The sequence below is a fragment of the Staphylococcus sp. EZ-P03 genome, assembly GCF_003344575.1.
In the GTDB taxonomy this organism is placed as follows: Bacteria; Bacillota; Bacilli; order Staphylococcales; family Staphylococcaceae; genus Staphylococcus; species Staphylococcus simulans_B.
Genome location: NZ_QPMO01000005.1, coordinates 1 through 107,120 on the forward strand (window position 1 = coordinate 1; position 107,120 = coordinate 107,120).

General features: G+C 37.0%; 107 protein-coding genes. 68 read left to right on the forward strand and 39 right to left on the reverse strand.

Annotated features, from left to right (window positions below; genetic code table 11):
- Window positions 1–333: 333 nt before the first annotated feature.
- Genes ilvA through ilvD form a run of 9 tightly spaced genes read right to left on the reverse strand, consistent with a single transcriptional unit; the run spans window position 334 to window position 11,178 of the window.
- The gene (gene ilvA / locus DVJ99_RS02230) at window positions 334–1,602 is read right to left on the reverse strand and encodes a threonine ammonia-lyase IlvA (protein ID WP_114602978.1); all 1,269 of its coding nucleotides are present in this window, start codon (window positions 1,600–1,602) and stop codon (window positions 334–336) included.
- 12 nt (window positions 1,603–1,614) lie between these two features.
- The gene (gene leuD / locus DVJ99_RS02235; protein WP_114602979.1) at window positions 1,615–2,196 is read right to left on the reverse strand and encodes a 3-isopropylmalate dehydratase small subunit; all 582 of its coding nucleotides are present in this window, start codon (window positions 2,194–2,196) and stop codon (window positions 1,615–1,617) included.
- Window positions 2,189–3,571 carry a 3-isopropylmalate dehydratase large subunit gene (gene leuC / locus DVJ99_RS02240; RefSeq protein ID WP_114602980.1) on the reverse strand — a complete coding sequence of 461 codons (1,383 nt, stop codon included), beginning with the start codon at window positions 3,569–3,571 and terminating at the stop codon, window positions 2,189–2,191. Before leuC ends, leuD begins: the two co-directional genes overlap by 8 nt.
- Before the next feature lie 15 nt (window positions 3,572–3,586).
- Window positions 3,587–4,627 (reverse strand): 3-isopropylmalate dehydrogenase, encoded by a 1,041-nt coding sequence (gene leuB, locus DVJ99_RS02245; RefSeq protein ID WP_114602981.1) that lies wholly within the window; start codon window positions 4,625–4,627, stop codon window positions 3,587–3,589.
- The gene (locus DVJ99_RS02250; RefSeq protein WP_105994196.1) at window positions 4,624–6,156 is read right to left on the reverse strand and encodes a 2-isopropylmalate synthase; all 1,533 of its coding nucleotides are present in this window, start codon (window positions 6,154–6,156) and stop codon (window positions 4,624–4,626) included. The genes leuB and DVJ99_RS02250 overlap by 4 nt, the downstream gene beginning before the upstream one ends.
- A gap of 24 nt (window positions 6,157–6,180) precedes the next feature.
- On the reverse strand, window positions 6,181–7,185 hold the full coding sequence (gene ilvC, locus DVJ99_RS02255) for a ketol-acid reductoisomerase (RefSeq protein ID WP_105994197.1): 1,005 nt from the start codon (window positions 7,183–7,185) through the stop codon (window positions 6,181–6,183).
- Between the two features lie 58 nt (window positions 7,186–7,243).
- Entirely contained in the window at window positions 7,244–7,717 is a 474-nt protein-coding gene (gene ilvN, locus DVJ99_RS02260; protein WP_114602982.1) for an acetolactate synthase small subunit, read from the reverse strand.
- Window positions 7,714–9,474 carry a biosynthetic-type acetolactate synthase large subunit gene (gene ilvB, locus DVJ99_RS02265; protein WP_114602983.1) on the reverse strand — a complete coding sequence of 587 codons (1,761 nt, stop codon included), beginning with the start codon at window positions 9,472–9,474 and terminating at the stop codon, window positions 7,714–7,716. Before ilvB ends, ilvN begins: the two co-directional genes overlap by 4 nt.
- Before the next feature lie 6 nt (window positions 9,475–9,480).
- A complete protein-coding gene (gene ilvD / locus DVJ99_RS02270) occupies window positions 9,481–11,178 on the reverse strand; it encodes a dihydroxy-acid dehydratase (protein ID WP_105994200.1) in 1,698 nt (565 codons plus the stop codon).
- 456 nt (window positions 11,179–11,634) lie between these two features.
- Here ilvD and tsaE point away from each other — a divergent pair, with 456 nt between their 5' ends.
- The 4 genes from tsaE to tsaD are packed head-to-tail and all read left to right on the forward strand — an operon-like array spanning window position 11,635 to window position 14,207.
- Window positions 11,635–12,108: a tRNA (adenosine(37)-N6)-threonylcarbamoyltransferase complex ATPase subunit type 1 TsaE gene (gene tsaE / locus DVJ99_RS02275; RefSeq protein ID WP_114602984.1), complete on the forward strand. Its 474-nt coding sequence runs from the start codon at window positions 11,635–11,637 to the stop codon at window positions 12,106–12,108.
- Complete coding sequence (gene tsaB / locus DVJ99_RS02280; RefSeq protein WP_114602985.1) at window positions 12,077–12,742, forward strand: tRNA (adenosine(37)-N6)-threonylcarbamoyltransferase complex dimerization subunit type 1 TsaB; 666 nt, start codon at window positions 12,077–12,079, stop codon at window positions 12,740–12,742. The genes tsaE and tsaB overlap by 32 nt, the downstream gene beginning before the upstream one ends.
- Window positions 12,718–13,182, forward strand: a complete 465-nt coding sequence (gene rimI / locus DVJ99_RS02285; protein ID WP_346426304.1) for a ribosomal protein S18-alanine N-acetyltransferase — start codon at window positions 12,718–12,720, stop codon at window positions 13,180–13,182. The genes tsaB and rimI overlap by 25 nt, the downstream gene beginning before the upstream one ends.
- Window positions 13,182–14,207, forward strand: coding sequence for a tRNA (adenosine(37)-N6)-threonylcarbamoyltransferase complex transferase subunit TsaD (gene tsaD / locus DVJ99_RS02290; protein ID WP_114602986.1), 1,026 nt, complete (start codon window positions 13,182–13,184; stop codon window positions 14,205–14,207). The genes rimI and tsaD overlap by 1 nt, the downstream gene beginning before the upstream one ends.
- 362 nt (window positions 14,208–14,569) lie before the next feature.
- Here the strand turns inward: tsaD and DVJ99_RS02295 are convergent, their stop codons facing one another.
- Entirely contained in the window at window positions 14,570–16,495 is a 1,926-nt protein-coding gene (locus DVJ99_RS02295; protein WP_114602987.1) for an ABC-F family ATP-binding cassette domain-containing protein, read from the reverse strand.
- A gap of 562 nt (window positions 16,496–17,057) precedes the next feature.
- Here DVJ99_RS02295 and DVJ99_RS02300 point away from each other — a divergent pair.
- Window positions 17,058–17,699 carry a redox-sensing transcriptional repressor Rex gene (locus DVJ99_RS02300; RefSeq protein ID WP_105994205.1) on the forward strand — a complete coding sequence of 214 codons (642 nt, stop codon included), beginning with the start codon at window positions 17,058–17,060 and terminating at the stop codon, window positions 17,697–17,699.
- A 51-nt stretch (window positions 17,700–17,750) separates the two neighbouring features.
- On the opposite strand, the gene DVJ99_RS02305 is transcribed toward DVJ99_RS02300, so the two are convergent.
- Window positions 17,751–17,975, reverse strand: a complete 225-nt coding sequence (locus tag DVJ99_RS02305) for a sulfurtransferase TusA family protein (protein ID WP_105994206.1) — start codon at window positions 17,973–17,975, stop codon at window positions 17,751–17,753.
- 42 nt (window positions 17,976–18,017) lie between these two features.
- Entirely contained in the window at window positions 18,018–19,103 is a 1,086-nt protein-coding gene (locus DVJ99_RS02310) for a YeeE/YedE family protein (protein ID WP_105994207.1), read from the reverse strand.
- A gap of 209 nt (window positions 19,104–19,312) precedes the next feature.
- On the opposite strand from DVJ99_RS02310, the gene DVJ99_RS02315 reads away from it, so the two are divergent.
- Window positions 19,313–20,794 (forward strand): GH32 C-terminal domain-containing protein, encoded by a 1,482-nt coding sequence (locus DVJ99_RS02315; RefSeq protein ID WP_114602988.1) that lies wholly within the window; start codon window positions 19,313–19,315, stop codon window positions 20,792–20,794.
- A gap of 85 nt (window positions 20,795–20,879) precedes the next feature.
- Here DVJ99_RS02315 and agrA read toward each other — a convergent pair whose 3' ends face one another.
- The 4 genes from agrA to DVJ99_RS02335 are packed head-to-tail and all read right to left on the reverse strand — an operon-like array spanning window position 20,880 to window position 23,658.
- Entirely contained in the window at window positions 20,880–21,596 is a 717-nt protein-coding gene (gene agrA, locus DVJ99_RS02320; protein WP_105994209.1) for a quorum-sensing response regulator AgrA, read from the reverse strand.
- Between the two features lie 2 nt (window positions 21,597–21,598).
- Window positions 21,599–22,900 carry a quorum-sensing sensor histidine kinase AgrC gene (agrC, locus tag DVJ99_RS02325; RefSeq protein ID WP_114602989.1) on the reverse strand — a complete coding sequence of 434 codons (1,302 nt, stop codon included), beginning with the start codon at window positions 22,898–22,900 and terminating at the stop codon, window positions 21,599–21,601.
- A gap of 42 nt (window positions 22,901–22,942) precedes the next feature.
- Window positions 22,943–23,080, reverse strand: a complete 138-nt coding sequence (gene agrD, locus DVJ99_RS02330; protein ID WP_105994211.1) for a cyclic lactone autoinducer peptide AgrD — start codon at window positions 23,078–23,080, stop codon at window positions 22,943–22,945.
- Entirely contained in the window at window positions 23,080–23,658 is a 579-nt protein-coding gene (locus DVJ99_RS02335; RefSeq protein ID WP_105994212.1) for an accessory gene regulator AgrB, read from the reverse strand. Before DVJ99_RS02335 ends, agrD begins: the two co-directional genes overlap by 1 nt.
- A gap of 398 nt (window positions 23,659–24,056) precedes the next feature.
- On the opposite strand from DVJ99_RS02335, the gene DVJ99_RS13455 reads away from it, so the two are divergent.
- The gene (locus DVJ99_RS13455) at window positions 24,057–24,137 is read left to right on the forward strand and encodes a delta-lysin family phenol-soluble modulin (RefSeq protein ID WP_105994213.1); all 81 of its coding nucleotides are present in this window, start codon (window positions 24,057–24,059) and stop codon (window positions 24,135–24,137) included.
- Window positions 24,138–24,469: 332 nt separating this feature from the next.
- Here DVJ99_RS13455 and DVJ99_RS02345 read toward each other — a convergent pair whose 3' ends face one another.
- Window positions 24,470–25,267, reverse strand: coding sequence for a carbon-nitrogen family hydrolase (locus DVJ99_RS02345; protein ID WP_114602990.1), 798 nt, complete (start codon window positions 25,265–25,267; stop codon window positions 24,470–24,472).
- A 222-nt stretch (window positions 25,268–25,489) separates the two neighbouring features.
- On the opposite strand from DVJ99_RS02345, the gene DVJ99_RS02350 reads away from it, so the two are divergent.
- Window positions 25,490–27,136, forward strand: coding sequence for an SdrH family protein (locus DVJ99_RS02350; protein WP_114602991.1), 1,647 nt, complete (start codon window positions 25,490–25,492; stop codon window positions 27,134–27,136).
- An 86-nt stretch (window positions 27,137–27,222) separates the two neighbouring features.
- On the opposite strand, the gene mroQ is transcribed toward DVJ99_RS02350, so the two are convergent.
- The gene (mroQ, locus tag DVJ99_RS02355) at window positions 27,223–27,966 is read right to left on the reverse strand and encodes an intramembrane glutamic endopeptidase MroQ (protein ID WP_114602992.1); all 744 of its coding nucleotides are present in this window, start codon (window positions 27,964–27,966) and stop codon (window positions 27,223–27,225) included.
- Between the two features lie 213 nt (window positions 27,967–28,179).
- On the opposite strand from mroQ, the gene groES reads away from it, so the two are divergent.
- Together groES and groL are read left to right on the forward strand one after the other, a co-directional pair.
- The gene (gene groES / locus DVJ99_RS02360; protein ID WP_105994217.1) at window positions 28,180–28,464 is read left to right on the forward strand and encodes a co-chaperone GroES; all 285 of its coding nucleotides are present in this window, start codon (window positions 28,180–28,182) and stop codon (window positions 28,462–28,464) included.
- A gap of 48 nt (window positions 28,465–28,512) precedes the next feature.
- The gene (gene groL, locus DVJ99_RS02365; protein WP_105994218.1) at window positions 28,513–30,132 is read left to right on the forward strand and encodes a chaperonin GroEL; all 1,620 of its coding nucleotides are present in this window, start codon (window positions 28,513–28,515) and stop codon (window positions 30,130–30,132) included.
- Between the two features lie 102 nt (window positions 30,133–30,234).
- Here groL and DVJ99_RS02370 read toward each other — a convergent pair whose 3' ends face one another.
- Window positions 30,235–31,260, reverse strand: a complete 1,026-nt coding sequence (locus tag DVJ99_RS02370) for a threonine aldolase family protein (RefSeq protein ID WP_114602993.1) — start codon at window positions 31,258–31,260, stop codon at window positions 30,235–30,237.
- 361 nt (window positions 31,261–31,621) lie between these two features.
- Between DVJ99_RS02370 and DVJ99_RS02375 the strand changes: the two genes are divergently transcribed.
- Both DVJ99_RS02375 and DVJ99_RS02380 read left to right on the forward strand, forming a co-directional pair.
- A complete protein-coding gene (locus DVJ99_RS02375; RefSeq protein ID WP_114602994.1) occupies window positions 31,622–32,440 on the forward strand; it encodes a MetQ/NlpA family ABC transporter substrate-binding protein in 819 nt (272 codons plus the stop codon).
- Between the two features lie 30 nt (window positions 32,441–32,470).
- Window positions 32,471–33,265 (forward strand): MetQ/NlpA family ABC transporter substrate-binding protein, encoded by a 795-nt coding sequence (locus DVJ99_RS02380; RefSeq protein ID WP_114602995.1) that lies wholly within the window; start codon window positions 32,471–32,473, stop codon window positions 33,263–33,265.
- A gap of 69 nt (window positions 33,266–33,334) precedes the next feature.
- Here the strand turns inward: DVJ99_RS02380 and DVJ99_RS02385 are convergent, their stop codons facing one another.
- Entirely contained in the window at window positions 33,335–34,630 is a 1,296-nt protein-coding gene (locus DVJ99_RS02385) for an aminotransferase class I/II-fold pyridoxal phosphate-dependent enzyme (RefSeq protein ID WP_114602996.1), read from the reverse strand.
- Between the two features lie 194 nt (window positions 34,631–34,824).
- Between DVJ99_RS02385 and DVJ99_RS02390 the strand changes: the two genes are divergently transcribed.
- From DVJ99_RS02390 to pmtD, 6 genes are all read left to right on the forward strand, one after another.
- Complete coding sequence (locus DVJ99_RS02390) at window positions 34,825–35,013, forward strand: SE1626 family protein (RefSeq protein WP_114602997.1); 189 nt, start codon at window positions 34,825–34,827, stop codon at window positions 35,011–35,013.
- Between the two features lie 163 nt (window positions 35,014–35,176).
- Window positions 35,177–35,557, forward strand: a complete 381-nt coding sequence (pmtR, locus tag DVJ99_RS02395) for a PSM export ABC transporter transcriptional regulator PmtR (RefSeq protein ID WP_002481711.1) — start codon at window positions 35,177–35,179, stop codon at window positions 35,555–35,557.
- Complete coding sequence (pmtA, locus tag DVJ99_RS02400) at window positions 35,554–36,444, forward strand: phenol-soluble modulin export ABC transporter ATP-binding protein PmtA (protein ID WP_114602998.1); 891 nt, start codon at window positions 35,554–35,556, stop codon at window positions 36,442–36,444. Before pmtR ends, pmtA begins: the two co-directional genes overlap by 4 nt.
- Window positions 36,441–37,121, forward strand: a complete 681-nt coding sequence (pmtB, locus tag DVJ99_RS02405; protein ID WP_114602999.1) for a phenol-soluble modulin export ABC transporter permease subunit PmtB — start codon at window positions 36,441–36,443, stop codon at window positions 37,119–37,121. The genes pmtA and pmtB overlap by 4 nt, the downstream gene beginning before the upstream one ends.
- 13 nt (window positions 37,122–37,134) lie before the next feature.
- Window positions 37,135–38,022: a phenol-soluble modulin export ABC transporter ATP-binding protein PmtC gene (gene pmtC, locus DVJ99_RS02410; protein ID WP_105994225.1), complete on the forward strand. Its 888-nt coding sequence runs from the start codon at window positions 37,135–37,137 to the stop codon at window positions 38,020–38,022.
- Window positions 38,019–38,747, forward strand: a complete 729-nt coding sequence (gene pmtD, locus DVJ99_RS02415) for a phenol-soluble modulin export ABC transporter permease subunit PmtD (RefSeq protein ID WP_105994226.1) — start codon at window positions 38,019–38,021, stop codon at window positions 38,745–38,747. The genes pmtC and pmtD overlap by 4 nt, the downstream gene beginning before the upstream one ends.
- 50 nt (window positions 38,748–38,797) lie before the next feature.
- Here pmtD and DVJ99_RS02420 read toward each other — a convergent pair whose 3' ends face one another.
- Window positions 38,798–39,361, reverse strand: a complete 564-nt coding sequence (locus tag DVJ99_RS02420; RefSeq protein WP_114603000.1) for a thioredoxin family protein — start codon at window positions 39,359–39,361, stop codon at window positions 38,798–38,800.
- Between the two features lie 349 nt (window positions 39,362–39,710).
- Between DVJ99_RS02420 and DVJ99_RS02425 the strand changes: the two genes are divergently transcribed.
- The 3 genes from DVJ99_RS02425 to DVJ99_RS02435 all read left to right on the forward strand — a co-directional run bounded on the left by DVJ99_RS02425 (window position 39,711) and on the right by DVJ99_RS02435 (window position 41,620).
- A complete protein-coding gene (locus tag DVJ99_RS02425) occupies window positions 39,711–40,067 on the forward strand; it encodes a hypothetical protein (protein WP_240430805.1) in 357 nt (118 codons plus the stop codon).
- Between the two features lie 159 nt (window positions 40,068–40,226).
- Entirely contained in the window at window positions 40,227–40,787 is a 561-nt protein-coding gene (locus DVJ99_RS02430; protein ID WP_114603002.1) for an HAAS signaling domain-containing protein, read from the forward strand.
- The gene (locus DVJ99_RS02435; protein WP_114603003.1) at window positions 40,784–41,620 is read left to right on the forward strand and encodes a DUF4097 family beta strand repeat-containing protein; all 837 of its coding nucleotides are present in this window, start codon (window positions 40,784–40,786) and stop codon (window positions 41,618–41,620) included. Before DVJ99_RS02430 ends, DVJ99_RS02435 begins: the two co-directional genes overlap by 4 nt.
- Window positions 41,621–41,735: 115 nt before the next feature.
- Here the strand turns inward: DVJ99_RS02435 and DVJ99_RS02440 are convergent, their stop codons facing one another.
- Complete coding sequence (locus DVJ99_RS02440) at window positions 41,736–42,779, reverse strand: C45 family autoproteolytic acyltransferase/hydrolase (RefSeq protein ID WP_114603004.1); 1,044 nt, start codon at window positions 42,777–42,779, stop codon at window positions 41,736–41,738.
- A gap of 405 nt (window positions 42,780–43,184) precedes the next feature.
- Here DVJ99_RS02440 and DVJ99_RS13070 point away from each other — a divergent pair, with 405 nt between their 5' ends.
- Window positions 43,185–43,358 carry a hypothetical protein gene (locus DVJ99_RS13070; RefSeq protein ID WP_162912127.1) on the forward strand — a complete coding sequence of 58 codons (174 nt, stop codon included), beginning with the start codon at window positions 43,185–43,187 and terminating at the stop codon, window positions 43,356–43,358.
- Between the two features lie 49 nt (window positions 43,359–43,407).
- On the opposite strand, the gene DVJ99_RS02445 is transcribed toward DVJ99_RS13070, so the two are convergent.
- The gene (locus DVJ99_RS02445; protein ID WP_114603005.1) at window positions 43,408–43,809 is read right to left on the reverse strand and encodes a YolD-like family protein; all 402 of its coding nucleotides are present in this window, start codon (window positions 43,807–43,809) and stop codon (window positions 43,408–43,410) included.
- 167 nt (window positions 43,810–43,976) lie between these two features.
- Between DVJ99_RS02445 and pglS the strand changes: the two genes are divergently transcribed.
- Both pglS and DVJ99_RS02455 read left to right on the forward strand, forming a co-directional pair.
- The gene (pglS, locus tag DVJ99_RS02450; RefSeq protein ID WP_114603006.1) at window positions 43,977–45,011 is read left to right on the forward strand and encodes a 6-phosphogluconolactonase; all 1,035 of its coding nucleotides are present in this window, start codon (window positions 43,977–43,979) and stop codon (window positions 45,009–45,011) included.
- Between the two features lie 242 nt (window positions 45,012–45,253).
- Entirely contained in the window at window positions 45,254–46,816 is a 1,563-nt protein-coding gene (locus DVJ99_RS02455; RefSeq protein ID WP_114603007.1) for an SLC13 family permease, read from the forward strand.
- Window positions 46,817–46,935: 119 nt separating this feature from the next.
- On the opposite strand, the gene DVJ99_RS02460 is transcribed toward DVJ99_RS02455, so the two are convergent.
- Entirely contained in the window at window positions 46,936–48,048 is a 1,113-nt protein-coding gene (locus tag DVJ99_RS02460; RefSeq protein WP_114603008.1) for a glycosyl hydrolase family 28-related protein, read from the reverse strand.
- 122 nt (window positions 48,049–48,170) lie between these two features.
- Here DVJ99_RS02460 and DVJ99_RS02465 point away from each other — a divergent pair, with 122 nt between their 5' ends.
- From DVJ99_RS02465 to DVJ99_RS02475, 3 genes are all read left to right on the forward strand, one after another.
- On the forward strand, window positions 48,171–48,722 hold the full coding sequence (locus tag DVJ99_RS02465) for a cysteine hydrolase family protein (protein ID WP_114603009.1): 552 nt from the start codon (window positions 48,171–48,173) through the stop codon (window positions 48,720–48,722).
- 75 nt (window positions 48,723–48,797) lie between these two features.
- Window positions 48,798–49,724 (forward strand): manganese-dependent inorganic pyrophosphatase, encoded by a 927-nt coding sequence (locus DVJ99_RS02470; protein WP_114603010.1) that lies wholly within the window; start codon window positions 48,798–48,800, stop codon window positions 49,722–49,724.
- Between the two features lie 221 nt (window positions 49,725–49,945).
- On the forward strand, window positions 49,946–51,322 hold the full coding sequence (locus DVJ99_RS02475) for an aldehyde dehydrogenase (RefSeq protein ID WP_114603011.1): 1,377 nt from the start codon (window positions 49,946–49,948) through the stop codon (window positions 51,320–51,322).
- 110 nt (window positions 51,323–51,432) lie between these two features.
- On the opposite strand, the gene DVJ99_RS02480 is transcribed toward DVJ99_RS02475, so the two are convergent.
- Both DVJ99_RS02480 and DVJ99_RS02485 read right to left on the reverse strand, forming a co-directional pair.
- Window positions 51,433–52,242, reverse strand: coding sequence for a prephenate dehydratase (locus DVJ99_RS02480; protein WP_114603012.1), 810 nt, complete (start codon window positions 52,240–52,242; stop codon window positions 51,433–51,435).
- A 29-nt stretch (window positions 52,243–52,271) separates the two neighbouring features.
- Complete coding sequence (locus DVJ99_RS02485; RefSeq protein ID WP_114603013.1) at window positions 52,272–53,351, reverse strand: nitric oxide synthase oxygenase; 1,080 nt, start codon at window positions 53,349–53,351, stop codon at window positions 52,272–52,274.
- Between the two features lie 255 nt (window positions 53,352–53,606).
- On the opposite strand from DVJ99_RS02485, the gene DVJ99_RS02490 reads away from it, so the two are divergent.
- The 10 genes from DVJ99_RS02490 (at window position 53,607) to DVJ99_RS02535 (ending at window position 64,890) form a co-directional block, all read left to right on the forward strand.
- On the forward strand, window positions 53,607–55,076 hold the full coding sequence (locus DVJ99_RS02490) for a nicotinate phosphoribosyltransferase (RefSeq protein WP_114603014.1): 1,470 nt from the start codon (window positions 53,607–53,609) through the stop codon (window positions 55,074–55,076).
- Window positions 55,069–55,914, forward strand: a complete 846-nt coding sequence (gene nadE, locus DVJ99_RS02495; RefSeq protein WP_114603015.1) for an ammonia-dependent NAD(+) synthetase — start codon at window positions 55,069–55,071, stop codon at window positions 55,912–55,914. The genes DVJ99_RS02490 and nadE overlap by 8 nt, the downstream gene beginning before the upstream one ends.
- A gap of 89 nt (window positions 55,915–56,003) precedes the next feature.
- Window positions 56,004–56,543, forward strand: coding sequence for a DUF2179 domain-containing protein (locus DVJ99_RS02500; protein WP_415918795.1), 540 nt, complete (start codon window positions 56,004–56,006; stop codon window positions 56,541–56,543).
- Window positions 56,533–56,706 carry an NETI motif-containing protein gene (locus DVJ99_RS02505; RefSeq protein WP_114603016.1) on the forward strand — a complete coding sequence of 58 codons (174 nt, stop codon included), beginning with the start codon at window positions 56,533–56,535 and terminating at the stop codon, window positions 56,704–56,706. The genes DVJ99_RS02500 and DVJ99_RS02505 overlap by 11 nt, the downstream gene beginning before the upstream one ends.
- A 207-nt stretch (window positions 56,707–56,913) precedes the next feature.
- Complete coding sequence (purB, locus tag DVJ99_RS02510) at window positions 56,914–58,212, forward strand: adenylosuccinate lyase (RefSeq protein ID WP_114603017.1); 1,299 nt, start codon at window positions 56,914–56,916, stop codon at window positions 58,210–58,212.
- A 118-nt stretch (window positions 58,213–58,330) separates the two neighbouring features.
- The gene (locus tag DVJ99_RS02515; protein ID WP_105994246.1) at window positions 58,331–58,633 is read left to right on the forward strand and encodes a YerC/YecD family TrpR-related protein; all 303 of its coding nucleotides are present in this window, start codon (window positions 58,331–58,333) and stop codon (window positions 58,631–58,633) included.
- A 144-nt stretch (window positions 58,634–58,777) separates the two neighbouring features.
- Window positions 58,778–59,467: a heptaprenylglyceryl phosphate synthase gene (pcrB, locus tag DVJ99_RS02520; RefSeq protein WP_114603018.1), complete on the forward strand. Its 690-nt coding sequence runs from the start codon at window positions 58,778–58,780 to the stop codon at window positions 59,465–59,467.
- A gap of 1 nt (window position 59,468) precedes the next feature.
- A complete protein-coding gene (pcrA, locus tag DVJ99_RS02525; protein WP_114603019.1) occupies window positions 59,469–61,664 on the forward strand; it encodes a DNA helicase PcrA in 2,196 nt (731 codons plus the stop codon).
- A gap of 3 nt (window positions 61,665–61,667) precedes the next feature.
- Window positions 61,668–63,671, forward strand: coding sequence for an NAD-dependent DNA ligase LigA (ligA, locus tag DVJ99_RS02530; protein WP_114603020.1), 2,004 nt, complete (start codon window positions 61,668–61,670; stop codon window positions 63,669–63,671).
- A gap of 19 nt (window positions 63,672–63,690) precedes the next feature.
- Window positions 63,691–64,890 carry a CamS family sex pheromone protein gene (locus DVJ99_RS02535; RefSeq protein WP_114603021.1) on the forward strand — a complete coding sequence of 400 codons (1,200 nt, stop codon included), beginning with the start codon at window positions 63,691–63,693 and terminating at the stop codon, window positions 64,888–64,890.
- Window positions 64,891–64,983: 93 nt separating this feature from the next.
- On the opposite strand, the gene putP is transcribed toward DVJ99_RS02535, so the two are convergent.
- Window positions 64,984–66,522, reverse strand: a complete 1,539-nt coding sequence (gene putP, locus DVJ99_RS02540; protein WP_114603022.1) for a sodium/proline symporter PutP — start codon at window positions 66,520–66,522, stop codon at window positions 64,984–64,986.
- Window positions 66,523–66,908: 386 nt separating this feature from the next.
- On the opposite strand from putP, the gene gatC reads away from it, so the two are divergent.
- The 7 genes from gatC (at window position 66,909) to DVJ99_RS02575 (ending at window position 75,068) form a co-directional block, all read left to right on the forward strand.
- Complete coding sequence (gene gatC, locus DVJ99_RS02545) at window positions 66,909–67,211, forward strand: Asp-tRNA(Asn)/Glu-tRNA(Gln) amidotransferase subunit GatC (protein WP_114603023.1); 303 nt, start codon at window positions 66,909–66,911, stop codon at window positions 67,209–67,211.
- Window positions 67,211–68,668 (forward strand): Asp-tRNA(Asn)/Glu-tRNA(Gln) amidotransferase subunit GatA, encoded by a 1,458-nt coding sequence (gatA, locus tag DVJ99_RS02550; RefSeq protein ID WP_105994253.1) that lies wholly within the window; start codon window positions 67,211–67,213, stop codon window positions 68,666–68,668. Before gatC ends, gatA begins: the two co-directional genes overlap by 1 nt.
- Before the next feature lie 12 nt (window positions 68,669–68,680).
- Window positions 68,681–70,108: an Asp-tRNA(Asn)/Glu-tRNA(Gln) amidotransferase subunit GatB gene (gene gatB / locus DVJ99_RS02555; protein ID WP_105994254.1), complete on the forward strand. Its 1,428-nt coding sequence runs from the start codon at window positions 68,681–68,683 to the stop codon at window positions 70,106–70,108.
- 191 nt (window positions 70,109–70,299) lie between these two features.
- Window positions 70,300–71,520, forward strand: coding sequence for a restriction endonuclease subunit S (locus DVJ99_RS02560; RefSeq protein WP_114603024.1), 1,221 nt, complete (start codon window positions 70,300–70,302; stop codon window positions 71,518–71,520).
- A 126-nt stretch (window positions 71,521–71,646) separates the two neighbouring features.
- Window positions 71,647–72,567, forward strand: a complete 921-nt coding sequence (locus DVJ99_RS02565; RefSeq protein ID WP_114603025.1) for a diacylglycerol kinase — start codon at window positions 71,647–71,649, stop codon at window positions 72,565–72,567.
- Between the two features lie 64 nt (window positions 72,568–72,631).
- On the forward strand, window positions 72,632–73,993 hold the full coding sequence (gene rlmD, locus DVJ99_RS02570) for a 23S rRNA (uracil(1939)-C(5))-methyltransferase RlmD (RefSeq protein WP_114603026.1): 1,362 nt from the start codon (window positions 72,632–72,634) through the stop codon (window positions 73,991–73,993).
- A gap of 178 nt (window positions 73,994–74,171) precedes the next feature.
- Window positions 74,172–75,068 (forward strand): aldose 1-epimerase family protein, encoded by an 897-nt coding sequence (locus DVJ99_RS02575; RefSeq protein WP_114603027.1) that lies wholly within the window; start codon window positions 74,172–74,174, stop codon window positions 75,066–75,068.
- 98 nt (window positions 75,069–75,166) lie between these two features.
- On the opposite strand, the gene DVJ99_RS02580 is transcribed toward DVJ99_RS02575, so the two are convergent.
- Both DVJ99_RS02580 and DVJ99_RS02585 read right to left on the reverse strand, forming a co-directional pair.
- Window positions 75,167–75,649 (reverse strand): VOC family protein, encoded by a 483-nt coding sequence (locus DVJ99_RS02580; RefSeq protein WP_114603028.1) that lies wholly within the window; start codon window positions 75,647–75,649, stop codon window positions 75,167–75,169.
- A gap of 59 nt (window positions 75,650–75,708) precedes the next feature.
- Window positions 75,709–76,026 (reverse strand): glucose starvation-inducible protein B, encoded by a 318-nt coding sequence (locus DVJ99_RS02585; protein WP_114603029.1) that lies wholly within the window; start codon window positions 76,024–76,026, stop codon window positions 75,709–75,711.
- Between the two features lie 263 nt (window positions 76,027–76,289).
- Here DVJ99_RS02585 and dinB point away from each other — a divergent pair, with 263 nt between their 5' ends.
- Entirely contained in the window at window positions 76,290–77,360 is a 1,071-nt protein-coding gene (gene dinB / locus DVJ99_RS02590) for a DNA polymerase IV (RefSeq protein WP_114603030.1), read from the forward strand.
- A gap of 63 nt (window positions 77,361–77,423) precedes the next feature.
- On the opposite strand, the gene DVJ99_RS02595 is transcribed toward dinB, so the two are convergent.
- A complete protein-coding gene (locus tag DVJ99_RS02595) occupies window positions 77,424–77,981 on the reverse strand; it encodes a 3'-5' exonuclease (protein WP_114603031.1) in 558 nt (185 codons plus the stop codon).
- A 162-nt stretch (window positions 77,982–78,143) separates the two neighbouring features.
- Here DVJ99_RS02595 and murT point away from each other — a divergent pair, with 162 nt between their 5' ends.
- Both murT and gatD read left to right on the forward strand, forming a co-directional pair.
- Window positions 78,144–79,460, forward strand: coding sequence for a lipid II isoglutaminyl synthase subunit MurT (murT, locus tag DVJ99_RS02600; protein ID WP_114603032.1), 1,317 nt, complete (start codon window positions 78,144–78,146; stop codon window positions 79,458–79,460).
- On the forward strand, window positions 79,457–80,179 hold the full coding sequence (gene gatD, locus DVJ99_RS02605; protein WP_105994262.1) for a lipid II isoglutaminyl synthase subunit GatD: 723 nt from the start codon (window positions 79,457–79,459) through the stop codon (window positions 80,177–80,179). The genes murT and gatD overlap by 4 nt, the downstream gene beginning before the upstream one ends.
- Window positions 80,180–80,222: 43 nt before the next feature.
- Here gatD and DVJ99_RS02610 read toward each other — a convergent pair whose 3' ends face one another.
- Entirely contained in the window at window positions 80,223–81,209 is a 987-nt protein-coding gene (locus DVJ99_RS02610) for an FUSC family protein (protein WP_114603033.1), read from the reverse strand.
- A gap of 220 nt (window positions 81,210–81,429) precedes the next feature.
- Here DVJ99_RS02610 and map point away from each other — a divergent pair, with 220 nt between their 5' ends.
- From map to vraR, 5 genes are all read left to right on the forward strand, one after another.
- Entirely contained in the window at window positions 81,430–82,194 is a 765-nt protein-coding gene (map, locus tag DVJ99_RS02615) for a type I methionyl aminopeptidase (protein WP_114603034.1), read from the forward strand.
- Window positions 82,195–82,320: 126 nt separating this feature from the next.
- Window positions 82,321–82,716, forward strand: coding sequence for a hypothetical protein (locus DVJ99_RS02620; RefSeq protein WP_114603035.1), 396 nt, complete (start codon window positions 82,321–82,323; stop codon window positions 82,714–82,716).
- Window positions 82,717–82,731: 15 nt separating this feature from the next.
- Entirely contained in the window at window positions 82,732–83,433 is a 702-nt protein-coding gene (vraT, locus tag DVJ99_RS02625; RefSeq protein WP_114603036.1) for a cell wall-active antibiotics response protein VraT, read from the forward strand.
- Entirely contained in the window at window positions 83,430–84,473 is a 1,044-nt protein-coding gene (vraS, locus tag DVJ99_RS02630; RefSeq protein ID WP_114603037.1) for a sensor histidine kinase VraS, read from the forward strand. Before vraT ends, vraS begins: the two co-directional genes overlap by 4 nt.
- Window positions 84,463–85,092, forward strand: a complete 630-nt coding sequence (vraR, locus tag DVJ99_RS02635) for a response regulator transcription factor VraR (protein WP_105994268.1) — start codon at window positions 84,463–84,465, stop codon at window positions 85,090–85,092. The genes vraS and vraR overlap by 11 nt, the downstream gene beginning before the upstream one ends.
- An 84-nt stretch (window positions 85,093–85,176) precedes the next feature.
- On the opposite strand, the gene DVJ99_RS02640 is transcribed toward vraR, so the two are convergent.
- The 4 genes from DVJ99_RS02640 to DVJ99_RS02655 form a co-directional block, all read right to left on the reverse strand.
- Window positions 85,177–85,755 carry a beta-class carbonic anhydrase gene (locus tag DVJ99_RS02640; protein WP_114603038.1) on the reverse strand — a complete coding sequence of 193 codons (579 nt, stop codon included), beginning with the start codon at window positions 85,753–85,755 and terminating at the stop codon, window positions 85,177–85,179.
- 205 nt (window positions 85,756–85,960) lie between these two features.
- Entirely contained in the window at window positions 85,961–87,040 is a 1,080-nt protein-coding gene (locus DVJ99_RS02645; protein ID WP_114603039.1) for a YihY/virulence factor BrkB family protein, read from the reverse strand.
- A 120-nt stretch (window positions 87,041–87,160) separates the two neighbouring features.
- Entirely contained in the window at window positions 87,161–87,451 is a 291-nt protein-coding gene (locus DVJ99_RS02650) for a YtxH domain-containing protein (protein WP_114603040.1), read from the reverse strand.
- Window positions 87,452–87,458: 7 nt separating this feature from the next.
- Window positions 87,459–87,923: a low molecular weight protein-tyrosine-phosphatase gene (locus tag DVJ99_RS02655; RefSeq protein WP_105994272.1), complete on the reverse strand. Its 465-nt coding sequence runs from the start codon at window positions 87,921–87,923 to the stop codon at window positions 87,459–87,461.
- A gap of 234 nt (window positions 87,924–88,157) precedes the next feature.
- On the opposite strand from DVJ99_RS02655, the gene DVJ99_RS02660 reads away from it, so the two are divergent.
- The 3 genes from DVJ99_RS02660 to DVJ99_RS02670 all read left to right on the forward strand — a co-directional run bounded on the left by DVJ99_RS02660 (window position 88,158) and on the right by DVJ99_RS02670 (window position 90,199).
- On the forward strand, window positions 88,158–88,364 hold the full coding sequence (locus DVJ99_RS02660; protein ID WP_105994273.1) for a DUF1128 family protein: 207 nt from the start codon (window positions 88,158–88,160) through the stop codon (window positions 88,362–88,364).
- A gap of 36 nt (window positions 88,365–88,400) precedes the next feature.
- Entirely contained in the window at window positions 88,401–89,639 is a 1,239-nt protein-coding gene (locus tag DVJ99_RS02665) for an aminopeptidase (RefSeq protein WP_114603041.1), read from the forward strand.
- Window positions 89,640–89,701: 62 nt separating this feature from the next.
- The gene (locus DVJ99_RS02670) at window positions 89,702–90,199 is read left to right on the forward strand and encodes an acyl-CoA thioesterase (protein ID WP_114603056.1); all 498 of its coding nucleotides are present in this window, start codon (window positions 89,702–89,704) and stop codon (window positions 90,197–90,199) included.
- Between the two features lie 97 nt (window positions 90,200–90,296).
- On the opposite strand, the gene yfkAB is transcribed toward DVJ99_RS02670, so the two are convergent.
- A complete protein-coding gene (gene yfkAB, locus DVJ99_RS02675) occupies window positions 90,297–91,460 on the reverse strand; it encodes a radical SAM/CxCxxxxC motif protein YfkAB (protein ID WP_114603042.1) in 1,164 nt (387 codons plus the stop codon).
- A 174-nt stretch (window positions 91,461–91,634) separates the two neighbouring features.
- On the opposite strand from yfkAB, the gene DVJ99_RS13075 reads away from it, so the two are divergent.
- The 7 genes from DVJ99_RS13075 (at window position 91,635) to DVJ99_RS02705 (ending at window position 97,119) form a co-directional block, all read left to right on the forward strand.
- Window positions 91,635–91,802, forward strand: a complete 168-nt coding sequence (locus tag DVJ99_RS13075) for an SE1561 family protein (RefSeq protein ID WP_162912128.1) — start codon at window positions 91,635–91,637, stop codon at window positions 91,800–91,802.
- Window positions 91,803–91,917: 115 nt separating this feature from the next.
- Window positions 91,918–92,445, forward strand: a complete 528-nt coding sequence (locus tag DVJ99_RS02680) for a type 1 glutamine amidotransferase domain-containing protein (RefSeq protein ID WP_105994276.1) — start codon at window positions 91,918–91,920, stop codon at window positions 92,443–92,445.
- Between the two features lie 179 nt (window positions 92,446–92,624).
- Window positions 92,625–93,437 (forward strand): monofunctional peptidoglycan glycosyltransferase SgtB, encoded by an 813-nt coding sequence (gene sgtB / locus DVJ99_RS02685; RefSeq protein WP_114603043.1) that lies wholly within the window; start codon window positions 92,625–92,627, stop codon window positions 93,435–93,437.
- Window positions 93,438–93,619: 182 nt separating this feature from the next.
- Window positions 93,620–94,423, forward strand: a complete 804-nt coding sequence (recX, locus tag DVJ99_RS02690; RefSeq protein WP_114603044.1) for a recombination regulator RecX — start codon at window positions 93,620–93,622, stop codon at window positions 94,421–94,423.
- Window positions 94,416–94,730, forward strand: coding sequence for a YfhH family protein (locus DVJ99_RS02695; protein WP_114603045.1), 315 nt, complete (start codon window positions 94,416–94,418; stop codon window positions 94,728–94,730). The genes recX and DVJ99_RS02695 overlap by 8 nt, the downstream gene beginning before the upstream one ends.
- Before the next feature lie 15 nt (window positions 94,731–94,745).
- Complete coding sequence (locus DVJ99_RS02700) at window positions 94,746–96,269, forward strand: ATP-binding cassette domain-containing protein (protein ID WP_114603046.1); 1,524 nt, start codon at window positions 94,746–94,748, stop codon at window positions 96,267–96,269.
- Between the two features lie 10 nt (window positions 96,270–96,279).
- Window positions 96,280–97,119 carry a hypothetical protein gene (locus DVJ99_RS02705; protein WP_114603047.1) on the forward strand — a complete coding sequence of 280 codons (840 nt, stop codon included), beginning with the start codon at window positions 96,280–96,282 and terminating at the stop codon, window positions 97,117–97,119.
- Window positions 97,120–97,184: 65 nt separating this feature from the next.
- Here the strand turns inward: DVJ99_RS02705 and DVJ99_RS02710 are convergent, their stop codons facing one another.
- Window positions 97,185–98,168: a metal-dependent hydrolase gene (locus DVJ99_RS02710; RefSeq protein ID WP_105994281.1), complete on the reverse strand. Its 984-nt coding sequence runs from the start codon at window positions 98,166–98,168 to the stop codon at window positions 97,185–97,187.
- A gap of 118 nt (window positions 98,169–98,286) precedes the next feature.
- Here DVJ99_RS02710 and mutY point away from each other — a divergent pair, with 118 nt between their 5' ends.
- The 3 genes from mutY to DVJ99_RS02725 all read left to right on the forward strand — a co-directional run bounded on the left by mutY (window position 98,287) and on the right by DVJ99_RS02725 (window position 101,846).
- Window positions 98,287–99,333 carry an A/G-specific adenine glycosylase gene (mutY, locus tag DVJ99_RS02715; RefSeq protein WP_114603048.1) on the forward strand — a complete coding sequence of 349 codons (1,047 nt, stop codon included), beginning with the start codon at window positions 98,287–98,289 and terminating at the stop codon, window positions 99,331–99,333.
- 72 nt (window positions 99,334–99,405) lie between these two features.
- On the forward strand, window positions 99,406–99,948 hold the full coding sequence (gene ntdP, locus DVJ99_RS02720) for a nucleoside tri-diphosphate phosphatase (RefSeq protein WP_105994283.1): 543 nt from the start codon (window positions 99,406–99,408) through the stop codon (window positions 99,946–99,948).
- A gap of 161 nt (window positions 99,949–100,109) precedes the next feature.
- The gene (locus DVJ99_RS02725; protein WP_114603049.1) at window positions 100,110–101,846 is read left to right on the forward strand and encodes an ABC transporter ATP-binding protein; all 1,737 of its coding nucleotides are present in this window, start codon (window positions 100,110–100,112) and stop codon (window positions 101,844–101,846) included.
- Window positions 101,847–101,895: 49 nt separating this feature from the next.
- Here the strand turns inward: DVJ99_RS02725 and DVJ99_RS02730 are convergent, their stop codons facing one another.
- Window positions 101,896–102,996: an FUSC family protein gene (locus DVJ99_RS02730; RefSeq protein WP_114603050.1), complete on the reverse strand. Its 1,101-nt coding sequence runs from the start codon at window positions 102,994–102,996 to the stop codon at window positions 101,896–101,898.
- A gap of 110 nt (window positions 102,997–103,106) precedes the next feature.
- Entirely contained in the window at window positions 103,107–104,396 is a 1,290-nt protein-coding gene (locus tag DVJ99_RS02735; protein WP_114603051.1) for a glutamate-1-semialdehyde 2,1-aminomutase, read from the reverse strand.
- Between the two features lie 81 nt (window positions 104,397–104,477).
- On the opposite strand from DVJ99_RS02735, the gene bcp reads away from it, so the two are divergent.
- From bcp to perR, 3 genes are all read left to right on the forward strand, one after another.
- Window positions 104,478–104,933, forward strand: coding sequence for a thioredoxin-dependent thiol peroxidase (bcp, locus tag DVJ99_RS02740; RefSeq protein WP_114603052.1), 456 nt, complete (start codon window positions 104,478–104,480; stop codon window positions 104,931–104,933).
- 5 nt (window positions 104,934–104,938) lie between these two features.
- Window positions 104,939–105,889 (forward strand): phosphoglycerate dehydrogenase, encoded by a 951-nt coding sequence (locus DVJ99_RS02745; RefSeq protein ID WP_162912129.1) that lies wholly within the window; start codon window positions 104,939–104,941, stop codon window positions 105,887–105,889.
- A gap of 93 nt (window positions 105,890–105,982) precedes the next feature.
- Window positions 105,983–106,435, forward strand: coding sequence for a peroxide-responsive transcriptional repressor PerR (perR, locus tag DVJ99_RS02750; RefSeq protein WP_114603054.1), 453 nt, complete (start codon window positions 105,983–105,985; stop codon window positions 106,433–106,435).
- The last annotated feature ends 685 nt before the right edge of the window (window positions 106,436–107,120 follow it).

Genomic DNA, 107,120 nt, shown 5'->3' on the forward strand with positions numbered 1-107,120 from the left:
GTTAATAGGTTCGGGGTGGAAGCATAGCGATATGTGGAGCTGACGAATACTAATCGATCGAAGACTTAATCAAATTTCAAGTTTTGATTGGTTGAATTGAAATTTACTTACTATCTAGTTTTGAATGTATAATCGTAAGTTATATATTTATGGATGCGATGAGCCGCATTGAGATCTCAGGTTTGAGGTCTTTTTTTATGCCTAAATTCCTGTGTATATCGCATTTAGTCTAGTTGTATTCTATTTCTTGAAGGATAGGCGATAGTAATTAGAACTTTATACATAAAAAGAGAAGCCGTGCATCCTGAGGGAAACACGGCTTGTCTCTGTGGTTTAAATCAATAATGAATACAACATTTTGTTTTCATTAATATAGATATTAGATGGATCGAACTCATGAACCTTTTCTTTAAGGCGAGTCAGATCATCATGATTGTTGAGCTGAATACCGATAATAACTGTACCTGTGTTTTGAGAAGACTTTTTCAAGTACTCAAATTTAGTAATATCATCATTCGGTCCTAATACATCATTTACGAACTCTTTTAACGCACCTGGACGTTGAGGGAAGTTGAAAATGAAGTAATGTTTCATTTCTTCAAAGAGTAAAGAGCGTTCTTCGATTTCTTTCATGCGGTTGATATCATTGTTGCCGCCGCTGATAATACAAACTACTGTTTTACCTTTAATTTGATCACGATATTGTTCTAGAGCGGATACGCTTAAAGCACCTGCAGGTTCTGCGACAATTGCTTGTTTAGAATACATATCTAAAATTGTCGAACAAACCGCACCTTCATCGATTTGAAGATAATCATCAACGACTTTTTTCGCAATTTCAAAAGTAATTTTGCCGACTTGTGCTACAGAAGCACCATCTACAAATTTATCGATTTCAGGCAGTTTCACACGTTTGTTTTCTAATACAACAGAAGTATACATACTTGCGGCACCTTTAGGTTCTACACCTACAATTTTAGTTTGCGGTGATTTTTCTTTGAAGTAGCTGCCTACACCAGAAATCAATCCGCCGCCGCCGATAGCTGAAAATAGATAGTCAACGTGGATATCCTCTTGTTTCGCTTCTTGTAAAATTTCAGTCGCAATTGTACCTTGACCTGCAATTGTATTGACGTTATCAAATGGATCGATAAAGTTCATTGCGTGTTTCTCAGTGTACTCTAAAGCTTCTTTTAAGCAATCATCAAAAGTATCGCCGACTAATACGACTTCTACATTTTCTCCGCCGAAGAATTTAACTTGGTTAATCTTTTGAAGGGGAGTTGTGACTGGCATAAAGATGACTGCTTTCAAGTCTAAACGACGTGCAGTAAATGCGACACCTTGTGCATGGTTGCCTGCACTGGCACATGTAATACCTTTTGCTTTCTCGCTGTCAGATAAGACTTGAATTGCGTTGTAAGCACCTCTCAATTTAAAAGAACGTACCCATTGTAAATCTTCTCGTTTCAAATATACATTACAATCGTATTTTAAAGATAAATAGTGATCCTTTTCTAGAGGTGTTTCTTTTACAATCGGCTGTAATGATAAAAAAGCATCCTCTATATCTTTCGCTGATACAGCAGTTTGTACTGTCATTTCGCTCACTCCTTAATTTTGTTGGAATTTATGTTCATATTGTTCAATTTGGTCTTCATACTCTAATGTAATCGCAATATCGTCTAGTCCTTGAACGAGCTTGTTTTTCCAAGTTGAATCAATATCAAAATGTAATTCTCGATCAGGTGTTTTAATAACCTGATTCGGAAGATCGATTTCAAGTTCTTTATAGTTAGATAAGAACTCGCGATCTTCTTTGTTTAATACTATTGGTAATAAAGCATTTTTAGTTGCGTTCATGTAAAAGATGTCACTGAAACTGCCGGCAATAATAATATTAATACCGTAGTCTTTAAGCGCCCATGCCGCATGTTCACGGCTTGACCCGCATCCGAAGTTATCTCCTGTAATTAAAATGGAAGCACCTTTATATTGAGGTTGGTTCAATTCGAATTCAGGATTATCCGAACCGTCTTCTAAATAACGCCATTCATCAAATGCATAAGGACCGAGTCCTGTTTTTGATACGCCTTTTAAATGTACTTTCGGGATGATTTGATCCGTATCAATATTGTCGTGGAAGAGTAGTGCAGTTTTGCCTTTATATTGAGTAATCGGTTCAATTTTAAGCATGTTCAATCGCCTCCCATTTTCTTACATCTACAAAGCGTCCTTCAATCGCAGCTGCTGCGGCCATTGCAGGTGACACTAAGTGTGTACGTGCACCTTTGCCTTGTCGTCCTTCAAAGTTGCGGTTGCTGGTAGAAGCACAATGTACACCAGCTGGCACTTGGTCAGGGTTCATACCCAAACACATTGAACAGCCAGGTTCACGCCATTCAAAACCAGCATCTTTAAAGATTTTATCAAGACCTAATGCTTCAGCTTGATGTTTAACACTTCTAGAACCCGGTACCACAATCGCTGTGATATTTGGATGTACTTTATGGCCTTTGACAAACTTGCTTGCTTCTTTCAAGTCTGAGAGGCGGGCATTTGTACAAGAACCTAAGAAGACATAGCCTAATTCAATATCTTCTGCTTTCTCTCCAGGTTTAAGGTCCATATAGTGATATGCACGTTCGTCGTTGATATTTTCAATTTCTGGGAATGGGGTATTGAAGCTGACACCCATTTCAGGACTTGTTCCCCAAGTGACTTGAGGTTCAAGGTTTGAAACATCTAATTCAATAACACGATCAAATTGTGCATCTTGATCACTGTAAAGTGTTTTCCAATAATCTGCAGTTGCTTCATCGATATGTGCATAAGGACGGCCTTTCACATATTCAAGTGTAGTTTCATCAGGTTCGACTAAACCGTATTTTGCGCCGGCTTCGATAGCCATGTTGCAAATCGTCATACGCTCGTCCATTGAAAGACTGCGAATCGTTGATCCTGCAAATTCAAGGGCATAACCTGTACCGAAATCAACACCGTATTGGTTGATCAGATAAAGAATAATATCTTTGGCATAAACACCTTTTGGCAATTCGCCGTTAATATCAATCAAAAGATTTTTAGGTTTTGTTTGCCATAGTGTTTGTGTCGCAAATACATGTTCAACTTCACTTGTGCCGATACCAAAAGCAATCGCACCGAAAGCACCATGTGTTGCTGTGTGAGAGTCTCCGCAAACAATGGTTTTACCAGGTTGAGTTAACCCCATCTCTGGTCCGACCATATGTACGATACCTTGTTCTTCAGTACCATTATCAAAGAGCTTAACACCAAATTCAGCACAGTTCTTTTGAAGCGTTTTGATTTGTGTTGCGGCAATTTCATCTTTGATGTTGAAAATATCTTGTGTCGGTACGTTATGATCAATTGTCGCAAATGTTAAATCAGGGCGACGCAGTTTTCTGTGTTGAATTCTTAATCCTTCAAAGGCTTGAGGTGATGTGACTTCATGGATAAGATGCAAGTCAATGTATAATAATTGCGGTTCACCTGCATTTCCTGTGAGTACGTGTCTATTCCATATTTTATCGAACAAAGTTTGACCCATTTCAATCACCATCCTTTAAAGTTGTTGTAAAATTTTATCGAAAATTTCCGAAGTATGTGCATTACCGCCTAAATCAGGTGTTGTAAAACCTGTTTTAAGCAAATCATAAACAATAGATTCTAATTCTTCTGCAGCTTGTACTTCATTAAATGTTTCTCTGCAGCACATAGCAAGAGAAAGAATCATACCTGTAGGGTTTGCTATATCTTTACCAGCAATATCAGGTGCAGAACCATGAATCGGTTCATAAAGTTTTGTACCTTTTTGTCCATAGCTGACAGAAGGGGATACGCCTAAAGATCCTGGAATGACTGAAGCTTCGTCACTTAAAATATCACCAAACAAGTTTTCAGTAACAATGACATCAAACTGTGTTGGGTTAGTAATAAGGTGCATACTGCACGCATCTACAAGTAAGTGCTGAACTTCTACATCAGGGTATGATGCTGCGACTTCATTAATTGTTTTGCGCCATAATTTACTTGAAGCTAATACATTTTCTTTATCAACAGAAGTCAGCTTTTTACGTCTTGATTCTGCAAGCTTGAATGCTGCATGTGCAATACGTTCAATTTCTGCTTTTGAATATGTTAATGAATCAATCGCATGATCATCAGCTAGTGTTTTAGGTTCTCCAAAGTACAATCCGCCTGTTAACTCGCGTACAATCACAAAGTCAGTACCTTTGACTCTTTCTTCTTTTAAAGGAGAGAATTTGCTTGCGCCTTCGACTACAGCAGTAGGGCGGAGGTTCGCAAATAATTCAAGGTTCTTTCTTAAAGCGAGTAAACCAGCTTCAGGACGTTTTGGACTATCATTCCATTTTGGTCCGCCGATTGCGCCTAATAAGATAGCATCAGATGCTTTACAGGCTTCTAGTGTAGATGATGGAAGCGGGTCGCTATAGTTATCTATAGCGGCCCCTCCAAAATCATAGGTTTCTAATTCATAATCAATGTTATATTTTCTGCTTAATTTCTCTAATATTTTTAAAGTACCTTCTAGTATTTCGGGTCCGATTCCATCGCCTGGAAGGGCAGTGATTTTATAACTCATGCATTCACCCCATCATTCGCTGTTTGTTCAGCAATATGATTAGAATATGCTTCAACATAAGCTTTGCATGAAGCAAGCAATACGTCATGATCAATACCGATACCATAATAAGAACGGCCATGAATACTGATTTCAACATTAACTTGAGCTTGTGCATCAGATCCTTCAGTAATAGAAGTGATTTGATAGTTTAAAAGTTCTGACTTAGCATCAAAGATTAAATCAACTGCATTGTAAACAGCTAGGATAGAACCAGTGCCTGTTGCGGCAGATTGATATTCTTTACCGTTTTGGTCACGAAGTTGAACGACTGCGCTTTGAACACCTTCAGCAACAAATTGAAGCTGTAAGTTTTCAACGTGATAAGCAGCATTTGTTTCGTGAGAATGACCTTGAACAAGGGCATGCACATCATAATCAGAAACATTTTTCTTTTTATCAGCAATCGATTTAAATTGTTTGAACAATTCAACTTGTTTTTCTGGACTGATTTCGTATCCAAGTTGTTTTAATTTTTCCGCAAAAGCATGTTTGCCTGACAATTTGCCAAGTGGCAATTCTGAAGTTTTGATACCGACTAATTGCGGAGTCATGATTTCATATGTTTCACGATGTTTTAAGAAACCATCTTGGTGAATACCAGATTCATGACTGAACGCGTTTTGACCGATAACCGCTTTATTTCGAGGTACAGGAATACCTGCAAAGCGAGCAATCAAATCTGAAGTTTCTTTTGTACGTCCAAGATCAAGGTTAGATTCAATACCATAATGATCTTTACGGACATATAAGCCTAAAGCAACTTCTTCAAGTGCTGTGTTGCCGGCACGTTCGCCGATACCGTTAATACAGCCTTCGATACGTTTTGCACCATTTTCAATGGCAGCCATACTGTTCGCAACAGCTAGACCTAAGTCATCATGACAGTGTGCACTGTAAATGATTTCTTTGTCAGATTTCACATTTTCAAGCAATACTTTAAAGATATTTCCAAATTCAGCAGGGTAGCTATAACCTACAGTATCAGGAATGTTGATTATTGTTGCACCTGCATCTACAGCTGTTTGGACACTTTTAATTAGGAAGTCTAAATCTGTTCGTGTCGCATCTTCGGGTGAGAATTGTACAACATCGAATAAAGATTTGCCGTAAGCAACGTTTTCAGTGATTTGCTCCAGCACTTCTTCTTGAGTCATTTTCAATTTATACTCTAAGTGGATAGGGCTAGTAGCGATAAATACGTGTAATTGCGGATATTTTGCATCTTTAGTAGCTTCGTATACAGCATCGATATCTGATTTTTTACATCTTGCTAAACCAACTACTGCTGTTTTTGTTAAGGCTCTTGAAATTGCCTGTACTGAATCAAAGCTGCCTTGACTAGATGCTGGGAATCCTGCCTCAATTACATCAACTCCCCATTTTTCTAGCTGCTTTGCAATGGTCAATCTTTCATCAAAAGAAAAACTGACGCCTGGAGTTTGTTCACCGTCTCTAAGTGTTGTATCGAAAATTTGAATATGACTCATTTTAATCAACCTCCTGATTGTGTATTATTCTTCAATAGTTTTATTTTCAACGAAAGGCATCATTTCGCGAAGTTTTTTACCAACGCCTTGGATTTGATGACCTTGAGCTTCTTTACGAAGTTTGTAGAATTCTTTGAATCCATTTTCATTGTCTTTGATGAAGTTATTAGCGAATGTACCGTTTTGGATGTCAGTTAATACAGCTTTCATGTTTTCTTTAACGTCTGGAGTGATAACACGTGGACCAGATACATAGTCACCATATTCTGCAGTGTTTGAAATTGAATAACGCATAGTTTCCATACCGCCTTCGTACATTAAGTCAGCGATCAATTTCATTTCATGTAATACTTCGAAGTAAGCAAGTTCTGGTTGGTAGCCAGCTTCTACTAATGTTTCGAAACCGCTTTGGATTAAACGAGTTACACCACCGCAAAGTACTGCTTGTTCACCGAATAAGTCAGTTTCAGTTTCTTCTTTGAATGTAGTTTCGATTACACCAGCTTTAGTAGCGCCGATACCTTTTGCATAGCTTAATGCGATATCAAAAGCATTGCCAGTTGCATCTTGGCCTACACCGAATAATGCAGGAACTGAGCTGCCTTCTACGAAAGTACGTCTTACAAGGTGTCCTGGACCTTTAGGAGCTACTAAGAATACATCAACATCTTTAGGTGGTTTGATTACATCGAAGTGGATGTTGAAACCATGTGCAAATGCTAATGCGTTGCCTGCTTCTAAGTTAGGAGCGATTTCTTCTTCGTATACTTTACCTTGGATTTCGTCTGGTAATAATACCATTACTACGTCTGCTTGTTTCACAGCTTCTCCAACTGGATAAACATCGAAACCATCTTTTTTAGCTCTGTCGAAAGAATGTCCTGGGCGGATACCGATTACAACGTCATAGCCATTGTCTTTAAGGTTTTTAGCGTGTGCGTGACCTTGTGAACCATAGCCTAATACCGCGATTTTTTTACCTGCTAATGCGTCTTTTTTTACTGATTCGTCATAATAAACTGTTGTCATGATAAATTCCTCCAAATTTTTGTTTTATTTTAAATTCACAAATTTGCGAAAATTAAAATTATAATAATGCTGCTGTTCCTGTTCTTGAAACTTGATCAATCTGTTGTGATGATAGTTGTTCTAAAAATGCATCTAAAGCTTGTTGTGAACCAGAAGCTTGTAAATACGTATAACCATCTTCTTCATTCAAAACTGAAACTAGCGCATCACTGCGATTGATAATATTTTCTAACACTTTTTGATCTACAGGTGTTGCTACTTTTACTAATAAAAGTTCTACATTGTAAAGACTTGATGTAGTGATATCCTCTACAGATAATACATTGATTTGTTTTTCTAAATGGCGGATGAGTGATTGTGTTTCTGACTCATCATCGATTTCTGCCACAAAAGTCAAATCCGAAATGCCAGGCTTGATACTTGGTGTTACGCATAGAGTAACGATATTGAATTGACGGCGTAAAAATGTGCTTGTCAATCTGTTCAATGTACCCGATTTATCGATTACTTGAGTTTTGAATGTATGTCTCATAGTACACCCTCCATTTCGTTATTGGCTTTACCGCTTGGAATCATTGGTAATACATGTTCTTTAGGTGAGATTCTTACTTCAATCAATGCAGGACCTTTATGTGCAAATGCTTCATCTAATTGTGATTCCAATTGTTTCGGATCATCGATTAAGAATGCTTTCACACCATAAGCTTCTGACAATTGCTGGAAGTCAGGTTGTCCATTGAATACTGAATGAGAGAAACGTTGGTTAAAGAACTTGTCTTGCCATTGTTTTACCATTCCAAGTGTTCCGTTATTGATAAGGACAATTTTAATATCTAACCCATATTCATTTAAGATAGCCATTTCTTGGTTGGTCATTTGGAAGCCGCCGTCGCCTACAAAACAAACTACTGTTTTATCAGGTGCAGCAAGTTTTGCTCCGATAGCAGAAGGGATACCAAAGCCCATTGTTCCTAAACCGCCGCTTGTCACAAATTGATTATGATGTTTAAATGGATAGAATTGTGCTGCCCACATTTGATGTTGACCAACATCTGTTGTAACGACTGCTTCGCCATTTGTGATTTTGCCGATATATTCGATAGCTTGTTGCGGTTTGATGAATAAATCAGCGTCTTCATCTGTATAAGCGAAAGGATGCTCTGTATTATTATTTACACATTCATCCACCCAATATTGATGGTCGTCGAAATGCTTTGTTTCTTGAAGCAATGCTTCTAATAATAATTTGCAATCTGCTACAACACCTAAGTCAGTTTTGATGATCTTATCGATTTCAGAAGCGTCGATATCTACATGAACAACTTTAGCGTTTTTGGCAAATTCTTTAGGGTTGCTTGCAAGACGGTCATCGAAGCGGCTGCCTAAGTTGATCAGCAAGTCGCAATCAGATAATGCCATGTTGCTCGCATAAGAACCGTGCATACCGCCCATGCCTAAGAATAGGGGATTGCTGTATGGAATAGTGCCTAAACCGTGTAATGTTGTTACTACTGGGATTTGATGACGTTCTGCAAATTCAGTCATTAATGGACCAGATTGAGAATGTCTGACACCAGCACCTGCTAAGATAACGGGTTTCTTCGCTGATTTTAACCAATCAAGAATCGTCAATACATCTTTAGGATTCGGTGCATCTGCTAAACGATAACCTGGTAAATCAAGTTCCTCGCAAACATCTGCTTCTGTTTTCAAGATACCTACATCTTTAGGGAAGTCGATAACAACTGGACCTTTGCGTCCTGTATTTGCGATGTGGAAAGCTTGATGAACGACTTCAGGGATTTCATCCGGATGTTTAACTTGGAAGTTGTGCTTTGTGATCGGTGTTGTCATTGACAGCAAGTCAGCTTCTTGGAAAGCATCTTTACCGATACCTGGTGTTGCAACTTGTCCTGTAAACACAACTAACGGTAGTGAGTCACTGTAAGCATCCGCGATACCAGTGATAACATTTGTTGCGCCTGGACCGCTGGTAACAACGACTACGCCAGGTTTGCCAGAAATTCTGGCATAACCTTCCGCAGCGTGTACTGCACCTTGTTCATGTCTTGCTAAGATATGTCTGATTTTTCCATCATAGAAAGTATCATATAACGGTAAAACTGCGCCGCCTGGATAACCGAAGATTTGTTCAGTACCTTCTTTTAATAGTGCTTCAACGAGCAGTTCTGAACCGCTTCTCTCTGTTGACTTGGCTGTTTCATTTTTTCGTTCTGCTTGTGTGCCGGGTGCTTCATTTTGATTCTTTGTCATTTGTGGGTTAGACATAAAGCATCACTCCTCATCGATTAGATATTCTGGAACTCTCATTACGCCGCCTGTGTTTGCACTTGTAACGAGTGCTGTGTAACGTGCAAGATATCCAGATTTTACTTTTGCTTTGAATGGTTTAAGTTCTGATTTTCGTTTGTCTAATTCTTCACTTGAAACTTCAACATCTAATGTTCTGTTTGTTAAATCGATTGTGATTTCATCGCCGTCGTTGATTAATCCGATCGGACCGCCTGATGCTGCTTCAGGTGAAATATGTCCGACAGCGATACCTCTTGTGGCACCTGAGAATCTTCCATCAGTGATTAAGGCAACATCTTTGCCTAATCCGCGTCCTACGATTGAAGAAGTAGGGGCCAGCATCTCTGGCATTCCTGGTCCGCCTTTAGGACCTTCGTAACGGATAACAACCACATGTCCTTCGCGAACTGTATGGTTATCAATAGCTTCAACAGCTTCATCATGTGAATCGAAGCAAATCGCTTTTCCTTTGAAGACTTTGATTTCAGGGTCTACACCGCCGACTTTGATAACTGCACCGTTAGGAGCCAAGTTGCCGTATAAGATAGATAGACCGCCTTCTTTATCATAGGGTTCTTCCAATGTATGGATAACATCAGTATTTTTGATTTCTTTGCCTTCATTATTTTCACGAAGTGTTTTGCCTGTAGCAGTGATTCTATCCGGATGCAATGTTCCTTCTTTTTTCATTAATTCGTTGATAATCGCTGGAACACCGCCGGCTTCATGAACGTCATGCATAGAATATGAAGAACTTGGTGCGATTTTAGATAAATAAGGTGTACGTTTCGCGATTTCATTGATGCGGCTTAAATCATAGTCAATGCCGGCTTCATTCGCAATCGCAAGTGTATGAAGTACTGTATTTGTAGAACCGCCCATCGCCATATCTAATGCGAATGCATCATCTAATGCTTCTCTAGTAACGATGTCGCGCGGTTTTAAATCGTTTTTGATATTGTCTACTAATTTGAAGGCTGCTTCGCGAATCATTTCACGACGTTGGTCTGAAACAGCTAAAGCAGTACCGTTATATGGAAGGGCTAGTCCTAAAACTTCCATTAAACAGTTCATTGAGTTGGCAGTGAACATGCCTGCGCAAGAACCGCAAGTAGGGCATGCATTTTGTTCCATATCCAAGAAATCTTCCTTACTCATTGAACCGCCTTTAAATGCGCCGACAGCTTCGAACATTGAAGATAATGTTAAAGCTTTGCCTGTTGATGATAATCCGGCTTTCATCGGTCCGCCTGAACAGAAGATTGCAGGTACGTTGGTTCTGACTGCTGCCATCAACATTCCTGGTGTGATCTTGTCGCAGTTAGGAATGTAGAATACACCATCGAACCAATGGGCATTGATTACTGTTTCTGCCGCATCTGCAATGATTTCACGTGATGGTAATGAATAACGCATTCCTATATGTCCCATAGCGATACCATCATCGACGCCGATTGTATTGAATTCAAATGGAATAGCGCCAGCTTCTCTGATTGCTTCTTTAGCGATGTCTGCAAGTTCTCTAAGGTGTACGTGTCCTGGAACGATATCAATGTAAGAGTTGCAAATTGCTACGAACGGTTTGTTCATATCTCTTGGGTCTTTGATTTGTCCTGTGGCATGAAGTAAACTTCTGGCTGGAGCTTGTTGGTCTCCTTTTTTGATAGTGTCGCTTCTCAATATAATTCCTCCCGTATATTCAAATAAAAAAACGTCCCAATAATATTGGGACGTCAATGAAGTCCCATTCAATCGGAAATAGGACTTAAACATTTAGTAGTTTCAATTACTAAAGTTCGAGTCCTAGCAAATTAATAAAATGACTAAAATATTTGTTGTTGTCGGTAGTGTATTCGTATGTGTTCTGTTAGTCATTTCAATTTGCTCCTTTCGAATGGTTTTATGAATAAATTTGAATTGTCTAAAAATTTGATAAACTTAATTTACTACATGGGGAGGGCAATGTCAACAGATTTCAGAAAATTATCTAAATTAATTTTTGAAAAGGTTTTCTTTAATTACATATTTCAATTTTCATGCAATCAGTCATTTGATGCTGAAGGTATTGCTTAGCATGTTACAATATAGAAGACGAATTTTCTGCAGCATGCAGAAACATAAATAGGAGATTTGAAAATGATAAAAATCAACAACATTGATCAAATGAATCAATTTGCTGAAATTCTGACTAAGCATTTACAACCCAAAGATTTAATTCTATTAGATGGAAATTTAGGTGCAGGGAAGACAACATTAAGTCAATTTATCGGAAAGCACTTAGGTGTAAAACGTACGATTAATTCACCGACCTTCAATATTATTAAATCCTATAAAGGAACAAACATGAAGTTTCATCATATGGATTGCTATCGTTTAGAAGATTCAGAAGAAGATTTAGGATTCGATGAATATTTTGAAGACAATGCTGTCATCGTCATCGAATGGAGCGAATTTATTAAAGACTTGCTGCCGAATGCATTCTTGCGTATTCAAATCACAGCTCAAGATGCGCAGACAAGAACACTTAAAATAGAAGCAAGCGGACAACATTATGAAGCATTAAAGGAGGAAGTCGAACGTGAACTATCTGCTGCTGGATACATCCAATAAGCCTATGTCGCTTGCAATTATGCAAGATGAGACAGTTTTAGTTGAACATACTACGAATATTAAACGCAATCACTCTGTGCAGTTGATGCCTGCGATTCAAACAATTATTTCTGAAGCAGGTATGACAAAACAGGATATTGATGCCATTGTTGCCGCAAAAGGACCGGGTTCTTATACAGGTTTAAGAATCGGTGTAACGATTGCTAAAACATTAGCGTATGCACTGAACACGCAATTGTATGGTGTGTCATCTCTTGCTGCTTTAGCTGCGACAATACCAAATATTCATGCAAATCAACTGATTGTTCCAGTGTTTGATGCGAGAAGAGAAGCGGTTTATACCGGCGTCTATCGTTATGAGCAAGGCAAACTTGTCACTATGCTGGAAGATCAATATATGACAATTTCTGAACTTAACAACTATCTTGAACAAAATGCATTGCCTTATGTATTTGTCGGATATGATTTAGAAAACATCCAAGACCTGCTCCACGGGAATATCTTGCATCAACTTCCAAAAGCCAGTGCTATGCATGCATTAATCGAAAATCCTGAAGACATTCATACATTCAAACCAGACTATCTGAAATTATCCGAGGCAGAACGCAATTGGTTAAAAACACAACAGGATTAGACAATTTAAATATACGATTAATGACTTTGGAAGATGTACCGCAAGTATTTGATTTAGAACGTATGTGCTTTAATAACAGCTCTTGGACGATTGATGCGTTTTATCATGAAGTAGAGAAAAATAAATTTGCACGCTACTTTGTGATGGAATACAACCAAGAAATCATCGGCTATATCGGGATGTGGGTTGTGATTGATCAAGCGCAAATCACAACGGTAGCCATTACTGAAACGATGCGCGGTTACGGTTTAGGAAAATTGATTATCGAATATGCAATGAGCTATGCAAGACAAACATGTGATGTAATGAGTTTAGAAGTACGTATTGAAAATCGTCCGGCACGCCACGTTTATGAAGCTTTAGGTTTTAATTATGGCGGCAAACGCAAAAATTATTATGGAGAGGGTGAGGACGCACTCGTAATGTGGGTGGATTTATAATGGAAAAAGATACATTAATTTTAGCAATAGAATCAAGCTGTGACGAAACTAGTGCTAGTGTGATAAAAAATGGTAAAGAAATTTTAAGCAACGCAGTATTAAGCCAAATCGAAAGCCATAAACGTTTCGGCGGTGTAGTACCTGAAGTCGCAAGCAGACATCATGTCGAAGGCATCACAGGTACAATTGATGAAGCGTTAGAAACAGCACAAACAAATATGAAGGATATAGATGCTGTAGCTGTAACAGAAGGACCAGGACTTATCGGTGCATTATTAATCGGCATCAACGCCGCAAAGGCTTTAGCTTTTGCTTATGATAAGCCTTTAATCCCAGTGCATCACATTGCAGGTCATATCTATGCGAATAATTTAGAAGAACCTTTTGCGTTTCCTCTAATGGCTTTAATTGTATCAGGCGGTCATACGGAACTGGTATATATGAAAGATCATTTGAACTTTGAAGTTATCGGAGAAACTAGAGATGATGCAGTGGGTGAAGCTTATGATAAAGTTGCACGTACGATTGGTCTGCCTTATCCTGGCGGACCAAAGGTAGATCAATTAGCAGCAAAAGGCAAAGATGTATATGACTTTCCGCGTGTATGGTTAGAACCAGACAGTTTTGATTTCAGTTTCAGCGGACTTAAAAGTGCAGTCATTAATAAGCTGCATAATCTAAAACAAAAGAATGAAACAATTGTCCCTGAAGATGTCGCAGCAAGCTTCCAAAACAGTGTCGTTGAAGTGTTGGTTGGAAAAGCAATCAAAGCGTGCGAAGCATACGAAGTTAATCAATTGATTGTCGCTGGCGGCGTTGCAAGCAACAAAGGATTGCGACAAGCTTTGAAAACAGCATGTGCAGAACATGACATTAAGCTTTCGATTCCTAACCCTAAACTTTGTACAGATAATGCGGCTATGATCGGTGCAGCAGGCTACTATATGTATGAAGCAGGGATGAAAGCTGGTTTAGATTTAAATGGTAAAAGCAGTATAGATATTGAAGAATTTTCAGTAGAATAACAAAGAAGTGTCTTGAATCGTTTCTATTCAAGGCACTTTTTTTATACCATGACATAGTAATATTACAAGATAATGAACTTAAAAAACGCTTTACAAAGTTAATGGTTTGTCAATAGCGAACGTGCGTACTTATCAACAGAAAGTGAATAACTTGTGGATAATTGTGTGTAATTATGTGAATAACTGTGGATTACGGTGTGAATTGTTGAGAAATCAGTGTCTTTTTACTTGTGGATAAAGTGGATAACTCTGTGGATAGTTGGTGTAATAGGGTTTCAGATGTGCATAATTTTGTTAAGGAATTGTAATAAAAGAGGCGCAAAAATGAGTATTCATTTCTGCACCTCTTAAACTATTATTGCTTATATCATTTTTTCTTGTAATTCTTCCCATTTCAACATCACTTGTTCGAGTTGCTGTTCGATTGTATCTTTTTCTTCAGCTAATTGTGCTGCTTTTTCTGGATCGTTAAAGACTTCAGGCTGTGTTAAAGCAGTATCGATTGCTTCTATTTGCTGTTCGAAGGATTCAATCTCTGATTCGCAGCTTTCAATTTGACGTTCCAATTGGCGCAATTCTCTTCTTTGCGCTTTTTGGTCTTCATATGAATGGTTAGTTTCGTCTTTGGCTGTTTCGACAGCTTGTTCAGCTTCTTGTTTGGCCAAAATTGCAGCTTGTTCTTCTGTTTTATCTAAGTAGTATTGATAGTCGCCGGCATAAACTGTACCGCCATCAGGCTGCATATCAAAGATTTTATTCGCAAGCTGGTTAATAAAGTAGCGATCGTGCGAAACGAAGATTAATGTCCCCTCAAAGTTTTGCAGCGCTTGTTCAAGCATTTCTTTAGAATCAATATCTAAGTGGTTGGTCGGTTCATCTAATATTAAAACGTTGTTGCGTTCTAACATTAATAACGCCAGCTGCAAACGTGCTTTTTCTCCGCCGGATAAGTCATTGATAATTTTTTTAACATCTTCTTGTACGAATAAGAAACGGCCTAATACCGCACGTACATCTTTTTCAGGCATCGTAGGATATTGATCCCATACATAATCTAGAATCGTTTTGTTAGATTTGAACTCTGCTTGCTTTTGATCGTAGTAACCGACACGCAAGTTTGCACCATGGGTAATCTCTCCGCCGAGTTTTGGGAGTCTGTCCGCAACAGTTTTGATAAAGGTAGATTTGCCGATACCGTTCGGTCCGATAACACCGATATGATTGCCTTTTGTGACTTCCATCGTAATAGGGGCAATGACTGGTTCTGTATAACCGATTTCTAAATTGCGGATATGGTAAACGTCATTGCCTGTATTGCGGTCGAAATCAAATTGGATGTTAGCACTGCGTGCATCGAGCATAGGTTTATCGATACGTTCGATTTTTTCTAGTACTTTTCTGCGGCTTTTAGCCATGCCGCTCGTTGAAGCACGAGTGATATTTTTTTCTACAAATGTTTCTAAGCGCTTGATTTCGGCTTGTTGACGTTCATATTCTTGCATACGTTTTTGATAGTACTGATCGCGTTGTGTGATAAATTTACTGTAATTGCCTACATAGTGCTGAACAACACCTAGAGCCACGTCATAAATCTGATTGACAGTTTTGTCTAAGAAGAAGCGGTCGTGACTGATAATCACAATAGCGCCTTTAAAGAAGTTCAAATAATCCTCAAGCCATTGCGTGGTTTCCATATCTAAATGGTTGGTAGGTTCGTCAAGCAGTAATAAGTCCGGTTCGCTGAGCAGCATTTGTGCAAGTGAAAGACGTGTTTTTTGTCCGCCGCTGAAGTCGTTTACAGGACGGTGAAAGTCTTCTTCATTAAAATTCAGACCATGCAGAACCGTTTTGATTTTACTTTCAAATTGATATCCCTCTAAGCGTTCAAATTGGTTGGATAACGACTCATATTTGGCCATATGTTCTTTAAATGTGTCGGTTTCGTATTCGTCCGCATGCTCAGCAAGCCATGTTGTTTCTGCTTGCATCGCTTGTTCCATTTGTTTTAAATGAGCGAAAGGTTTAGACATTTCTTCCCACACTGAGTGGTGGGTATCAAGTGTCATTTGTTGTGTTAAATAACCGACTTTCAAATTTTTGATTTTTGATACATTGCCGCTGTCGTAGCCGTCGACACCTGCAATGATTTTCATTAATGTAGATTTGCCGGCACCGTTTCTGCCGACAATTCCGATTTTTTCATGACTCTTTACTTCAAAGTGGACATCGCTAAAGATTTCTTCACCATCGAAGGATTTTGAGACATTGTTGAGTTGCAGTAATATCATTCTTTTGTTTACGAGATGAATCTAATTAATATCTCGTAGTCCTCCTTCCTAAAAAGCGTCGCTTAGTTACTATTATAAGCGCTATCGGCATTATTTCCCAACATATCATGTTTGACTCTGTTTTTGGACGTTTTGCATCGATTCGGTGTGGTTTTAAAGTAAATTTAGCAAGTAATTTTGATTTGTTTCGAAAATATGTATTCAAAACAATAATATAATCGTATAATAGTTACTATATTGCTGTAATTTGTATAGGCAAGTGTCATTAATTCTGAATACGATAGGGAGATTTCACGAAACTGTTGATATTACAGTCATTCCTTTTTTTGATACCATGGGGTATACTTAAGTAATAAAAAACGTTTACAGAATTTTTGTCAGATGCAATATAACAAAATAAAAACTATAAGAACACTATAATCTGCTTGATCTGCGTAAATGATTCAAGATTTGCGCAACTCCATCACTGTGCTATCAAAAATTGTACTATAAGAAGCAGTATTATTATGGTTAAATTGAAAAGTTCTAGGATAGTAGTTTGAAAGATTTGGAGGAAAACAGATTGGCAAATCAAAATAATAAAATTCCTCGCGCGACTTTGAAGCGATTACCATTATATTACCGATTCGTGAACACACTTCATATTAAGGGCATAGACCGCGTGAATTCTAAAACAATCAGCGAAGCATTAGACATTGATTCAGCTACAATCAGACGTGATTTTTCCTATTTCGGAGAACTTGGAAAAAAAGGCTATGGTTATAATGTAGAAAGCTTAATGGAATTCTTTAAAGGTGAAATCAGCGAAAGTGATGTTATAAGTATCGGCTTAGTCGGCGTGGGTAACTTAGGTAAAGCGTTGCTTTCTTATAACTTCTCAATCCATGATGATATGGTAATTACCGAAGCATTTGATATTAATCCCGATGTAATCGGCAAACAATTCGGTAAAGTAACAGTCAAAGATATGAAGGATATTAAAGATATCTTAGATAAAGGGAATTTGGATGTAGTGATTTTAACAACACCGGGAGAAGCCGCTCAAACTGCAGCGGATGAGCTTGTAAAAAGTAATGTGAAAGGTATTTTGAACTTTACACCTTCACGCATCGATGTTCCTGATGATGTGTCTGTTCATCATATTGATTTAGGGATTGAATTACAGTCATTGTTATTCTTTATGAATAATCTTAATCGTAAATAAAGAAAAGGAGTTTGCATGAATTATTAAATTCATCGCAAACTCCTTTTTATATTAGGCTTTTTGAACTGTGATAGTCCAAGAAGCATCGCCAAGTTGTTCGTAATTAGTTACGGGATAAGCTTTTTCAGCTGCCCAGTTTGGAATGGCTTCTGTTGCTTGAGTGCAGTCAAAGTCGATTTTTAATTCGTCTCCGACATTCAATTCTTCCATTTTCTTTTGTGCTTCAATTAAAGGGAAAGGGCAAACCATTCCTACAGTACCTAATTCGTATACCATAATTGAATCCTCCTTGATTTATAATGCATTCGCGTGAATAGTTTATGATTGAGCAGCAGGTTGTGCTGATGATTGTGCAGAGGCTTTACGCGCCGCTTTCATCGGTTTGATGAAAATGAAGTAACTCATTAACCATGTACCTAAAATCATTGATGCTAATGCAATCCAACCTTGCCATGAAAGTGCTGCTGTTGCAACTAATCCGTTTCCGATAGAGCAGCCGCCGGCTACTGATGCACCGAAGCCCATAGCTGCACCGCCGATAACACTGTTGCGCAATGTCTTTTTATCCGGTAAACGCCAAGCAAATTCTCTCGAACCTTTTGCCGCAATATATGATCCGATAAAGATACCAAGTACTAAGAAAACGCCCCAGTCTAAGAATGATGTCTTACCAGATAAAATAAATTGTACCAAGTTAGATGAAGGTGTTGTGATACCGAGTCCGCCTTCACGTCCAGTAGAATAGCTCATAGGCCAAGCGATTAATGCAATCAGGCCTACCGCAATCGCCGCAACGAAAGGATGGAATTTCTTTTCAAAGAAGAAGTGGCGTACACCTGTGAATTTTTGTTTTAATTTCGGTACTGCAATTTTAGGCTTAGGCTTGCGTAGTGTTTTCGTTACTAAATAACCTGTAATTGCGACAAGTGCAATCACCCAAATCCATGATGGGATACCTGTGCTTGTTGCCATATCTGCGTTAACATTCGTTTTAGAATTTAAACCTTCCATTACGGGTTTTAGTAAACCGACTTTAGTAATTGCTGAGAAAATCGCATAAGAAATTAATGCTAACCAGCTGCCGATTAAACCTTCGCCTGCACGGTAGTAAGTGCCTGTTGCACAGCCTCCGGCAAGTACGATTCCGATACCGAAAATAAATGAACCTACAATTGTTCCGATAATAGGGAATGTGCCGTTATCTAAAGGTTTGCCGATAATGGCTGTAAATGCTAAAAGACCGATTGCTTGTACTGAAATCGCAATAAGCAAAGCATAAAACATTTTATTGTTCTTTTGAATATACATATCTCTGAATCCGCCAGCTAAGCAAAAGCGTGTACGTTGCATGACAAAACCAAGCAAAATACCCACGATTAAGCCGCTGATAATCATCCAAATCATGAATCTCCCTCTTTTCCGATAATGTTAATATGTTTTATCCTAATACAGAATGGTATTAATTGCAAGGTGTAAATTTTCCGTAACGCTTTTTAATTTGATTTTGAACTGAAAACTGTTGTTATGTTCAATGGAATGAGATAGGTGAGGGGCTGAAAATATGCTAAAATAAAGGAAATGACGATTAACGATGTTTTAGGAGGATATGGTAGATGCAAGATTTTACAAATGAAGAAGAATTTCAACGAATTGAACAGCTCCCTGCTGAAAGAATTACTGAACTCAAAGAAAAGTTCGCACAATCACCTTATAAACAAACCTTTCATTTACAACCTCCATTTGGTTCAGCAGGCAAACCTAATGGTCTAATCTACGACGGCAGCCAATATATAATGAGTCACGAATGGTATCCGTTTGCGGTAAATAATGGTTTAAGCTACAGCTATGCTTACTTAAGTGCAGCGTTGAATCACTTTGAATCAGAACATATATTGCTGAAACCTGATAGTGCATATGATAATGAGGGAATTAAAGGCGGCAGTGCGCTTAAATTGAATGAGCAGGTGCATTGGATTTATTCCGGCCAAAGTTCTGATGCTGCGAGAGAAGGGCAATATACACAATTGCTGGCACGAAAAAATCAAGAACAAGAGATTGTAAAGCAGACAACACCGATTGAACTAGAAGTTCCAAAAGGCTATCAAGATAGTCTGCATGATCCGAAGGTATTTGAAAAAGAAGGACATCGCTATGTCTTTATCGGTGCACAGACTGATAAGCAGCAAGGAAGACTGTTAGCTTATGACGCAAATCAAATCGATAAGTGGCAATTACTTGCACCAATCTATACGAATTTATCTAATTTCGGCAAGTATTGGCATACACCCGATTATTTTGCGATCAATGGATATGATGTGCTGATGTTTACTGCTGAATCCGAAGGTCATGCTTTAAGAGCAGGTTATTTAATGGGACACTTTGATTTTAATCATTTAAAAATGAACCATGGCGACTTTAAATTATGGGATGATGGGTTTGGATTTGTGTATCCTCAAACTTGTGTCGGCCAGCATGGTGAACGTATCCTTATCGGATTGCTTCAAACAGAAGGAGAGTATGAAAATATTTCAGAAATTGATCAAGTCCCATGTCTTGCTATGCCGCGACAATTGAATGTGATGAAAGGCAAAATGTATCAGCAGCCGCATCCTAGCTTAAAAGCATTGAGATTCAATAAAGAATCAGCATTAGGTTATGCGAATAAATTTGCGAAACAGCTGCATCCTTACGAAGGTACAAACTTTGAATTGCATGTAGATATTTTAGAAAACGATGCGACTGAAATTTATTTTGAAGTGAAGGTTTCAAAATTCAATTCCACAAAGATTATTTATAATACGCATTCAAGATTAGTAACTTTAGATTGCAGCGAAAGCGGGGAAGTTCCGTTAAATGATGCTGAAACAAAATGTTCAGTACAACTCAGCCAAGATTTAGAACACTTGCAGATTTTTGCAGATCAATCGAGCATTGAAGTCTTTTGCAACCATGGAGAACGTGTGATGTCATCACGTATCTTCCCGCCTGAAAATAGTACAGGTATCAGAGTAGGGACTGAATCAGGTCAAGCTTACTTGCAATTTACAAAATATGATTTGCATTCAGTATATGAAGCAAATGACAGTGAAGTTTAGAATAGAACTTTGAAGCGGGGAACATAATAAATAGTAATAACTATAAAAGAAGGGCTGAAATCCATTGCGGTTTCAGCCCTTAATGTTATATTTTTTTAAGATTTCTTACAGATATATAGCAATGTTCGCCATTTTTAAAGTAGACTTCTCGATCTTTAGAAATGACTTCTTCAATGTTATTACGGTTGAGTACAAAACTGTTGTGGCAACGGAAGAACCGTTCATCTAATTGACTTAAGTCTTTCAGACTGCCGTAAAACTCAATTTGACGATTGTCTAAATGTGCAATCAGACGGTGTGATTTTGATGAGGATTCAAAGAACATCACATCATCATAATTCACATACACAGAGTTGCTGCCGCGTTTAAGTTCAATAGTTTCGACACTTGATTCTTTTGAAAGCAGCTGCAAGCGTGTTAAAGCAGTTTCGATACAATCGATAATACGTGTTTTCATTTCTGAAGGGTCATCTTTAAATATGAAATCCATTGCTGCTACCTTATATACAAATGTGAGATAAGTTAATTCACTATGACTTGTAATGAATATGATACTGCCGACAGAATCATAGTTTCTCAGTTCGCTGCCCAATTTAATGCCGTTAATATCTGCATCTAATTGAATATCTAAGAAATAGCAGCAAATCTCATTAGTAGATTTCGCAAATTCTAATACTTCATAAGGATCTGCTGTAGAAAGTGCGATTTCTAAAGGTTTCTCTTCAATCATAATGTAATTTTCAATAATTTCTTCGATATGTGCACGTTGTTGCGCATCATCTTCACAGATTATAATTTTCACTTCTATTTCACATCCTCGCGACCTGTATTCATGATTTCAAGCTTTTGAATAAAGTAATGATTTTCAATCACTGTATCCAATAAAATATTGTCGGCATTATCCGCAATTTCTCGTAACGTTGATAACCCTAAACCTCTGTTTGAACCTTTTGTTGAAAAGTTCTCTTTAAAGAGTTCATGTACTTTAGGAATATCTTTTGCACATTTATTCATTACAATAATCGTAACCGCTTCTTCATTCTTCATAAATCCTATTTGAATTAAAGGATCTTTAATCTCAGTAGAAGCCTCAATCGCATTATCTAAAATAATGCCCATGATCCTAGACAAATCAATCATATTCAATGATATTTTTGTGATTTCATCAGGTACCTCAACACTGACTCTAATATTATTTTCTTGTGCTTGAATAATCTTAGTCGTCAATAATCCTTTAAGCTCTCTGATCTGCAATCTTTCCAAACCATTGATTTTAAACGAATTCGTTTGAATATTATCCTTCAAAGGTACAATATTCTTATCAAAATATTCCTTTAAACCAGGCATATCATCATCTCTGATATATTCAGACATAGATAATAATATATTCACATAATCATGTCTGAACTTACGCATATCGTTATTAATCTTTTCGATACGCAACGTATATTTATAGTAATTCTCTATTTCTTGTACTTGACGTTTATACTTCATTTCTCGTAATACAGTGAAGCTGATGACAATCACAAGAATGACGATAGCTATGATAAATGCAACATATACTAATACGACAAACTTGAATGATTGACTATAATTAATATTAGATGGCATCAGTAAGTATATAACCACAAATGTTGCAGCTAAAAATACTGTTACAGTACCAATATAAAATTTGTTTGTCGAAAGATATGACCTTTTTAACTTCTTAGTTAAAAATCGGACTGCATATGCCAATAGAATAGATACAATCGTAAACATGAATAAATAAAGGATATTAATAAATATTCTTTTAGGATCATATGCATCGAGAAGTATAAAAACAGACATGGCAGAAAGGTTACCTAGATATAGAATCAGGACGCTTCCTACCATTGCCAGTAAAGAGTATAATTTAATTTTTTTGTATAAATAGATTGTGGTAAGTAGTATCACGATAAAAAGCGCGTATTTACCAATGATAAAATATGAAAAGCTACCCAATATATTTATGACTACCATCATTGCTATTTCTTTATAAGAATAACGTAAATTCAAAATAATTTTAGCTATTAAGAAGAGTAACATCCCTTGGTAAGTAGCTATGAAAATACCATTTAATAATTCCATGTTTTACACACTTTCTCTCACAATAAAGAATATACTTTTATTTTATTTCTCTTCTTCTAACAGTTCTTTAGGAATTTCTGATTCATCGAAATAGCCCCAGCAAGGGTTGTACTTAGCCAAGTTTCCAATCTTTTCAAAGATAAAAGCAAATAATTTAAAAATAGTGTTTAAAATGTCCATTACAATACATCCTTTCTGTTTTTAGGGAAGAATATAGGCAATTGTGAACCACCTTGTAAAATGAGTCCTAACAAAATAAGTTGCTGATAGGGACTCGGTACAAAGAATGACATTGCGAACATTAACGTTGCAAGAGTGATTGCCATAATTTTCTTTTTCTTTATAAGTCGCGTGGGAATTGGTTGCTTAACTGTGGCAGCGGGTGCATATATAAATAGTGCAATTAATGCCATGACTGCCAATATAATGATAATGCTGCTGGGAATGTTAAAGGTTACTAATCCTAACGGCAACATTACAAATAAAACAATACTTTCTATATAGCATGCAAAAGTTGATTTAGCATGCGCCCCGTGTGCGTAGTGTCGAATAATAAAATAGCTAAGATGAACAGTTAGTGTGTATAAGAAAACATGGAATAGAAGAGCAAGTCCATAAACGACAATAGTTTTGAACAGGTTATTGAAAAAGACTTCTAGACCGAGCTTTATTTTTAAATAAGCGATACGATCAAGATTATTTCTCTTTTGCAGCGCTTGCGCCCAACGATCAATTTGTCTATTAAAAGCCTTTTGCATAGCCCCACTCTCCTTATTTTCATTATACTACCAAAACGTATAATATAATGATTCATTGCCCAACTGTTCATTTTTTATTCCAAACTGTAGGAAATCTACTAATATGGTCATTTTAACATATTTTTATAGACAGTTATGATTGAAAAAACATAAGTTAGGGATTATTCAACAATTTTTTTGGAATCGATGTTTTAATAAGGATGTATCACAGAGATGTGATAGGAAGTTGCGATAGCAAATTGCTTAGAAACAAATCGTTGTCTAAGGAATGTTGACTATCAGACTTTTACTTAAGATTGCAAAGTAATCAGTTTACGGCATCGTTAATATTCTTCGTAGAAATAACATGCTCTAAACTAACTGATCATCCAACATGAAAATGAAAGGGGGCAATCAACATGGCAGGCGATATCGTAGGTACTATCGGTGAATTCGTAAAATTAATCATCGAAACAGTTAAAAAATTCACTCAAAAATAATCCCTTATTTTTGTTGTCCTTTGAGTATAAGCACTAAATTGTTTAATCCTTTAGCAAGCATTAATGTTTGTCCTTGCATTAATGCTTGCTTCTCTCAAAATTTGTACATCGAAAATGAAGCGTTCGATGGGCGAATAATTGTAGTTAAAAAATTATCGTGAGTAGCATTTAATTTATCAAATATCGGTAAATTCACTAAAATTTTTTCATAATTAATAACATCCCCAAAAATAGATAGAAAAAATAACTGTAAACATTCCCTTAATAATAAGTTAAAACCCATGAGTTACTCCCAAACTCATGGGTTAATTTTTTGTCTTAATATAAGGATATTAATCATGTTGATATAAATGCGGACGACGATTATCAAAAACAGGAATATTTTTACGCTGTTGTTTGACTTCATCTAAATTAAGCTCAACAGTTAAGACTTCTTCTTGTGTTCCAGCTTCTGCCAATATTTCTCCATTAGGATTAATGACAATAGAATGACCCGCATATTCAGTACTGCCGTCTTTTTCATAGCCGCATGTGTTGCATGCTACGACAAAGATATCATTTTCGATAGCACGGCTTTGAAGTAATGTACGCCAGTGATTCAATCTTGCCATCGGCCATTCTGCGACATAGAAAAGAATATCTGCACCTTCAACAGCAGGATGGCGTGCAATTTCAGGGAAACGCAAGTCATAGCAAATAATCTGAGATGCTTTTACTTGATCGCTTAGAGAGAAAAGATAAGGTACTTTTTCTCCGCCTGTTAAATACAGATGCTCATCCAGCATAGGAACGAGATGAATTTTATCATATTGGTAAATCAATTCGCCTTCAGCATTAACAGTGAAAGCTGTGTTATACGTGTTGCCTTCTTTTTTATTTGATACAGAACCTGCCACAATTGTGACTTGGTATTTTTTACATAACTGTTGAATGAAAGCAAGACTTTGCTTCAATTCATCATCTGCAAGCTGTGATAATTGTTCTAATGCGTAACTGTTGTTCCACATTTCTGGTAAGACAGCGACATCTGTATCATTTTCAAGATGCTCTGAGAATAGTGCTTCTATTTTATTTTGGTTTGCTTTTGCATTACCGTGTACTAAATTAAATTGAAATAATTGGACTTTCATAGTTCTTTCACTCCATTCTTCATAGTATTACTGTACTAGACTCTAAACAGGATTTCCAATTTTTATAATAATCTGATTATTTTGATGTGTTACAAGGATTGTTACAAAGTGTTAAATATATTAATACTTCTTTTCATTCGCACATACATATAGAATTTAAAGAAAACTTCTTATATACTTAAGTTGATTGCTATATTTCTAAAAAAAGGGGGTGCTTTGAACATGAAAAAAAGATTATGGAAACATTTGACTGTCACGATTGCGACTACAGGTATACTCTTTCCAAATGCGGTCACAAAAGCTGCAGAAACGACAACTGATACTGTGACTGAACAAACTGCACAGACAACAGACTCAACAAATACAGAACAACCAATGCAAGATACTACACAAGATACACAAAATACACCTAATGCAAACACTACAGAATCTAATACACAGTCATCTGATCCAACAACTGATACAACACAACCAGAAGCTGAACAGAATACAACGCCGACAACGGATGATACGAATACAGATGCTCAAGCACCTGACAATTCAACTTCTGGTGATACAACACAAAGTGAAACGGATGCAACGCAAAATAGTCAGCCATCCGATAATACAACGCAGCCGGATTCAGAAACGAATACAGATACAAACACAGATACAAACACTGACACAAATACAGATACTCCAACGAACTCAGATACTGGCAGTTCAGACAGTAATCATACAAATGATGGCAGTACTGGCACAGGTGACAGTACAAATACGGATAGCAGCGGAAATACAGATAATGGTACAACAGATAACGGTTCAACGGACGGTGGGAATACAGACAGTGGTTCTACAGATACCAGCAAGCCGTCTGGGGGCAGCTCATCTTCAGATTCAAATCAAGAAAAGCCTAAGCCTGATAAACCAGATCAAAATGTGCCGTCTGAGAATCAGCAAGGCTCAAGTTCTAACTCTGGTCAAAGCGGCGGTTCAACAATACCTCAAAAAGGGGAAGGACAACAAAAACCAGATTCTGATCATCAAGAAGAACCGACACCTGAAACACCAACCAATCCTGACGGACCTTCAGAACAGCCGGATGATTCATCTAATCATCAAGGTACACAATATCCGCAAGCACAGTATCCAACGCGCCCGAATCGACCTGACAGATCTTCGGTGAACGTTCCGTCTCAAAATAGACCAGAAGGAAATTATGATGCTGCTCAATATGCATCGATTCCGAATTACAGCAGTATGCTGAACCCGCTTCCTTGGACAAATCAAAGCGGACAAAATGAGGACAGCAATTATTCAGATTACAACAGCATGCCGTTTGCGGCTTATGGACTGAATACCGACAGATTCGGTCATTTGATTACCGGTTCATTCAAATACAATCTGTTTATCGTGCATCAAGTAGGGACATTAAGCGAAGATACACGTGCAACGGTGAAAGATGTTAATGCTGTATTGAAACCGCAAAATTTCAGCAGCAACCGAAATTTAGATCACTTACAGCAAAGTACCGGTTACTTTAAATATCAATACTTCAGTCCTGCTCATGCTCAGCAATATTATGCAAATCTCGACTTGCAGATTTTAGGGCTTGTGACAAGTGACTTAGGTTCAATGCCTGACTTGAAAGAAATCAAAAAAGATAAAAAAGCACATGCGCAGCAAACGAAAAATGAAGACAAAACTGCAAACACTTCAAATCAGCAATCAGCTAAAGAAAAACAGGGCAACGATGAAAAAACTGCTGATACGAAAAAGTATCCAAGAATGATGAATGCTTTATTAATTACATTCGGTGCAGCATTTGTATGGTTTGTAATACTCATGATTATGAAGCGCAGAAAAAAAGAGGATAAAGATGAAGTATAAGGATAGGACATTATAGGTCTTATCCTTATTTCTTTAGAAAAGAAAAATCACCTAACAAGCAACGATGACTTGTTAAGTGATCAGGTTTAAAAGTGAATCAGATGAAAAATAAAAGAAACAGACTCTTGCATCTTCTTGATATCATCAGCAAAAAAGATTTGTATTGCGACTACATAGCTGTTCATAAAAATATGAATCAATACAGGCACCGCAATTCGTTTGGTAAATACATAAAAACCAGCTAAAATGAAGCCCATACCAAAGTAAATAATAATGAAGTCAGGGTCATTATGCGCTGACGCAAATAATGCCGAACTGACTGTTCCGGCAATGATAAATCTGATGATTTTATTTCCTTTAAGGATATTAAAAATCTCACCGAAAATAACTTTGCGGAAGACAAATTCTTCAAGCAATGGCCCGGCAATTGCGACCAATATTATAAATATAGGGGCTTCTTGAATAATTTTCATAATCCCTGTCGTATTTGGACTGGGTTGATCAATTTTAAATACAAAATGATTAATTAGAGAAGCAATCACTTGATAAATCAGTACAGCGACTAGTCCTAAAAGCGCCCATGGCACTACAAAACGTTTTTGGACTTTCTTTTGCAACTCTAGTTGTGTTTTGTTTTTAACTTTATAATTCATCCAAAGAATGATGAGTGCTGCGGCTATCATTAATATGACTTGTGTATATGATGTCGCAAGCATCAATTGTTTACCTTTAAAATTATCATAAACACCTGCACGGTATAATACTTGAGGACCGAACAGTGCAAGACCATATACAATTAAGGTAAGAATTGAAAACCAAAGTCGTGACATTGTCAAACGCCTCCATGTTATCTTGTTGTTATACCTATTCTAAACTAAAAGCAGGTGCGAGGAAAATAAATTCTAATTGCTTGATGTATTGACCAATTTTGATTAATATAGGAAGTGGGTTAGCACTCATGATATGAGAGTGCTAAACGAGATGAAATTGATCATAAAAATTAAATTAAAATATTTATTGCAACAATAATAGGAGGAACGACCATGCTTAAACCATTAGGAAATCGCGTAATAATTCAAAGAGTTGAAACTGAACAAACAACAAAGAGCGGTATCGTATTAACTGATAAAGCGAAAGAAAAATCTAATGAGGGTAAAGTTATCGCAGTCGGACCAGGCAGAACTTTAGATAACGGCAATGTAATTGCACCTGAAGTTAAAGAAGGCGACACTGTGGTATTTGAACAATATGCCGGCAGTGAAGTACAAGTTGGCGATGAAAAATACCTTGTTATCAGTGAAGAAGAAATATTAGCTATCGTTCAATAATACATTAATAAACTACTCATCAATCATATAACAGGAGGCTATTATTTTATGGCTAAAGAAATCAAATTTTCTGAAGATGCACGTCAATCTATGCTTCGCGGTGTTGATCAACTTGCGAATGCAGTAAAAGTAACAATTGGACCTAAAGGCCGCAACGTGGTATTAGATAAAGAATACACTGCACCTTTAATCACAAATGACGGGGTTACAATTGCGAAAGAAATCGAACTTGAAGACCCTTATGAAAATATGGGTGCAAAATTAGTTCAAGAAGTTGCAAATAAAACAAACGAAATCGCTGGTGACGGTACAACAACTGCAACAGTACTTGCACAAGCTATGATTCAAGAAGGCTTGAAAAACGTAACAAGCGGTGCAAATCCGGTTGGATTGCGTAAAGGTATTGATTTAGCAGTTGGAGAAGCGGTTAAAGCTTTACATGATCAATCACAAAAAGTTGAAAATAAAAACGAAATTGCGCAAGTCGGTGCAATTTCTGCAGCTGATGAAGAAATCGGCAGATATATCTCAGAAGCAATGGATAAAGTCGGCAACGACGGTGTAATCAGTATTGAAGAATCTAACGGTTTCAACACTGAATTAGAAGTCGTAGAAGGTATGCAATTTGACAGAGGTTACCAATCACCATATATGGTAACTGATTCTGAAAAAATGGAAGCGACTTTAGAACGTCCATACATTCTTGTGACTGACAAAAAAATCAGTTCATTCCAAGATATCCTTCCATTATTAGAACAAATTGTTCAATCTAATCGTCCTATTTTAATCATTGCAGATGAAGTAGAAGGCGATGCATTAACAAACATCGTATTAAACCGTATGCGCGGTACATTCACAGCAGTAGCTGTTAAAGCACCAGGTTTCGGTGACCGCCGCAAATCTATGTTAGAGGATATTTCAATCTTAACAGGTGCACAATTCATCACAGATGATTTAGGTTATGACCTTAAAGATGCGACAGTTGATATGTTAGGTACAGCGAATAAAGTAGAAGTTACTAAAGACAACACTACAATCGTTAACGGTGCCGGAGATAAAAACTCTATCGACGCGCGTGTATCTCAATTGAAATCACAAATCGAAGAAACAAATTCAGACTTTGATCGTGAAAAACTTCAAGAACGCCTTGCTAAATTAACAGGCGGTGTTGCTGTAGTTAAAGTAGGCGCAGCAAGCGAAACTGAATTAAAAGAACGTAAATTACGTATCGAAGATGCTTTAAACTCTACACGTGCTGCAGTTGAAGAAGGTATTGTAGCAGGCGGTGGAACTGCTTTAGTAAACGTTTATAAACGTGTAAGCGAAATCGAAGCAGAAGGCGATGTTGAAACAGGTATCAACATTGTACTTAAAGCATTAGAAGCACCAGTTCGCCAAATCGCTGAAAACGCAGGTTTAGAAGGTTCAATTATCGTTGAAAAATTAAAACACGCTGAACCGGGTATTGGCTATAACGCAGCGACAGGCGAATGGGTCAACATGTTAGAAGCGGGTATTGTAGATCCAACTAAAGTAACACGTTCAGCATTGCAAAATGCCGCAAGTGTCGCAGCAATGTTCTTAACTACAGAAGCTGTTGTTGCTAAACTTCCAGAAGAAAATAATGATGCAGGCAATCCAGGAATGGGTATGCCGGGAATGATGTAATAGAGTCTTTCTAGCATCAAATTAATTTTAATAAAGATAAGGACGTTCTCTAAAGTATATTTAATACTTTGGAGAGCGTCCTTTTTATAATGAAAATTTATTCTAAATATGATTTTTCAAATAATCAACATCTTCTTCTCGAGTTGCCCAACTTGTCGCAAATCTTACAATTTTATGGGCATCATCATATTTTTCCCAACAAGTGAATTTTACAAATTGTGAGAGTTTATCAATAGTAGCGTTATCCATAATGAAGAATTGCTGATTGGTTGGTGAATCTAAATATAATTGATAGCCTTTGTTCACAAATGCTTCTTTTAGTTTTAATGCCATTTTGATGGCGTGTTTACTGATATCAAGATAAAGGTGATCAGTAAACAATGCACTGAATTGAACACCGATTAAGCGACTTTTTGCGACCAAAGCACCATGTTGTTTAATGATAGAAGTAAAGTGCCTAGGCTCATTATCACGCGTAAATACAATAGCTTCTCCGCATAATGCGCCGATTTTAGTACCGCCTATGTAAAAGACATCCGCATAGTTAGCAATATCCTCCATGGTCACATCAGATTCTTGACTGACCAAAGCATAACCTAAACGTGCACCATCGATATATAAAGGGATGTTATAGGCTCTGCAGGTATTGGATAGACTTTCCAATTCTTCCTTAGAGTACAAAGTACCATATTCAGTAGGGTAGGAGATGTAAACCATACCCGGATAAACCATATGTTTATAATTTGAGTCTTCATAAAAATCATCGATATACGCTTTAACTTGCTGCGATGTGATTTTACCATTGTCAGAAGGTAATGTTAGTACCTTATGTCCGCTGAATTCAATCGCTCCTGATTCATGTACACTGATATGCCCTGTGTTCCCGGCTATCACCCCTTCATATTTATTCAGCATCGCATTAATAACTACTTGGTTTGTCTGCGTACCGCCGATTAAAAAATAAACTGAGGCGTTTGGAAGGCCGATTTCTTCTCTGATCTTAGCTATGGCTTCATGTGTATATTCATCATTGCCATATCCAGATTCTTGTACATAATTCGTTTCTACTAATTTCTCTAATACTTTTTCATGTGCACCTTCTAGATAGTCGTTTTCAAAAGATATCATTTTCTTTTCCTCCAATATAACTTGATGATAGGGAACTTCAAGGCTGTACTATTAAAGTAGTGCTAATATTCTGAATTTAACAACACTGCTTCAATAGTGGGCGATTTAATGTTTTTATAATATAGCTGTTGGTTGAACGTGTCAACTATTCTCAGTATGTGACAAAATGTGTGTACTCTGTTGAAACAGCTTCAATCCCTTAACAACCAACGATTGTTGAATTTGTATCAGTTTTTCAACAATTATAAAAACACCTTGAAAAATAGCAAGAAAATATAATTGACACTACCAACTATGAAGGAATGATGTATAATAGATAATACCTATCAAAATAATAAGGATTAAAGGGGGAGGAAGCTCGATGAAGAAGTATTTATTAGTTTTAACCATTATTTTAGCGGTGGTATTGAGCGGTTGCGGGAATAAACAAGAAAGCAAAGCCAAGCAAAAGAAATTTACGATTGCTTTTGGGGTTGGTACTTATGAGGAACAGTTCAGAAAAGGTATCTTGCCGATCTTGAAAAAAGAAGGCTATGATGTGACCATCAAAACATTTTCTCAAAATGACCAGGTTAATCCAGCAATGATTAAAGGGGATGTAAATGCTTCGGTATTCCAAAGCCGAGCCTACATGAAGAGTATTAATGATAAGTTAGGCGGACATATGATTGTGAATAACGATGTGCCGACTGCACCACAGTCATTATGGTCTAAAAAGCATAACTCTTTGAAAGAAATAAAAGACGGACAAACGATTGCTATACCGAATGATCCGGTTAACCAAGAAAGAGCATTTCGTATTTTTGAAAAGGAAGGCTGGGTCAAAATCGATAAAGATGCTGGGACTGTCAACTTTAATCAAAAAAGTGTCAAGCCCGGCAAATATGATTTGAAATTTAAGGAACTGCATCCAGCACAAATACTGCGTGCATTAGATGATGTGGATTATGGAGTTGTCAACGGCAACTATATCGCGGATTCAGACCGTGTCATTGCGGATGGGTTATTAGTTGAGAAGACACCTGAGCAGCATAAAGTAGTACTAACAATCAATGAAAAAGATAAAGGAACAGAATGGGCGAAGGCTTTGAAAAAAGCATACTATTCTAAAACATTCCAAGATTGGTATCAAAAGCAAGAAAAATACAAAGGATTTATTGTTCCTAAAGAGTGGAAGTAAGCATAAATTAATGGAAAGGAAACGAAACAATTGAAAAAAGTCATCACAATTATTTTAAGTTTAGTCTTTATACTTGTCGCATGTGGTCAAAAGGAAAATAATAAAGAACTTACCATCGGTACTTCACCGGGCCCTTATAGTGAATTGTTTATTAAACATATTAAACCGCAATTAGAAAAAGAAGGATTTAAAGTAAAAACAAAAGATTTTACTGATTTACAACAAGCAGATGTGGCATTAAATGAAGGACAAATTGATGTCAATGTTGATCAACATAAGGCATATATGGATACCTTTAATAAAGAAAAAGAGGGTAAACTCGTTGCAGTTCAAAAGATACCTACAGTACCTGCACAAATCTTTTCAAAAAAACACAAAAATCTTAATGTAAAACAAGGTGCAGAAATCGCAATTCCAAATGATCCATCGAATGCAGCCAGAGCTTATCGTCTACTTGAAAAAGCTGGATGGATTAAATTAGAAGCTAAAAAAGATGACATTAAAATCAGCGATAAAAACATAGTCTCAAATCCGCATCAGTTAAATATTAAGCAAATGGATTCGGCAAATATTCCTAGAATTTTAGATGAAGTGGATTATGCGGTAATCCCTGGTTCAATAGTGCATGCATCAAAAGTTGATACTAAACTTGCATTACTAAAAGAAGATTTAGTAGACCAACTTTATTTACAAGTTGTTGTCAATCAAAAGAATGAACATAAACCATGGGTGAAAGCGATAAAAAAAGCTTATCACTCAAAAGTCTTTAAGGAATCATTAGATAAAGAAAATACAGATCAAAAATGGATTGTTCCTAAAGATTAAACTTAATAAAAATGAAAATCCCACCTATTCAATAAAGAGTAGGTGGGAAAATATTTAATCTGATGGACTTTAACCTCTTAAATCTTCAATACCTTTAGCAATAGATTCAAAGACATGAGGAATATCTTGTTTTTCAATACAGCTGAATGCGACACGAATATCTGTTTTGTTTAAAGCAATTGTGCCGATTGAGTATGCTTCAATTAAGTGTTTGCGCAATGCTTCTGCATCTACACCGCTTACTTGGATGGCCATGAAGTAACCTGAGTTGAAATCGTAAGGTCTCCAATAAGTTGCGAATTTTTCATCATAAACAACTTCTTTAGTGACTTCATAACGTTCGCGCAATGTGTCGATATGACGTTGAATATCTGCTTCAAACGCTTCTCGGTTTTCAGGCTGCAATACATATTGAACTGCACTTTGAGATGGCATAGGTCCGCTTGAAATGTTGCTGCGGATTAAGCCTTTGACTTTCGCTTCTAATACAGATTTTGTTGCTTCGTCTGTTACACCGAAAGTAATGAAACCGACACGCAAGCCCCATGCGAAGAATTCTTTTGTCGCACCGTCTAAGCGTACAGGCAAGATATTTTCAGACTCAAGTTGAGTAAGAGCTGAGAATAAAGATTGTGTGTACACATCTTCATAGAATAAACCGTAATAAGCATCATCTACGATTGTAATCACTTTTGTACCGCGATCTGCTAATTTTTTAATCGCGTCTGCAATCACTTTAACTTGATCTGCAGTAGGTGTATAACCTGTCGGGTTATTCGGGTAGTTCAATAATAAGATGACTTTATCATTTTCATAGTTTTCCAATGTTTCCACAAAGCCGTCTGTTGTATAGCGGTTATCTTTATCGAAGATGGAATAAGTTTGAATATCTGCACCATGGCGTGTATTAAAGATTAATTTATAGTTGCCCCAGTTTTGAACAGGTAATAATAAAGTATCGCCAGGATTAACAAATAAATCAGCTAAGATAGATAAGCCGTGTGTCAAAGCATTTGTGACGATAGGTTTTGAAATTTGTTCATCTGTTAAATCCGAGTTTTCTTTTAAAATCTTTGCTTGCCATAATTCACGCAATGTTTCTAAACCTTGCGGTGGTGCATAAGGGAAAATTTCATCTGGATCCAAATGTTGATATAGATCAAAGATAGTTTGTGAATACAGTTTTCCATTATCATCTGTAGCCATACCGATAGTTGCATTATACTTCGTTGCTTTTGCTTCTGCTGATTGAGATAAAATACCTTTAGGATAAAACATATGTTTACCTAAATCAGATAACATATCTAATATGACTGGATTGGATTGTGTAAGTTGCTCGTTTAAATCAAGCGCTAATGGATTCATAATAATTCCGCCTCACTTTTTTAAGTCTTCATACATTACTATATTATCTTGAATAGGCCTAAATAGAAAGTGGGAAAGGCAATTTTAATAAAATGATAGAAGTTTTCTAAAGTAGTGCGATAAGAAGCAGGGAAGATGAATCGATGAACAGTACACTATAATTTGTTATACTTGCTTTGTTTGGGGTGAAAACAGTGAAGCATTTAACTAAAATTTTTGTCATCATCGCAATTATTACCTTTTTAGTGGGTATATATTTTCAAACGGCAAATGATGAAGGCGCAAGCATAAAGATGTTTTTAGCAGCGATTATGTTTATGATTTGTGCATTTATCAGTCGAAATAATGATCGCAAAAAAAGAGAACAAAATCGAAAGAAGTAACTGCACAAAATGGATGTGCAGTTCTTTTTTTGACCTAAAGTATATATACTCTATATACAGTTGGGGGGTGTTTTTGAACTTTTTTATACGAATTCAGCAGAAATAGTGGACAAAATTGTTATATCTGTGTATAGTGTATATATACAGTTAGGGAGGAAGTTAAATGAAAATACTGCTTAAAAATAATAGTGAATATCCGATATATGAACAAATCAAGCAGCAAATCAAAGAGAACATACTCAAAGGTTATATTTCTCCCGGTGATCACCTTCCATCTATGAGAGAACTTGCGAAAGATTTACGTGTGAGTCTTATTACTACAAAGCGTGCATATGAAGATTTAGAAAAAGATGGATTTGTGACTACTATCAGGGGAAAGGGCACTTACGTTAAAGAACAAGACAATGCGATTTTAAAAGAAAAACAATTCATAGTTATTGAAGATTTAACTAAGTCATTAGTAAAGGAAGCTAAAACAATCGGCATGCCTTTAGAAGAGCTGAATGAAATCTTAGCACTTATCTATGAGGAGGAAAATGAATGATAGAAAAAGCAATCGATGTTCAGTCACTAGATTACCGCAGAAAAAATTTCGAGCTTAACAATATTTCTTTTCATGTACCTCAAGGATTTGTGACAGGTTTCATCGGAGCGAACGGTGCAGGCAAAACCACAATTATCCGATTGATTATGAATCTGCTTCACCGTCAGTCCGGCAGTATTAAGGTGTTAGGCCAACCATTAACCCAAGAAGAAAGTGTGATTAAAGCACAGATTGGTTTTATCTACTCTGAGCTATATCTCAATCAAAAATGGAAAATTGCTAAAATCGAAAAATATATTGCGCCTATGTATGATAATTGGGATTCTGAGCTGTTTCATCATTACATAGCAAAGTTTAATCTTCCGCTCAAAAAGAAAATCAAAACATTTTCTACTGGAATGAAGATGAAACTTTCTTTTGCGATTGCATTCAGCCATCATGCTAAATTGTTTATTTTAGATGAACCCACTGCTGGTTTAGATCCTAATTCTCGTAATGAAGTATTAGAGATTATTCAAGACGAACTGATTAAAGAAGATGTTTCAGTGTTCTTTTCAACACATATTATTTCAGATATCGAAAAGATTGCAGATCATCTTGTCTATCTTAAAGACGGTGAAATCATCTTTAATGAACAAAAAGATGTATTGCTGACGGATTATCAAATCGTCAGAGGCAGCACAGAAGATTTGGATGAAGAGCTGAAAAGCTACTTTATTAATCTGAAAATCAAGCAAACAGGTTTTGAAGGCTTAACTACAGAAGCGAATGCCTTCAAGGAGTTATTCGGCAACCGTGTTGAGATAACGCAGCCCTCAATAGAAGAGCTGATGGTCAATATTGAACAAGCAGGCGTCAGTTTTAATGAAGCAGGTGAGTTAAGATGAAGCGATTAGTACTTAGAAATTTAAAGCTTAGAAAATATTCAATACTGCTCTATATATTATTACTCTTGCTGTCGCCGATTTTTTACTTTTTCTATAATCCGCTGTTCGGGTCAGTACTCTATGTAATTTTAACAGCATTCATTAGTTACATCACTATTATAGAGTCAGGTCAGCCTTTCTTGCTGCATGCGCAACTAGGTAAAAATGAGAGTTATTATTTTCATCACAGTCTGCCGTTTAATGCGATGCAGCAGTTGAATGCACACTATCTTACAACTTTAATAATGACACTTTTTGCTGGAGCGATTCTTTCACTGTATGAAAGAGTGCCGACAGGTGTAGTGTTAGGAGACAGTCACATTACGACCCCGATGTACTTCATAGGTGTGAACTTGTTTGGTCATGCGTTGGCATTTCCAAAATGTTCAGAAGTGAAAAAAGATTATGTTCCATTTATTTTGTATGTCATCGGAATGAATATCATACTGCCTATCATTTATGTCATAGGTATCGGTTTATTTGTGAAATTCTGGGGTGTCGGATGGGATCATCTGCCAAGCGAAGACGATTTGGTCAATATGATATCAGTCGTAATTTTTATCATTGGAATATTGAGCTTTATACTCACATACTTATATCAATTCAAGAAAATCAAACAAACAAAGCAATTGGATTAAAGGAGGCAATGCAATGAAACTGGAACAAATAACTAAAAAGTACGGAACGAACAAAGTATTAGATGCGATCGATTTTGATTTCGGTCAAAGCCGTATTGTAGGTTTAATCGGTAAAAACGGTGTTGGTAAAACGACTTTAATGAAAGTAATGAACGGTAATATTATCAATTATCAAGGAAAGGTCAATTTAGGGCCTGAAGAACGCATAGGGTATTTAATCGAACATCCTAAACTCTATGATAATAAGTCAGGACTCTATAATCTGAAAATCTTTGCGCAAGTTCTTGGTAAAGGTTATGACAAAGCTTATGCTCAAAGCATTATTGATGCTTTTGGTATGTCGCCTTACATTAAAAAGAAAGTGAAGAAGTATTCAATGGGGATGAAGCAGAAACTAGCGATTGCAGTATCTCTGATGAATAAACCGAAATACTTAATCTTAGATGAACCGACAAACGGAATGGATCCAGACGGCTCTATCGATGTATTAGAAACAATCCAAAGATTAGTGAAAGAGCTGGACATGAAGATCTTGATTTCGAGTCATAAATTAGAAGATATCGAATTGATTTGCGACCGTGCAGTGTTCTTAAGAGACGGCCATTTTGTACAAGATGTCGATATGGCACAAGGTACACCGACAGATACAACAGTATTGGAACTAGGTACAGCACTTTCAGACGAACAATTCAAAGCAGTGCTGGACTATTTGACGGTACATTATAGTATTCTTCAAAGTCATAAAGAATCTGGGGAAATTTCATTGAAATCGATTAAAGATTACCAACCTTTATTAAAAGGGCTTGCAGGTTTAGATGTCTTTCCGAAATACATTGAAACACGCAAAACGTCACTGCGTGATACGTACTTCAATATTAACCAAAGAGGTGAGAACAAGTGAATCTATTTCAATTAGTCAAACATGATATTATCAGTATTCTAAGAAGTCCATTAACTTATTTAGCATTCGTGTTAACACTGCTTCCGATTATCGGTATGACAGCGTTAGTCAATCAGCAAATGAAAAAAGTAGACGGTGATGTCATCTTAGCGATGGGAAGCTGGTTCTTCTCAATTGTAGGTTTGCTCTTTGTGATTAAAACAATTACAAGAGATATCTCTCAAGGAACGATTCAACTCTACTTAAATAAAGTCAGCAGCCGTATTAAATATTTTATTGCGAAAACATTATCGATCGCATTTATCGCTGTTTTTATCACAGTAATTTTGGACGTATTGGTATTAATTATCCAAGCCGTAACAAAAGGACCGGATGTGAAAGATGAGAAGCTGATTGAGATCTTATGGTTCTACTTGGTGTTCTTATTGTTCTTTGGCTTATTGCTTTTCTTAGTCGCATTAATTGTGCCGAAACCAGCATTGATTTACGCTTTAGGTATTTTCTTAGTCTTGATTGTACCTTTTGCGGAACCGTTCTTGCCGATGATTCCTAAAATCGGCGATGACATTCAAAAATCATTGAAATATATTCCATTCAGTTACCTGACAAGCAAGACGACATCAGGGAAATACACTTTCAGCAACTGGCAATGGTTCATTTCAGCAGCTTCCATCGTTATTTTCTTTATAGCGAATACATTCTATATCTCTAAAAAAGATATTTAGTCAAAAAAGAGCCGGAATGTTAGACACTTGTCTAGCTTCCGGCAATTCTTTTACGGGTTTAATAATTTGTCGATAATGGAATCATATACTTCTTTCCATAAGTTAGAGTCTGTTTTGAAGCGGTTGCTGATTACAACATGCGAATGTTGTACGGCTTCATCATAATCAGGTGCATCTTTTTCTGGTAATAATTTGCTTCTTGTCTTTTCCACAAAGACTTGTGCTGCTTTAGCACGCGGACCCCAAACGTTTTCTTGTTCGAATTTATCATTTAAAAAGATGAAAATCGGAATCGAACGAGATTTACCGTTTGTTAAGTAACGATCAATCAAATCTGTATCTTGATCTCTATGGAAGACATGAACTTCTAGATTAAGCAATTCGCTGATATGCTTGAGAATTGCAACGTTCATCATGGCATCCCCACACCAGTCTTCAGAAATCACAAGCACTTTATCATAATTTTTCTGCTTAATCTGATCAATGCGTGTATCATTTTCAGGCACTTTAAAATCTTCATAGATTTTAAGCAAGCCTTCTTTATTCTCTTTCATTTGTGAGATGTAAGTATCTAGATCTTGGCTGTCTTTATAATATGTTTCTAATTTTGCCATCGATATAACCCCCTTCGCTTATTGATAACATTATAGCAACATTTGATTCAGATTTAAAAGAAAATGTTGTGAAAATTCAAAACAATATATATTATTGTAAATGTTGTTCATAACTTTTGTATTTATCGTATTATATAAGTTGAATAGCACAGTGCAATTGTTAAAAAAAGTAGTATGATTAAAAAGAGACAATACAGAACGTCAACGACAGCAAAGAGGAGTGATTCTTTTGAAGTATAAATTGGTTGCTTTCACAGTATTTTCAATATTGAGTGTAATAACTTTATTGATTTCAGGGTATATAAGTAGTACAAAATCCGTTGATTTGTCGGAATTTACCATTAATGATATGAAGCCTAACCAAACATTCAATCCATCAGGTTTTAAAGAAAACCGCAATATTCAACTCGAACGTTATCGATTCTACTATAATGAAAAACATCCTGATTTCATTGTTAAAGTGAATAAACATAAAAAGGTTATTTCAGGCATGGTAGTCATTAAAGACAGCAGTATTAAAACGAATATGGATTTTCAAGTCGGCGCGTCAGTTGATGATGCGATACAAGCATTAGGCAACGGCTATCAATTGACTGAAGGCAAAAATGGTTATAAAACATTGAACTATGTAGATAAAACACATCATCTCAAACTCAAAATTTTATACCAAAATGATGAAATCAGACGAATTGAATATTTTAAATAATTGTGATGTATGAGATGGCAAGCTGGAATTATAGAAAAGGGGAGCCATCTTTTTAATATTTTTGCGTTGTTGTGAAACTTTCAAAAAATAGCAGATATAATTATTTTTAAAATTATATAAATTACAGTATAATTCAAGTAGATTTCGGAGGTGACCACTGTGAACAAAATTACATTTTTAAATGATTTAGAAAGTGAACTGAGATGGTTGCCTAGACATGAACAAGATAAAATCATGTATGAGTATGAAGATATCTTTTATGAAGGTGAAAGGGAAGGCCGTTCTGAAGTTGAAATTTTAAAAGGAATGGAAAGCCCAAAGAAAATTGCTAAAGAAATATATGCACAAAAAGCAATTAAAAATGCGGAATATGCGCCGAATGCGCAAAACGTCACAAAAGCAGTACTGGCGACGCTCGGCATAGGCATCTTAACGTTAGTGATCATTTTGATTCCATTGCTGTTTGTAGTGATGTTTATGGTGATTCTGCTGTTAGCCTCGCTGGTCTTGCTGCTGTCGCCTGTGATTATGCTGAGTGCTAATATCTTAAGCGGCTTTACGCATTTTATCTTCAGCGACTTTTTATTCGCTTTTGGTTATTCAGGATTAGGCATTATATTTATCGTCTTAATCTTCAAATTAGCTGAAGTGATTTATAAATTGATATTGAAGTACTTGCGTTGGAACTTGAAATTGATTAGAGGGAGCATAAATTCATGAAGAAATTATTATTAATTGGAATGATTGTATTTGTAGCCTTCTTTTCAATGGGGACGTTAGTATGGTTCGTACATGATCGCAGTAATTTACCGCAAGAAAATGTTAAAAAGACATTTCATAATGAAAGTATCCGAGATATTTCTATCAGCGGTAATCGTTCAGATATAAAGATAGTCCAAGGGGATGAGCTGAAATTAAATTATAAAGGACAGCGTCCGATTAATTACTCTGAACATAATAACATTCTGAAAATATCAGAAGACAAACAAAATGATTTTGCACCGAACATCAATCCTTTTAAGAAAACTAGGCAGAAAATGATCATCGAAGTACCGAAGAAACAATTAAATGATATTAATATTTCAACTGATATCGGCAGAATCGAAATTGATAATATTCATTCAGCAACAACAACCATTTGGAACAACGTTTCAGATGTTGCTATCAAACGTTCAACTTTAGAAGATGTTGAAATGAAATCAGACAGCAGTAATTTAACTTTTGAAGACAGCAAAATTAAAAACGGTTATTTCAAAATTAATTCCGGCAGTGTTTTAGGCAAACATGCATTAGTGAAGGAGAGCGTGTTTATTTTAGGACAAGGCAGTATTACATTTGAAAAAATGGCCAATGCTTGTGACTTAAAAGCCTCTACGAAGAGAGGGAATATCACATTATCTTATGAAAAACCGCCTCAAAACACATTGTTGAAATTAAATCCTGCAGAGGGTGAAAAGATTGTATCGAATCCGCATTTCAAAAATGATAAAGTCGGAAACGGAGAGAACGTGTTAGAGTTTTATACCAATAAGGGCAATATCAAAATTGAATAATGAACGTTCTAAGCCATAGTGGTTTTAGAATGAGTGTATTAAAGTAAAAAAAACGATTTTCATCAAAAGTCAGATGAAAATCGTTTTTCTTTATTCCTTTGATATATTAAGGCATTTATTCTGATGCAAATTGAATATCTGTATCGATTTCGCCATGCAGTTTTGTAATATCTAATTCATCATGGTCTAACCAGCGTTCAAAATCAATACATACAGGTGTTCCATTCTCGCCTAAAGCAATCCAAGCTTTCATCTGATCTGGTTCATACATAGAAGTGTGGATAGTACCTGACCAGCTGCCAAAGAGCTTGCTGTAGATATCATATTTTGGATCATTGAAGAGTTCTAATGCTTTCATTTTATCCATATGAATATCTGTTTGTTTCAAAGTACGTGCTAAACGTTCTTTGGATTCTTTAGTGTAATTGCGGTTTTCATGCGTCAGCAATTTAAAGTGGTTGGTACATGTGCGATCGTAACGGATATCTAAGCCTCTTGGTGTGACTTCGATAATGGCGTGCTGATTATTTTTATCCATGACGATATAACTAAATGAACTGCGGTGCGGAATTTCTTTGAGCAGACGAATCGCTTCATCGGTATCTTTGCATAATTCTAAAATCAATCTGCCGATCATATAGCAGACAAATCCATCTTGCGGGTGTTTGCGATGCATAAAGTTGTAGCCCATAGCCAAGCCAGCTGAATTCAAGCCGTCCATTCTGCCTGTAATTCTTGAAGTAGGACCGATTTGTGCTAATCCTCCGTCATTGGGCTCATAGAGCAGATAACGGCCGTCATAGGTTGCCGGGTGGTAATCGTAGTTGCGGACTAAATAATTATCTCCAAGGAAGACCGTACACCCGCTGTCTTTTTTGATAGGGGTGAAACGATAATGCGCAAAGTTGAATACAATTTGTCTCATCGGCAATTCTAATACCTCGCGCATGCCCATTAATTCCTCCCAAATTTGAGGGGCATAGAGATTGAATATATCGTGTGTTGCATTGATATCTATATCAAAACGCGGCAGGCGTTTTTTCCATTCTTTTTCTCTGTTTTGCATCAGGCGTGTGGATTGCATCCATTTACCGGTTTCAACGCCTAAATCATAATGCGACCCTTTAAAAGTCATAATATCTGATTGTACCTTTTGCATATGAAATAACTCCTTAACGTATTCTTTTATAGTTTGTTACAATAATGTAATTTATTGTTAATAGACTTCAGAAATCAATCCGTATTATAATATATTTGTAGAGAAAAACCTGTTAATACGGTTTAAAAATGTCACTTGAAACGCAGAGATTTTACGTTTAGAGGTGATAGTGATGGTTCAAGATTATTATAGCAAAGCATATGCTGCTGTATACAGATGGTGGAGGGGCGCTTGAATAATCTTACATTTCCAAGGGTTAACCATTTAGTGTTAGCCCTTTTTTTAGTATAATAGAACTTGTATATGCTTGAACATTTTTATTATAGGGTATATGTTTTAATGACCAATTTAAGTATGCTATCATAAGAGCATGCAGGCGATTATTTTTATAGAGGTGAAATCAAAATGTTAGACTTTATTAAAGGCTTTTTTAAATTCTTCTTTAGTTTAGCACTCATCGTTTCAGTAGTAGTTGGCGTGGGTGTAGCCGTATTCGCTTTCATTTTCAAAAAAGATTTTGAAGATATCGAAAGAAGAACAAAAGAAATTGTTGCTGATATTGAATCAGGCAATAATTAATGATGATGAACTAAAACACTTGCTGGGTGATAATCCAGCAAGTGTTTTTTTAGGTTCGGCTTAATGTAATTTGAACGATATCCAACAAAGAAAGCTGGATGTGCTGCTGTTTTAAAGTACTGCCAATGAGCAGCTGATCCAAATAATCAATTTTTTTCGGTACCATTTCTAAAGTGCGGATCCAACCGTCTCTGAAATAACGTATTTTAATTGTACATTGTTCTTGAAAGGCAATATGAATCTGCTGATTCAATTCATTGATTTGATCCTCGGATAATATAGGACGTTCAATTTTGGTTTGGTCTACCGCATACTGATGCAATCGTTCGAATTGTTCGGGCAAGGTCGCAAAAGGGGCCCATTTTACCATGCCTCTGCCTACTGGAATATTAGAATCTAATTGGCTTCTTGGAATTTTACGATAATCTGTTTCCGTATTTTGTGCTTTCATCAAAAATCACCTGCTTAAGTAGAAGTTGATAATTCCATTATACGAACACTTGTTCGTATTTTCAAGTTAAAGTTATATTGCTCGAATAATCACATTATTTAGACTGTAGTATTATCATTTTTATTTAGAATCCCGTACAATAGTAGGTAATACGAGGAGGTAATAATATGACGAAATCAGGTTATATTGGATCTTACACTAAGAAAGATGGTAAAGGAATTTATCGTTTTGTTTTAGATGAAGCAAATGAAAAAGTATCAGAAGTTTCAACAGCTTATGAGATTGAAGCATCAACATTTATTACACGCCGCAATCAATTCTTATATGCAATTACAAAAGAAGGTGAACGCTGCGGTGTTGCGAGTTTCAGAGTAGAAAACGACGGTACATTGACACTGTTGAACAAATGCTTGGATTCAGTAGAAGGTACAGGATGTTATATTTCAGTATCTAATGACGGCGGCTATTTGTTTGAAGCAGTTTATGGTGCAGGGATTATTCGTTTATATGAATTAGATGCATCGACAGGTGAAGTAGTACGCTTAATAGAAGAGTTGAAACATAAGTATCCAGTCGGCCCGCATGAACGCCAAGACCACGCACATGTACACTATGCACAAGAAACACCAGATGGTAAATTTGTAGCAGCATGCGACTTAGGTACAGATAGAATCGTCGCTTACAAATATGATGAAAATGGTTATGAGGTTGCTGCTGTTTCTGAATTTACTGCAGGATACGGACCGCGTCATATTGCATTTCACGGCAACGGCAAGTATGCGTATGTAGTGCATGAACTTTCAAATAAAGTGAGTGTCGCAAAATATGTGAACGGTCATTTCGAAGTAGTTAAAGAATATACTACCATCCCAAAAGACTTTGAAGGGGATACAAAATTAGCAGCAGTACATTTATCACATGACCAACGTTTCTTATATGTTTCGAACCGCGGCCATGACAGTATCGCTGTATATGAAGTAACAGATGATGGGGATGACTTGATTCCGGTTGAGATTGTTAAAACAGGCGGAGAATTCCCTAGAGATTTCAATATTTCAGATGATGATCAATTCATCGTATGTGCACATCAAGAAGGCAGTTCTCCAGTCACAGTGCTTAAACGTGATAAAGCAACAGGCCGTTTAACATTAACAGATGATCACCAACAAGCTGCAGAAGGTGTTTGTGTCATTTTCGACTAATCCGCCATCAATATATTCAACCAGTCCTTTAACGGGGCTGGTTTTAATTTTGCCAAAATATAAGAAAATATTATCAAGAAAATTGGAAATATTTATGTAAACGTTTGCAAATTCTGGTTAAATATACGGAAAAATGTGATAAAATTAAAAACAAACATGTTCAGGGGTACTTTAAATTTATATGCAACTTAAATTGTATTTTAGTTTAAGGTTAAACATGTTGAAAATAAGGGGGGATTGTTATGCATCAACAACATAACAGTGATTATCACATTCCAGGACGTCTGACATTCTTTTCAAATCAGAAAAAGAATAAGCCGTATAATAAAGGCCAGATGATTGGATTGATTTTGGGACCATTATTATTTGCGTTGATTTTAATGTTTGTACATCCAGAAGGCTTGCCGTATCAAGGGGTATTCGTTTTAGCAAGTACCGCATGGATTGCAGTATGGTGGATCACAGAAGCGATTCCGATTCCGGCAACCAGTTTAATGCCGCTGGTATTAATGCCGATAGGGCATGTAATGGATCCGGCAGAAGTTACTTCTGAATACGGAAACGATATTATTTTCTTATTCTTAGGCGGATTCATTCTTGCGATTGCCATGGAACGTTGGAACTTACATACACGCGTTGCTTTAATTATTATTAATAGTATCGGTACAAGCACAGGCAAGATATTATTAGGCTTTATGCTCGCAACAGGCGGTTTATCAATGTTCGTCTCAAATACAGCGGCGGTCATGATTATGATACCTATCGGTTTAGCGATTATTTCAGAAGCCAAAGCCTTAAATGATGGGGAACGCAGTCAAAATAACTTGTCAAAATTTGAGAAATCATTGGTACTCGCAATCGGTTATGCAGGTACTATCGGTGGTATGGGGACTTTAATCGGAACTCCGCCGCTGATTATATTAAAAGGCCAATATAATAGTGCCTTCGGCGAAGAAATCAGTTTTGCGAAGTGGATGATTATCGGTATACCGACGGTCATTATCTTATTATTCTTAGCTTGGATCTATTTAAGATTCATTGCCTTTAAACAAGATATGAAGCACCTTCCAGGTGGAGATGATTTAATCAAGACAAAATTGAAAGAGTTAGGCAAAATCAGCTATGAAGAAAAAGTGGTCTTTGCTGTCTTTGCGTTAGCCAGTATCTTATGGATTGTACGCGAATTTCTGCTGAAACAATGGGGACCGACTTCGTTAGTGGAAGATGGGACAATCGCCATGTTCGTTTCTATTTTACTGTTTATTATTCCGACTAAAAATAACACAAAGCATAAACGCATCATTGATTGGGAAGTCGCCAAAGACTTGCCATGGGGCGTATTAATTCTCTTCGGAGGCGGTTTAGCGTTAGCCAAAGGTATTTCAGAAAGCGGCTTAGCAAAATGGCTGGGCGGACAATTAACTGCTTTAAACGGTGTCAGTCCATTGCTTATCGTTATTGTGATTACGATGTTCGTACTCTTCTTAACTGAAGTAACTTCAAACACAGCTACAGCAACTATGATACTGCCTATTCTTGCGACATTATCTGTGGCAATCGGTGTACATCCGTTATTACTTATGGTACCCGCTGCGATGGCCGCAAACTGTGCTTACATGATGCCGGTCGGCACACCGCCGAATGCCATTGTCTTCGGTACAGGTTTGATTTCCATCAAGAAAATGGCAAGTGTCGGTTTCTGGGTCAACTTAATCAGTGCCATTTTAATCATCTTAGTAGTTTACTTCTTAATGCCGTTAGCATTAGGCATCGATGTCAGCCAACCGCTTAAACCATTGAAATAATAGGAAATGCATTGATACAAGAAGCATCAATCAAAAATAGACATATAAGTTAAATGAAAAAAGTCAGCCTTATCATCGTATAGGGCTGACTTTTGTGGTCTATCATATATTTTCAATTTTTAAGATTTGATGAGTAACTGATGATGATCAACATTACGCATTTTAATTTGTGCTTTTGTGACTTGTGGCTGGTTGAAGTAAAGGCCGTTTATATCATTTAAAGTAAATGTATGTGTTGCGTCGAAATGATTTTCAGTAATAAAAACATCTTGATGCTGCGTATTGAAATAGCCGCGAATGTTAATAGCATCTTTTGTCATTGTGCCTTCGAAGCGGTTGTTGATGATATTTAAATCACGTCCGCCTTGAGCAGTAATACGTTGTCCGGTTTGCACATCAGCAGTATGTTTATCGTCTTTAGTACCTAAGAAGCGGATACCGCCAGCGCAATCTAAGAAATGGTTATCTACGATATATAAACCGTCTGCTTTAAAAGGTGTTAAAGCAAAATCTAAAGTTTGATGGAAAGTATTGCGATAAATAAAGATGTCTTGATAGAACTTGTTATGACGTGTTGCATGAGAGCCGACAGCACGATTCCAGCTGGTAAATCCTGGTGTATCAGAAGGACCGAAATAACATTCTGATATCATAACATTTCGTGTGATGGTACCGTCTCTTGTTCCGAATTTAGGGAAAGCACCTGGGACTTGAATGTCTAATTGAATAGCTTCTGAAAAGCCGCGATCTCCATTGATATCAAGGAACCCTTCAAAACTGCATCTGGTAATAATTAAGTTGTTTACACCGCAGGCATCAATCGCATGTCCGCCGACAACATCTTTGAATCTAATATTATATAAGACAAGGTCGTGCGCATGACCTAGGCACATCGCAGTGTTATTGTCAGGGATGCGGCTGCCATTCATATCGAATGTACCGCCGATAATTGTAATATTGCTGTTGCCGTTGTAATGATGATAAAAGCCGTTTCGGATACCGTTTTTCAATAAAGCATCTTTGCCTTGGCGTTTAAGTACAGTATCTTCATGCATAAACAGCGTAGTGCCTTCATAAATAGTTAAGGCGCGTTTAATATGGAATTCTCCTTTAGGAATAAAGATAATGCTTCCAGGATGTTTTTTGGCAAGATTTAACGCGTGTTGAAGCGCTTTAGTGTCTTTATGTTTATGCTTGCCTGTAAGTCCGAATTCAGTTGGATGGATGATCATGATTTTGACCTGCTTTCTTAAGATTCTTTTTGATTGAGTGAAAGGGTAGTCGCTCGATAATTTGTGTGAAGTAGGTTATTCTATTAATTAACAAGATATCACAAAATTGGGGGTAACGCATTATGGCCAATAAAGCCTTGATTGTTGTAGATTATTCATATGACTTTGTAGCACCGGATGGTAAATTGACATGCGGTGAACCAGGTCAAGCGATTGATGGATTTATCGCAGAAAGAATGCAAGCGTATGATAAAGAGGGGGACGCAGTCTTTGTCATGATGGACTTGCATTATGAAGATGACCCGTATCATCCAGAAAGCAAACTATTCCCGCCGCACAATATCGAAGGGACATCAGGAAGAGATTTATACGGTAAAGTAAAAGAAGTTTATGCGGACATTAAAGATCATGAACATGTCCATTATTTAGACAAACGCCGTTATGATTCATTCTTTGGTACACCTTTAGATAGTTTATTGCGCGAACGCGGCATCACTGAAATTGAAATTGTCGGTGTATGTACGGATATTTGTGTATTGCATACTGCAATTTCCGGTTATAATAAAGGGTATACGATTACTATTCCGACTAAAGGTGTTGCATCCTTTAATCAGGAAGGACATACTTTTGCGTTAGAACATTTTAAAAATGTCTTAGATGCGAAGGTAGAATAACAGTTAAGAATCGTGATAAAATAGTATTAATTAGATATGAATTACAATAATTAACGACAAGGAGTGTCTCAGGACATGGAAAGTACTTACATTTTCGGGCATAAAAGTCCAGATACAGACGCAATCAACTCAGCATTAATCATGGCTGAATTCGAAAGATTAAATGGAAACGAATCAGCAAAAGCTTACCGTTTAGGTGAAGTAGGCGCTGAAACACAATATGCTTTAGATTATTTCAAAGCAGAAGCACCAGAATTATTATCTGATGACTTAACAGGTAAAGACGTTATTTTAGTCGACCATAACGAATTCCAGCAAAGTGCTGATTCAATCGAAGGCGCAACAATCCTTCACGTAGTGGATCATCACAGAATTGCGAACTTCCACACAGCAGGTCCATTATACTATCGTGCTGAACCGCTAGGCTGCACAGCAACAATTCTTTATAAAATGTTCAAAGAAAAAGACTTTGAAATCAAACCGCAAATTGCTGGTTTAATGTTATCTGCGATTATTTCAGACAGCTTATTATTCAAATCACCGACTTGCACAGAGCAAGATAAAAAAGCTGCAGAAGCATTAGCGAAAATCGCTGATGTCGATGCACAAGAATATGGTTTGGAAATGTTGAAAGCAGGTGCTTCAACAGTAAATAAATCTGCAGTTGAAATCATCAATGCGGATGCTAAATCATTCAATATGGGCGACTATACAGTACGTATCGGCCAAGTGAACACAGTTGACTTAAACGAAATTTTAGGCCGTCAAGCTGAATTAGAACAAGCCATTACTGAAACATTAAGCAATGCGGAATACGACATTTTCGTATTAGTTGCGACAGATATCTTAAACAGCGACTCAACGATTTTAGTGCTTGGTAAAGACAAAGATAAAATTGCCAAAGCATTTGGTGTGGAATTAGATAATAACACTGCATTCTTGCCAGGTGTTGTATCTCGTAAGAAACAAATTGTTCCGCCAATTACTAACGAATTATCATAAGGTTCTATAATATAATCGAATAACTCGAAATTTAAACTGGAATGGATTAAGATGATAGGAATGATAACGTTCATTTTTATCATCTCCCGTTTTCCAGTTTTTTTATTTTTTCTCACATATGTATAATATAAAAGGTATAGAAAATCATGATTACATTATAAATTTGCGAATCAGGGTAAATGAGTTATAAGCAGTTGAATGCGAAAGGAGTTTGAAGTGTATTGAAAACCATCGAAGAAAAATTCAATGATTGCCAAAGTTATTATCGTACACAAATCACTAAAGATATTAAATATCGCAGAAAACAGTTAAAGTCGCTTAAACGTGCAATCATTAAATATGAAAACCAAATTTTAGCTGCCTTGCATTTAGACTTAGGTAAAAATAAAGTGGAAGCTTATGCGACAGAAATCGGAATGGTGTTGAAAAGTATCAATACGGCACGCAAAGATATACATAAATGGGCGAAGACAAAACAAGTCAATACGCCGTTATATCTCTTTCCATCTAAAAGCTATATTAAAAAAGAACCGCTTGGGACAGTATTGATTATCGGACCTTTCAATTATCCGGTACAGCTCGTTTTCGAACCTTTAATCGGTGCGATCGCCGCTGGGAACACAGCTATTGTCAAACCTTCTGAACTGACACCGAATGTCGCTTCTGTCATCAGCAAAATCATAGAAGAGGCATTCGAGTCCGCTTATGTGACAACAGTAGAAGGCGGTGTAGAGGAGACGCAAAACTTATTGCAGCACCGTTTTGATTATATCTTCTTTACGGGCAGTGAACGCGTAGGCCGTATTGTCTATGAAGCCGCAAGCCGTCATTTAACACCTGTGACTTTAGAGCTTGGAGGCAAGTCTCCAGTGATAATTGATGAAACTGCGAATTTAAAAGTAGCGAGTGAACGTGTGGCTTTAGGCAAGTTTATCAATGCAGGCCAAACATGTGTCGCACCTGATTATGTACTCATCCATGAATCAGTTCAAGATGAATTTATCAAAGCCTTGGAAGGTACAATCAATGAATTTTACGGCAAAGATCCTGATAAGAGTCCTGATTACGGCCGTATTGTCAATGCACGTCATTTTGACAGACTTCAAGCACTGATTGATGACAATCAAGATCAAATTGTAATCGGCGGTCAAACACATGCACCTTCACGCTATATTGCGCCGACGATTATAAAAGATGTCCATGCGGATAACCCGACGATGCAAGAAGAAATTTTCGGACCGATTTTGCCGCTGTTGACCTATCAAACATTTGATGAAGCGGTAGAATTTATTCAAGCTCGAAAACGTCCGTTATCGCTGTATTTGTTCAGTGAAGATGAAAACAATACAGATCGCGTACTGAATGAACTTTCATTCGGAGGCGGTGCGATTAACGACACATTAATGCAGCTTGCGAATCCTAATCTGCCGTTTGGCGGTGTAGGTGCTTCAGGTTTCGGCAAATACCACGGCAAGTATTCATTCTATACATTTACACATGAGAAATCGTATATTTATAAAACAACACGATTAGAATCTGGACTTGTATTCCCGCCATATAAAGGAAAATTCTCTTACATTAAAAACTTATTTAAATAAGGTACTGGTAGGGAACAGACAATAAAAAGAGTATAGCAATTCATCGTATGCAAAAAGCAGCAAGGCAAAGACGTGTATCAAAAGGTCTTTGCCTTGCTGCTTTGTTTGGATTAATCTTCGATTTGTTTCACAAATGAACCGATAATTTTAACTTGATAATCTAACGTTTCAAGAATTTTAATGACTTTGTCCAGTTCAGAATCTAAAGAAGCATCTGCTTGAACGAAGAAGCGGTACATACCTAATTGTGTTTTTAATGGTCGTGATTCAATCCAAGATAAGTTGATATTGAAAATAGAAAATGTATTGAGAATATTTGCGAGCAAACCTGCTTTGTCGTATTTCGGTGTAATCATCAGCATCGTGTCTGTGGCGTTGTCAGACAGTGTTAAACGATTCCCGATAACGAGGAAACGCGTCACATTGTGCGGAAAGTCCTCAATATTTTCTTCAATCGTTTCATACGTATGTGTTTCATTGATTCCCATGGGTGCGATTGCGCCTGTATGTGCGTCGATATAGTCTAAACTTTGAACAGTACTTTCAGAATAGCCGATACTGAATCGGTGCTGCTGGATAAAACGATTCGTCTGACTGATCGCAGGTGCGATAGAATAGACCGTTTGAATCTCTTCAGTTTTTGTGCCCGGCAAGGCATACAGACCAAAGTGAATGTTGAGATGGATTTCGCCGATAGCGTAAATATTTTGATGGGCTAAACCATCTGCGATGATATTGATGGTGCCTTCAATAGAATTTTCAATCGGGACAATCCCAACGCTGTCAGAGTCGTTTTGAACAGCTTGTACGACTTCGTACAAATTGGATTTCGGCTGATAATGGATTTGGTCTTCTGAAAGGTATTGTTTAGACGCTAAATAAGAGAACGTTCCCCTTGGACCTAAATAGTATAAATTCATGTGCATTTCCCCTTTGAAGCAAGGTGCAATTAATGGAAAGGACAGCCAGTACTTTCAGCTTTCTTCTTGTAGAAGAAGTTCGGTTCTTTCATCACATTTTTGTATCCGTGATGATAGTTGGATACAAGCGTAGGTGATAATGAAGGTACGAGCCATGACCATTTGCCTGTGACCTCACGATTTGCTTGAGCTTCATTACGTTCGAAGTGTTCGAATTGTTTTGCGGCCGTCAGATGATCGACAATCGATGCACCGGCCTTTTTGAATGAATGGTAGACAGCATCGTTCAACTCTACCATCACACGATCTTTATTGAATGAAGTATTCTTAAGTGTATCAAATTCGAACTCTTCTGCAACTTTTTCTAACAAATTGTAGCGATACGTATCTGTAAAGTTGCGGACCGCAATCTCATTGACCATATACCAGCCGTTGAATGGAATCGTCGGATAAGTAATTCCGCCTATTTTCAAATCCATATTAGAAATAATCGGCACAGCATACCATTTAAGCCCGAGGTCTTTAAGTTTTGGATAGCTGCGGTGTTCAATCGGCACTTCAAAGACAAGAGATTCAGGCAGTTCATGCATCCGAGGATGCTGCTCGCCGGGCAGCTGATAAATCAAAGGTAGAACGTCGAAGTCTGTGCCTTTGCCTTCCCAGCCCATATGTTGTGCAAGCTGTGTGATGGTTCTTTCAGCCGGATCTCCTGCATTTTCATAACCTGCATAGCGAATCAGCTGATTATTATAAATAATCGGAGGATTATCATCTTCTGGCGCGAAGATTGTAATGTAAGATTGGATTTTGCCGTGGTTCGTTGCTTCGGCCAAATGCTTATGAATGGCATCGATAAATCCGTCGTTGTCTTTAACATCTCGTGCATCTTGTACAATCAGAGTTTCCCAAAATAAACGTCCGATACAGCGGTTGGAGTTGCGCCAAGCCATACGGGCACCGTAAGTAAGTTCTTCTGAAGTATGACGATAAGTCCCTGTTTGATTGATTTGATCTTGGATGTCATCCAAGCGTTGTTTGATTGTTATTTCGTCATAACCAAGTTCTCGATACATTATGTGAATAAATTCAGTTGCTTTCTCTATTAACATTTTCTTCACCTCATCTTTATTATAGGAGTTATCAGGGAAAACCCCTAGTGAAGATACAACAGACTGCTTGAAGAAATATAAAAATCTGACAAAATTCTTACATTGATGAAAAAAGTATTTACAAATATTATTTGTTAAATTCAAATTGGGGAAAACAAGAGAGTAGCAATGCAGCATTTGACTATAATCCGTATTATATAAAAGGCTGCTAGAATGTGATAAACTAAACAAAAAAGGTTGATTGGGGAGAAAATTATGTATCAATTTAAAGATGACAGCTTAATGCTTCATAATGACTTATACCAAATTAACATGGCTGAAAGTTATTGGTATGATAACGTCCACGAAAGAAAGGCAGTCTTTGATTTATATTTCCGCAAGATGCCATTTGACAGTGGTTACGCTGTGTTCAATGGATTACGCAGAATCATTCAATTTATCGAAAACTTCCATTTTACAGAAACGGATTTAGAATACTTAAAATCGATCGGATATCAAGATGATTTCATCAATTATTTGAAAGATTTGAGATTTACAGGCAGTATCCGTGCAATGGAAGAAGGCGAAGTCTGCTTTAATAATGAGCCGCTTCTCAGAGTGGAAGCACCTTTGATTCAAGCACAGCTGATTGAAACAATTTTATTAAATATTGTGAACTTCCATACACTGATTGCGACAAAAGCCAGCCGTATTAAGCAAGTGGCTCCAAATGATATTTTAATGGAATTCGGGACAAGACGTGCTCAAGAAGAAGATGCGGCATTGTGGGGTGCACGCGCAGCCATTATCGGAGGCTTCAACTCTACAAGTAATGTCAGAGCCGGCAAGTTATTCGGTATTCCGGTATCAGGTACACATGCCCATGCATTTGTACAAACATACGGCGATGAATATGTAGCATTTAAAAAATATGCGGAACGTCATAAAGATTGTGTCTTCTTAGTCGATACTTTCCACACATTGAAATCAGGTGTACCGAGTGCGATTAAAGTCGCAAAAGAATTAGGAGATAAAATCAACTTCATCGGTATTCGTTTGGATTCAGGCGATATTGCTTACTTATCTAAAGAAGCACGCAAGATGTTGGATGAAGCGGGCTTCACAGACGCTAAAATCATTGCATCTAACGACTTGGATGAACAAACGATTATGAGCTTGAAAGCACAAGGTGCTAAAGTGGATTCATGGGGTATCGGTACGAAATTGATTACAGGCAACGATCAACCTGCTTTAGGTGCAGTATATAAATTAGTCGCGATCGAAGATGAAAACGGCGATTATCAAGACCGCATCAAATTATCTAATAATGCGGAAAAAGTAACGACACCAGGCAAGAAAAATGTTTACCGTATTATTAATAAAGCAACAGGCAAAGCAGAAGGGGATTATATTACATTAGCGAATGAAGATCCTTATGCGGAACAACCATTGAAATTGTTCCACCCTGTACACACGTATAAGAGCAAAAAAATAAAATCGTTTGATGCGATTGATTTGCATAAAGATATTTATACAGAAGGTAAATTAGTCTATGACTTGCCTGATGAAAAGACAGCGCAAGATTTCTTGCAAACCAACCTTGAACATCTTTGGGAAGAAAACAAACGTTTCTTAAACCCTCAAGAATATCCAGTCGACTTAAGCAAAGCTTGCTGGGAAAACAAACAGCAAAAAATCTTTGAAGTAGCAGAAGATGTGAAAGAAATGGAGGAACGACATGAGTAATGAATTGCAGGAGATAATCCTTAACGAAATGAAAGTCAAACAGTCTATAGACAGTCAGCAAGAAGTGCATGAGATTGTGCAATTTATTAAGCGTTATGTTCAAAGCCATAGTTTTATCCAATCTTTAGTGCTGGGAATTTCAGGCGGACAAGATTCGACTTTAGCAGGACGCTTATGCCAACTTGCGGTAGAAGCTTTGCGTTCAGAAGACAGATCAGTCAAATTCATCGCAGTGAAATTACCGTACGGTGTGCAAAAAGATGCGGATGAGGTAGAAGATGCATTGAACTTCATTCAACCGGATGAAACAGTAACAGTCAATATCAAACCTGCTGTAGATGAAAGTGTCAAAGCATTGAAAGAAGCGGGTATTGTATTGACTGATTTCCAGCGCGGCAATGAAAAAGCACGCGAACGTATGAAAGTACAATTTGCGATTGCGGCTAACCAAAGTGGTATAGTTGTCGGTACAGATCATTCTGCAGAAAACATTACAGGCTTCTTTACGAAGTATGGCGACGGTGCTGCAGATATTGCGCCTTTATTCGGTTTGAATAAGCGCCAAGGCCGTCAATTATTAGAATATCTCGGTGCACCGAAACATCTTTATGAAAAAGTACCGACTGCTGATTTAGAAGATGATAAACCGCAATTGCCGGATGAAGAAGCTTTAGGTGTCACATATCAAGCCATCGATGATTATTTAGAAGGCAAACCGGTATCAGAAGCAGATCAAAAAGTAATAGAAAACCACTATTTGAAAAATGCACATAAGCGTGAATTAGCATATACACGCTACACTTGGCCGAAAGTTGAAAATGATTCAGAAAAAGAGTGACAAAATAGAACGCGACTGATAAAATAGGCTAGATTTCAATAAGAAAAGAGGTATGTATTTTGTCAGTTATTTCGGCAAACCCTTGGTTGATGCTGTTAAGTATTTTTATCATCAACGTCGCATACGTCACATGTTTAACCGTACGCACAATCTTAACATTAAAAGGTTATCGTTATGTTGCGGCTGCGGTGAGTTTCCTTGAAGTACTCATCTATATTATCGGACTAGGTTTGGTTATGGCGAACTTAGATAAATTCCAAAATATAGTTGCTTATGCATTAGGCTTCTCAGTCGGTATTATCGTAGGTATGAAGATTGAGGAAAAACTTGCTTTAGGTTATTCAGTCGTCAATGTGACAACGGCTAATTACGAATTAGATCTCCCTACACAATTAAGAAACTTAGGCTATGGTGTAACACACTTCCCGGCATACGGCCGAGATGGTGAACGCTTAGTCATGCAAATCCTGACGCCAAGACGCTTTGAACTTAAATTGATGGATACCATCAAACAATTAGATGATAAAGCCTTTGTGATTGCGTATGAAGCAAGAACATTGCATGGCGGGTTCTGGGTTAAAGGCGTTAGAAGTAAAAAATTGAAAGCGTATGATACAGATGAAATTTGAAGTAGAAGAAAACGAAACAATTCAAGAATGTCTAGAACGTATGAGAGCAGCGGGTTACATGCCCGTCAAACGCTTTGAAAAACCTGTTTATCGCGAAAATAAAGATGGCAGCATAGAAGTAGAACGCCAGCATATTCAATTTGTCGGCAAGAAAATTCAATAAACAAGCGAAAAGCCCGATTTGCACATGTGATGCAGATTGGGCTTTTCTCATAAAAACTTTGGAAAAGTTTATACATTTGAAAAACATTCTGTTAAACTAGAGAGTATAAGGTAAAAGTCGAACGTTTTGCAGAGTTATTGATGTAATGTACATATTTTGCAAAGCGTCCACATTAAAAAATCAAACTTTAAGATAGGAGTTTATGAAATGATTGAACGTTATTCTCGTGAAGAAATGTCACAAATTTGGACAGACCAAAATCGTTATGAAGCATGGTTAGAGGTCGAAATTCTAGCGTGCGAAGCTTGGAGTGAATTAGGTTTTATCCCAAAAGAAGACGTTAAGAAAATCCGTGAAAATGCACGTGTTGATGTAGATCGCGCAAAAGAAATCGAATTAGAAACACGTCATGATGTCGTTGCATTTACACGCCAAGTCTCTGAAACTTTAGGCGCAGAACGCAAATGGGTACACTATGGTTTAACTTCAACTGACGTAGTAGACACAGCGTTAAGCTACCAAATCAAACAAGCAAACGAAATTTTGGAAAAAGACATTGAACGTTTTATCGAAGTTTTAGCTGCGAAAGCTAAAAAATATAAATATACATTAATGATGGGCCGTACACATGGTGTACATGCTGAGCCGACAACTTTCGGTGTGAAAATGGCACTATGGTATCAAGAAATGATCCGCAACTTCGAACGTTTCAAAGCAGTGCGCAAAGAAATCGAAGTCGGTAAAATGAGCGGTGCAGTGGGTACATTTGCGAACATTCCGCCAGAAATCGAAGCATATGTTACAAAACATTTAGGTATTGGCTATGCACCGGTTTCAACACAAACATTGCAGCGTGATCGCCATGCATACTACATTGCGACTTTAGCTTTAATTGCGACTTCAATGGAAAAATTCGCAGTAGAAGTGCGCAACTTGCAAAAAACTGAAACACGAGAAGTAGAAGAAGCATTCGCAAAAGGCCAAAAAGGTTCTTCAGCAATGCCGCATAAACGTAATCCTATCGGTTCAGAAAATATTACAGGTATCTCACGTGTCATCCGCGGATACATCACAACAGCATATGAAAATGTTCCTTTATGGCATGAACGTGATATTTCACATTCATCTGCTGAACGTATTATGCTTCCAGATGTTACAATCGCATTAGACTATGCATTGAATCGTTTCACAAATATCATTGACCGTTTAACTGTCTTTGAAGACAATATGATGGCTAACATCAATAAAACATTCGGTTTAATCTATTCTCAACGTGTCTTATTAACTTTAATCAATAAAGGTATGGTGCGTGAACAAGCTTATGACTTAGTTCAACCTAAAGCCATGGAATCTTGGGAAACTAAAACACCATTCAGAGAATTGCTTGAACAAGACAGCCAAATCACAGATGTATTAAGCAAAGAAGACTTAGATAAAGCCTTTGATCCTAAACATCATTTAAACCAAGTAGACACTATTTTCGAACGTGCAGGGCTTGCGGAATAATCTATTTAATTGTATTTTGTATATCAAATTAAATTCTTTGAATAAGAATACTACACTTTAACGTATTAGTAAGTTAAAATAGAGTGACAAGTATTACTAAGAACAGGAGTTGTTTGATATGCAAATTGAGAAGTTGCGCGGGAAAGCATTGGATGAATTATTCGATGCGATTTTAACCCTGGAAAATAGAGAAGAATGTTATCAGTTTTTCGATGACTTATGTACAGTAAATGAAATTCAATCATTATCTCAAAGACTCCAAGTCGCTAAAATGATTAAGCAAGGCTATACGTATGCGACGATAGAAAAAGAAACAGGTGCTTCAACAGCAACCATCTCCAGAGTAAAACGTTCATTACAATGGGGTAATGATGCTTATACAGTTGTATTAGATCGCTTAAACATTGAAACTAATGATTAATGCGCAGGAACCTATCCATCTTAAGATGCGGTAGGTTCTTTTTTCTGCATGTAAATTCTCTATGAAATCTTACGCATCCATTTAGAACATGATAAGTAAAAATGATATAATCAAATGTATGTTTAGAAGAAGGGAAACGATGAAATGTACGACATAAAAAAGTGGCAACATGTATTTAAATTAGATCCAGCAAAATCAATAAGTGATGAAGATTTAGATAGAATCTGTATGTCTGATACAGATGCAATTGTGATTGGTGGAACTGACAATGTGACTGAAGACAATGTGATTTCATTGATGATGCGTGTCCGTCGTTATCCGCTTCCACTCGTCCTCGAAATTTCCAATTTAGAAAGCATCATGCCGGGCTTTGATTTCTACTTTGTCCCGATGGTCTTAAACAGTCCAGACGTACAATATCACAACGGATTATTACTTGAAGCCTTAAAAGATTACGGACATATGATGGACTTTGATGAAATTATGTTCCAAGGCTACATCGTGTTAAATCCAGATTCGAAAGTGGCACAAAAAACAAAAGCCAAGACAGACTTGGATGAGGAAGATATTGAAGCTTATGCGTTGATGACGGATAAAGTGTATCAATTTCCGATTATGTACATAGAATACAGCGGCACCTTCGGCAATATGGATTTGGTCCGTACTGCGAAACAAAATACAGAACAAGCACATGTATTTTACGGCGGCGGAATACAATCGCTCAGCGATGCAAAAGCTGCTGCACAAGAAGCAGATACGATTGTCGTCGGCAACCTTGTATATACAGATATCAAGCAAGCATTGAAAACAGTTAAAATAAAGGAGTTATCTTAAGATGAATGCGTTATTAGACAATATGAATACCGAACAAAGTGAAGCGGTGCGTACAACAGAAGGACCGCTGCTTATTATGGCTGGCGCAGGTTCAGGGAAAACGCGCGTTCTCACACATCGTATTGCATATCTATTAGATGAAAAGGGCGTTTCTCCTTATAATGTGCTCGCAATTACCTTTACTAACAAAGCAGCACGCGAGATGAAAGAACGTGTCGAAAAGCTTGTAGGCGAAGAAGCACAAGTGATTTGGATGTCTACTTTCCACTCAATGTGTGTCCGTATTTTAAGAAGAGATGCAGACCGTATCGGCATTGAGCGCAACTTTACAATTTTAGACCCGACAGATCAAAAGTCGGTTATTAAAGATGTATTGAAAACAGAGAATATCGACAGCAAACGTTATGACCCTAGAATGTTCTTATCAGCTATCAGCAACATGAAGAACGAATTGAAAACACCTGAAGATGCTGAAGAAGAAGCGACAGATTTTATGTCAGATATGGTAGCACGTGTTTATGCCGGCTATCAGCGTCAGCTTTCACGTAATGAAGCAATGGACTTTGATGATTTAATTATGAAAACGATTAATTTGTTTGAACGTGTACCGGATGTATTGGAATACTATCAAAATAAATTCCAATATATTCATGTGGATGAGTATCAAGATACGAACCGAGCCCAGTATACATTAGTAAAACTGCTTGCCTCTAAATTTAAAAATTTATGTGTCGTAGGGGATTCTGACCAATCTATCTATGGTTGGCGCGGCGCAGATATTCAAAATATCTTGTCATTCGAAGAAGATTATCCGAATGCGAAAACGATATTCTTAGAACAAAACTATCGTTCAACGAAAGTCATCTTGAATGCGGCTAACGAAGTCATTAAAAACAATTCAGAACGTAAACCTAAAGGACTTTGGACAGCAAACCAAGAGGGCAAGAAAATCAATTATTACCAAGCTTCAAGCGAAAGCGACGAAGCACAATATGTCGTGAAAGAAATCATGCGTCAGCAGCGTGAAAACAATAAGAGCTATAATGATATTGCAATTCTTTACAGAACGAATGCAGAATCACGTGTGTTAGAGGAAACGTTCATGAAATCGAATATTCCTTACACGATGGTCGGCGGACATAAGTTCTATGACCGTAAAGAGATTAAAGACTTATTAAGCTACTTAAGATTAGTTGCTAACAGCAATGATGATATTAGTCTGCAAAGAATTATTAATGTGCCTAAACGCGGTGTAGGGCCTTCATCAGTTGAAAAGATTCAAAGCTATGCCAGACAAAATGATTTAAGTATGTTTGATGCATTGGCTGAAGCAGACTTTATCGGTTTAACGAAGAAAGTAACCAAAGCTGTCATTGATTTCTATACTTTGATTTCAAACTTAATCAAAGAACAAGAGTTCTTAGAAATCAGTGAAATTGTGGAAGAAATCTTAAATAAATCCGGTTATAAAACTATGCTGGAACAAGAACAGACACTTGAAGCACGCAGCCGTTTGGAAAACATTGATGAGTTTATGTCTGTACCGGTGGATTATGAGAAAAACACACCATTAGAAGAACAATCATTAATCAACTTCTTAACAGACTTGTCGCTTGTCGCAGATATTGATGAAGCGGATATTGAAAATGGCGTGACATTAATGACAATGCACTCTGCCAAAGGTTTGGAATTCCCGGTTGTCTTCATTATGGGTATGGAAGAATCAATCTTCCCGCATATTCGTTCTATCTTAAGCGATGATGATCATGAAATGGAAGAAGAACGCCGTATTTGTTATGTGGCTATTACACGTGCAGAAGAAGAGCTGTACTTAACACATGCGGTTTCAAGAACGTTATTCGGTAAAACACAATCGAATCCTCAGTCGCGCTTCTTACGCGAAATTCCTGAAGACTTGCTTAATAAAGGAACGAAACAAGAAAGCCGTTATCAAGGTCAATCAAGCAGCAAACAACCTGCAAAACGCGGACCAAGCAGACGTACGACAAAACGTGCTGAAGTAGCATCAGGTACTTGGAAAGTCGGCGATAAAGTGATGCATAAAGCTTGGGGCGAAGGTATGGTCAGCAATGTCAACGAGAAAAACGGTACGGTTGAACTTGATATTATCTTTAAGTCAGAAGGACCGAAACGTCTGCTTGCGAACTTTGCGCCGATTGAAAAAAAGGAGGATTAAGGGATGAGTGAATTGAAACAACGTGTGGATCAGCTGCATCGTTTATTAAATCAATATAACCACGAATATTATGTGCAGGATAATCCATCTGTGCCAGACAGCGAATATGATAAGCTGCTGCATGAATTGATTCATATTGAGGAAGAGCATCCTGAGTTTAAAACAGAAGATTCTCCAACAGTACGTGTCGGCGGAGAAGCACAAGCTACTTTCAACAAGGTTGCACATGATACGCCTATGTTGAGTTTAGGCAATGCTTTTAATGAAGAAGATTTGCGCCGCTTTGACGCACGTGTCAGAGAAACAGTAGGGCAAGTCGAATATATGTGCGAATTGAAAATCGATGGCTTAGCGGTTTCTTTAAAATATGAAAACGGCCGCTTTGTACAGGGACTCACACGCGGAGACGGTACGGTCGGTGAAGATATTACAGCTAACTTGCGTACCATTCGTGCGATTCCTTTGAAAATCAATGAGCCGTTGACGTTTGAAGTGCGCGGCGAGGCTTTCATGCCGAAACGTTCATTTGAACATTTGAATAAAGAAAAAGAAGAAAACGGTGAACAAGCTTTTGCGAACCCGCGAAATGCGGCCGCAGGTTCGTTACGCCAATTAGATTCTAAACTCGCAGCCAAACGTCGTTTAAGCATCTTCTTATACAGTGTGAATGATTTTACGAACTTCCATGCGAAAACACAAAGCGAAGCGTTAGATGAATTAGATGCGTTAGGCTTTAAAACCAATCAAAACCGTCAGCGTGTCGCAGATATTGAAGGTGTTTTAGAATACATTAAGCATTGGACAGAACAACGTGAAAAACTATCTTATGATATTGACGGTATAGTTATTAAAGTCAATGATATCGATGAGCAGGATGAACTGGGCTATACGCAAAAATCGCCAAGATGGGCAATTGCCTATAAATTCCCGGCTGAAGAAGTGGTCACAACCTTGCATGATATCGAGTTGAGTGTCGGACGAACAGGTGTAGTAACACCGACTGCAGTATTAGAACCTGTGCGTGTTGCAGGTACAACAGTATCTCGTGCTTCACTGCATAATGAAGACTTGATTCATGAGAAAGATATTCGTATCGGAGACAGTGTTGTGATTAAAAAAGCAGGGGACATTATACCAGAAGTGATTCGCAGTCTGCCTGATCGCAGACCAGAAGGCACAGAAACTTATCATATGCCGACACATTGTCCGAGCTGCGGCCACGAATTAGTACGTTTAGACGGAGAGGTCGCTTTACGCTGTATTAATCCGAAATGTCCTGCACAGCTCGTTGAAGGTATGATTCACTTTGTATCGAGACAAGCGATGAATATCGACGGCTTAGGTACGAAGTTGATTATGCAGCTGTATGAAAATGAAATCATTAAAGATGTTGCGGATTTATATTATCTGACGAAAGAAGACTTATTGCCGCTGGAACGTATGGGTGAGAAGAAAGCAGATAACTTGCTGAATGCGATTGAAGCTTCTAAACAAAATTCTTTAGAACATTTATTATTCGGTTTAGGCATCAGACATTTAGGTGTGAAGGCCAGCCAAGTGATTGCGGAACGTTTTGAAACTATGGAACGTATCTTTGAAGTGACTGAAGATGAATTGATGGAAATTCATGATATCGGCGATAAACTTGCGACATCATTAATCACTTATTTAAATAATGACGACATTATCGCTTTAATTGAAAAACTTCGCGCAAAAAATGTTAATATGAAGTATGAAGGTATCAAAACTTCAGAGATAGAGTCGGATTCTGAATTTAACGGATTAACGGTTGTATTAACAGGCAAATTACACAATATGACGCGTACAGAAGCTTCTAAATGGTTAGAAGCACAAGGTGCTAAAACAACCAGCAGTGTTACGAAGAATACAGACTTGGTGATTGCTGGCGAAGACGCCGGATCTAAATTGACTAAAGCTGAAAAGCTCGGGACTGAAATCTGGTCTGAAGAAGACTTTATCAAGAAGCAAAATGAAATTGACCAATAAACAATAGAGGAGATCGGGAATGAAGAAAACATGTGTATTACTCATCTCTCTCTTATTGATTCTCACGGCGTGTGGCAATAAGGATGAGCAACAAAATTCAACGAAAGAACAAGATGCAAAATCTGACTCTGGCAATGTAAAACATATTGCGACAGATAAGAATGTACAAGGTGATAACTATCGTACGCTGTTACCATTCAAAGAAAGCCAAGCAAGAGGTTTATTGCAGCAGAATATGGCAAACGGCTACAATGGCGACGACTTTGAAGATGGTTTGCTTGAACAAAGCAAAAAAGTATTCCCAACAGATGAATACTTATATCAAGATGGACAGTTTTTAGATAAGAAAACCATTTCTGCTTACCTCGGACCTAAGTATACGAAGTCTGAAATCGATAAGATGAAAGAAGACGAAAAGAAAGATAAAAATGCGAATGAAAATTTAGGATTGAATCCATCGCATCATGGTACAAAAGATGAAGAGAAAATCGCAGAAAAATCACCAGCTTATCTTTCTAATATTTTGGAACAAGACTTTTACGGCAGCAGCGATACAAAAGGCAAGAAAATCAAAGGTATGACTATCGGACTTGCGATGAACAGCGAATATTATTATCAAAAAGAAAAAGACGGCCCGACTTACAGCAAGCAATTAGATAAAGCCAAAGTTGAAAAAGAAGGCAAAAAAATGGCGGATGAAATGTTATCGCGTTTACGCGAACATAAAGCATTGAAAAAGATTCCGATTCATTTTGCGATTTACATTCAATCCGGGGAAAGCGATATTATTCCGGGTGAATTTGTAGCTGGCGCTACAGCGGATGATGAACAAACAAGAATCAACAACTGGCAAGAAATCAAAGAGAAATCGATTTTATTGCCGTCATCTGAAGCGGCAGATTTGAATGAAAACTTGAACAACAACTTCAAACAGTTCAATGATAATCTGCAATCTTATTTCCCTAACTTTACACAAGCAGTAGGGAAAGCAAAATTCAACGGCAAGAAACCATCGCATCTGACAATTGAAGTACCGATTGATTATTACGGCAAAGCTGAATTAACAGGTATCACACAATTCATCACACAACAAGCTGACAAATACTTCAGCAACATTGATGAATATGAAATCCATATTAAAGATGGTAATAATGCGCGTGCGTTAATTACTAAATATAAAGATGATAAAAACCCACACGTTCATATCTATAAAAATTAATACGCAATGATAAAAGGTGTCTTCGATTGAAGGCACCTTTTGTGTTAGGCAAAAAGAAAAGGCAGAAACATCTGAGTGTTCCTGCCTCATTAATCAGCTATGCAAAATTTGTTTTACTTCATCTAATTCGTTGATCGTACGTTCACTTGGTTTGCGTGTTAATTTACTAACTGCATAAGTAACAATGACACTCACAATAAATCCTGGAATGATTTCATACATACCGAAGAATTCTGAGATGTCTGCGAGCGGTTTGATCCAAACAATCCAAATAATAACCGTTGCTGCACCGGCAATCATACCGCTGACTGCACCCGCTCTTGTTAATCCTTTCCAGTATAAAGAGAAGAGGACAAGGGGACTGAATGATGCCCCAAAACCAGCCCAAGCATTGCCGACTAAGTTCAAAATAGTATCATTAGGCGACCAAGCAATCCATATTGCGACAATGGCTACTGCCATAACACTTAAACGGCCGACTAAGACAAATTCTTTTTCATGCTTTTCTACGTTGGCTTTTTTGCCGCGAATCAATTTATAGAAGTCTTCAGTCAATGAACTTGAAGTCACTAATAATTGAGACGAAATTGTGCTCATAATAGCAGCAAGGATAGCTGCTAATAAGAAGCCGCCGACTAATGGATGGAATAAAATCTGGCTCATAATAATGAATAATGTTTCTGGGTCATGCAGTGTGATTTTATAGTCAGGCACAAAGGCAATACCTGTTAAACCGACTAAGCAGGCACCTGCTAAACCGACAGCCATCCATAAAATTCCGACACGGCGTGCAATTGGTAATAACTTAAATGATTTGATCGACATAAAACGAACAATGATATGAGGTTGTCCGAAGTAACCTAAGCCCCAAGAGAATAATGAAATGATGCCAAGGACTGTAGTACCTCTGAATAAATCTAAGTTCGTTGGTTTCATATCTGAAATCTGGCTGAATGTATCCCAGCCGTTCAATTTCAATAATGCGACAATCGGAACCATGACCATTGCGACTAACATAATGACGCCTTGGAAGAAATCTGTAATCGAAACCGCTAAATAACCGCCTAAAAAAGTGTAAAAAATAACGATAACAGCTACCATAATCAAGCCGTATCGATAATTGAGACCGAATGCGGTTTCGAATAATTTACCTCCTGAAACAAATCCAGAATGCGTGTATAAGGTGAAGAAGATAACGATAATCGAACCGGAAATAATTTTAATAATGTTGGAATGATCATCTAATCTGTTCTTGAAAAAGTCTGGCAAGGTGATGGCATTGCCGGCTAGTTCTGTATAAACACGTAATCTTGGTGCGACAATAAAGTAATTTAAATATGCGCCTAATGTTAAACCAATCGTAATCCAAATTGCGGATAAACCTGTTGCATATACAGAACCAGGCAATCCCATAATCATCCAGCCGCTCATATCAGAAGCGCCGGCAGACAGTGCTGTGATGTAGGGGCCGATGTTTCGGCCTCCCAACATGTATTCGCTTAAATTTCCCGTTGACTGTTTATAGCCATAGATACCGATGATAACTAAAACAAGAAAGTATACACCAATCATGATGTATGTTTGCCAGTCAGCATCGATTTGACTACTCACTGAAGTACCTAAAATAAACATCGTGGTTTCCCCCTTTTTCTCATTGATGATTCAATGTATATGCATTATTATACAACAATTCTGAAAAAAGGGAATATTTATTTTTTGCAAAATGGAAAATAAATCGTGATAACGACAGTATTTAGGACGGTTTTTGTTATGAAAGTGTTTTCAACGCTTTAAAGCAAATACGCAGTATCTTTATAACCCGATATGCATAAAAGTCCATGAATCTTTATTTCTTTTTGATAACGAATGGAAAAAATTTGCATTTGAAGTTCAGAATGATTAAGTTAAAGGGGAGTCATTACCTGATATACGGGTATTTTGAACTAAAAAATTTAGATTTTTGACGATTTTTTTGATACAATTTTATGATGAAGTATTATTAAGGAGGCAATTCATTAATGGCTAGAGTATCACGTGAAGAAGTTGAACATATTGCAAATTTGTCTAGACTTCATATTTCACCAGAGGAAACAACTGAAATGCAAGACACATTAGAAACAATCCTAAACTTTGCCCAACAAATTGATACAGCAGATACGAGCGAGGTTGAACCTACGTATCACGTATTGGATTTACAAAATGTATTAAGAGAGGATAAAGCAATCAAAGGCATTCCTCAAGAGCTTGCACTCAAAAATGCAAAAGAAACAGAAGATGGACAATTTAAAGTGCCATCAGTTATCAGCGGGGAGGATGCGTAATGTCTATTCGTTATGAATCAGTTGAAAAGTTAAGCGAAATGATTAAGAACAAAGAAATTAAACCTTCTGAAGTTGTTAAGGATATTTATGATGCAATTGAAGAAACAGATCCTACAATCAAATCATTCTTAGCTTTAGATAAAGAAAATGCAATCAAAAAAGCAGAAGAGCTAGATGAATTGCAAGCGAAAGACCAAATGGAAGGTAAACTATTCGGTATCCCAATGGGTATCAAAGACAACATTATTACTGAAGGTCTTGAAACAACATGTGCAAGTAAAATGCTAGAAGGGTTCGTACCTATTTATGAATCAACAGTAATGAGAAAATTGCATGATGAAAATGCAGTGTTGATTGGTAAATTAAACATGGACGAATTCGCAATGGGCGGTTCTACAGAAACTTCTTACTTCAAGAAAACTGTTAACCCATTTGACCACAAAGCTGTACCTGGCGGTTCATCAGGCGGTTCAGCAGCAGCTGTAGCAGCTGGTTTAGTACCATTCAGCTTAGGTTCAGATACTGGCGGTTCTATTCGTCAGCCAGCAGCTTATTGCGGTATCGTAGGTATGAAACCTACATATGGTCGTGTATCACGTTTTGGTTTAGTTGCGTTCGCATCATCATTAGACCAAATCGGACCTTTAACACGTAATGTTAAAGACAACGCAATTGTATTAGAAACAATTGTAGGTGTAGATAAAAATGATTCAACAAGCGCACCAGTTGAAGATAATGATTTCACTTCAGAAATCGGCAAAGACATCAAAGGCATGAAAATTGCATTACCTAAAGAATATTTAGGCGAAGGTGTTTCTGATGAAGTGAAAGCAGCGGTACGCAATGCGGTTGAAATTTTAGAAGGCGAAGGCGCAATTGTAGAAGAAGTATCATTACCGAATACAGGCTATGGTATTCCATCTTATTACGTTATCGCATCATCTGAAGCTTCTTCTAACTTATCTCGTTTCGATGGTATTCGTTACGGTTACCATTCAAAAGAAGCGAATACACTTGAAGAATTATACAAATTATCACGCAGCGAAGGCTTCGGTAAAGAGGTAAAACGTCGTATTTTACTTGGAACATTCGCATTAAGTTCTGGTTACTACGATGCTTACTACAAAAAATCACAAAAAGTCAGAACATTAATCCGTCAAGACTTTGATAAAGTCTTTGAAGAATACGATGTAGTTGTAGGTCCTACAACACCAACAGCTGCCTTCAACATTGGTGATGAAATCAATGATCCGTTGACAATGTATGCAAACGACTTATTAACTACTCCAGTTAACCTTGCCGGCTTACCAGGTATCTCTATACCTTGCGGACAAACTAATAACAGACCGATCGGATTACAGTTTATCGGCAAACCATTTGATGAAAAAACACTTTACCGTGTCGCTTATCAATTTGAACAACAATACAACTTACATGATGCATATCAAAATTTATAAGGAGTGTTAATGATGCATTTTGAAACAGTCATTGGACTAGAGGTCCACGTAGAACTGAAAACAGATTCTAAAATGTTCTCTCCATCACCAGCGCATTTCGGAGCAGAACCAAACACAAATACGAATGTTATCGACTTAGCATACCCTGGTGTGCTTCCAGTTGTTAACGAACGTGCCGTTGACTGGGCTATGCGTGCCGCAATGGCATTAAACATGGAAATTGCGACGGAATCTAAATTCGATCGTAAAAACTATTTCTACCCAGATAACCCGAAAGCTTACCAAATTTCACAATTTGACCAACCTATCGGGGAACATGGTTATATCGATATCGAAGTAGACGGCGAAACAAAACGTATTGGTATTACGCGTCTTCACATGGAAGAAGATGCGGGTAAATCAACACATAAAGATGGCTATTCATTAGTAGACTTGAACCGTCAAGGTACACCGTTAATCGAAATCGTATCTGAACCAGATATCCGTTCACCTCAAGAAGCATATGCTTACCTTGAAAAATTACGTTCTATTATCCAATATACAGGCGTATCTGACGGTAAAATGGAAGAAGGTTCACTTCGTTGCGATGCGAACATTTCATTACGTCCATACGGACAAGAAGAGTTCGGTACAAAAGCAGAGCTTAAAAACTTAAACTCATTCAACTATGTGCGTAAAGGCTTAGAATATGAAGAAAAACGCCAAGAAGAAGAATTATTAAATGGCGGAGAAGTACTTCAAGAAACACGTCGTTTCGACGAATCTACTGGTAAAACAATCTTAATGCGTGTTAAAGAAGGATCAGACGATTACCGTTACTTCCCAGAACCAGACATCGTACCTTTATACGTTGACGAAGCTTGGAAAGAACGTGTACGTCAAACAATTCCTGAATTACCAGACGTACGTAAGAAAAAATACGTTGAAGAATTCGGCCTTCCAGCATACGATGCGCACGTATTAACACTTACAAAAGAAATGTCAGATTTCTTCGAAGAAGCAGTTGAAAAAGGTGCAGACGTTAAATTAACTTCTAACTGGTTAATGGGCGGCGTAAACGAATACTTGAACAAAAACCAAGTTGAACTTCAAGATACAAAATTAACACCAGAAAATCTTGCTGGTATGATTAAGTTGATTGAAGACGGTACAATGAGCAGTAAAATCGCTAAGAAAGTTTTCCCTGAATTAGCACAAAACGGTGGAGACGCTAAACAAATCATGGAAGACAAAGGCTTAGTACAAATCTCTGACGAATCAGTACTATTAAACTTCGTTACAGAAGCATTAGACAACAACCCGCAATCAGTAGAAGACTTCAAAAACGGTAAAGGCCGTGCAAAAGGCTTCTTAGTGGGTCAAATCATGAAAGCTTCTAAAGGACAAGCAAACCCTCAAATCGTCAACAAACTATTAGCACAAGAATTAGACAAACGCTAATACACACAAACACCAAAGACTAGTGAGCAATCGCTAGTCTTTTTTATATCATCAAACAAAAAGAAAAACTAAACCATACAACAATCCCGCCATTTTGATTATAATAAAAGTAATACGCCAAAAATCATACATAACCAACAAAGCAACATTCAGAAACAAACATAAAAGCAAAACCATAAGGAAGTGACATAATGCATAACACACAAACTAAAAAGAATATACCTGAACTACGCTTTCCAGAGTTTGAGGGAGAGTGGGAAGGGAGAAAGGTTAAAGAAGAATTCAAGGTTATATCAGGTTCTACGCCGCTTCGTTCAAAAAATGAATATTTTAATGAAAACGGTATACCTTGGGTTAAGACTATGGACTTAAATAATTCTGAAGTAAATTCAGTTTCAGAAAGAGTATCAGATATAGCTGTTAGTGAGTTGAATTTGATAGTTATACCTGAAGGTACAGTACTAATAGCCATGTATGGAGGTTTCAATCAAATCGGAAGAACCGGTTTACTAACATTCCAATCGACAATTAATCAAGCTATATCAGCTCTATTAGATATCAATAAGAAACATAATCCATACTTTTTTCAGAACTATTTTAACTATAAGGTAAATAAGTGGAGAAGGTATGCTGCTAGTAGTAGAAAAGATCCTAATATTACGAAAAAAGATATTGAAAATTTCAACGTTATTTTCCCTACATTAAATGAACAACAAAAAATCGGTACTTTCTTCAGCAAACTTGATCAACAAATTGAACTAGCAGAAAAGAAAGTAAGCTTGCTACAAGAACAAAAGAAAGGCTATATGCAGAAAATTTTCTCACAACAGTTACGATTTAAAGGCGAAAATGGAAATAACTATCCAGAGTGGGAAGAGAAGAAGTTGGGTACCATTGCTCAAATGTATAGCGGTGGAACTCCAGACTCGAAGAATAGTAGCTATTATACAGGTGATATACCATTTATACGTTCTGGTGAAATAGGAGAAAAAACTACTGCACTATTTATAAATGATACAGCACTACAGAATTCCGCAGCTAAAAAAGTGAAAGTAAATGATATATTGTACGCATTATATGGAGCTACTAGTGGTGAAGTTGCTATTAGTAAGATTGAAGGCGCTATAAACCAAGCAGTACTTTGCATTAAAACTCAGGAAAACAATGTGTATTTGTATAATGTTTTACGAAATAAAAAGGAGAATATAATACGAAAATATTTACAAGGAGGGCAAGGTAATTTATCTGCAAGTATAATTAAGCAAATAGAAGTAAAGCTACCTATAATTTCTGAACAACAAAAAATCGGCGCTTTCTTCAGTAAACTTGATCAGCGTATTGAATTAGCTGAACAAAAGGTAGAACAGCTTAAGGAACAAAAGAGAGGTTTGTTACAAAAGATGTTTGTTTAACTGTTTTTGGTTTTGGTGGATATGTTGATGTTGTGTAGGAATTTAGTGAATTGAACCATTAATACTTTCAAGTAGCGTTGAAATCATTTAAAATTGAATGTGAGTAAAAATGATGAGGGATTATTTATGAGAAAACGAGCGAGAATTATTTATAATCCGACTTCGGGTAAGGAATTGTTTAAAAGAATGCTTCCAGAAGTCTTGATTAAATTGGAACAAGCAGGATTCGAAACAAGTGCATATGCAACGCAGAAGGCTGGAGATGCGACAATCGAAGCGAAACGTGCCTTACACGAAGACTATGAAATGTTAATCGTAGCTGGCGGTGACGGTACATTAAATGAAGTAGTTAATGGTGTAGCAGAACATCCGAATCGTCCTAAAATCGGTGTAATTCCTATGGGTACTGTAAATGATTTCGGACGTGCGCTTCATTTGCCTACGGATATTTTAAGCGCGGTAGATGTGATTATCAAAGGCCATACTGTGAAAGTAGATATCGGTAAAATGAACAGTCGCTATTTTATCAACTTGGCAGCTGGGGGACGTATTACAGAAGTGTCTTATGAGACTTCCAGCAAGCTGAAAACATTTGTCGGTCCGTTTGCGTACTATATCAAAGGTATGGAAATGCTGCCGGAAATGAAAAATGTCGATGTACGTGTAGAATATGACGGTAAAGTCTTCCAAGGCGAGATTTTATTGTTCTTGTTAGGTTTAACGAACTCTATGGCAGGTTTTGAGAAACTTGTACCGGATGCTAAATTAGATGACGGCTACTTCACGTTGATTATTGTTGAGAAAGCCAACTTAGCTGAATTAGGCCACATCATGACACTAGCTTCAAGAGGGGAACATATTAAACACCCTAAAGTCATTTATGAAAAAGCAAAATCAATCAATGTATCATCTTTTGAACAAATGCCTTTAAATGTGGATGGCGAGTATGGCGGACAATTACCGGCCAACTTCTTGAACTTAAAGCAGCATATTGAAGTATTTACACCTGCAAATGTCGACAATAAAGAATTAACAGAACAAGATTAGTAAGCATTGAAAAGGTTAGGACTTAGTCAAACAAGCCTGACCTTTTTTCTATGGAGGTTAAAGTGTGGAAACATTAAAGAAAAATCAAGTCTTTAAAGGACAAGTCGTTGATTTAACACATGAAGGACATGGTGTAGTTAAAATCGATCGATATCCTGTATTTGTCCCTAAAGCACTTACGGGCGAAGAAATAGAATTCAAACTGATTAAAGTCAATAAAAACTTTGCGATAGGTAAGTTACTAGAAATTTTTACCGAAAGCAAAGACAGAGTAGAACCTCCATGTGTTTATTATGATAAATGCGGAGGCTGCCAGCTGCAGCACTTAGATTATCAAGCGCAATTAGAAATGAAGCGCAACCAAGTGGTGAATTTATTCCATCGCAAAGGCAAGTTTACGTCAACGCCGATCAATGAAACGATTGGTATGATGAATCCATGGAATTATCGTAATAAATCACAAATTCCTGTGGGACAAAACAGCGAAGGTGCGCCGATTATGGGCTTCTATCGCCAACGCAGCCATGACATCATTGATATGGAAGAGTGCTTAATACAAGACAGCATTCAAAATCAACTTATGCGTATGATTCGTGCATTGCTTTCAGAACATAATGTATCGATTTATGATGAGAAGCGAAAAGAAGGCTTATTGCGTCATGTGATAATCCGTGTAGGCTATACTTCACGAGAAGTAATGGTTGTCTTTGTGACAAATGGTAAGAAATTCAAACAAGCAAAAGCAATAATTAAGCAGATGGTTGAAGCGGTACCTAATATTAAAAGTGTGATTCAAAATATTAACGAAACACACTCGAATGTCATCATGGGTAAAAAATCCAAAACACTTTACGGCAAAGATGAAATCACAGATGAGCTGGATTCAGTTGAATTTGAAATCAGCGATCAATCCTTCTATCAAATCAATGCTTCTCAAACAGTTAAACTATATAATAAAGCATTAGAGTATGCAGGATTAACAGGTGAAGAAACTGTACTCGATACGTATTGCGGTATCGGTACAATTGGTTTATATATGGCAGAAAAAGCGAAACATGTATATGGTGTCGAAGTTGTACCAGCGGCTATTGAAGATGCGAAGAAAAATGCCAAACTGAATGGCTACGATAATACTACTTTTGTATGCGGAAAAGCAGAATCCGTCATTATGGATTGGAAACAACAAGGCATTCAACCAGATGTTGTGATGGTAGATCCGCCGCGCAAAGGCTGCGATGAACAATTCTTACGTACTTTACTAGAATTGAATCCTAAGCGGATTGTCTATATCTCTTGTAATCCATCAACTCAACAAAGAGATGCACATATTCTGGCAGAAGGTTATGAACTTAAAGAAATCACACCAGTAGATATGTTCCCGCAGACAGCACATATCGAAACTGTAGCTTTGTTTGAACGTAAATAATAATAAAGACATAGTTAAAAAGCGAGATTTCTTATTGGTTATAGAAATCTCGCTTTTTAATGTGATAATACGTTTCTTTTACTTGTCATTGTGATAATATTGTTCTATACATAAATAAGATAGACAACGTAAAATAAGCAGCGTTTAATACCGCTTATTTTGGTTTAGGAGGACAACTATGACTATTGAATTAAAGAACGATGAATTAACAGTGCAATTTAAAGAGTTTGGAGGGGCATTATCTTCTATCAAAGATAACGATGGCGTAGAATATCTTTGGCAAGGCGATCCTGAATATTGGAGCGGTCAAGCACCTGTATTGTTTCCGATTTGCGGAAGCTTAAGAGATGACAAAGCAATTTATCATTTAAACGGCAAACAAGATGTGACAGGTCATATACCAAGACACGGGCTTGTGAGAAAGAAAGATTTTAAATTTGAACAAGTCTCAGACAACAGTGTCGCATTTTCTATTACACCTGATGAAACAATGCTAGAGAATTATCCCTACCATTTCGAACTAAAAATTGTTTATACATTAACAGGTAAAACAATTCGTGTTGAATACCAAGTAACGAACCATGAAGATTTTCAACGTATGCCGTATAGTATCGGCGGGCACCCTGGATTTAATTGTCCGCTTGTTGAGGGAGACCAATACGAAGATTATTACTTAGAATTTGAACATGCGGAAACAACAAATGTACCAAAACCATTTCCCGAAACTGGTTTATTAGATGTATTAGACAGAACATCATTCCTTACTGATCAAAAAACATTAGATTTAACTTATGATTTATTTGATTATGATGCAGTGACTTTAGATCGATTACATTCACGCAGTATTGCATTACGTTCGCATAAACATGAAAAAGGTGTGAGAGTAGACTTTAAAGATTTCTCTAATATCATTCTTTGGTCAACAACTAACAAAAGTCCGTTTATCGCTATAGAACCATGGAGTGCTTTATCTACATCATTAAAAGAAAATGATGTATTAGAAGAAAAACCGCAAGTTTCCTTTGTGGAAAGCGGACAAACAGATAAAAAATCTTTTGAGATTACTGTTTTATAAAGTTTATCAATCAACTGTAACAGTCAAAATATTGAACAAAATAAAAACGAGATTCTGTTTCGATAACAGAAATCTCGTTTTATTTTGTAAATGATTGTTTATTTCGGTTCACGTTGGAAAGGGCCTTTAGGTTCGATTAATTCTAAGTTTGTGCCGTCTGGATCTTTAAAGTAAACAACACCTGTGCCAAAACCAGATTGTAAGCCGTCGCCTTCTTCGAAGTATAATGGATCGCCTTCAGGTTCCACACCAATGTCTTTAAGTCTTTCAATTGCTGCTTCTAAATCTTCAACTTCTAAACACATATGCATAGCACTGATTTGTTCGTTGGAATAAGAAGTCTGTGTTGATTCAGGTTTTACATATTCTAAAACATCAATGTTAATGTTGTCTAAGTGAAAGTTCGCGTATTTAATTAAAGTATCGTCTAGGCCTTGAGATTGCGCCATTCTTTTTCCGCCGATTTCATCTTTATTGGCTATTTTTTCACCAAATAATGGTTCATAGAATTCAATAGCTTTGTCTAAATTACTAACAGTAATACCTACATGGTTGACTAGTGAAAATCCATTATTGCTCATCTTATCCATCCTTCATTGTATATATTTATTGTGCAGTGCTATTGGTTAAAAGACTGAGATTAGTTATCTTGAGATGAATTAGAACTTTCTCCGCCTTTTTTACCGATTTCTTGGAAATGTTCAGAGCTGTACTCTTCAGAAGTAGCTTCTCCGCCTTTGCGTCCAGCTTCTTCGTGACTCATTTTCTGATTAGAGTTAGATGTATTGTTTGAGTTAGATGAATTACTATTATTAGATTGAGAAGTCGTGTTGTTAGAACTTTCTCCGCCTTTTTTACCGATTTCTTGGAAATGTTTTGAGCTGTATTCTTCAGAAGTAGTTTCTCCGCCTTTGCGTCCAGCTTCTTCGTGGCTCATTTTGTTTTCATTATTAGTCATAAAGCATTCTCCTTTATTTTAAGATTTAGGACTTTAAGTAAAGTGTTAACATTCAAGTCTATTTTGTTATTCCTTATTAAGAGGGTAATAAACTGGTTTAACTCCATTATTTACAAAGTTAAAAAGAAATTATAAATAATTAATGTGTAGATAAAATGAATAAGGTGTTTCGGAAAGATTGTGTTATAAGCATTTAAAATTCATGATTGGCTAATGTCATATATAATGTAGAGTGAGAGAAGATAAAAAGGGAGGTGAATGAGATGAGTGAGCGACGGATTATCCATATAGATATGGACTATTTTTATGCCCAAGTAGAGATGCGGGATAATCCTAAACTAAAAGGAAAGCCTGTGATTGTCGGCGGTAAAGCCAGCGGACGCGGGGTTGTATCCACTGCATCTTATGAAGCACGAAAGTATGGTGTTCATTCAGCAATGCCGATGGCACAAGCGCATAAATTATGTCCGGACGGTTATTATATTCAACCACGCTTTGAAGCTTATAGAGAGACATCTAAAATCATTATGGATATCTTTAAAAGCTATACAGAAGTGGTAGAACCGATGTCGCTTGATGAAGCCTATTTGGATATCACTCATCTCGTGCGGCCTGATCTGCCTGCTTCGGTCATTGCACAATATATACGCAATGATATTTGGGAGAAAACCGGACTAACCGCTTCTGCAGGCATTTCTTACAATAAATTCCTAGCCAAACTCGCAAGCGGTATGAATAAACCGAACGGCATGATGATTATCAACTATCAAAATGTACATGCTTTATTGATGGAATTAGATATCGGCGGGTTTCCTGGTGTAGGCAAAGCAACCAAAGAAGTCATGCATGAACACGGCATCTATACCGGTCAGGATTTATACGATACAGATGAACGTGAATTAATCCGTGTCTTCGGTAAACGCGGTCATTCGTTATATGAGAAAGCACGCGGCAGAGGATCAAATGTGGTGAAATCACATCGCATACGAAAATCTGTAGGCACAGAAAGGACATTCTCTACTGATGTTAATGATGACGATGAAATTTTATTAAAAGTAAGAGAATTAAGCGAGAAAACAGCCGAGCGTTTAAGCAAGATACAAAAATCCGGCAAGACAGTCACCGTTAAAATCAAAACACATAAATTTGAAACACTATCGCGTCAACGCAGTTTAAGAGATCCTGTACGTAATGAAGTAGATATTTATAACACAGCCTATGCACTTTACAATGAATTGAAAGATCCGGATGTGCCGATTCGCTTAATTGGTGTGACAGTAGGGAACTTAGAAAAAACGGAATATCAAAATATGTCGATTTATGATTTTATTTAGGAGAAATTTAAGAAGAAAGATGGAATTAAGCCGATTGAATAATGGTTAAGAATGTTCAATCGGTTAACCTTTATCTGATAAATTTTTGCCGTAAATAGCGAGCATATCAGACAAGCTGTCATAATGTTTAAGCAGTCTGAAAGTAATCATCGCACAGGCTTTCGCATCATTTAAGGCATCATGATGGCCATGGAAATCTAAATGGTAATAATCCATCATATATTTTAAACCATAGCGGTTATTATTGATGGTTCTGCGTGCAAGCTGAAGTGAACAAAAGTAGGTCATTTCAGGTGTCTTCAAACCTAAAGCTTGAATACTCGCATGCATGACTGTCATATCAAATGCGGCATTATGCGCGACAACTGGCAAACCATCTATGAACTGCATCATATAGGGCAGTACAAAGTTGAAATCCGGTGATGTTTTCACATCATCAGGCTGAATGCCATGGACATTGATATTTTGTTGAGAAAAATAGTCATGAGGATTGACTAAAGTATAGAAGGTTTCGATGATTTCATTAATCACGACTTTGACCATCCCGACAGAGCAGATACTTGTACGCTTGCCGTTTGCGGTTTCAAAGTCTAAAGCAACAAATGCATTTTCTTGTTTCAAACAGATCGACCTTTCATATATAAGATTTTTAAGTAGTAAAATCTTACTGGAAAGCATAATAGGAGTCAAGCAATTGATTTTGATGTTTGACGTAGATTATTTTTATTTAAAGACTTTGTCATGTTATAATTATTCAGGTTAAAACTTAGAGGAGTGAAGCGAATGAGACAATGGACGGCGATTAACTTAGCAAAGTTAGCGCGTAAAGCCAGCAGAGCAGTCGGCAAACGCGGAACAGATTTGCCGGGTCAAGTTGCAAGAAGAATTGATAAAGATATATTACGAAATTTAGCAGAAAAAGTAGATGACGTTGTGTTTATCAGCGGTACGAACGGTAAAACAACAACATCGAATTTAATCGGACATACATTAAAAGCTAACAATATAGATATTATTCATAATAATGAAGGTGCGAATATGGCTGCAGGGATTACTTCAGCATTTATCGTACAAAGCAATCCAAATACCAAAATCGCAGTCATTGAAATAGATGAAGGCTCTATTCCTAGAGTATTAAAAGAAATGACACCGACAATGATGGTGTTTACCAACTTCTTCCGCGACCAAATGGATCGCTTCGGAGAAATTGATATTATGGTTGACAACATTGCGAAAGCCATCAGCAACAAAGGTATTAAATTACTGTTGAATGCGGATGATCCGTTTGTCAGCCGTTTGAAGATCGCAAGTGCATCGAACATCTATTACGGTATGAAAGCACATGCGCATGAATTCGAACAAAGTACAATGAATGAAAGCAAATACTGTCCAAACTGCGGCCGTTTATTAGTATATGATTATATACATTACAATCAAATCGGACATTATCATTGTAAATGCGGCTTTAAACGTGAACAGCCGAAATATGAAGTCGACAAATTTACAGTGTCGCCGTTTATCCATTTAACAATCGGCGATACAACTTTCGATATGAAAATTGCAGGGGACTTTAATGCGTATAATGCGATTGCGGCATACAGTGTGCTGCGTGAACTTGGTTTAAATGATGCGTCTATCAAAAAAGGATTCGAAACGTATACTTCAGATAACGGACGTATGCAGTACTTTAAATCAGGATCTAAAGAAGCAATGATCAACTTAGCGAAGAACCCTGCAGGTATGAATGCCAGTCTTTCTATGGGAGAACAATTAGAAGGCAGAAAAGTCTATGTTATCAGCTTAAACGACCATGCGGCTGATGGGCGCGATATCTCATGGATTTATGATGCGGACTTCGAAAAGTTAAGCAATCAAGATATCGAAGCGATTATTGTGACAGGCAATCGTGCAGAAGAATTACAGCTGCGTTTGAAATTAGCAGAAGTAGATGTTCCTGTAACTGTTGAACGCGACATTTACAAAGCTACAGCGAAAACGATGGATTACACAAGTAAGACTGTCGCAATTCCGAACTATACGTCTCTAGCGCCTATGCTGGAACAATTAAATCGTTCGTTTGAAATGAGGGAACAAAGATGAATGAATTAACGTTATATCATTTTATGACAGATAAATTGAATTTATATAGCGATATCGGCAATATCATCGCACTCAAGCAGCGTGCAAAATGGCGCAATATTAAATTGAATGTTGTGGAAGTCAATGAAACAGAAGGTGTTACCTTAGATGGTTGCGATATCTTCTTTATCGGCGGCGGCAGCGACCGTGAACAAGCACTAGCTACGAAAGAATTAAGTAAAATCAAAGGACAGCTGAAAGATGCGATTGAAGGCGGCATGCCTGGTTTGACTATTTGCGGCGGTTATCAATTCTTAGGTACTAAATATATCACTCCAGACGGTACAGAATTAGAAGGCTTAGGCATTTTAGATTTCTATACACAGTCTAAAAAAGAACGTTTGACAGGCGATATCGTTATTGAAAGCGAAACATTCGGTACAATTGTCGGTTTTGAGAATCATGGCGGCAGAACGTATCATAACTTCGATACATTCGGCAAAGTCAAACATGGTTACGGCAATAATGAAGAAGATAAACGAGAAGGTATTCATTATAAAAACTTATTAGGAACATATCTGCATGGACCGATTTTACCGAAGAATCATGAACTGACAGATTATTTATTAGAAAAAGCATGCGAAAGAAAAGGTATTCCATTTGAACCGCGTCAATTGGATAATACTGAAGAAGAAGCGGCGAAACAAGCCATTGTCGATCGTTTTGAAAAACAACATTAATCAAAAAAAGGTCACCTTTCAAAGTTTGGAAGGTGACCTTTCTTTACGCATAACGCTCATCTAGAATACGATATGTCATTAATATTTCGTATATGATATGGCTTTTGACTTGCTGCTTTTCAAATTCATCTAAACGAATAATACTTTGTTTTAATGTTTCGGCACAATTATCTTCACGTTCGAAGCCGCCGGTTTCAATAATCTCATCAATACTTTCTGCTATTTTTAATATGGCTTGTGTTTCTTTTTCTGTAAAGGTAAACGCTGTTTTCTTAGGCAGATAAACAATGTTAGATAAATGCGTAATAAAGAGACGGTCAGTATGCGCACGGTTGGATAAGCCTTTTAATTTCACCCAATCTTCTTGGTCTTTGTGGTATTCTAGCTCATCTTTTTGATAACGAATCAATGTATCTACACGTAAAATCGCTGAAAGCAGTTTTTCTAATTTTTGGTTGGTTTTAGTAGAATTGAATTTTTTGTTCACTAATTCTTTAAGACGCAAACTGTATAAGTGATACATATCTGTTTCGACTTTTTGTGCAGATTGTGCGACTTGGTCGTAATAACGCGGCGGCAAGATAACTAAGTTTACCAGACCTGCAGTGACCAAACCGATTACCGCTGTTAATAGACGTGAAAAGAAATTAAAGAGGTAATGATCGCCGATACCTGGAATCATTGCCATCGCAGTTAAAGTTGCGACTGTAATACCGTCATGCAATTTCAATTTTGCACAAATAAAGATGGTACAAGTTGCACTCATCGCATAAGCAAGTGCAGATTGATCACTGAAGATATACGTAAACAATACAGCCAGCAATGCACCGATAACGGTAGCAGGCAGTCGTTTATAGCCTTTTTTAAGTGAAGCTTTGGCAGTGGGTTCAATCGTAACGATTGCTGTGAGTGTGGCGTAGATTGGATTTAAGTTTAAAGCCATACAGAAGAAGGCGGTTAAAAAAGTGGCAAGCCCTGTTTTAATCGTCCGAGCTCCGATAATTTTGTGATACCATTTGTCCTTTGTCATTTCTTATTCCCTCGCTTGATGTTCGCAACTCAGTTGAAACATACATCCATTCAACAGGCAGACATTCTTGTACCTGTGTTGTACAAATTTAGTATAACAAACATTTTTTGATATAATAAGGAAGAATGAGTATCAATTATGATAAATTCGTATCATAGTGAACTTTATAAAGCGCGTGTACGCTTAACTAATAATTTATGTATAAGGAAAGGGATCTCACATGATTGTAAAAACAGAAGAAGAACTACAAGGATTAAAAGAAATAGGCTACATCTGTGCATTAGTCAGAGATACAATGCAAGCCGCAACTAAACCAGGTGTCACTACAAAAGAATTAGATGACATCGCAAAAGATTTATTTGAAGAACACGGTGCTTTATCAGCACCTATCCATGATGAAAACTTCCCAGGCCAAACATGTATCAGTGTCAACGAAGAAGTAGCACATGGTATTCCAGGCAAACGCAAAATCCGTGAAGGAGACTTAGTGAATATCGATGTCTCTGCATTGAAAAACGGTTTATATGCGGATACTGGTATTTCATTTGTAGTTGGGGAATCAAGCGATCCGATGAAACAAAAAGTATGCGAAGTGGCTGAAGAAGCATTTGATAATGCGATGAAAAAAGTAAAACCAGGCAGCAAGTTAAGCCAAATCGGCAAAGCAGTTCATGCGACTGCACGCAAAAATGATTTGAAAGTCATCCGCAACTTAACAGGCCATGGTGTCGGCAGTTCACTACATGAAGCACCGAACTATGTCTTGAACTACTTTGACCCTAAAGAGAAAACATTGCTTAAAGAAGGTTTAGTCTTAGCCGTTGAACCATTCATTTCTTCAAACGCAACATTTGTGACAGAAGGTAAAAATGATTGGGCATTTGAAACAAGCGATAAAAGTTATGTGGCACAAATCGAACACACAGTGATTGTGACAAAAGACGGCCCATTGCTTACTACTAAAATCGACAAAACTGAAGCATAGTCTGCAGATAGAGATGCATTTGATGCATGTTTAGGACTAAAGTATGAAAGTAAAATGGTTCCAGAGCCTATTAAGAGGCTGCTGGAATTATTTTATAATGGAATCAATAATAAATGAGGTGGTTCCATGAATATATTGAGTCTTTACTTAGAAAATTTCTATCACAGTACAATCAGAAACAGTATTGTCAATTGCCAAGAGCATTTGAATCGAAAATTGCACTCAACACAGCAATATATAGCATACTTAAATCGTAAAAGAAAAAATATTGTTGAATATATCGAAAAACTGACAATGGAAGTTGAAAATAAATATATCGATTTAATGGATCAGTATCAGATTTCAAACATCCAACGCATGGAAAATATTGATAATGCTGAATTATCAGCGTTGATGGAAGATTTGAATGAAGCGGAATCTGACTGTGCAAAAATTGAAGCGGACTTATCACGTCAAAACAAAACACGAATTACATTAGAAAGAGAATGTGATATGATTGCACAAATGAGTTTAGTTGCATAGAAAAGGTGGCGAAACATGACAAATAAATATATTTCAACAGAGATGTTGATTATCTTTACCGCATTAATGATTATTGCCAATTTTTATTATATCTTTTTTGAAAAAATAGGCTTCCTGCTCGTTCTGTTATTAGGGACGATATTAATCTATGTCGGCTATCTGTACTTCCATAAAATCAGAGGGCTGTTAGCCTTTTGGATAGGGGTACTGATGGTCGCATTTACGCTGCTTTCAAACAAATATACGATTATTATTTTGTTTATTTTCTTAGTATTCATCATTATTCGCTATATCGTATTCAAGTTTAAGCCGATGAAGATTATCGCAACAGACGAAGATGTGACGTCTCCGCAATTTATCAAACAGAAGTGGTTCGGCAACCAAAGAACACCTGTTTATGTGTATAAGTGGGAAGACTTGCAGATTCAGCATGGTATCGGCGATGTGCATATTGATTTAACGAAAGCCGCAAATATCAAAGAAAATAATACGATTGTGATTCGACATTTCATCGGAAGAATCCAAATTATTGTACCGATGAATTATAATATCAATCTGCATGCAGCTGCCTTTTACGGGAATGCAACGGTGAATCAAGAAACAGTGAAAATTGAAAACAATCATATCCAGCTGAAAGAAGAGACTAAAGAAGAAAACTATAATATTAATATTTATACTTCTACCTTTATCGGAGATGTTGAGGTGGTTTATAGATGAACCACTATATCAGAGCAATCGGCTCGATGCTGATACTGATTTACAGTATTTTAGCGATATTCTTTTTTATCGATAAAGTATTTGTTAATATTATTTACTTTCAAGGCATGTTTTATACGCAGATCTTCGGCATACCGGTGTTCTTATTCTTAAATATCTTAGTGATATTAATGAGTATTATCGTAGGGTCTGTACTTGCGTATAAAGTGAATGAACAAAATGATTGGATCAAAGAACAAATCGAGCATTCGATTGAAGGGGAAGTCGTAGGAATCAACGATCAAAATATCGAGTTGTACCAAGAAACACTGGATATTTATCACACGCTTGTACCCTTGAATCAAGAATTGCATCGTTTACGTATTAAAACTCAAGATTTAACAAATGAAACGTATAATCTTAATGATGTAAAGGTAAAGAAAATTATTGAAGATGAAAGACAACGCCTCGCCAGGGAGCTGCACGACTCTGTCAGCCAGCAATTGTTTGCGGCGAGTATGATGTTGTCCGCAATTAAGGAATCACCCCTAGAACCGCCTTTAGACCAGCAAATCCCAACACTTGAAAAGATGGTCCAAGACTCGCAATTAGAAATGCGTGCTTTATTATTGCATCTGAGACCGTTAGGATTAAAAGATCGTTCGCTCGGCGAAGGTATCAAAGATCTTGTTGTAGACTTGCAGAAAAAAGTGCCTATGAAAGTGGTCTATGACATCGAAGACTTTGAAGTTCCAAAAGGAATTGAAGATCATTTATTTCGAATTACACAAGAAGGTATCTCTAATACCTTGCGTCATGCTGAAGGTACTAAGCTGACAATTGATTTATTTAATAAAGATGATTATCTGTTATTGCGTATTCAAGATGATGGCAAAGGCTTTGACGTAGATGAAAAAATGGAAAAAAGCTACGGCTTAAAGAATATGCGAGAACGTGCGTTAGAAATCGGGGCAACACTGCATATTGTTTCATTGCCTGGTGCAGGGACAAGAATAGAAGTGAAGGCTCCATTGAATAAGGAGGAAAATGATGGCGATTAAAGTATTATTTGTCGATGACCATGAAATGGTCAGAATCGGCATTTCAAGTTATTTATCTACGCAACCTGATATTGAGGTCGTCGGTGAAGGCAAATCCGGCAAAGAAGCAATTGAAAAGGCGCATGAATTAAAGCCTGATTTGATTTTAATGGATTTATTAATGGATGATATGGACGGCGTAGAAGCAACAATGCAAATCAAGAAAGACTTGCCGCAAATCAAAGTACTGATGCTGACAAGTTATATTGAAGATAACGAAGTCTACCGTGCATTGGATGCAGGGGTGGACAGTTATATTTTAAAAACAACAAGTGCCAGCGACATTGCAGAAGCAATCAGAAAAACACAGCGCAATGAAGCTGTCTTTGAAGCTGAAGTACTGGTTAAAATGCGTAATCGTATGAATCAGCGTGCAGAATTATATGAACTGTTAACAGATAGAGAAATGGAAATTTTATTACTTATCGCTAAAGGTTATTCAAACCAAGAAATCGCAAGTGCCTCCCATATTACAATTAAAACGGTTAAGACACATGTAAGTAATATTTTAAGCAAGCTGGAAGTGCAAGACAGAACACAAGCTGTGATCTATGCTTTCCAACATGACTTAATTCAATAAACGAAAAGACAAGATTGAAAACTTCTGATTTCAATCTTGTCTTTTCTTTAGTTCAAGCCGCTTTGATAGATGTGCTCGGACTGATTATTTATTTTGTTCTGCTAATTCATAACCGTCTTGAATTAAATCTAATTCACCCGTATGCGGATCGATAACTAAGCCGTGAATCGGCACGCTCTTATCAAATAGAGGGTGATGATATAACATGTCGATGTTATGGCGTACGTTATCTTTAGCATCATCAAATCCTTCTAAGAAGCCGTCTACGTCGACACCTGAGTGTTTAATAATATCAAATGTTTCTTCAGTTACACCGCGTTCTTTCATCGCATCTTTAACTGTGCTGACATCTAAACTGCCCATACCGCAGTCTTTGTGTGCCATGATAATGATTTCTTCGGCACCTAAAGCGTAAATACCGACTAATAAACTTTTAATTGTTGAACCATAGGGATGAGTAATAATTGCACCTGCGTTTTTAACTACTTTCAAGTCCCCGTTATTAAAGCCGAGTGCTTTTGTACCTAAGTCTTGCAGACGTGTATCCATACATGTAAATAGAACTGCTTTTTTATTCGGCTTTTTGCTTGTTGAATAATTCTCGAATTCTTTGTTTTCCACAAAGTCTTTATTATAAGATAAAATACTTTCTAATAATGTCATTCGTTCCACACTTCCTGTTTCATTAAATTTGTACTTTTAGTTATATCAAGATGTGTTATAAGCATGGGGACATCTGCTATCAGATATCTGCCCAAAGACTCATTACCCAACATTATACAATAAAAAACCTAATTTTATCAAAAATCTAAGAAAAAAGAGCAAAATCACTTTGAATTATTACAAAATGATTTTGCTCTGAAATTAACTATTCTCTTTCAGCATGAGGGTTTTGAGCTTCAGAAAGTTCGAACTCTCTTTCCTCAAGTGAATCTTGATTTTTTAATGTTCTGCGCTGATTGATAATCGCGTTGATTTCAGCACCGACGATAATGATAAAGCCTGTGATGAACAGCCATAACATTAAGACGATGATACCACCGATACTGCCGTATGTTTTTGAATAGTTCGCAAAGTTGCTGACATAGAAACCAAATCCTGCTGTACCTAAAATCCAAACTACTGAAGCAAATAATGCACCGGGCAGTACAGATTTGAATTTGATTTTGATGTTTGGCGCAAGTGCGTACAATGTCGCAAACAGTACGAAAATAATAATAAACGGCAATAAGAATCTTAAGATACTGAATATCCATTTAACTTGGCTGTCTAAGCCTAACGGTCCGAATAATAAGTGGCCGATTTGCTGACCGAATACCGGTAAGATTAAGGCGATAATGAATACTGCGCCCATAATGACAGTAAATAGAACACTGATTAATTTTAAAACGATAGGATTTCTGCCGTCTTCAACATCATAGGCAACGTTGAAAGCATTCATAAGTGCAGTCATACCGTTTGAAGCGGACCATAGTGCTAAAATCAAACCGACAGATAAAATACTGCCGCTGGCATTTTTCATAATATCTTCAATGATGCCTGATAATAAATCTGCTGTAGAAGCAGGGGCATTTTGAGTAATCATATTGACGATTTTATTGCGATCGATCTGAAAGAGCGGTAAAAGTGATAATAAGAATAATAGCATTGGGAAGAGCGACAACATGAAATAATAGGATAGTTGCGCTGCTAATCCCGCAGCATCATCTTTACCGATACGATAGATTAAAAATGATAAAAAGTTCGAATCTTTCGTATATTTAGCTGGTTTATTGTTTCTAGCCACAAAGAAAGTCTGATTAGATTTCTTTGGTGATTTTGATTGGAATTCTTGCGGTGCTACATAGTAATTATCACCTTCGTGAGTGATACCAGCAGACTTTTCTTTGACTTTATGAAAAAGACTCTCGCTTTTTTCATGTTTGTCGTGGTCTGTTGATTTAGACATAATGTGTACTCCTTTATTACTTGATTAAATTGTATTTGAATTGAAAAAAGGGGGATAACACTAAGCGAACAAAGCCACTCAGCTTATCCCTGTGTAATCAATTCCTGACAACTTAAACAATTAGTTTAAGTGTTTGTCGTTTTGTTTACGTTGCTGCAACGTATTTTTAGCATCTTTTAGTGCGCGTTCTAATTCTGGGTTATTACGGCGGATTTCTTCAATCGCGTCTTTCCAGTACATGATTTCTTCTTTAATTAAGTTGAATTTTGAAGGTCCTCTGTTTGAAGATTTGCCTTCTTTCAAGTTTTTAAAGCTGTTTTGTAATGAAGTACGCGTATTTTTGTCAGCAAGTGTGATAGCTCCGCCGACTAATGCGCCTAATAAGATACCTGGTACTAATTTGTTATTCATAATTCATCTACCCCTCTTTTAGATTTGAGTCTTTAAGAATGTAATCAATTAAATTATCACAAGATGATTGTATCATATCGAAGACACCCTCAAAGTTATTTGTATAGTAAGGATCAGGTACATCTTGTTCTTCCATGTCGCTGAACTCAAGCAACTTGAACAATTTGCCTTTTAAATTCGGATTGATGTGTTGGATATTCTCCACGTTGCTTTGATCCATCGCAATAATGTAATCAAAGTCATCAGTGGGTTCAAACAACTCGCTGATCATTCCGTCAAAAGGAATATTGTGTTCAGTTAAGATACGTTGTGTACCTTCATGCGGCGATTGTCCTAAGTTCCAACTGCCTGTTCCGCGGGATTCGACTTCGATACCATCGATGCCGCGATCTTTAAGGCGTTGTTTCATAATCGCTTCAGCCATTGGAGAACGGCAAATGTTGCCTAAACAAACAAATGCTACTGTAGTCATATTCTACCTCCATTTTGTTTCTCAGTTGGATAAATAAAGCGTATCATTAAAACAGATACAAGATGAACCTAACGTTCCATAGATAATATTTACCCGAACTCAGATGAAATAACCTACATATCATTATCTTATCGGTTTTTGTTCAACTTCTAAAGTCTTAAATAACATAACTTGATAAAAGTTTTCATGAATTGTACAGTTTGATAATATAAACGTATAAAGAGGTGAGTAAAAATGGCATCAAATAATAAAGACAAGATTGTTGAAATCAGAGAAAAGTTGAATGTGGTTAACGTTAACCTGATAGATCCTGATAAATTTGAAGATGCAGATGAAGACAAAATTGAAGAGATTCACAGCTTTGTAACTTCAAAAGATAATTTTTCACCGAGCGAAGTTACAGCCATCGCATCTGAACTAGGCGAATTACGACAATCATAAGATTAAACAACAGTCAGAATAAGGAGGAACTTTGTTATGTCGCAACTACAAGAAAAATTAAAACAATATGCACAATTGATAGTGGATGTTGGAATGAATGTTCAAGAAGGGCAACCTGTGTTTATCCGTTCATCAGTGGATGCATTGGATTTAACACATGATATTGTAGAGGCTGCTTATCAGCGCGGCGCATCTGATGTGCGTGTGAAATATGCGGATGATACACTATCACGTCTTAAATTCGAATACGAACCTGTTGAATACTTTGAACAAAATGCATTAAAAGATTACGACGTTGCTGAACGTATGGATTATGTTGAAAGAGGGGCTGCGAACTTAGCCTTAATCAGCAGTGATCCGGATTTATTAAGCAATGCGGATAGTGATAAAAAAGCAGCCTTCAGCAAAACGTATTCTAAAGGTTTCAAAGGTTACATGGAAGCGAGTCAGAATAATGATTTCCCTTGGTGTGTTGTCGTTTATCCGAATAAAGCATGGGCACAACGAGTTTATCCGGAATTAAGCGAAAATGAAGCGTATGAAAAATTCATTGATGAATTATTAGATATCGTACGTGTAGACGGCAATGATCCGGTTGAAAACTGGAATAAACATGTCGACAACTTAAGCAAACATGCGAAATATCTGCAAGACAAACATTATTCAGCATTGCATTATATTTCTGAAGGTACAGACTTAACAATCGGCTTGCCGAATAATCATTTATGGCAAGATGCGACAAGCTTTACGAATAAAGGCCAAGAATTTATCGCAAACATCCCGACAGAAGAAGTCTTTACAGCACCAGACCGCAACCGTGTCGACGGTCATGTCACTAACAAACTTCCGCTTAGCCATAATGGTACTTTGATTGACGGCTTTACACTTACATTTAAAGAAGGAAAAGTTGTTGATTTCAAAGCAGAAAAAGGGGAAGATGTATTACGCAGCTTGCTTGAAACAGACGAAGGTTCTAAATATTTAGGCGAAGTTGCACTTGTACCGGATGATTCGCCGATTTCAAATCGCAACCGTGTCTTCTACAATACATTGTTAGATGAAAATGCATCCTGCCACATTGCACTCGGTGCAGGTTATCCGTTTACGATTATCGACGGTACAACAATGACACGTGAACAATTGGCAGAAGAAGGTTTGAACGATGCATTTATTCATGTTGACTTCATGATCGGCAGTGCAGATTTAACTATTTACGGTATTACACAAGACGGTGAAGAAGAAATCGTCTTTAAAGATGGCAACTGGGCTTATTAAGCAAAAACAAAAATATATAAAGAAAAAGGAGATCAATTGTGGAACAAAGAGAAAGTAGACCAATGTCAGCGTCAAAAAGTGTAAAGGATCGCCAAGTTTATCCGCAAGATACCAATCATCATCATACGATGTTCGGCGGCTTGCTGATGGCAAACATTGATGAAATTGCAGCAATTTGCGCAATGAAGCACAGTAGTTCTCCAGTAGTGACAGCTTCTACCGATTCAGTCGACTTTTTACTGCCGATTCGAAACGGAGATGTTATCTCATATGAAGCGATGGTTTCTTATGCAGGATCAAGCTCTATGGAAGTATGTGTGCAAATCATTTTAGAAGATGTGATGAATGACAAGAAATATATGGCAGCACTTAGTTTCTTAACATTTGTCGCATTAGATGAGGATGGCAAACCGACACAAGTGCCGGATGTTTATCCTGAAAATGAAATTCAAGAATGGTTCCACAGCACAGCACCTGCACGTGTGAAACGCAGAAAAGAACGCAGACAAGAAAGTAAAGACACTTTAGCTTTCTTAACGCAAACAAGACATATTGAATAATAAATAAAGAAAACCGGTGCCTTTAAAGTCTGAAACTAGACAATAAAGGTACCGGTTTATTTTAATAGCTGTTAAAGGTTATTGTGCAAAGATTATTTTATAATTGATAACCTTCAGCTTTGAATTTCTGATGCATTTTCTTTTCGTTTTCACGAAAATCTGTATCAGGATAATACATATTTTTTACAAGCAAGTTAGGGCCTAAACAATGTACAGGACTGCAGTGGCAGTTTAAACTTTGTGCTAAGTCAGAAGCCAGCCACTTATCGAATACATCGGTTAAACGATCTGTTTTGATATTTGAAATAGAACCAGTCTCATCACCGAAGTCTGTCACAATAACATCTCCTGTGAAGACATTGACATTTAATCGGCTGCGGCCGTCAGGGTCGTTGCGCAATGTCACATTTTTAGCTGAATGCAGCTGATTGAATAACTGTTTGTCGTCTTCATCTAACATACATGGGTAAATCGGCAAGGTACCAAATAACATCCATACTGATTCATCGCGTATTTCTAATAGATAACGGATGGTATCTTTGATTTCTTGCAGACTTAATACGTTTAATTCGCTCGCAAAGTCAGAAGGGTACATCGGATGTATTTCATGTCTGCTGCATTTCATGTCATTGACTACTTCGCGATGGATTTTTTCAAGGTAAGGTTTAGTGTTTTGGTTCAGCATTGTTTCAGCTGAGACAAACATTCCTTGTTCAGATAATGTACGTGCATTATCAATCATTTGTTCGTAAAGTTTCAATTTTGCTTTAAGCGGCGGCTGTTTTTCCATAGCGCCGAAACCGACGTTCGCAAATTCATCTGTAGTGCCCCAGTTATGTGAAATATGCATCACGTCTATGTATTCAGCAATATCTAAATAACGATCTTGAGGCAGTGTCAAATTGGAATTCATTTGCGTATAAATACCGCGCTGATCTGCATATTTAAGCAACGGTTTAACGACATTTCGAATCGACTTTTTAGAAAACATCGGTTCACCGCCGGTAATAGATAATGTACGCAAGTTTGGAATTTCGTCTAAGCGGCGAAAAATCAAGTCCATCGGCAATGGGTCAGGGTCTCTGGTTTGCAGCGTGTAACCTACAGCACAGTGACTGCAGCGCATATTGCATAAGTTTGTCGTTGTAAACTCGATATTGCTTAATGCCAAGCTGCCGAATGCCTCGACATCGTTATACGCCTCCCATGGATCATTTTGAATTGTAATCGGCTTTTTTGTTTGAGTAGTTGGGCCAATCATTAGTTTTGCCTTCTTTCTATTGAATGTATTTCCTATTAAAAAAGGGGTAATGTGAAGTGGAAGTACTAGTTCACAAAACATTTTAGTCATTTCATATTATTAATACTCTAGTGAATTTTGTCAATTGCATGTTAAGATATTATTATATTTTTAAAAAAGGAGATTACCATGAATATGAGTGAAAATGATTTAATCAGCAACGTCAAAACAAGATTATCTGAATTTGTAGAGGAAATCGATCATGTAGATCCTGATAAAGTAAGCGTTGAAGATGTAGATGAGTGGATTGGTTTATTAGACCAATTAGAAGAAAAGGTAAAATTGTATCAACGCGAAAAATAAAGCCTATTGCGGTGCTATGTTTAAACTTTGCTGCTTTCGTCTATACAATAAATATAATCGATGAAAACAAAAATGATAAATATATTATTGTTAATTAGAGAAAGGTGATTAAATAATGACACAGCCCGTAGCAATTATTTTAGGCAACGACTTTGAAGATATTGAATTAACAAGTCCAAAAGAAGCTATCGAAGAAGCAGGCTACAAAACAGTTATTGTCGGATCTGAAGAAGGCGAAGAACTTGTAGGTAAACATGGTACTAAAGCAAAAGCAAATGTCGGCATTGCAGAAGCTGACCCAAGCGACTATTCAGGTCTATTAATCCCTGGCGGTTTCTCACCAGACCATCTTCGCGGAGATGTAGAAGGCAGATTCGGTACATTTGCTAAAGCATTTATCAAAGAAGACGACCCAATCTTTGCGATTTGCCACGGCCCTCAAGTATTAATCGATACTGACGACTTAAACGGCCGTACGCTAACTGCAGTATTAAACGTACGCAAAGACTTGGACAACGCTGGCGCAACTGTTAAAGATGAATCAGTTGTAATTGATAAAAACTTAGTAACAAGCCGTACGCCTGATGATTTAGATGACTTCAACAAAGCAATTGTTGACACTTTAAAGAAAAATGATGAGTAATAAATAAATTTTTGCCGGGGCAGTTGAAGCTGTCTCGGTTTTTTTACATATATTGCCTTATTTTTGGCTACTACTCAAGACCGATTTTGATTAAAATCGTATAATTCTTATTTCATATCAAGCGTTTCTCAATTATAATATGTGTGAATTACAAAAAATATGATTGAGGAGATCTGTGTATGAAACGAAGCGAAAGGCTTTCTAGATCTAATCACGATTCTAGAAATAGCACACAGAATACACCCCATTATAATACTTATTATCAACCCGTAGGCACACCGCCGAGGAAGAGAAAAAGCAAAGGGTTATTTTTAAAAATTTTATTAGGACTGATTATCATCATTGCACTGTTCTTAGGTGCGATGTATGCATTATCTTCTCGTGCAAATGTTGAAGATTTAAAAACAATTGAAAATAAATCCACATTCGTACCGATTAATGATATGCCTGAATACACCAAAGGTGCATTTATCGCAATGGAAGATGAGCGCTTTTATGATCATGGCGCATTTGATGTCAAAGGTATTTTCAGAGCCTTGTTTACGACACTCAGCGATCAATCGGTACAAGGCGGCAGTACCATCAGCCAGCAAGTTGTTAAAAATTATTATTATGGAAATGAACAAAGTTTCACCAGAAAAGTAAAAGAAATTTTAGTAGCCAGCCGTATGGAACGGACGTATTCGAAAGAAGAAATATTGAGTTTTTACGTCAATAATATTTATTTCGGCGATAATCAATATACGGTTGAAAGCGCCGCAAACCATTATTTCGGTACAACGACAGTTAAGAACAGCCAACACATGCCGACCATTTCTGTACTGCAAAGTGCAATTTTAGCAAGTAAAATCAATGCACCGAGCGTATATGATGTCAACAACATGTCGCAGAACTATATCAACCGTGTCAAAATCAATTTAGAGAAAATGAAGCAGCAAGGCTACATCAACGATGAACAATATAAAACGGCACTCGCACAATTAGGTGTCTGAATTTCGGCAACCGGATAACATCATCCGGATTGCCTTTTTTAATATGAAATGAAGTTTTGTTAGCATAAGTGAAGATTTCATTTTCTTTGTTATACAAGGGGTATAACGCTATAAATGTGACCGCATTTGTTTTACAATAAAGGACGAATACTTTTAACAACGTACAGAAATGAGGTGAGACAATGCCTAAGATTACTATGATTGAAGTTCAAAAGAAAAATAAAGAACGCTTCAACTTATTTTTAGATGGTGCCTTTGAAATGGGTATTGATATGGATACTTTGGTACATTTTAATTTGAAAAAAGGTGATGTCCTCACCGCTGAAGATATGATGCATATTCAAAAATATGAACATTACCGTTTAGGTCTGCATCACGCTGTCGCTTATCTGTCTTACCGCAAAAGAACAGAACAAGAAGTTGTGCAGCATTTGGAAAAACATGAAATCAATGAAACAGCTATTGCAGAAGTTATTGCCTATTGTCATAAAGAAGGCTATATTGACCATGAAGATTATGCGGAAAGCTTGAAAAACACTATGATCCGCACTACAGACAAAGGGCCTGAAATTTATAAGCAAAAACTATATAAAGCCGGCATTGAAAAAGCATTGATTGAAGATTACGGGGAACGTTACGAACAAGAACAGCCGCTTGAGGATGTTATTGCGCTTGCGGATAAGCTGATGCATCAGAAAAAAGGGCCGATGAAACGCCGTTCAGATAAAGTGAAACAATCACTGCTTCAAAAGGGCTATTCATTCGAGATTGTCAATGAAGCGATGCAAGCATTGGATTTCGAACCAGATGCGGATGAAGTCGATACATTGCTTCAAAAGGAATTAGAAAAAGTATATCGAAAGAACGAACGCAAATACAGCGGACAGCAGCTTGTTATGAAAACGACAGAAGCACTTCTCAGAAAAGGCTATGAGTATGATACAATTAAAGATAAATTAAGAGAAAGCGGGATTAGTGATGACTGAGAAAAGTTTAAGCGATATGACAAAAAGTGAAATTTTAAATGAAATACAAAAGTATAAAGAAAAGATGCGTAAAGCAGAAATGAATGGAATCTTAAATGAGTATGATGTTTACCGTACAAAAGTCATCATAGCTGAAAGTTATTTAGTAGATAAAGATAAAATTGAATTCGGTAAAATTTATGAATTGAATGACGGTACCAAACGTTATATGCGTGTAGATCGTTTTAAAGGTGTCTTTGCTTGGGGGAAAATCCTGCACAGCGGGCAAAGCGAACAAGGCATCCCAGTCGCATTATTAAAACTTTAGAAGGATGTAGGTTAAATGGCGAGTTCAATTGTATTAAAATTACTGAATATCACACACTATTATCGAAAAAAGAATAGAAAAAAATGGTATCTCCCATATGGTTATGATGCTGAAGATATTGAGTTGAACAATGTCTCTCTGCACCTTTATCAAGGAGAGTCGCTTGGAATTATCGGAGAGCCGGGCGCTTCAAAAACGTTAATCGGCAGAATTTTAGCAGGTGAAGTCAAACCGGATAAGGGGCGTATCAAACGAAACGGCAGTTTATATTTCGGGGACATTGAAGATAAACATCTGCACGAAGAAACGGTTTCAGCCTTTGTTCAAAATGCAGTCGAATTATTTACATACTCTGTGAACGAACATAAAGTGGAACAAATATTGCGTTATGCAGATTTGTTTGAAATAAAAGATAAAGTTGTTTATCAATTAACCGATCAGCAATATGCCCAGCTTATCGTCAGCTTGGCACGTACTTCAAAAGCAGACATCATCATTTTCAACCACGTTTTGCATTATTTGGACGAAGCCTTTTTGAAAAAAGCCTCTAAGTTATCGCAAGACTACATAGATGATGAAAAGACTATGATTACAATCGATGATAACCTGAATGTGATTCAAACGATATGCAACTATGCAGTGTGGATTTCTCATGGCCAATTACGTATGGAAGGACCGTTGAGCAGAGTCTTGCCTGCGTTTAAAGAACATGAGCGTGATTGTCAATCGTTAAAAACAGAAGAAGAAAAAGCACATTTTGATGTGGATTGGAAAAAGAAACGTACGCGCATTCCGGAAATGACTTATAACTTTAAGCGTGTAGAGCGGTATAAACATGCAAAACCGACACCTTTCTTAGCACGTGTAATTGGATGGAGTATTGTCTTATTAGTCGGCTTCGTGTTCATGGCTGTGCTGTTATTCAATAATTTAGGTATTGTCCATTTTGCACAGAACACGGAACAAAGCAAATTGCAATCGAATCAAAAAGGTGTCTTCAACGAAACTTTAACGTATGGCTTAGTGACCAAAAATAATTTGGAAGTCAAAGGGGAAGGCAATACAAAGCTCAACTTGCCGAAATATGCGTTTGTGACAATCATTGGAGAAAATGATAATAACTATAAAATTGTCGTCGATGACAAAGAATATGTAACAGGCAAAAATAAACTGTATCATTTCAATCCGGCAGCGCTTTATGAACGCCACAGCAAATCGACATTAGAAGATTATATGAAAGACAGTTATATCAACTATGTGGATTTCTATAACAGCCATATCGGTCAATCACACAAGAAAGCAGTTAAAAGTTTAGTACCTGAAAAGGATCAGCGTTTTGTCGCACCTGTCACGCAGCAGCCGGTGGATTTATTGTTTAATGATTCCGATCATTTAACTGGATTTGTATTCCCGATTGTTGAAAAAGACAAATTGAAAGATAAATTCGGAATTCAAGGCGATTACTGGGTAACGAAATCAGGTAAAGGCTACTTCATTGCGGACATGAAAGATAATAAATGGATTTATATAGAATTGTAGGTGAGACGAAATGTTAGATAAAATCATAAATTTTTACTATAGCTTGCCTCAAATGCTGAGACATTTAAGCGGCAGTTTGAAGCGGAATTGGAAATGGTTTGTCATTCCGCTGGGCTGTTCTATAATTTTATTGCTTCTGATGCTGCTGATGTTGAAGCTTAATAATTCGACAGAAGAAACACAAGCCGTATGGTATTACCGCTATATTGGTTTCATTACATTATCCTGGACACTTGTCACATTGTACTTTAATACAATGCGCTACCGCAGAGATTATTATGAGTATAAGAACTTTGATTATGTGACATCGTTTAAAAGTATTATCTATACTGTCATCTTCTCAGTCGGTTTATTGCTTTCAATTGCGCTTGTCGTACTTGTAAAACCAGTGAATTTAGACAGTTCATTTTGGGCCATCGGTTTCTACTGGGTAATGTGGATGCTGTTTGTTATCTTGGTTTCTCAAGTGTTAGGATTAATCCGTATGATCAGCAACTACAAAGTTTTTGATATAACAATGTATGTTTGTTTTGCTGTGATGTTCTTTATCGTGCCGATTATCTTTATTCCGAATGAACATAAGACATGGTGGATGCATATTCTTATGCTGAATCCATTGTTTTACTTAGTTTCTGGAATTGAAGAAGCGGTGATTATCGGTATTAACAGTTTAGGCAATATACCTTATCACTTTTTCTTTATTGTCTGGTTAGGTATTTGGAGTCTGTTGTTATATATTTTAAGACCGCATATTGCTTATGAAAAATTCAGAATGACAACGCATCGTTCGATTCATTTGAAAAATACAGCAGAACCTGACAAAGTAAAAGAAAATAATTTCGATCATTAAGAGAGATTGAATATAAAAACGAGAATGAAAATGTCGTTTGAACATTTTCATTCTCGTTATTTTCTTTAGTGTGCATAAAGTTTTTTCATTAATTTCTGTTCGCTGAAGACCCAGCCTGTATAAGAATGTGTAATCTCTAAGTTTTTATCTAAATGTACAATGGCCACAAAAGAATAGTGGTCTTTATTGAGATAGCGCAAGTCGATAAAACGAACTTCTTGAATATTATCGCTTAGTTGGCGCGTATCCCATCTGTAAATAGATGAAAAGTTTAGAAAGGCTTTGACATTCGGATCATTGCGCAGTACACGCATTAATGATTCTTCTGGGAAAGGCTGGCGTTTTACTTTGTCCGCAAAGACTACGTTTGTTCCGTAACTGCGGCCCACATAGTCATGTGTTTCTGTTTGTACAGCGACACGCCATTCCATAAATTTCATAGTAGGTGCCACAAACACTTTGACGAGATGAGCTTTATCTTGACTGCTGACCATACGCAATACACGTTTTTTGATAGACGCTCGGAAGATAAAGCGTACAATGTAATAAATCACCAAGATGATAAAGATTGGAATATACACTAAAAATGCATTAAATCCTAATGCCCAAAATACAATACCGAGACACCATAAGATAAAGATGTATGGGTCGAATGTATTGATGACACTTAATTGTATCCACTTGTTTGAAAACGGCCGCAAAGCTTGTGTGCCGTATGAGTTGAATATATCGACAAACACATGCAGGAAGACCGCAAGTTGTGCCCACAGCCAAATATGCAGCGGATTAATATGGCTGAAGAATGTGAAGACCAGCAAGGTAATCAAAATCGGCCATAAAATTGTGAAAGGGATTGAATGTGTTATCCCTCTATGATTAGATATATAAGCAGCGTTATTTTTCAATTTTAATACAGTATCACTGTCAGGAATCAATGAACCGGCGATTAAAGTCGTCGCTGCTGCACCGAATTGATCTGACAGGGCAGGGTCATGCATCGCTAATGCTGTTAGGCCGATACCCATGACAATATGTGTTCCTGTATCCATAATAGTTCACTCATTTCAAATATTCTTACATATAGTATAAAACATATTACGTAATAACAAAATAAATCCAACTGAAATATATGAGTTAAAAGCAAATAAAAAGGAGCGTCTAAAAGATATGCTGGACCAGAATTCATTTAAAAAAGACTTGCTTTCATGGTTTGATGAAAACCAAAGAGCTATGCCATGGCGCGAAACTACGAATCCTTATTATATTTGGATCAGCGAAGTCATGCTGCAGCAGACACAAGTGAAAACAGTCATTGATTATTATCATCGCTTTACAGAGCGGTTCCCGACAGTAGCGGATTTAAGCGATGCCCATCAAGACGAAGTATTGAAGTATTGGGAAGGTCTCGGTTATTACAGCCGTGCACGCAACTTTCATCATGCTATCCAAGAAGTACAAACGAAATATAACGGCCAAGTCCCAAGCAATCCTGATTTGTTTAAGCAGCTTAAAGGTGTCGGACCGTATACACAAGCTGCTGTGATGAGTATTGCTTTTGACTTGCCGCTGCCGACAGTAGACGGCAATGTCTTTCGTGTATGGTCACGCTTGAATAATGACTTCAGCGATACAACTAAACAGTCAGTAAGAAAGAAATTCGAGGATGAATTGCGTCCGTATGTAGCGACACAAGCAGGACAATTCAACCAAGCCATGATGGAATTAGGTGCTTTAATCTGTACGCCTAAATCACCGCTTTGTTTATTATGTCCGGTTCAATCGCATTGTGAAGCATTAGAACAAGGCACAGTTGATGACTTGCCGGTGAAAACCAAGAAAGTCAAAAAGAAAACGATTCATCAAAATTGTTATGTCATTAAAAATAAACAAGGCGAACTATTAATCGAACAGCGGACAGAAAAGCTGCTGAATGGTATGTGGGAATTTCCGATGTATGAAGCAGCGCATAGTGAAGAAGATGTTTATGATTTATTAAAACAAGATGTTTCAATCAGTGAAGCACCGATTTTTAAATTGAAGCATCAGTTTACACACTTAACATGGGATATTAAAGTATTCAGTGTAGACGATACGATTGATGCGGATCAAGTTGAATTAGCAGAGAACTTCACATGGATGAAGTTAGAAGACAGAGATCAATTCAATTTCCCAGCGTCCATGCATAAAGTGTTAGATGCGTTAGAATCTAAGTAGTCTTATCTGAGATTAAAATAGCGTTATGTTATAATTGAGAATGTGAAAAAAAGCCAGGAGGAGGTGTGGAACATGGTAAAAGAGTCCATACCGAAAGAAGGAGAACGTATTAAAATTCAAAGTTACAAGCACGATGGCAACATTCATAGAGTTTGGTCCGAAACAACTATTTTAAAAGGGACAGACCATGTTGTGATTGGAGGCAATGACCACACACTTGTGACTGAAAGCGATGGCCGTACATGGATTACGAGAGAACCTGCGATTGTTTATTTTCATTCGGAGTATTGGTTCAATGTAATCTGTATGTTCAGAGAAGATGGTGTTTATTATTATTGCAACCTCTCTTCACCATTTGTGTGTGATGTTGAGGCATTGAAATATATTGATTATGATTTGGATATTAAAGTCTATCCTAACGGCAAATATCATTTGCTGGATGAAGATGAGTATCAGCAGCATATGCAGCAAATGAATTATCCGAAAGATATTGATGCGATTTTACGCAGAAATGTTGATATTTTACAGCAATGGATTGAACAAAAGAAAGGACCGTTTGCGCCTGACTTTATTAAAGTCTGGAGAGATCGGTATAAAAAATTAAGACAAGGCTAGTCAATAAAGCAGATTGCTTTATTACAGCTTGTGCTTTTAATTATAATAGCTATGGTATGAATAATAAGGGTTGTACGAGGCGCGGACATTGCTTCAAAAAATGTCTCGCCTCGTTGATTTATTTGTTTTCATAAAAGAAGAGAAAGGGAGGAGCTGCCTCAATGATACGCAGGTATATACAGTTTGTTAAACCGTATAAATGGCGGATAGCTGCAACCATCATTATCGGTATCATTAAATTCGGTATCCCTATGCTGATTCCATTATTAATCAAATATGTGATTGATGATGTTATTAACAACCAAAATATGAATGTCAGTGATAAGCTGAGTCATTTAGGAATTGCAATCGGGATAGCCTTCATTATATTTGCTGTCATTCGTCCGCCTATTGAATACATGCGGCAATATTTAGCGCAGTGGACGAGTAACAAGATATTATACGATATTCGTAAGCGGCTTTACGATCATTTACAAGCTTTAAGTGCACGATTTTATGCCAACAATAAAGCAGGGGAAGTTATTTCTCGTGTGATTAACGATGTTGAGCAGACCAAAGACTTTATTTTAACGGGTTTGATGAACATATGGCTGGACTGTGTGACGATTATTATCGCATTGTCTATTATGTTCTTCTTAGATGTTAAATTAACACTCGCTGCCATGGTCATTTTCCCGTTCTACATTTTAACGGTTTATTATTTCTTCGGCAGACTGCGCGGATTAACGCGTCAAAGATCACAAGCTTTAGCTGAAGTACAAGGTTTCTTGCATGAGCGTGTGCAAGGGATTTCTGTCATCAAAAGTTTTGCGATTGAAGAAAACGAAGCAAAGAACTTCGATAAGAAAAACAGCAACTTCTTGCAACGTGCGTTTAAACATACACGTTGGAACGCGTATTCGTTTGCGGCTATTAATACTGTGACTGACTTAGGGCCTATCATTGTTATTGGTGTCGGCGGTTACTTAGCAGTAACAGGTTCTATCACTGTCGGTACTTTAGCAGCCTTTGTCGGTTATTTAGAACAGCTTTTCGGACCTTTACGCCGTTTAGTTTCATCCTTTACAACACTGACACAAAGTTTTGCGTCTATGGACCGTGTGTTCAACTTATTAGATGAAAAATATGATGTGAAAGATGAAGCGGATGCCAAACCGATTAATATTACAGAAGGTAATATTTCATTGAACCATGTCTCATTCAGATATAATCCGCATGCACCTAAAGTGCTGGATGATATTAATCTGGAAGTACATCATGGCGAAACGGTTGCCTTTGTCGGCATGTCAGGCGGAGGGAAGTCAACGCTCATCAATTTAATCCCTCGCTTCTATGATGCGACTGAAGGTACGATAGCGATAGATGGGCATAATGTAAAAGACTTTATGTTATCTAGTTTAAGAGACCAAATCGGCCTTGTTCAGCAAGATAACATTTTATTCTCAGATACAATCAGAGAAAATATTCTCTTAGGGAAACCTGGTGCTAGTGAAGAAGAAGTGGTTGAAGCTGCTAAACTTGCAAATGCACATGAATTCATCATGAGCTTGCCAGAGGGTTATGAAACAGAAGTAGGAGAACGCGGTGTGAAATTATCAGGCGGACAAAAACAACGTATCTCCTTAGCACGTATCTTCTTAAATAACCCGCCGATTATTATTCTTGATGAAGCAACAAGTGCATTGGACTTAGAAAGTGAAGCTATTATACAAGAAGCGCTGGCACACTTAAGCGAAAACAGAACAACATTGATTGTGGCGCACCGTTTATCTACTATTACACATGCGGATAAGATTGTAGTAGTTGAAAACGGACAAATTATCGAAACAGGTACACACCAAGAATTATTAGCAAAACAAGGTGCCTATCATCATCTATATACAATTCAAGATTTATAATAAGAAAGAGCAGAAGCTGTCTCCTTATGAGACAACTCCTGCTCTATTTTTATAAGTCTAAATCTTCATCATCGATTTCAATGTTTGAATCATCTTGGTGATATTCAAAATAACTCATTACTAAACGATCTAAATGCTCTAAATCATAACTGAACTCTTCAATAGCAGAAATAATCTGCATGACATTTGAAATAGAGTATTCAGATGTGCCGGGATGCTCATGCAATTCATTTTTAAATGCATCCAAGAGTTCGATTTTTTGCGGTATATCAATGGGTGCTTGGAAATTCTCAAAGTCATATCTTGCTTTTTGCGCAATGCTGAACATAATCTGATCATAAGAATTCATTAAATCATCAAGCTCAAATTTAATTTGAAGTTTAAGTTTATCGCTCATGTTGTGCAAGTCGTTTTGGAAGCGGTGCATGCGACGTAAAACATCGTATGCACTTTTTGTCGTCAGGACAACTTGCTTAAAGACAATCTTCTTTCTGTTTAGTTCAAATGCATTCTTTTTTAAGAAAGTACGCTCTTCTTTATAATAATCAAAGAGCTGCTGCAAGTTATTCAAACGTTTCTTAATGCTTTTAGTATCTTCTTTTACATGGTAAAACTCAGTCGTATCATTAATTACTAATTTAATCCAAATGAAGATGTCAGATGCGACATTCATTGAATTATAATAGAGCTTTGTTTCATATTTCGGCGGGAAGAAAGCAACGTTGACAATAAACGCACTTGAAACACCGATCATTACTAATACGAAACGATAAAACGCAGAAGCATAGAAATTACCAGTCTCTCCGCCTTGTCCCATGATAATTAAAGCTGTAACAGTAGCTAGGGTAGCCACGTGCTGGAGCTTTAATTGGAAGAGCAAAGCAATCAGCACGATAACTGTGGCGCCCATAATAATGATAGTATCACCGAAGATACTAACCATGGAGACGGAAAGAAATGCACCGATTAAGTTACCTTGAAACTGTTCTTTGATTGTTTTGTATGAGCGGAATACGCTCGGCTGCATTGCAACAACTGCCCCGATTCCTGCAACTGTAGGAATACCCGCACTTTTAGGCAAAAATGACGCAATTAACATTGCCAGGACAATAGCAATACCAGTTTTAAAAATTCTTGCACCTAATTTCAAATTGTTGTGCTCCTTTATTCCTGTTTATGCACATTCATTCTCAGTTTTAATGGCAACTGAAAACAAATCGTATAATAAAGTTATACATTGAATTTGAATGATTTTCAAGTTTATTTCATTTGAGAGAAAGCATAATCAGCAGCACGTAATGTTTCTTCGATATCTTCATCTGTATGCTCAGTTGTTAAGAACCATGCTTCGAATTTAGATGGAGCTAAATTAATACCTTGGTTCAGCATAAGTTTGAAGAATTTAGCAAATGCATCACCATCTGAGTTTTCAGCTTGTTCGTAGTGTGTGACTTTCTCATCAGTAAAGTACATAGTTAATGAACCATAGACTCTATTGATAGTAGCTGTAATGCCATGTTTTTTAATCAATTCATTTAAACCATCTTCGAGTTTTTTGCCGAGACGATTCAATTCTTCGTAAACACCATCTTGTTCTAACACTTCTAATAATGCAATGCCGGCTTTCATTGATAATGGGTTGCCTGCCATTGTACCCGCTTGATATGCAGGTCCGAGCGGTGCGACTTGTTCCATAATATCTTGACGTCCGCCGTAACCGCCGATTGGCAATCCGCCGCCGACAATCTTACCGAAGGCAGTTAAGTCAGGATAGACATTTAATAAGTCTTGTGCTGCCCCGTAATGGAAACGAAACGCTGTAATGACTTCATCATAGACAACTAAACCGCCGTATTGATGAGTGATTTCATTGACTTCTTCTAGGAAGCCGGGAAGCGGTTCAACCATACCGAAGTTGCCGATAATCGGTTCTACTAATACTGCTGCGATTTGATCGCCCCAATGTTCCATTGCTTCTTTATATGCTTCGATGTCATTGAAAGGTACAGTAATAACTTCTTGCGCTACACTTTTTGGTACGCCTGCTGAATCAGGAGAGCCTAATTGTGAAGGGCCGCTGCCTGCTGCAACAAGTACTAAATCTGAGTGCCCATGGTATGAACCAGCAAATTTAATGATTTTATCACGGTTTGTATACGCACGTGCAACACGAATTGTAGTCATCACTGCTTCAGTACCTGAGTTGACGAAACGCATTTTTTCAAGTGAAGGAATGGCTTCGCGTAATTTTTTAGCAAACTCGATTTCTAATTCGGTCGGCGTACCGAAGAGTACACCTTTCGCAGCTTGCTCTTGAATTGCTTTAGTGATGTGCGGATGTGCATGACCTGTAATAATCGGGCCGTATGCTTGCAGATAGTCGATATAACGATTGCCATCTACGTCGAATAAATATTGACCTTTACCTTCTTTCATTACTACCGGTGCACCGCCGCCAACTGCTTTAAATGAGCGGGAAGGGGAGTTGACACCGCCTAGGATATATTCATCTGACAAACTTTGAAGTCGTTCGCTTTCAGTAAAATTCATTATTTATCAACCTCTTTTAATTTAATATTTCCGCTTACTATCGTATCATATAATTAACTATAAGAAGAAAAAGGTGAGCATATGTTGAAAAAAGGAGACAAATTCCCTGAATTTGCATTAGAAAATCAAGACGGAGAAGTAATTACTAACGAAACAATCAAAGGAAGAAAAGCAATTCTTTACTTTTATCCTAGAGATAATACACCAGGATGCACAACAGAAGCTTGCGATTTCCGAGACAACATGGCAATGTTCAATGATTTAGATATTGCTGTCTATGGAATAAGCGGAGATTCTAAGAAAAAACACCAAAACTTTATCGCAAAACATGATTTAAACTTCGATTTATTAGTAGACGAAGATTATAAATTATCAGAAGCAACAGGCGTCTACCAATTGAAGAAAAGTTTCGGTAAAGAATCAATGGGCATTGTAAGAACTACTTTTATCGTTGACGAAGAAGGGATTATCGACCATGTCATCGAGAAAGTAAAAGTTAAAGAACAAATGGATCAACTAAAAGAAATATTGGGGTGAAGCATGTGAAGGTTCTTTCATTAAATAGATTAAAAGACTCAGAGCAGTTATTGGAAGAAACTTTTCCAGAAACAGAATTCGTATTTCGTAAGAATGTAGATGAAATCAGCGAAGAGGATAAAAAAGATGCGGATATTGTGATTGGATACAGCGGCAAAGCTGATCAAGCTTTCTTCGAAGGTATGCCGAATCTTAAATTTATTGCATGGTATGCTGCGGGTGTGAACAACCTGCCGCTTGAATATCTTGCAGAGCGAGATATTTTATTAACCAATGCATCAGGTATTCACGCAAAACAAATGAGTCAATTTGCGTTTGCATATATTCTAGACGATTATAAACAAATGAGAGTTTCAAGACGCAATCAAGAAAATAAGGTGTATGATTCTAAAGTAACAGGAAAACGATTAGATGGAGATACTATCCTTATATTAGGTACAGGTAATATTCCAAAGGAAATTGCTAAACTTGCAAATGCGTTTGAAATGAAAGTGATCGGTATCAATACTACTGGTCATGAAGTAGATGGATTTGATGAAACCTATCCATTAAATGCATTAAATGAGGTATTGCCTAAAGCAGATATTATTATTAACGTTTTACCTGAAACTGAAGATACGTACCATTTATTGAAATCAGAACAATTCGATGCAATGAAAGAAAGTGCATTGTTTATTAACATCGGAAGAGGAACGATTGCTTCCGAAGAAACAATTATTAATGCTTTAAAAGAAGATAAAATCAGACATGCTTATTTAGATGTCTTTGAAAAAGAACCTTTATCAGAGGATAGTCCTTTATATGAACTGGATAATGTGAGTATTACAGCACATATCACAGGCAATGGTAAAGAAAATTTCAATGAAGCATCGCAAATATTCATTAGGAATTTCAAACATTTTCTCAACAATGGAGATGTAGTTGAGAATAAGGTTGATTTATCTAAAGGATATTGATTAAATTAAGTGCAAACATTGACATTTCAGTGCTTCAACCGTTATATTAATATTAAGTAATAATAATTATTAAGTAGAAAGACGGTGGATTAGATGAGTGCAGAAATGGAAACTATTGAGCATCAATTAGAGGACTCTATTGCATCTTTAAGAAATGCCGGAATCAGAATTACACCGCAAAGACAAGCCATTCTAAGATTTTTGATTTCCAGTGAAACTCATCCAACAGCAGATGAAATTTATCAGGCACTGTCACCAGATTTTCCAAACATAAGTGTTGCTACGATATATAATAACTTGCGAGTGTTTAAGAAAACAGGGATTGTCAATGAATTGACTTATGGAGATGCATCTAGTCGCTTTGATTTTAATACGCATAATCATTATCACGTAATCTGCGAAAATTGCGGAAAGATCGTTGATTTTCATTATCCTCAATTACATGAAGTCGAACAGTTAGCACAACATGTAACGGGATTTAAAGTTTCTCATCACAGAATGGAAATTTACGGATTATGCCCAGAATGCCAAGAAAAAGAAGAATAAGAAATTATTACAAGCTGAACTGACCGAATGCGGAATGCGTTTGGTCTTTTTTCTATATAAGAGAGTTTCAGCTGATCATTAAAAAGTATATGCTGCACTTCATATTACAAGAATATGAAGTGGTGTTTACATGGGAATAATAAAAATATGTTCGAGGAAGCGGTACAATATTAGTATTACTACACACAAAGGGTAAGAGGGCATTAGTTCTATTTACACTTATACGGCAATAGTTGCTGTTGGTTGCAATCGTACGCACATTAAGTAATTTTATACAAATTTTATTAAAGAATTTTATTGACTCTTAACAGAAGACTTGATATGATGAATAGGTCGTTGAAACGGCGCAGTAAATTTAACATTGAGAAGTAAAAGTTTGAATTAAAAACTTTAACAAAGTGTAAATTTTACTATTGAAAATCAACAAAGAACATTATAGAATAGTTATTGTTGAAAAAAACGAGGTCAAACATTCTTAAAAAATAATTTTAAAAAAGTGCTTGACTTCAAAAATGAAAAGCGGTATAATTGATTATTGTAACGCGAAAAAATGAACATTGAAAACTGAATGACAATATGTCAACGTTAATTCCAAATTAACAAACGTTTTAAACGTTTTATAACAAATAGTTTTTATGAGCTAGTCAAACATCATAAATTTTTATGGAGAGTTTGATCCTGGCTC

What these genes read in the sequence shown, in the direction of transcription:
- DVJ99_RS02580 (WP_114603028.1), bottom strand. Translation starts at nt 75,649, where the DNA reads ATGAGCAATAATGGATTTTCACTAGTCAACCATGTAGGTATTACTGTT.
- nadE (WP_114603015.1), top strand. Translation starts at nt 55,069, where the DNA reads ATGAGTAATGAATTGCAGGAGATAATCCTTAACGAAATGAAAGTCAAA.
- gatA (WP_105994253.1), top strand. Translation starts at nt 67,211, where the DNA reads ATGTCTATTCGTTATGAATCAGTTGAAAAGTTAAGCGAAATGATTAAG.
- DVJ99_RS02575 (WP_114603027.1), top strand. Translation starts at nt 74,172, where the DNA reads ATGACTATTGAATTAAAGAACGATGAATTAACAGTGCAATTTAAAGAG.
- DVJ99_RS02695 (WP_114603045.1), top strand. Translation starts at nt 94,416, where the DNA reads ATGACTGAGAAAAGTTTAAGCGATATGACAAAAAGTGAAATTTTAAAT.
- DVJ99_RS02560 (WP_114603024.1), top strand. Translation starts at nt 70,300, where the DNA reads ATGCATAACACACAAACTAAAAAGAATATACCTGAACTACGCTTTCCA.
- pmtB (WP_114602999.1), top strand. Translation starts at nt 36,441, where the DNA reads ATGAAGCGATTAGTACTTAGAAATTTAAAGCTTAGAAAATATTCAATA.
- pcrB (WP_114603018.1), top strand. Translation starts at nt 58,778, where the DNA reads ATGTACGACATAAAAAAGTGGCAACATGTATTTAAATTAGATCCAGCA.
- DVJ99_RS02350 (WP_114602991.1), top strand. Translation starts at nt 25,490, where the DNA reads ATGAAAAAAAGATTATGGAAACATTTGACTGTCACGATTGCGACTACA.
- purB (WP_114603017.1), top strand. Translation starts at nt 56,914, where the DNA reads ATGATTGAACGTTATTCTCGTGAAGAAATGTCACAAATTTGGACAGAC.
- DVJ99_RS02250 (WP_105994196.1), bottom strand. Translation starts at nt 6,156, where the DNA reads ATGAGTCATATTCAAATTTTCGATACAACACTTAGAGACGGTGAACAA.
- sgtB (WP_114603043.1), top strand. Translation starts at nt 92,625, where the DNA reads ATGAAACGAAGCGAAAGGCTTTCTAGATCTAATCACGATTCTAGAAAT.
- DVJ99_RS02375 (WP_114602994.1), top strand. Translation starts at nt 31,622, where the DNA reads ATGAAGAAGTATTTATTAGTTTTAACCATTATTTTAGCGGTGGTATTG.
- DVJ99_RS02310 (WP_105994207.1), bottom strand. Translation starts at nt 19,103, where the DNA reads ATGATTTGGATGATTATCAGCGGCTTAATCGTGGGTATTTTGCTTGGT.
- gatC (WP_114603023.1), top strand. Translation starts at nt 66,909, where the DNA reads ATGGCTAGAGTATCACGTGAAGAAGTTGAACATATTGCAAATTTGTCT.
- ilvA (WP_114602978.1), bottom strand. Translation starts at nt 1,602, where the DNA reads ATGACAGTACAAACTGCTGTATCAGCGAAAGATATAGAGGATGCTTTT.
- leuC (WP_114602980.1), bottom strand. Translation starts at nt 3,571, where the DNA reads ATGGGTCAAACTTTGTTCGATAAAATATGGAATAGACACGTACTCACA.
- DVJ99_RS02505 (WP_114603016.1), top strand. Translation starts at nt 56,533, where the DNA reads ATGAAATTTGAAGTAGAAGAAAACGAAACAATTCAAGAATGTCTAGAA.
- pcrA (WP_114603019.1), top strand. Translation starts at nt 59,469, where the DNA reads ATGAATGCGTTATTAGACAATATGAATACCGAACAAAGTGAAGCGGTG.
- DVJ99_RS02335 (WP_105994212.1), bottom strand. Translation starts at nt 23,658, where the DNA reads ATGCAAAAGGCTTTTAATAGACAAATTGATCGTTGGGCGCAAGCGCTG.
- DVJ99_RS02515 (WP_105994246.1), top strand. Translation starts at nt 58,331, where the DNA reads ATGCAAATTGAGAAGTTGCGCGGGAAAGCATTGGATGAATTATTCGAT.
- agrD (WP_105994211.1), bottom strand. Translation starts at nt 23,080, where the DNA reads ATGGACATTTTAAACACTATTTTTAAATTATTTGCTTTTATCTTTGAA.
- dinB (WP_114603030.1), top strand. Translation starts at nt 76,290, where the DNA reads ATGAGTGAGCGACGGATTATCCATATAGATATGGACTATTTTTATGCC.
- DVJ99_RS02295 (WP_114602987.1), bottom strand. Translation starts at nt 16,495, where the DNA reads ATGATATTACTGCAACTCAACAATGTCTCAAAATCCTTCGATGGTGAA.
- DVJ99_RS02725 (WP_114603049.1), top strand. Translation starts at nt 100,110, where the DNA reads ATGATACGCAGGTATATACAGTTTGTTAAACCGTATAAATGGCGGATA.
- DVJ99_RS13455 (WP_105994213.1), top strand. Translation starts at nt 24,057, where the DNA reads ATGGCAGGCGATATCGTAGGTACTATCGGTGAATTCGTAAAATTAATC.
- DVJ99_RS02305 (WP_105994206.1), bottom strand. Translation starts at nt 17,975, where the DNA reads ATGGTATACGAATTAGGTACTGTAGGAATGGTTTGCCCTTTCCCTTTA.
- DVJ99_RS02470 (WP_114603010.1), top strand. Translation starts at nt 48,798, where the DNA reads ATGGAAAGTACTTACATTTTCGGGCATAAAAGTCCAGATACAGACGCA.
- tsaD (WP_114602986.1), top strand. Translation starts at nt 13,182, where the DNA reads ATGGAAAAAGATACATTAATTTTAGCAATAGAATCAAGCTGTGACGAA.
- DVJ99_RS02670 (WP_114603056.1), top strand. Translation starts at nt 89,702, where the DNA reads ATGTCAGCGTCAAAAAGTGTAAAGGATCGCCAAGTTTATCCGCAAGAT.
- ilvB (WP_114602983.1), bottom strand. Translation starts at nt 9,474, where the DNA reads ATGTCTAACCCACAAATGACAAAGAATCAAAATGAAGCACCCGGCACA.
- ntdP (WP_105994283.1), top strand. Translation starts at nt 99,406, where the DNA reads ATGGTAAAAGAGTCCATACCGAAAGAAGGAGAACGTATTAAAATTCAA.
- vraS (WP_114603037.1), top strand. Translation starts at nt 83,430, where the DNA reads ATGAACCACTATATCAGAGCAATCGGCTCGATGCTGATACTGATTTAC.
- map (WP_114603034.1), top strand. Translation starts at nt 81,430, where the DNA reads ATGATTGTAAAAACAGAAGAAGAACTACAAGGATTAAAAGAAATAGGC.
- DVJ99_RS02500 (WP_415918795.1), top strand. Translation starts at nt 56,004, where the DNA reads ATGCTGTTAAGTATTTTTATCATCAACGTCGCATACGTCACATGTTTA.
- DVJ99_RS02655 (WP_105994272.1), bottom strand. Translation starts at nt 87,923, where the DNA reads ATGACTACAGTAGCATTTGTTTGTTTAGGCAACATTTGCCGTTCTCCA.
- groL (WP_105994218.1), top strand. Translation starts at nt 28,513, where the DNA reads ATGGCTAAAGAAATCAAATTTTCTGAAGATGCACGTCAATCTATGCTT.
- gatB (WP_105994254.1), top strand. Translation starts at nt 68,681, where the DNA reads ATGCATTTTGAAACAGTCATTGGACTAGAGGTCCACGTAGAACTGAAA.
- DVJ99_RS02485 (WP_114603013.1), bottom strand. Translation starts at nt 53,351, where the DNA reads ATGTTAATAGAGAAAGCAACTGAATTTATTCACATAATGTATCGAGAA.
- DVJ99_RS02420 (WP_114603000.1), bottom strand. Translation starts at nt 39,361, where the DNA reads ATGGCAAAATTAGAAACATATTATAAAGACAGCCAAGATCTAGATACT.
- DVJ99_RS02385 (WP_114602996.1), bottom strand. Translation starts at nt 34,630, where the DNA reads ATGAATCCATTAGCGCTTGATTTAAACGAGCAACTTACACAATCCAAT.
- mutY (WP_114603048.1), top strand. Translation starts at nt 98,287, where the DNA reads ATGCTGGACCAGAATTCATTTAAAAAAGACTTGCTTTCATGGTTTGAT.
- perR (WP_114603054.1), top strand. Translation starts at nt 105,983, where the DNA reads ATGAGTGCAGAAATGGAAACTATTGAGCATCAATTAGAGGACTCTATT.
- DVJ99_RS02435 (WP_114603003.1), top strand. Translation starts at nt 40,784, where the DNA reads ATGAAGAAATTATTATTAATTGGAATGATTGTATTTGTAGCCTTCTTT.
- pmtA (WP_114602998.1), top strand. Translation starts at nt 35,554, where the DNA reads ATGATAGAAAAAGCAATCGATGTTCAGTCACTAGATTACCGCAGAAAA.
- pmtC (WP_105994225.1), top strand. Translation starts at nt 37,135, where the DNA reads ATGAAACTGGAACAAATAACTAAAAAGTACGGAACGAACAAAGTATTA.
- DVJ99_RS02620 (WP_114603035.1), top strand. Translation starts at nt 82,321, where the DNA reads ATGAATATATTGAGTCTTTACTTAGAAAATTTCTATCACAGTACAATC.
- DVJ99_RS02490 (WP_114603014.1), top strand. Translation starts at nt 53,607, where the DNA reads ATGTATCAATTTAAAGATGACAGCTTAATGCTTCATAATGACTTATAC.
- bcp (WP_114603052.1), top strand. Translation starts at nt 104,478, where the DNA reads ATGTTGAAAAAAGGAGACAAATTCCCTGAATTTGCATTAGAAAATCAA.
- agrC (WP_114602989.1), bottom strand. Translation starts at nt 22,900, where the DNA reads ATGGAATTATTAAATGGTATTTTCATAGCTACTTACCAAGGGATGTTA.
- DVJ99_RS02610 (WP_114603033.1), bottom strand. Translation starts at nt 81,209, where the DNA reads ATGACAAAGGACAAATGGTATCACAAAATTATCGGAGCTCGGACGATT.
- ilvN (WP_114602982.1), bottom strand. Translation starts at nt 7,717, where the DNA reads ATGAGACATACATTCAAAACTCAAGTAATCGATAAATCGGGTACATTG.
- leuB (WP_114602981.1), bottom strand. Translation starts at nt 4,627, where the DNA reads ATGAGTTATAAAATCACTGCCCTTCCAGGCGATGGAATCGGACCCGAA.
- DVJ99_RS02425 (WP_240430805.1), top strand. Translation starts at nt 39,711, where the DNA reads ATGAAGCCTAACCAAACATTCAATCCATCAGGTTTTAAAGAAAACCGC.
- DVJ99_RS02455 (WP_114603007.1), top strand. Translation starts at nt 45,254, where the DNA reads ATGCATCAACAACATAACAGTGATTATCACATTCCAGGACGTCTGACA.
- DVJ99_RS02650 (WP_114603040.1), bottom strand. Translation starts at nt 87,451, where the DNA reads ATGAATAACAAATTAGTACCAGGTATCTTATTAGGCGCATTAGTCGGC.
- yfkAB (WP_114603042.1), bottom strand. Translation starts at nt 91,460, where the DNA reads ATGATTGGCCCAACTACTCAAACAAAAAAGCCGATTACAATTCAAAAT.
- recX (WP_114603044.1), top strand. Translation starts at nt 93,620, where the DNA reads ATGCCTAAGATTACTATGATTGAAGTTCAAAAGAAAAATAAAGAACGC.
- DVJ99_RS02440 (WP_114603004.1), bottom strand. Translation starts at nt 42,779, where the DNA reads ATGCAAAAGGTACAATCAGATATTATGACTTTTAAAGGGTCGCATTAT.
- DVJ99_RS02705 (WP_114603047.1), top strand. Translation starts at nt 96,280, where the DNA reads ATGTTAGATAAAATCATAAATTTTTACTATAGCTTGCCTCAAATGCTG.
- pmtR (WP_002481711.1), top strand. Translation starts at nt 35,177, where the DNA reads ATGAAAATACTGCTTAAAAATAATAGTGAATATCCGATATATGAACAA.
- DVJ99_RS13070 (WP_162912127.1), top strand. Translation starts at nt 43,185, where the DNA reads ATGTTAGACTTTATTAAAGGCTTTTTTAAATTCTTCTTTAGTTTAGCA.
- DVJ99_RS02665 (WP_114603041.1), top strand. Translation starts at nt 88,401, where the DNA reads ATGTCGCAACTACAAGAAAAATTAAAACAATATGCACAATTGATAGTG.
- DVJ99_RS02480 (WP_114603012.1), bottom strand. Translation starts at nt 52,242, where the DNA reads ATGAATTTATACTATTTAGGTCCAAGGGGAACGTTCTCTTATTTAGCG.
- mroQ (WP_114602992.1), bottom strand. Translation starts at nt 27,966, where the DNA reads ATGTCACGACTTTGGTTTTCAATTCTTACCTTAATTGTATATGGTCTT.
- DVJ99_RS02345 (WP_114602990.1), bottom strand. Translation starts at nt 25,267, where the DNA reads ATGAAAGTCCAATTATTTCAATTTAATTTAGTACACGGTAATGCAAAA.
- pglS (WP_114603006.1), top strand. Translation starts at nt 43,977, where the DNA reads ATGACGAAATCAGGTTATATTGGATCTTACACTAAGAAAGATGGTAAA.
- DVJ99_RS02315 (WP_114602988.1), top strand. Translation starts at nt 19,313, where the DNA reads ATGCAAGATTTTACAAATGAAGAAGAATTTCAACGAATTGAACAGCTC.
- DVJ99_RS02445 (WP_114603005.1), bottom strand. Translation starts at nt 43,809, where the DNA reads ATGAAAGCACAAAATACGGAAACAGATTATCGTAAAATTCCAAGAAGC.
- tsaE (WP_114602984.1), top strand. Translation starts at nt 11,635, where the DNA reads ATGATAAAAATCAACAACATTGATCAAATGAATCAATTTGCTGAAATT.
- DVJ99_RS02660 (WP_105994273.1), top strand. Translation starts at nt 88,158, where the DNA reads ATGGCATCAAATAATAAAGACAAGATTGTTGAAATCAGAGAAAAGTTG.
- DVJ99_RS02465 (WP_114603009.1), top strand. Translation starts at nt 48,171, where the DNA reads ATGGCCAATAAAGCCTTGATTGTTGTAGATTATTCATATGACTTTGTA.
- DVJ99_RS02565 (WP_114603025.1), top strand. Translation starts at nt 71,647, where the DNA reads ATGAGAAAACGAGCGAGAATTATTTATAATCCGACTTCGGGTAAGGAA.
- DVJ99_RS13075 (WP_162912128.1), top strand. Translation starts at nt 91,635, where the DNA reads ATGAGTGAAAATGATTTAATCAGCAACGTCAAAACAAGATTATCTGAA.
- DVJ99_RS02700 (WP_114603046.1), top strand. Translation starts at nt 94,746, where the DNA reads ATGGCGAGTTCAATTGTATTAAAATTACTGAATATCACACACTATTAT.
- groES (WP_105994217.1), top strand. Translation starts at nt 28,180, where the DNA reads ATGCTTAAACCATTAGGAAATCGCGTAATAATTCAAAGAGTTGAAACT.
- ligA (WP_114603020.1), top strand. Translation starts at nt 61,668, where the DNA reads ATGAGTGAATTGAAACAACGTGTGGATCAGCTGCATCGTTTATTAAAT.
- DVJ99_RS02535 (WP_114603021.1), top strand. Translation starts at nt 63,691, where the DNA reads ATGAAGAAAACATGTGTATTACTCATCTCTCTCTTATTGATTCTCACG.
- vraR (WP_105994268.1), top strand. Translation starts at nt 84,463, where the DNA reads ATGGCGATTAAAGTATTATTTGTCGATGACCATGAAATGGTCAGAATC.
- DVJ99_RS02640 (WP_114603038.1), bottom strand. Translation starts at nt 85,755, where the DNA reads ATGACATTATTAGAAAGTATTTTATCTTATAATAAAGACTTTGTGGAA.
- DVJ99_RS02370 (WP_114602993.1), bottom strand. Translation starts at nt 31,260, where the DNA reads ATGATATCTTTTGAAAACGACTATCTAGAAGGTGCACATGAAAAAGTA.
- DVJ99_RS02710 (WP_105994281.1), bottom strand. Translation starts at nt 98,168, where the DNA reads ATGGATACAGGAACACATATTGTCATGGGTATCGGCCTAACAGCATTA.
- gatD (WP_105994262.1), top strand. Translation starts at nt 79,457, where the DNA reads ATGAATGAATTAACGTTATATCATTTTATGACAGATAAATTGAATTTA.
- DVJ99_RS02645 (WP_114603039.1), bottom strand. Translation starts at nt 87,040, where the DNA reads ATGTCTAAATCAACAGACCACGACAAACATGAAAAAAGCGAGAGTCTT.
- leuD (WP_114602979.1), bottom strand. Translation starts at nt 2,196, where the DNA reads ATGCTTAAAATTGAACCGATTACTCAATATAAAGGCAAAACTGCACTA.
- vraT (WP_114603036.1), top strand. Translation starts at nt 82,732, where the DNA reads ATGACAAATAAATATATTTCAACAGAGATGTTGATTATCTTTACCGCA.
- DVJ99_RS02585 (WP_114603029.1), bottom strand. Translation starts at nt 76,026, where the DNA reads ATGACTAATAATGAAAACAAAATGAGCCACGAAGAAGCTGGACGCAAA.
- putP (WP_114603022.1), bottom strand. Translation starts at nt 66,522, where the DNA reads ATGTTTATTTTAGGTACTTCAGTGAGTAGTCAAATCGATGCTGACTGG.
- DVJ99_RS02460 (WP_114603008.1), bottom strand. Translation starts at nt 48,048, where the DNA reads ATGATCATCCATCCAACTGAATTCGGACTTACAGGCAAGCATAAACAT.
- DVJ99_RS02680 (WP_105994276.1), top strand. Translation starts at nt 91,918, where the DNA reads ATGACACAGCCCGTAGCAATTATTTTAGGCAACGACTTTGAAGATATT.
- DVJ99_RS02735 (WP_114603051.1), bottom strand. Translation starts at nt 104,396, where the DNA reads ATGAATTTTACTGAAAGCGAACGACTTCAAAGTTTGTCAGATGAATAT.
- ilvC (WP_105994197.1), bottom strand. Translation starts at nt 7,185, where the DNA reads ATGACAACAGTTTATTATGACGAATCAGTAAAAAAAGACGCATTAGCA.
- murT (WP_114603032.1), top strand. Translation starts at nt 78,144, where the DNA reads ATGAGACAATGGACGGCGATTAACTTAGCAAAGTTAGCGCGTAAAGCC.